This is a genomic window from Weeksella sp. HMSC059D05 (genome assembly GCF_001809725.1).
In the GTDB taxonomy this organism is placed as follows: domain Bacteria; phylum Bacteroidota; class Bacteroidia; order Flavobacteriales; family Weeksellaceae; genus Weeksella; species Weeksella virosa.
Window position 1 is genome coordinate 97,069 of record NZ_KV798521.1, and the last position, 115,343, is coordinate 212,411.

Below are 115,343 nucleotides of genomic sequence, written 5' to 3' on the forward strand. Positions count from 1 at the left end.
ATTCACCTTCGCAGGTTCGAATCCTGCTCTCCCCACAAATAATACAGTTACTTTTTATTTATGTAAGTGTGTTGAAAGTAGAAAATGGACTAAAATATACCTTAGTCCATTTTTTATTTTTAAAAAATTATTGAAGTGCCTGTTCTGTCTTAATAGAATTGAGGGATTTCTTTATTATTTTAATAAATTTTCAATAAACGAACGAGAATATACACGTCCTACATGTTTGATGAATCGAACAAAATCTATGCTCGATTCGTCATTTGCTTCATCAGAAATAACTCGCATTACACAAAACGGTATAGAGAATTCGTAGCAAATTTGTGCAATTGCTGCACCTTCCATTTCTACGCAAAGAATATTCTGAATTCGTTGATTTAATTTTTCTTTTTGTTTAGTGGTAGAAAAAAACAAGTCGCCTGAAGCAATCAAACCAAAATGAATTGTGGGATGATGCAAGTGGAATTCGTCTTTTTCTGCTTCTGTAAAAGAATTTGTTAGTAAGGTATTGTTTGCTGCCTTTCTGCTTCTTTCTAACAACTTAGTGTCTACCTCGAAATAAGTTTTTCCTAAAAGAGGTATTTCGTGGCGTGGCATCAACGGGGATGCGTTCATGTCATGTTGTATTAATTTCCTAGCCAAAACTATATCGCCAATTTTCACGTCAGGATGAATCGCACCTGCAACGCCTGTGAAAATTAATTGGGTAATATTGTAATGTAAAATCAAAGTACTTACCGTTGTTGCTGCGGCTACTTTTCCGATTCTAGAGTATGCTAAAACCACTTCGTGCTTACCAATCTTCCCGATATAGAAAGTTCTTTTGCCTATTTTTTCTTCTCGTTTATTTTCTATTAATGGGATTATATAGTTGATTTCTTCGGGTATTGCGCCTAAAATTCCGATTCGTTCATGCTTCATTATTTTTTATATTTATAAATGGTACAATAAATCTCGTACGCCAAAATCCAAGGCAAACAAATCAAAATCAAAAAATCATTGGCTATTTTTTTCATGTGGTAAACTTACAACGAAAGTCAGAATCTATAAAATACGGTATCTTTTTCTTGTGAAAATTGTTCAAAATATTTCTTTTCATAAACCCAAAACTTCTAAAGTTATTGCTAATCTTCGAATCGGAATGTTCCGAATCAATAAGATTACTTGTAACTTTGTAGTAATAAAAAACTAAAATTATCATGAAGCAATTTATTTCTGTAAACGATGTAGAGAATATTGATCAATTATTAGAAAAAGCTTTAGAAATAAAAGCAGATCCATTTGGGCAGCAAGCAGTTGGGAAAAATAAAACGATTGGTCTAATTTTTTTCAATCCCTCTTTACGTACTCGTTTAAGCTCTATCAAAGCAGCGTATAATTTGGGTGCAAATGCATGGGTTCTAAATGCTGGAGCAGACTCTTGGACGCTAGAGATGGGTGACGGAACAGTAATGAATGGTGATACACAAGAGCATATAAAAGAAGCAATTCAGGTGATGAGTGCGTATTGTGATGTGTTGGGAGTGAGAACTTTTCCGAAATTGGAGCAAAAAGAAGAAGATTATAGTGAGGCAATGTTTAATAAAGTAAAAGATCTTTCTTCGGTGCCGGTAGTTTCATTAGAGAGTGCAACGTTACACCCATTGCAATCATTTGCAGATCTTATTACAATTGCCGAAAAAATAAATTATAATCCAGCAAATCCGCCAAAAGAAAAGGTAAAGGTTGTCATGACTTGGGCGCCGCACCCTAGAAGGTTGCCGCAAGCTGTCCCAAATTCATTTGCCGAATGGTTTACGAAAGTAGATTGGGTAGATTTTACAATAGCTCAGCCAAAAGGGTATGAGTTGGATGCTAAATTTACTCATGGTGCAAATATTGTTTACGACCAAGAAGAAGCACTGAAAGGAGCAGACTTTGTTTATGCAAAAAATTGGTCTTCGTATGAGGATTATGGCGCAATAATACCTCAAGAAAAAGATTGGCAAGTGACCATCGATAAGATGAAACTTACCAACGACGGAAAGTTTATGCATTGTTTGCCGGTAAGAAGAAATGTTGTGGTAGCAGATGAGGTGCTCGATTCGTCGTATTCTATCGTGATAGAGGAAGCAACAAACAGAATATATTCAGCGCAAACTGTATTTCATGAGATATTAAAAGGCTTGAAGTAATTAATTTAGAATATTATTTCTGTATTATCTAATTACGTAAGATATTTTTCTAAAATATACTCTTTAAATGAAAATTAGTAGAAAAATATTTTATTTATGTAAAAAGTAAGCTTATCTTTGTCGGAGCAAAACTTATAGAAAGCGATGAGAATTTTTATTTGTCATTCAATGTACTCAACAAGATGCATGATTTCTAATTGGGATCATGGCGGGAGTTCTATGTGGAGTGACAAGAAAAAAGTCGAGTCGTAAAAACAAGTCCCGTTATTTAAAAAAAAATAACGGGACTTGTTTTATTAATAATAAAAATTAAACAAAATGAAGCCTAGTAAACAAGTATCTGTCAGAATTTGGCCGTTGCAAAACAACACTATCCTTAAAAATCAATTGTTAACCTATCGTATGTACGGGAAACAATTAGGTTCTGCACCTGTAATTGTAATAAATCATGCGATGCATAGCGATTCTGACTGTTTGTTGCATTGGGAGGGAATTTTGGGTGAGAAGAAAGCAATTGACCTTGATTTCTATACTGTTATCTGTTTTGATGTGCCAGGGAAAAGTACCAATGAAATAACATATTATAGGAAGAATAACGTGAAAGCTCGTGACATTGCTGTATTGTTTTGGCTAGCATTGTTCGAATTGGGTGTGGAAGATATTTTTGCTATTATTGGAGCCGATTTGGGAGGAGGGATTGCTTGGGAAATGGCAACTCTCTTTCCAAAAAGAATTCAGAATCTTTTGCCAATTGCCGCTTTGCCACTTGTGAAAGATTGGTTAAAAAATTATCCTGTCGTAAAAAATGAATGGTATAAAGAGATTTTTCTATCGGTAAATATTGCAGAAAATAGAAGAAAATGGAATGAGGTTATTCAGGCTGTACAAGCAAATTTACATATCTTATGCGTGCAAGATTTGAAGTTTTATAACCAGGAAAAAGAAAAGCAATTTTATCAACAACTGAAATTGATAAAGCCATCTACAGAATTTTATACGTTAGATACGTTGCATAATAATCAATTGATTTTAGAGAAAGAACAGGTAGATAAAGTTGTTGATAAAATCTTACAGAAAGCTTTGAGAAAAGTTGCTTAAACCAGATTTATATATTTTTGGTTTAGAAAATCACTTTAGAAATTTTTTTATCAGAGCAATTATCTTTTGTTCGAAAGGTAGTTGCTCTTTTCAGTTGCGGAAAGTAGAACGGATCAGTTGCGGAAAGTACAAGCCAAGGCTAATTCCTCTGGCAATAATATATAAGATAAAAGAGATCCATAAGCCAGAATTTCCCCATTTCTGTACCAATAACGTCCCAGAAGCTACTAAAATAATAAGTGAAATAATCGATGCGTTTCGCATTGCTTTGCTTTGTGTTGCACCAATAAAAATACCATCCAACTGGAATGCAGCAAAAGAAAACATAATGTAAATTCCGGCATAAATCACATGGTTTTTTGCAATGTTTAGCACATTAATATTATTGCTAAAAAATTGGATCGCAATTGGACCGAAGAGAATAATTCCCAAACCCAACATGAACGCCGTTATAGCTGCCAATTCGGTAGAGTTTTTCACTTGTAGAATGAACTCTTTTTGGTTTTTTGCACCTATAGATTTTCCGCTTAGCATTTCTACAACGTGTGCATAGCCGTCGAGAAAAAAGGCCGATAAAGAAATGAATTGTAATAGGATATGATTTGCAGCCAAAATAGAATCTCCAAATTTAGCACCCTGATTGGCAAACCAAGCAAAACCAGTGAGCAAAGCAAATGTACGCAACATAATGTCTAAATTAACCCTGAAAATCATCCAGATCTTTTGTTTGTTTATGATTTCGGTCCATTTTTTTCTTATAATAGAAAAAGAAAATGGTATTTGTGTGGTTTTATGAAGAAGATATATCGCATAGAATAGTGCAAACCATTCGGCAATCAAAGTTCCTAGAGCAATTCCTTTAACCCCTAATTTCAATCCCACTACAAATATAATATTGAGAAGAAGGTTGAGAAAGTTCAGTGATAATTGTATCCATAAGAGTTGTCTAGTATGTCCTAAGCCTATCAAGCTCCCGATAATTCCAAATGTAATTAAGGTTGCAGGAGCGCCCCAAATCCTGATGTAAAAATAGTTATCGACCTCGCTTTTTACTTGTGGGCTTGCACTCATCAATTTTCTTGAAACTTCGGCAATCGGGATTTGTAAAGCAATCAGTACACTACCAATCAGAATAGCTGTGAGGAAGGTTCTGTAATAGATAAGATTAACTTCTGTTTGGTTATTTGCTCCCCAAGCCTGTGAAATAAAGCCGGTTGTCCCCATTCGTAGAAAACCAAAACCCCAATAAATAAAACTAAAGATAAGTGACGCCAAACTAATGGCACCTAGCTCAGTTGCTGTACCAGTGCGTCCGATAACGGCAGTGTCAGATAGCCCTAAAAGTGGTGCAGATGCATTAGCCAGAATTATCGGAATCGCTAATCGAATGATATTTTTATGATTAGAAAACTTCGATCTTATGTCTTTTTGCTTCATAAACAAAAGGTTTACGTCAAACTAATATTAAGCAATAATATTTAAATTGCCTTTAGACGCCAAACGGGTTCAGTAGTTCTTGCTTTTTTAACTTAACTTCTAAAACCCGAAATTGAGGGGAGTAATGCAAGTATACCAAATGATCTACTATTGTATTTTTAAATAAAGTATCTTCTGTTTTTTTATAGGGTAAGTTTAATGAGTTTTGGGTGAATCGGTCGGTAGTACCAAAAGGATTTCGGTTGGGATATATTTTTCGTTACTTTCTAAAATGGGTCTAAGATTTTTATTCACGATAATCGAGATAACAGCAATTTTTAGTTTCGGATTTGCACGTTTCAAATAATAGTATATCCCACCGTAATTCTTCGAATGATAATCTCCATTAAAATGCAAAAAAAGTTCGTTTTTTTTATGATTTAGTAAAATACTTTCGGCCATCGTTGCATCTTTCAGTGCCTGAGCATAAACAAAATTTTTGGCATTGGTAGCAGAATGATCTTTCATCATCTCAATCATTTCCGGATATCCAGGTGTTTTTTCATCTACGAATAAGGGTAGTCTAACTATCCATTTTTTTTCGTTTTCGGGTAACGAATCTAGAGAAGCTAGACCGTTTTTTGCAACAATTGAAGCGTATTTTCTCGGGACATTGCTTGCGACAACCCCAAGGTTTTTTTCTTTTGCAAACAGAAGCAAGGGTTGATAATCTGTTTTGTAATTGGACCAAAATCGAACAGAATCTGCAAATACTTTCTCGTTGATCTTGTTCGTAAGAAACCAATCAATAGCATGTTGATTATCCCGCTCGAACATCTCAAAACCTAATTTAAGTTTTTTGTTTGAGGTTTTGTATAATTCTTCCGCGAGTTTTAATTGTAACCAATGTGTAACTGCATCGTTATGGTGTTCACCAAAAAGTATAATATCATATTTGGATAAGATCTTTGCAGTTTGATGAAAATCAATTGCTTTTTGGTTTTTGTTATAAAACTGATAGTTCTTTAGATCTTGAGCGGTTGAAAAATAACTTAATAAATACAAAGAAATAAAAAAAATAATCCGTATCATAGAATAAATTTGGTGATGAAAGTAACAAAATTTTCACAAAATAGACTAATGATTCATATATAATATTTATGCAAAAAGTACTAGAAATCAATCAGCTTTCTAAACGCTTTGGCTCTCTTTTGGCTGTTGATAATGTTTCATTTACGGTAGAAAAAGGAAATGTTTACGGTTTGCTCGGTCCAAACGGAAGCGGGAAATCGACTATCTTGGGCATGATCCTGAAGGTGATAAACCCTACAAGTGGAAGTTATCGTTGGTTCGAGTTGGCAGAACAACCTCAAACACTAAAGAAAGTTGGCGCAATAATAGAAAGTCCGAAATTTTATCCCTATCTCTCGGCCCAAAAAAATCTCGAAATTGTTGCAAATATCAAAGAAGTATCCTACCAAGAAATTGATAAAAAATTAGCATTGGTTGGCTTATTAGACAGAAAAAAAGATAAGTTTGAGCACTTTTCTTTAGGGATGAAACAGCGATTGGCAATTGCAGCCGCCTTGCTCGATGATCCACTAATGCTCATTTTAGATGAACCAACCAATGGTCTTGATCCCGAAGGAATAATCCAGATTAGAGAAATTATTCAGAAAATTGCAGCAACCGGAACCACAATTCTATTGGCAAGCCACTTGCTCGATGAGGTGGAGAAAGTTTGCTCGCATGTGGTGGTTCTCAACAAAGGAAAAGTGCTGTACGCTGGCTTGGTAGAAGAGATGAACCCAAACTTTGGTTATATAGAAATTTCATCTTCTGATTTAGACGTTTTAGAGAATTTCTTACATAAACTTCCGTATTTCTCGACCATAACCCGAAAAAAATCTATATTGGTTGCAGTGCTTAAAGAAGCAGTTCCGGTAGAAAAAATCAATAAAAAGGCATTCGAACAGGGAATTGTTTTAAGTCATCTCACGATGAATAAAGAACGACTAGAGGATCATTTTTTACAATTTATTCATAAAAATAAAGAATGAAAAGATTACTAAACATCGAGTGGAATAAAATATTCTACAACAAAGGAACACGAATTTTTGTGATTTTATATTTCGCAATGATAGTCGCAATGGGAGTTATCCTACCAGTCTTCAAAATAAATGTGAACGGAATCGATCTAAATCTAGTGAAAATGGGAGGATTGAAAATTCCTTATATCTGGCACAACTTGGTTTGGTTAATTGCTTTTGGGAAGTTTTTTTTGGCTGTAATTTTAATCAATAATATCAGTAACGAATATGCTTTCGGGACGATAAAACAAAACATGATAGATGGTTTGAGCAAGAAAGAGTTTTTTGCTTCGAAACTTCTAAGCACGCTTTTGTTGGCTTTAGGTTCAACGGTTTTTGTGTTTTTGGCTGGATTGGTTTTGGCCTTTTTCAAGAATGAAAATGTAAATATTCTGAGCGGTTCTTCTTTTGTTTTAGGGTATTTTGTAGAAATCACAAATTACTTATTGATTGCAGTATTTCTGTCTTTTTTACTCAAAAAAAGTGCTTTTGCAATTTTGGCTCTTTTTGTATTGAGTTTTGGGGAAACCATCATAAAGGGAATCGAATATTTGGTGAGAATGTATATAAAAACAGGAGAGAATCTAGACGAAAAGATGACTTTGTTGTCGTCCTACCTGCCTTTCAATAGCAATTCTTCTATCGTTGGATATCCTGCTGTAGACATTGGGAATTATCTTACAAAAGGAGAATTGTTTGTGGCTTCTTCTGTAAATTGGGCAAGTTTTAGTGTGAATATTTTGTATTGTTTTCTCTTTATTTATGGATCTCTAGCGTTGTTGAAGAAAAGAGATTTATAAAATTCTATAAAATATTTATCTTTGCCCAATGCAGATGACAAATTTCGAAGCCCTGAAAAATCTTTTGGCTTCCCCTAAAAACATTGTGCTTTTACCGCACAAAAATCCCGACGGTGACGCCATTGGCTCAACCTTGGCGATGAGTCAATTCCTTATAAAAATCGGTCATCAATGTCATGTGGTTGCCCCTAATGATTTTCCGAAATTTCTCAAATGGTTACCCCAAGCAAAAGAGGTAATTATTGGTGATTATAACCCCAAAAAGGCCGAAGCATTGATAGCGAATGCCGACCTTATTTTTGTTATGGATTTCAATACCCTAGAAAGAATCGACCAGTTAGGGCAATGGGTAAAACAATCGAATGCACCAAAAGTTTTGATTGATCATCATCAAGCTCCCGATATTTTCGATTTTATGTATTCGGATGTATCCATGCCTGCAACCTGTCAGATGGTATATAATTTTATAGAAACCATGGAGGGGGAATCGTTGATCGACAAAGATATTGCAACCTGTATCTATACCGGTATTATGACCGATACAGGAGGATTTCGTTTTCGTAATACTTCGTCTAGCACCCATAGGATTGTAGCGAACCTTATCGATAAAGGAGTAGAGGTAGACCGTGTAAATTCTTATGTAAACGATGCCAATTCGCCCGTAAGACTTCAATTGTTAGCCATAACGCTCAATCAACTAACATTGTTGCCCGAGTACAGAACGGCTTTCATGTATCTTACTAGAAAGCAAATGCTTGCCAATGGATTTCAGAAAGGAGATACAGAAGGCTTTGTAAATTTTGGTTTGTCGGTAGAGGATTACGTTTTTTCTGTATTCTTCATTGAGGATACTCATCATAATTTTATCAAAATATCTTTACGTTCAAAAAGCAATTTTGATGTGAATGCTTTCTCTAGAAAACACTTCAGTGGAGGTGGACATATGAATGCTGCGGGAGGACGATCGGATTTACCAATGGAAGAAACCTTAGAACGTTTTAAAGCTATTTTAGTTGAATATCAAGAAGAACTAAAAGCAGTCGAGTTATGAGGAAGATAGTGCTAGGGATTGGTTTGGTAGGATTATTTTTCGCTTGCGGAGATCAGGTTGTGCAACGGCCTGTAGTTTATCAGAACGACGACTTTATGAAGCGTTCACAAGAAAGAGGTAAACTTCTTTTGGCAGAAGAAAATGAATGGTTCGAGCAGTATCGAGAGAAATCTGCATTAACTTTCACACAAACATCAATGGGCTTTTGGATATCCAATTCGGCAATTGTGTCAGAAAATATGGCCAAACAAGGAGATTTTATATCCTACGATTATCAAGTGAAAAACTTAGACAATAGCCTTATATATTCCTATCAAGAAATTGGGCCGCAAAAAGCAGTCTTGGGGAAAATAGATCTGCCACGTGGTTTACATGCTGCGCTACAGTTAATTTCTGCTAACGATTCTGCGACGATTTTACTACCCTCTTTTTTGGCTTATGGAGGTTTTGGTGATCAGAAAAAAATCGATGCCGATACTCCTATAATAATAGAAATTAAAGTACATGAAATACGAAAAAAATAATAATGAAAAAAGTAATATTAATCCTTACATTATTACTTATCACGGTAAGTTGTAGTGTAAAAATTCCAAGTACGATGAGTAAAGAAGAATTTAAGAATTTAGAAGATGGTTTGTATGCCAACATGGTAACAAACAAAGGAACTATGTTGATAAAACTATACGAAGAGCAAGCACCTATGACGGTAGCTAACTTTACAGGTTTAGCAGAAGGTAAGATAAAAAATAGTGCAAAAGCAGAAGGAGTACCTTATTATGACGGGGTAATTTTTCATCGCGTTATTAAGGACTTCATGATCCAAGGTGGAGATCCAGACGGTCGTGGAACAGGAGGACCTGGATATAGTTTCGAAGATGAATTTGATGCGTCATTGAAACACGATAAAAAAGGAGTTTTGTCTATGGCAAATTCTGGGCCTGCAACCAATGGATCGCAATTCTTCATTACAGAAGTACCAACACCTTGGTTAGATGGTCGTCATGCAATTTTCGGGCAAGTTGTCGATGGTTTGGATGTTATAGATACTATTGCCAATGTAGAAAAAGATGGACAAGACAAACCGAAAGAAAATGTTGTGATAGAGAAAGTAGAAGTTATCCGTAAGGGGGTACATTACAAAGAATACGATCCAGCAGAATCATTCGAAACGGCTAGAGCAAATCATGCAAAAAAATTAGAAGAACAAAAAGCCAAAGAAGCTGCAGAAAAAGCCAAAGAAGTAGAAAGACTAAAAGAATTAGAAAGCAAAGCACAAGCAACCGATTCTGGATTGAAATATGTGATCGAAAAAGAAGGAGAAGGTGCAAAACCAGTGCACGGTGATGCAATCAACGTTCACTACACTTTGCGTTTAGCAGATGGCGAAAAAGTAGATTCATCTTACGATCGTCAAGACCCATTGAGAGTAACGGTGGGGGTTACAGGTTTGATCCAAGGCTGGATGGAAGCTTTAACAATGTTCAACCGAGGAAGTAAAGTAATGCTAATAATTCCTCCACATTTAGGATACGGAGATCGCGGAGCAGGCGGAGTAATCCCACCAAATGCAACATTGTATTTTGATATGGAAGTTTTAGAAGATTAATTACTCTTCGAGAAATGATAAAAAGCAAGCGAAAGCTTGCTTTTTTCTTGCGTGAATTTTTTCTCCGATCAAAAGACGCATCCTACCAAAATAATTGCCCGATGAATGAATAATCGTATCTTCGTTACGATAAAAAACAGAAGACAAACTGGTGATCTTGGTTTTTGAGATTAGAAAATTTATGCTAAAGAATAGAAACTAATAAAAATGACAATACAAGAAGTAATCCAATCCTTAGAAGAAATTGCCCCTTTGCAATATGCAGAAGATTTTGATAATGTAGGTCTACTAGTGGGTAACAGTCAATTTCAGGTAAGCAACGTGTTGGTAACGCTCGATACGACAGAAGAAGTTGTGCAAGAAGCCATCGAAAAAGAATGCAATCTGATTGTGAGTTTTCATCCGATTATTTTTTCGGGCCTAAAAAAACTAACCGGTAAAACATATGTAGAGCGAGCAGTGCTAAAGGCGATACAGAACGATATTGCTATTTATGCTATCCATACTGCTTTGGATAATTCTCAGGTAGGTGTAAACTATCAGATTTGTCAACAATTAGGATTGGTGAATCAACGAATCCTCTTACCAAAAAAAGAAATTCTGCATCAATTGTATGTATATGCGCCCGAAAAAAATGCAGAAGAATTACGAAAAAACCTCTTCCAAGCCGGAGCTGGCCATGTAGGTAAGTATGATTTATGTAGTTTCAATCTCGTAGGTGAGGGAACTTTTCGTCCGACAGAAGGCAGTAATCCTACCATCGGTACACATTACGTGGCGCATACAGAAAAAGAAGTGAAAATAGAAGTATTGGTGCCAGCTCATGTAACCGATAAGGTGATAGAGGCGATGAGAAAAAATCATCCTTATGAAGAAATTGCGTATGGATTGATTGCGTTGGAGAATGAGAATCAAACAGTTGGTATGGGAATGATTGCAGAATTGCCCGAAGAAATGAATGAGCATGATTTTATGGATCGTCTAAAGGATCTGATGAAAACACCGCTAATTCGACACTCGAAATTACTGAATAAAAAAATAAAGAAAGTTGCTGTTTTAGGAGGTTCAGGTGTTTTTGCTACCCGAAGTGCCATTTCCCAAAAAGCCGATGTATTCATCAGTGCAGATTTCAAATACCATGATTTTTTCGCTGCAGAAAATAAAATAGTTTTGATGGATATAGGACATTTCGAATCGGAACAATTTACAAAAAACTTATTAACTACTTTTATTAGTAAAAAATTTACTAATTTTGCAGTCTATAATTCCGAAATTAATACCAATCCTGTTAATTATTATTAACCATGGCCGAAACAAAAACAACCAAAGAAATGAGCGTTGAGGAAAAATTACGCGCATTATATGACTTACAACTGATCGATTCACGCTTAGATGAAATTCGTAATACCCGTGGTGAATTACCCTTAGAGGTAGAGGATTTAAGTGACGATGTTGCTCAAATGGAGAAAAAAATTTCTAAAGTAGAGGATGAGATCCAACAATTCGAAGCAATGATTAATCAACGCAAAGAATCGATTGTGAACGCCGAAGCTTTAATAAAAAAATATACCAAACAACAAGATAACGTACGCAATAACCGCGAGTATGACGCGTTGGCTAAAGAAATAGAATACCAAGAATTGGAAATAGAATTAGCAGAAAAACGTATTCGCGAGCACAATGCAAAAATCGAACATAAAAACCAAAATAAAGCTTCGTACGAAGAAAAACTTGTTGGTCTCAAAGAACATTTAGAAACCAAAAAAGGTGAGTTAGACGGAATTATTAAAGATACCGAAAAAGAAGAGGTTAAATTGCTAAAACTTTCAGAAGAGTATAGTAGTAAAATAGAAAGCCGTTTACTGAAAGCTTACCGACGAATCCGTGGAAATATGAAAAACGGTTTAGCTGTGGTGCCTGTAGAACGTGGTGCTTCGGCTGGTTCTTTCTTTACAATCCCACCACAACGCCAAATGGATATCGCTCAACGAAAAAAAATTATAGCAGATGAGCATTCGGGTAGAATTTTAGTTGACCCAGAGTTGGCAGAAGAAGAAAAAGTAAAAATGGAGGCTATCTTCAAGTAATTATTCCTCGAGATAAGTGATCACATTAAGATAAGAAAAAAAGGCACCAATTGGTGCCTTTTTTTCTATGGTATGAATTTTGTTAAAACCAAATGAAAAATAGTCTATAATGTATAAAAAAGTACTCTTTTATTTATTTGGAATATCACTTATCCTAAGTCTATCAGCATGTTCAAATAACGATGATGACTATGTCGGCTATGATTATTACGCTCAGAATAATGGAGCTGTAACCTATGACGGTATTACCAAGAAAATTCGGTATATGAATATTTTCGATACAGGTAAAATAACCTCTGATGGTAGAAAAATTTGGAGTATAGATTTATCTTCAGATTATATGAATGGTGGGCAAAATATTATACGAACAGATGTTCTTTTCCAGGCAGATATTTTAGTGCCAGGAAATATGAAATTAAGTGGTAATTATGATATGCTGGATCTAAATGGAAGAACATTTAATTTTGCGAGTTATTTCGAGGGGGTTCAAATTATGGGAAGCGAAATAACTTCGTATGAATTCAAAATTAAAGACGAAGACTTCATTTCTGGTAATTTATCCCTTACTGTCTATAACAACAATTATGCAGAAGTAACTGTTAACGCCATAGATGGTTATGAAGGAAAAAATCGCCCATTAAATCTTTGGTTTAAAGGAAATATTAATTAATTATAAAAGTTGATCGTTGATAATTTTTCATAAAAAACTCAGCCATAAAGCTGAGTTTTTTTATGAAAAATTAGGCTGTTCGACCTTAGAGATTACTCTTCGTTTTCTGTTTCTTCTTTCATTGTATGGAAAACATGATTCACATCTTCATCTTCATCAAACTTTTCTAATAGTTTCTCGATGTCTTCGCGTTGCTCTGCAGTCAATTCTTTGGTAACTTGCGGAATACGCTCGAATTCAGACGAAAGAATCTCGTATCCATTTTCTTCCAAGGCTTTGAAGATGGTTCCGTAATTTTCAAAAGGTGCGTACAAAACGATTCCATCCTCTTCCTCGAAAACTTCTTCTACACCATAGTCAATCATTTCGAACTCTAAACTCTCTAAATCTATATTTTCTGGTTTTTCTATTTTGAAGTGACATAAATGGTCAAACATAAATTCTACAGAACCTTGCGTACCAAGCGTTCCGTTGCATTTATTGAAGTAAGAACGAATATTGGCTACAGTACGATTGTTGTTGTTTGTCGACGTTTCTACCAAAATAGCAATACCGTGTGGCCCGTATCCCTCTAGAATTACCTCCTTATAGTTTTCGGTATCCTTATCCGTTGCTTTCTTTATGGCACGTTCGATATTATCTTTGGGCATATTTACCGCTTTTGCATTCTGAATAACGGCACGAAGTCGCGAGTTTGTCGCAGGATCAGGGCCGCCTTCTTTTACCGCCATAACAATATCTTTCCCTATTTTGGTAAATGCTTTGGACATTGCCGCCCAACGTTTTAGTTTACGTCCTTTTCTAAATTCAAATGCTCTTCCCATGGATATGCTACGTATTTTTAGACAAATTTAAGCTTTTTGACCTATTTTAGGAAATTATTTATTTACTAGAAATCTAAAGAATTTTTTGGAAAAATTATACGAGCAGAATTGATAAGTTTCGGTAGAAGTTATTATAGGTTATATCTTAATAGATCCGAGAGTTGTTAATTAGATATTATTGATTTTAAGCAAAACGGCTAAGTATGAAAAAACACTCCAAAGCTTATTAGGTGAGATAACGAACCTGAAATTATCCCTAGAAACCATTGCAAATTGGTGGAGAAGAATTGTATAAAATTCAATATATTGAGCCTAGCAAATCAATGCAGAATAGTCGTATAGAAGGTCTTGATCGATTTTTTTGTGGGTATATATTCAATAAACTTCATCATGCTACAGAACAAAGATAAATAGAAAATAGAATGACAAATCGTAGGAGCAAAGAATAGAAAAACACCAATTGAGAAAAATATTAGACATGATAAATGCACAAAACAATATTTGGTTTTAGATAAATAAAATCTAATTGATATTTTCTTGCTAAATTTGGCTAAAATTAGATTGTTTGAATATAGAAATATTAAAAGAATTAATTCTTCAGAATAACGATCCCTTGCCAGGATGGGATTATCAGAAAAAAGCATCACCCCCCTACCGAGGTAAATATGATATAGAAGCCATTAAAAGAACTAACCCCAAAGTGGCTTCTGTTATGATTATGTTGTACGAGAATGAAGAAAAAGAAGTGGAATTTCCGATTATTTTGCGTGTTATTTATAATGGCATACATTCTAATCAATTATCACTACCGGGAGGTCAGTTTGAGGAGTTCGATGTAACCATGGATCAGACTGCAGTACGTGAAACATCTGAAGAGGTAGGTGTAGATGAGATGCAAATAGAAGTTTTGAAGCAGTTGACAGAGCTTTATGTACCGCCAAGTAATTTTCTTATTTATCCATTCATAGGATACTATCCTCAGGTTCCCGAATTTGTGCCTTCAGAAGAAGAGGTACAGCATATTATACCAATAAATTTAGAAGCGTTTTTAGAAGCCGAAATCTCATCTTTTGAGTATGATTTTTCTGGCAATATAGTAGAAATGCCCGGATATGATATCGGAGAGAATGTTTATTTGTGGGGTGCAACTGCAATGATTCTCGAAGAGTTTAAAGAATTCATTAAAAAGAGTATAACTTTGTAAAAAAAATATCAAATCAAGTGGCACAAAAAGCAAAAAAGAAAACCGTATACCGAGATGTCTTTGGGCATCTTTTTTTTCTGAAAAGAATTTTGATATTCGTCTTAGGCAGTCTTACCTATAGTCGATACAATGGGTTCAATAAGCTGAAAGTTAGCGGCACTGCAAAACTAAAAGATTTACCCAAAACCAATGTTCTTTTTGTATCCAATCATCAAACTTATTTTGCAGACGTATTCGCCATGTATCACGTTTTTTGTAGTGTGCAAAATGGCTTTGTAGATACTATAAAAAATCCTGTTTATCTTCTCAATCCCAAAATAGATTTTTACTACGTAGCAGCAGAAGAAACAATGAAAGATTCTTTGCTCACAAAACTTTTTGCTTATACCGGAGCAGTAACCGTTAAAAGAACATGGCGAGCAAAAGGAGAAAATGTCAACAGAAAAGTTGATCTGAATGAAATATCTAATATCGACAAAGCTATCCAAAATGGTTGGGTAGTTACTTTCCCGCAAGGTACAACCAAGGCTTTTGCGCCTGGTCGTCGAGGAACAGCACATCTGATCAAGACGAATAAACCAATCGTTATTCCGGTAGTGATTGATGGTTTTCGACGCGCTTTTGATAAGAAAGGTTTGCTAATCAAGAAGAAAGGAATTCGTGCAACAATGACCTTTAAAGATCCATTGCATATCGATTATGAAAATGACTCATCAGATATGATCATGAGAAAGATTATGGATGCAATTGAACAATCTCCAGAATACAATAAAGTAAAAACAATAGATGAAATTTTAGAAGAATATCAATCTGTATCACTAGACGATTATCTGAGTGAAGATGAAGAAATGAATGAAGAAGAAATTCAAGAATTAGAAGAAAAACAAAATCAACCAATCACCACCAGAGAAAAAAACACAGAACAAAATCAATCATCTAACCAAACATCCAAAGAATAAATGAAAAAGGGAAAAATACATTTTATTGCTATCGGAGGCAGTGCAATGCACAATTTGGCAATCGCTTTACAAGAAAAAGGATATATCGTTACAGGTTCGGATGATGCTATTTATGAGCCATCTAAAACTCGTCTAGCCGAACGTGGACTTTTGCCTAATAAACTTGGTTGGTTTCCTGAAAAAATTACCGAAGATATAGAGGCTATCATTTTAGGAATGCATGCTCATGAAAACAATCCAGAAATGCTAAAAGCACAAGCATTAGGACTAAAAATTTATTCCTACCCAGAATATTTGTACGAGCAATCCAAAGATAAAACACGAATCGTTATCGGTGGCTCTCATGGTAAGACCACAATAACGTCCATGGTTTTGCATGTTTTGCACTATCACGGTATAGATGTCGATTATATGGTAGGTGCACAATTAGAAGGATTTGATGTAATGGTACATCTTACAGAAGAAAACGAATTCATGATAATGGAAGGTGACGAATATTTATCTTCTGCACTAGATCGCCGTTCGAAATTCTTATTGTATCAACCCAACATAGCTTTGATTAGTGGGATTTCTTGGGACCATATCAATGTATTCCCTACTTTCGAAAACTATAAAGAGCAATTCTTAAAGTTCGCAGAAAGTATCATCAACGGAGGAGCTTTGGTGTACAATTCGATGGATGAAAACGTTCTCGATATAGTAGAGAAAGTAGAAAAACCACTAAAAAAATTCCCATACCAATTACCAGAATATACAATAGAAGACGGAACAACGTATCTCTCTACCGAAGAAGGACCGATACCATTAGAAGTTTTTGGTGAACATAATTTGATGAATTTAGAAGGAGCCAAAGAAATCTGTAAACAAATAGGTCTGATGGAAGAAGACTTCTATGAAGCTATACAGTCTTTTACTGGAGCCTCGAAACGATTAGAATTAATCAGTCGCACAAAAGATTTCATTGCATACAAAGATTTTGCACATGCACCTAGCAAAGTAACTTCGGTAACAAAAGCCGTAAGAGAACAATTTCCGGCCAAAAAAATTGTAGCATGTTTAGAGATTCATACATATTCTTCGTTGAATGTAGAATTTCTTTCGCAATACAAAGACGCATTGGTTGCGGCCGATGAAAAAATAATCTTTTATGATCCAGAAGCCTTGAAAATTAAGAGAATGCAAATGATATCCGAAGATGACATCAGAAATGGGTTCAATGATCAAACGATTCGAGTGATGACCAACCCAGAAGAATTGAAAGCATTTTTACAAGAAGAGAAAAAGGAAAATAAAGTCTTCTTGATGATGAGTTCTGGAAGCTTCGGAGGTTTAGAACTGAAAGAAATATTTTCTTGATAACAAGATAGTTAAATCATCGAAAACTAATATTTTTTTTGCGTAATTTTTGCGTAATAGTAAAAGATTTATAAATTTGCAACCGAATCACTGTTAGTAAATAAGAGTAATTTTAGTTTTTAAAGTTTTTTTTCAATTAAAAACATTTGTATAAACTCATAATACGGTTGAGTGTTTCTACAGCAAACCATCGAAATTTGCTTCTACAAATTGTTTTTTTTACTTCTTATTGTAGAATTTCAACTGAATTTCAGTTCCTATTTCTTTCACGCTTTTTATCGTCCAATCTATTTCCGCTAAGTCAGCCAATTTTTTTGCGATATTCAGACCCAAACCAACTCCAGAAAAAGTTTCGTTTCTACGTCATCCGACCGAAAATGTCGATTTTCTATTCGCATAACATCTTCCGATTTCATGCCGATTCCGTTATCTTTTATCGACAAGATGTACGTGTTTTCTTCTTGCTTAGATGAGAGGGTAATCTGTCCTTTTGGTGAAGTATATTTTATAGCATTAGACAAAATATTATCCAAAATAATTTCGATAAATTCTCGATAATTTTCGGTAGTAAAGGAATGGAGTTGATTAATTTTTGTAGTGATTTGTTTTTCGTGTAGCAACAAATCGAAGCGTTCGAGCGTATGTAAAACTTCTGCTTTTAGATCGAAATTGGTTTTCTTTAGTTGCAAACTATTATTTTCTACGCGCGATAAAAGTAAAAATTGTTCGACCAAAGCATCTAAACGATCGATTTGTTTTAGGGTATAGTTTATTTTATCCTGATATTCTTCTTGTGTTCGTTTTCGTCGAATCAAAATTCCTAAAGTTCCTTTTATAATCGTTAACGGTGTTCGTAATTCATGAGAAGCATCGGCCGAAAATTGTTTGGCTTTGATGATCTGATATTCTAATCGATCCAATAAAGAATTGATTGTTTTTGCCAACTGATACAATTCATCTTTCCTTGTTGGAAGCGGAACTCGTTGGGATAAAGTACTTTCTGAAATCGATTGTGCAGTATCGATAATATCGAATACTGGTCGAATGGCTTTGGCTGCAATCCATCGTGCAGAAATTAAAATTACCAAAACCGAAACCGGAAATAAAATCAATAAAACCAAACGTAAATAATCCAACGCCAATTCGTGGTGTTTTGGCGAAAATCCTATCACCACATACCCTACAATTTCACCATGATGAATTAGTTTTGCTTGTGAAATAAGCAAATCAAAAGAATTGATTTTGGTAGAGTATGGAGTGTTTTCTTTTTTCTTTTTGTTTCATGGAATTTGATTCTGAACCAAGTTAGGCGATTTTTCTACCAAATGAAAATGAGTATCGTAGATCGCAATAAAAACCGGATTCAAAGCTAAATCTGTATGTTCGATTTCTTCCCATTCTCTTGGTTCTACAAATTCAAGAAACGTGTCTTGCTGAGCTACAAAGGCAACATGATGTTCGATTTCTTTGTTCAAAGTTTCTTTCATCGTTTGGTTGATTCCACGATAAACCGTAAAATAAATAGAGCCACAAATCAGCAATAGAATCACCGAAAAGGTAAAGCTGTAGTAAAGGGCAATTCTATTTTTTAGGGCAATTTTCTCAAATATCGCTACTCATAAATCCTACTCCACGAATGGTTCGCAGCCGAGGATCATCTTTTTTAGGTTCATTTTTTTTCGGATTGCATTCACAAAAACGTCGATTACACTGCTGTCGTAATCAAAATGAATATCCCAAACATTTTCTAGAATTTCTTTTCGGGTACAAGCACGATTTTTATGTATGAAAAGATATTGTAATGATTCGTATTCTTTGTGGGTAAGATCAATTAATTCTTGGTTAGAATAAACATGATGCGTTTGTTGATCAAGCGCTATCGAACCAAATTGCAAGCGGTTTTGGTAAGATGAAGCACGTAAATAAACCCGAATTCGTGCCACCAATTCATTAAAATCAAAAGGTTTTTTCAGGTAATCATTTGCGCCAGCATGTAAACCTTCAATCGTGTCTTGTACGGTATCTTTGGCTGTGATAAAAATTATCGGCGTATTTTGATTGATGTTTTCTGTATTTCTTATTGTTTTGCAAACTTCTAAACCCGAAATATCCAAAATCATCCAATCCAGTAAAATCACATCAAAAAGAGATTCTTGTGCTTTTTTATTGCCTCCAAACCACTGAAACAATGCGTCGTTTGCATACTTTCTTCTTGCAAACCTTGAATCATAAAATTGGCGATTCCAACCTCATCTTCTACCAATAATATTGTGGTGTTCTTCATGATAATTTTTTAGGTAAGATGACTTTTAATGCTTCTGGTGCTACGGAAATAGAAATTTTATTGGTCGGAAAAATTACTGCTTCACCATCGATTTGAGCCAATATTTCTGATTCGTCTGTGATAATTTCGAGTTGTTGAATCGTTTGTTGTGATACTTGTTTCATCTTATCTAAACGGCGCGTAAGTACATGCAAAGAAAAGAGAATTTGCTCGAAAAAGTTGAGTTTTTTCACTTCTAAAAAATTCAATTGATGATCGTTTATTTTGGCATCGGGTGTAAAAGAAATGCCATACCCTGCTTCATTAGAATTTGAACAAAACAGAAAAAAATAGTCTTGTTCTTTGTTTGTTTGCTGATCGATACAGATATGAAATTTTTTCGCACGATATTTCAGTAAAGCTTTACAACTTGCAAGAGTATATCCAAGAAAATTTCGGGTTGTTTTTTTACTGTATTGTTGAATTACAGCCGCATCGATACCGAATCCGATATTACTGAAAAAATAGTAATCGTTTACTTTTCCTACATCGATTGGCATGGTAAATTGTTGTAAAATTACCTCAAAAGCTTGAAGGTTATTTTTCGGAATATCTAAATGAGAAGCTAAACCATTTCCCGAACCGATCGGAATAATCCCTAACGGAATCCCAGTCCCAATCAAGGTTTGGGCAACTTCATTGATCGTTCCGTCGCCGCCACACGCAATAATTGTTTTCGGATTTTGATGAATGATTCGTTTGGCCAAATCAGTTGCATGTCCTTGATTTTGGGTGAAATGAATTTCAAAATCAATTGATTTTGTAGAAAAATAGCGATTAATTTTTCGAGCAAGTTGACGTCCTTTTCCTCTCCCTGAAATGGGGTTGACTAAAAAAACAAGACTATTTTTCATTCAATAAATGATTGCTAAATAAATAATCAGCAGTTTGATAATTTGATATTATCGATTTCTTAAAGTTCGGATTTATTTTCACTTCTTCCAAATCTTTATGATTCCAAATATATTGATTGCCTTTCTTTTGATCAGATAAAATAAAAACATCTTGTCCTTTTTTCATTCCGAGTTTTATGTAAGTGCCAACAAAAGAGCGAGGTTGATAAGTTTTGTCGAACACATCTTTTCCATAGAATTGGGAAACGTACGTCCAATTCAACATCGAAAATAATGTCGGGAAAATATCGATCTGAGAAACTTCTTGTGTAACATTTTGGTTGACATGTGAAGGTAAATTATAAATAAATGCCGCAATGTGATGGTTTTTCACATCAATCGCATCTTTAGCTGCGCTGCTTGCACAGTGGTCGGCAATAAAAATAAATACCGTATTGTGGAACCAAGGTTTTTGTTTGGCTTTTTGTAGAAAATCTCCTATCGCAAAATCGGCATATTTCACTGCGCCCTGTCTTCCGCTTCCTGAAGGAATGTCTATTTTTCCGGCTTCGTAAGTGTAGGGTTTATGATTGGAGGTCGTCATGACGGATGCAAAAAATGGTTGTTTTGTAGAATATTTTTCATCAGCAACTTTCAGTACTTTTCGATAAATATCGTCATCTGCAATTCCCCACGCATTCTCGAAGGTTACTTCGTCATCCTTAATTGTATAACGTTTGGTATTGATTTTATCACTCAAAATACTTCCTCGTCCACGATCATAAATATCAAAATTATTTACTCCAAAAAACGCATTCATATTATCAAAATAACCATCGTCACCATAAAAAAATAGATTCTGATAACCTTTATCTTTAAAAACAGAAGAAATCGTGTACAAGTTTTGGTTATCGACGCGTTTCACAATGCTGTTGCCCGGTGTCGGAGGAATCGAGAGTGTAACAGCTTCCATTCCCCGAACAGTTCTTGTTGTAGGAGAGTAGTAGAAAGTAAATGCTAAAAAACAAGGTGAAACAACTTGCTACAGCAACATCGTACAACAATCCAAAAAATAAAGTAGGAAGAACGGAAGTCAAATGCCAATCGAAATCTTGGTAAACCCAAATAGCAAAAATTATTCGGATTAGAAAAGATAAAGAAATAAGTAAAAGACTGAAGAACAGGACTATGCTGTATCGGTTATCGAAGCATTTTTTCATGAGTATTGAGGTTAAAATTCCTCTCAAAAGTAAGCAGGTAGGATGATTTAAGAAAGAGGAAAAGTTAGTCTTAAGCAAATCTTAAGTTTCGAGAAAACGAATGTTGAAAAGATTCATGATTAAAAATATTTAATGATTTGATAATTTTAATATTCTTTGTAATTTTGTACCACCTTAACGTAAAGGAAATAGTTACATTTAGTTTACAACATTTGTATAGCTCATAATATGGTTGAGTGTTTCTACGGCAGACCTTAATAAATTGCCACTACAAATGATTTTTTTAGAACAAAATCTAAAAACATTGTTTGTTTTATAAGCCATACAAGTTGTAGAAAAGTTTCACAAGAAGTGCCAACAGACAATGAATCAAAGACTCTTCATTCAGAAAAAATCAGAATTTGACGTTATCAGTCAAAAAACAACGATAGAACTACAGAACCTTGTCCCACATGCAGTGTGCAAGGTTTTTGTTATTTACGATTTATTCGGAATCGATGAAAATCAGTTAGCCAAAGTGCAAAATACAATTTTTGTAGATCCGGTTACCGATATTTTATATACGCATTATGAGGATGCGATTGTTGAAAATTTTCCGTACTCAAAAAATTTTTTTGCAACCGAATTTCTTCCAGGTCAATACAATCAAAGAGATGATTCGGCAGAACAATGTTTATTATTGATGAATGTAGAAGGAGTTACGGTAAAATCAGGAATGTTGTATGTGTTTAATGGAGAACTTACCAATGAAGAACTGCTGAAGTTAAAAGAGTATTTGATAAATCCGATTGAATCTCGAGAAAAAGATTTGTCTATAATGGAAATTCCGTCGTATCCTACTGCAACCGAAGTTCCTGTAATAGAAGGTTTTGTAGAGGCAGATGAATCAAAGCTGAAAAAAATCTATGCAGATTTCGGATTGTCCTTAGAAATGGATGACCTGAAATTCATCCAAGAGTATTTCCAGTCCATTAAGCGTAATCCTACCGAAACAGAACTAAAAGTTTTGGATACCTATTGGTCAGACCATTGTCGACACACCACTTTCGAAACCGAAATAACCGAGGTAGACTTTCAGTCGAAATTCAATACAACCCTTCAGAAAACATTCGAATATTATCAAAAAATTCGGCAAGAATTAGGAACCACAAAACCTATCCGTTTAATGGATTTGGCCACCGTTATGGGGAAATATTTATCGCGCACCGGTGTGGTGAAAAATATAGATGTTTCAGAAGAAATCAACGCTTGTTCGATTGTAGTGCCAATAGATATCGATGGTGAAGAAGAAGAATGGTTGCTACAATTCAAGAACGAAACCCATAACCATCCTACCGAAGTAGAACCCTATGGAGGGGCTTCTACCTGTGTTGGTGGCGCTATTCGCGACCCTTTAAGCGGTCGATCGTATGTGTTTCAGGCGATGAGAATATCAGGAGCAGCCAATCCGTTAGAAAAAATAGAAAATACATTACCCGGAAAATTGCCACAACGCAAAATTTCTAAAGAAGCCGCAAATGGATATAGTTCTTATGGAAATCAGATAGGATTAGCGACAACATTTGTGAAAGAAATATACGACGAAGGTTATAAAGCAAAACGTATGGAGGTCGGTTTTGTGGCAGGAGCTGTAAAAAAAGAGTATGTTCGGAGGGAAGAGCCAGTCGCTGGCGATAAAATTATTTTGTTAGGAGGCGCTACCGGACGCGATGGAGTAGGCGGTGCATCAGGCTCATCAAAAACGCATGACGGTCTCGATTTGGATGATCTTTCGGCAGAAGTGCAAAAAGGAAATGCAATAGTAGAGCGTAAAATTCAGCGTTTATTCCGTAATCCAGAAGTGTTAAAATTAATTAAGAAATGTAACGACTTTGGTGCAGGTGGGGTTTCGGTTGCAATTGGTGAAATCGCTCGCGGTATTTACATCGATTTAGATAAAGTTCCTTTGAAATATGCAGGACTTAACGGAACCGAATTAGCCATCTCAGAATCTCAAGAACGTATGGCCGTTGCCGTAGAAGCCAAAGATGTAGATACATTTATAGCTTTGGCAAAAGAAGAAAACTTAGATGCAACTTGCGTAGCCGATGTTACCGATGATGAGACGATGACTTTGGTTTGGAGAGGAAAGAAAATAGTAGAAATTGATCGAAAATTTCTCGATACCAACGGAGTTCGTAAGCAAGCAAAAGTCATAGTGACGGATGAAGAATATCCGAATCCGTTCGAACAAAAAGAATTTAATAAAGAACAATTTATACAAATGATGCAAGAGTTGAATCATGCATCACAGAAAGGAATGGTCGAGATGTTTGATAACAATGTCGGACGCTCAACAGTTCTCAATGCTTTTGGAGGAAAAACAATGGATACTCCCGAAGATGTTTCGGTGCAAAAGTTTCCTGCAAATGGCTTTACCACAAGTGTTTCTATGGCAGCTTTTGGTTACAATCCAAAACTTAGTCGTTGGTCGAATTATCACGGAGCCTATTTTGCAGTAATCGATTCGATAACAAAATTGGTTGCGGCAGGAGCAAATTATACCGATATTCGATTAACATTCCAAGAATATTTCGAGCGTTTACGAGAAGAAGCTACCCGCTGGGGGAAACCTTTTGCAGCTTTGCTAGGTACCATCGAAGCACAAAGACAATTTGGTACACCTGCCATCGGTGGTAAAGATTCGATGTCGGGGTCATATCAAGATATAGATGTTCCGCCAACCTTAATATCTTTTGCTGTTGCCCCCTCTAAAGTAGAAAAAGTTGTGCAAGGAACATTGGCAAAAACCGATTCTTTGCTATCGATTTTTATACCAAAACAAACAGAAGATTATTTGTTAGAGGAAGCAAATACAAAAGCAATTTTCAGTTTCATTCATCAATTAGATCGAGAGAATGTTCGCTCTATGATGACCGTAAAATTGGGTGGAATTGCCGAAACACTTGCCAATATGGCATTTGGTAATGAGATTGGAGTTCAACTGAATACTTCGCTCGAGCTTGCTCGTTATTATCCAGGTGCAATTATCATCGAACATGAAAATGAAATCGAGGTTCCATCAGAAATCAACGCTAATTATTTTACAATCGGAAAAACGCAAACTGAAACAGTTTTAGAATTTAATGATGATAAAATTGATCTTTTGGATCTGAAATCGAAATGGAAATCGACTTTCGAGCCATTGTTTCCTTCGACCATCGAACCAAAAAATAAAGTAGTTGACCAACCGCTTAAAGCAGAGCAAATTTGTTTCGCTTATCCGAGTCATAAAGTAGAAAAACCAAGAGTTTTTATACCTGTTTTTCCTGGAACCAATTCAGAGTACGATTCGGCCAAGGCATTCGAAAGAGAAGGTGCAAAGGTAGTTTCTGTTCCCTTCAGAAATCTTAGCAAAGAAGCTATTGCAGAGTCGGTGAAAGTCTATGTAGACGAAATAAACAAAGCAAATATTTTCTTCATTCCTGGTGGATTTTCAGCGGCAGATGAACCAGATGGTTCAGGGAAATTTATCGCAACGGTTCTCCGAAATGAAGAAATAAAAAAAGCAATTCACAACTTACTCGATCGTGATGGATTGATTTTGGGAATCTGTAACGGATTTCAGGCACTCATCAAATCTGGACTTTTACCTTTCGGGCGACTACAAAACTTAGAAGTAGATATGCCTACTTTAACGTTTAATGAAATCGGACGACATGTGTCGCAATTGGCAAAAGTACGTGTAAACAAATCACATTCTCCTTGGTTGAAAGGAATGGGCGGACAAGAATATTGGGTGCCAATTTCGCATGGCGAAGGTCGTTTTGTTGCCAATGAAAAAGCATTGAATTTACTGATAGAAAAAGGACAAATCGCTACACAATATGTAGATTTAGAAAGTAATTTAGCCAGTAAAATGCCATACAATCCTAATGGTTCTACCTTTGCTGTCGAAGGAATTGTATCTCCTTGTGGTAAGATTTATGGTAGAATGGGGCATCCGGAACGATATGAAGAAGGCTTGTTCAAAAACATACCCGACTCTTCTTATATGAATATATTCAAGAATGCAGTAGATTATTTTAAAGGATAAGAAAAGGTAGAAGGAAAATCCCTACAAAAATAATATCGTTTCTATCCTAAAACTAGTATATTAGAACAAACAACAAACAATAACAAACACCCGAAATGAACATTTTCATTTCAAACAAAACAAAAAAACAAGTTTTTTAATTACAAACAACACCCATGAGCTTAACAAAAAAAGACTTCATTTACGAAGGAAAAGCCAAACAAGTCTATGCAACAGAAGAAGCAGACAAAGTAATTGTTTATTACAAAGACGATGCAACTGCTTTTAATGCACAGAAAAGAGGAACGGTGAAAGATAAAGGCGAAATGAACAATAAAATTTCGACGCTTATTTTTCATTATTTAATGAATAAAGGAATTCCTACCCATTTTATCGAACAGTTGAATGATCGCGAACAATTGGTGAAAAAAGTATCAATCATTCCATTAGAAATGGTTGTGCGTAACTACGTAGCTGGTTCTATGGCGCAGCGACTTGGGTTAGAAGAAGGAGCGAAATCCCCGATAACCATTTTCGACTTATGTTATAAAAAAGATGAATTGGGAGATCCACTTATCAACGATCATCATGCAGTTTTATTAGGAGCTGCGACCTATGATGAATTAGAAGAGCTGTATAAATTAACCGATAAAATAAACGAAGCACTAAAAGAACTTTTCTTAGAAGCTGGTTTGATTTTGGCAGATTTCAAGATAGAATTCGGTAAAGATGCAGAAGGCAATATTATTTTAGCGGATGAAATATCTCCAGACACTTGTCGTTTATGGGATGTAGAAACAGGTAAGAAATTAGACAAAGATCGTTTTCGTAGAGATTTGGGCGATGTCTCAGAAGCTTATCATGAAGTGTATAACCGTTTATCGGCAATAGTAAAATAACCTTTCTGTCTCGAGAGAATGATCGATAAGAATTTTTACAAAAAACAGCTAAAAGATTTCTATACTTTTGATTTTTATCAACGTAACCTGCTAAAAAAATATGCATCGGATACAGTAGATAGTATGAATGAAGAGTGTGGAATTTTCGGAGTATACTCTCCAAATCCGATTAACACTTACTCAATCACACAATTTGGGTTGTTTGCTTTGCAACACCGAGGACAAGAAGCTTGTGGAGTGTCTTTTCTGAAAGATGGAAACATAAAAACCGTTAAGAAAACAGGTTTAGTTTTGGATGTTTTCAAAACCATGGAGGCTGAAATCGAAGAATATCAAGGTAATGCAGCAATTGGTCATACCCGCTATACTACAGCTGGTGGAGGAAGTAGACGTAACATACAACCTTTGTATACCTACAACATTTATGGGAAGCCACATTTCTCGATTGCACACAATGGAAATTTGATTGAAGTAGACAAGCTGAGAGCTGAACTCGAAGCCGAAGGTTTACCATTTCTAGCAACCTCAGACACCGAAGTACTCTTACGATCTATACAAAAATACTCTAATCTAAATTTAGTAGAAGCCATCCAAAAAGGAACCGAAAAAGTAAAAGGAGCTTACTCGGTTCTGTTATTGACCAACAACCAAATGGCTGCATTTCGTGATCCGAATGGTATTCGACCTTTATCGATGGGTAAACTGAATGATGCGTATATTTTCTGCTCAGAAACCTGTGCCTTGGATGCGGTAGGAGCCGAATTTATTCGTTCGGTAGAACCTGGCGAAATAGTTATCGTAAACGAAAAAGGCGTACATTCATATTGGCTAAAACAAAATAAAGAACAACGTGTTTGTGCGTTCGAATACATTTATTTTGCTCGTCCAGACTCTAATATACAAGGCAAAGAAATCTATGATCTGCGCGTAGACTCTGGTCGGAAACTATTCGAACAATCGCCTGTTGATGCAGATTTGGTGATTGGTGTTCCCGATTCAGGAATCCCATCAGCCATTGGCTACTCCGAAGCATCAGGAATCCCGTACGAACCAATTTTGGTGAAAAACAGATATATGTCGCGCTCGTTTATTGTTCCATCCCAAGAAATGCGCGAACGAATTGTAAACCTGAAACTGAATCCTATCAAGAATAAAATTAAAGGTAAACGTTTGGTGGTTCTAGATGATTCTATTGTTCGCGGAACAACATCCAAACTTTTGATAAAAATTCTTAAAGAAGCAGGAGCCAAAGAAATCCATTTCCGTTCAGCTTCACCACCAATTATTGCTCCTTGTTACCTAGGGATCGATATGCCTTCTAAGACCGATCTGATTTCTGGAAATAAGACTATAAAAGAAGTAGAAGAATATTTGCAAGTAGATTCACTAGATTTTCTTACGGTAAAAAATCTGATGGAATTGTTAGGAAGTGATGAACATTGCTTTGGATGTTTTACCGAAAAATATCCAGTCAACTATTCGATAGAAGAAGAAACTGAAAATAAAACTTTGCATATTGATTAATGTGCAGCATCCAATCAAAAAAAAATAGAAAAAATGAGTAATACCTATAAACAAGCAGGCGTTGATAAAGAAGAAGGTTACCAAACAGTCTCGAAAATAAAAGATGTCGTTGCAGCTACCCATAACGAAAATGTCTTGAATGGTTTGGGAAGCTTTGGTGCTTTTTATCAACTAAGCGGATATAAAAATCCTGTTTTGGTGTCAGGGACCGATGGAGTAGGAACCAAATTGCGCATCGCATTAGACTCGAAAATCTATAATACCGTCGGCATCGATTGCTTTGCTATGTGTGCAAACGATATTTTATGCCATGGAGCAAAACCTTTGTTCTTTTTGGATTATCTAGCATGCGGAAAATTAGATTCTGATATTGCTGCAGAAATTGTAGGAGGAATTGCTCGTGCTTGTAAAGAAACAGGAACTGCGCTTATCGGTGGCGAAACAGCAGAAATGCCCGGAATGTACCAAATAGGAGATTATGATGTGGCCGGTTTTTGTGTAGGAGTTGTCGAACGAGACGAAATTATAGACGGTACGAAAATACAAGTCGGCCAAAAAATAGTAGCCTTACCATCAAGTGGATTTCACTCGAATGGTTTTTCATTGATAAGAAAAATTTTTCGCGATTTCAATGAAGAATTTGAAGGTAAACCGTTGTATGAAACTTTGTTGGTACCAACAAAATTATACCAGAACGATATCTTCAAAATAAAAGATGCTGGAATCGAAATGACCGGAATTGCTCATATTACCGGAGGAGGATTGATAGAAAATGTACCTAGAATCCTGAGCCAAGGATTAACTGCTGTAATAGATAAATCGAGAATTAACGTACCAACCGTTATGCAAGAATTAGCAAAACGCGGTAATATTGCAGAAGATGAAATGTTCGGAACGTTTAATATGGGCGTTGGAATGGTGGTGATTGTTGAAGAAAAAGACGCAGAAAAAATAACAAGTTTAATCGATAATAGTTCAATTATCGGAGAGATTACCGAAGGAAACCAAGGAATTATTTTGAAATAAGAAATTCCTCAAAAAAAATATAAAAACCGTATAAGATTTAATCTTTTACGGTTTTTTTGTTTCAACAAACGTATAGTTACCACAATGAAACAAGGAAGAATTCGTATAGCTTTTTCATTATTTCAGATGGCTTTTACATCCTAGTTTTCTTCTTATCTTTGTTATTCATCCAAAAAAAACTAAACTTCTAAAAAGAAAATGAAGCAATCGAAGGCCTTGGCAATCCTAAAATCTGGTAGAAATGTTTTCTTAACAGGCTCTGCAGGTGCCGGGAAAACATACGTCCTTAATCAGTACATCGATTATCTAAAAAAACATGGAGTAGGAGTAGCAGTTACTGCTTCTACAGGGATTGCAGCCACTCACATGAACGGGCAAACGATTCATTCTTGGGCTGGAATTGGCATTCGAGATTATGTAAGTGATCGGTATTTGACATCGTTACGAGAAAAAAAATATTTCAGAGATAAAATGGAAAAAGTTAAAGTTCTTATTATCGATGAAATATCGATGTTGCACAGAAATCAGCTCGATGCTGTAGATTATGTGCTAAAGTTTTTCAAACAAAATGAAGAGCCCTTCGGAGGTATACAAGTTGTTTTTTCGGGTGATTTTTTTCAGTTACCGCCAATTGGTGAAGAATGGGAAGAATCTAGAGATAAATTCTGTTTCATGTCGGATGCATGGGTAAACTCTAATGTGCATGTATGCTATCTCACAGAACAATATCGACAGACGAATAACGAGTTGAATGATATTCTGAATGAAATCCGCTCTGGAATTATTACTCAAAATACATACGATTTATTGGAGTCTAGAATCCTTTATTTTGCCGATGAAATCGAATCTCAAACACGTTTGTTTACTCACAATATAGATGTAGATCGACTAAATAAAGGCTTGTTAATGAATATAGATTCATCTTCTAGAATTTTCGAAGCCAAAGTTTCTGGCAATCCAACATTAATAGAAGTACTAAAAAAATCGGTACTTGCAGATGAAATTCTCGAACTGAAAATTGGTGCAAAAGTAATGTTCGTGAGAAATAATTTCGATGTTGGTTTTGTAAATGGCACTTTAGGGTATGTAAGTGGCTATACCGAAAAAAACGATCCGATTGTCAAAACTTTAGACAACGAATTCTTGATCGCAAAACCCGAAACTTGGGCAATAGAAGACGAACACGGGAAAGCTTTGGCATCGTTTACACAAATACCTCTTCGCTTGGCATGGGCGATAACCATTCACAAATCACAAGGGATGACACTCGATTCTGCTTATATAGATCTTTCTAAGGCATTCGAAAAAGGACAAGGTTATGTGGCACTTTCTCGCTTACGAGATTTACAATCTTTGCATTTGCATGGTCTAAATGAAACAGCATTGCAAATAGACTCACTGGCAATGAAAGCCGACAAACGGTTTCAGGAACTTTCTGCACATATCAACCAACAATTAGACGAAGAATCTCTCAAAGAAACTTGGACTAGATGCATACGTCGTTTCGGAGGAACGTTTGATAAAAAACAAATAAATAAAAATTTAGAAAAACTGAACAAAGCCAAAAAAGAGCCTAAAAAATCAACAATTCTTATCACACTAGACTTAGTGAATGAAGGATTGAGTATTGATGAAATAGCCGATAAAAGAGGACTTACCAGTTCGTCGATTGTTGATCACCTTACCAAACTAAAAGAAGCAGGAGCCGAATTTGATTTGAAGCGTTTCCGACCCGAACAATCGATCATAGAAAAAGTGCGTTATGCGTACAGTGAAATTGAGTTTGAAGAAAATAAAATCCTCAAACCTATTTACGACTATTTGCAGGGTGAACTCACGTATGAAGACATAAAAAAAGCACTCTTATTTATAGAATAGTCAAAAATGAGAAAAGACTCCTCAGAAAGAATATTCTACCGAAAATTAATAAAAATAGAGGTGTAAAAGTACATTAGGCAAATGTTTAATTTTTTCCGAAGATTCTCATTATCTTTGTGTAAATCCTTTTACTATGGCTAAACTAATCCGAATACATCCAGACAATCCACAAGAAAAAGCAATCGATCAAGTGGTCGAAGTCCTAAAACAAGGAGGATTAATAATCTACCCTTCCGATACGGTTTATGGTTTAGGGTGTGATATTACGAATTACAAAGCCATGGAAAACTTGGCACGATTGAAAGGAGTGAAACTTGATAAATCCCAATTTTCTATAGTTTGTAATGATTTGAGTCATCTTTCAAACTTCACCCGACCAATATCCAACTCAACTTTCAAAGTCCTTAAAAGGGCATTGCCTGGCCCATTTACATTTGTTTTGCAAGCTTCGGGAAATTTACCTTTGGCTTATAAAGGGAAAAAAACCGTAGGAATTCGAGTGCCTGACCATTTGGTGCCTAGAAGAATTGTCGAAAAATTAGGGAATCCAATAGCCTCAACATCCATTTATGATGAAGATGAAATTCTAGAATATACAACCGACCCAGAGCTTATTGCAGAGAAATGGGACAAATTGGTCGATGTTGTAATCGATAGTGGTTATGGTGATAATGTAGCTTCAAGTATTATCGATGCAACAGAAAATGAAATGGTTATTTTGCGCGAAGGCAAAGGCGATATTAATGAATTTTTATAAGAAAACTTTAGCATGAAAATACTGATTTCACCTGCGAAATTGATGGATATTAATCCAAAATCGGTTTGGAAAAAATCTACACATCCTCAATTTTTAGAAACTTCTGAAAAAATTATGCAGGAGCTACGAAATAAAAATGTACAAGAACTACAAAACCTGATGAAAATCTCTACCAATTTAGCAGAGATCAACGTAGAACGTAATCTGGTATGGACAGCCCAACCCAATGATAAACAAACAACTCAAGCAATAACTGCCTTTGCAGGTGAAGTTTATAGAGGAATAAAACCAGAAGAACTATCTACAGAAGGACAGAAATATTTGGATAAAAATTTATTTATTTTATCGGGTTTGTATGGATTATTGCGCCCTTCGGATCAGATAATGTTGTATCGATTAGAAATGGGCACTAAACTTCCTGTAGAAAAATCTAAAGATTTGTACGAAATTTGGCGAGCACAATTAACAGAATACGTTAATAATCATACCCAAAAAGACGAAACCATAATCAATTTAGCAAGCAATGAATATGTGAAAGCATTGGACAAGAAAAAGCTAAACTCACCATTGATCGAAATAGATTTTATGGATTTCAAGGACGGAAAATTGAAAAAGATTATGATGTATTTCAAACATGCACGTGGTGAAATGGTGCGTTGGTGTGCAGAGCATCAATGCAAAGAAATAGAAGAACTGAAAAATTTTGATGGAATGGGGTATCAGTTCGATGCCAATCTTTCGACCGATAAACGATTGGTTTATACAAGATAACTAGAGAAATATACCCTCAAAAATAGATTAAATATCCATACTTTCCCATTATCTTTGTACAGAAATAGAGCAAAGGAATGGGAAAGAAAAACCGCTTTTTTAAGCAAGTTTCATATACAACTATGCTTGCGTTGCTTGCAACAGTTGTTTTCTTCTCTTGTGCAACGCATACTGCACAAAGAGGGAAAAATATAACTACCAATACAGTTAAGATAAACTCGGATGTTGTCCACTCTTTTTATTTGTTCGGAGACACCCATGGACTTGAAAAGAATTCTAATCAATATCAAGCAATTGAAAACGAACTAAAGAAAGCACCGAAAAACAGCAGTATTTTTTGGCTAGGAAACAATGCCAAGGCTGAAGTTTTAGGGAGTTTGAAAAAAGCAACAACTGCCAAAAACTATATTTTCAATGGTGAAAATGAATGGAAAGCAGGTTACGATTCGTTGATGATTAGAGAAACTTCTTATAGAAAAAAATCTATTCAGGTTCTTCCTTCTAAAATTTGCGCTATAGAAACGCTAGAAGTTAACGATTCGTTGGCTGTTTTGGCTATTGATAGTGAATGGTTCTTGGAAGATTGGAGCGATCATCCAAAAGCTACCGAAAATTGTCCTATTCAGACACGGGAATTGTTCTTTACCGAATTGCAAAATAAACTAAACGATTATCAAAATAGAATAACAATTATTGCGATGCATCATCCAGTGATATCTAATGGGAAACATGGCGGTAAGTTTTCGGTACAAGATCAATTATTTCCTATCGAAAATAGAATCCCGATGCCCGTTATTGGATCCTTTGTCAATTTGGTTCGAGCTACTACCGGGCTTACCAGTCAAGATTTACAAAGCCATCGATATCGAGATTTTACCCAACGTGTTTCTACCATAATCGGGAAACGAGAAAATGTTCTGATTTTTTCTGCTCACGATCGGAGTTTACAATACCTACAGGATGGGAATGTACGGCAAATAATTAGTGGAGCTTCGGTGAAGGCAACTGCTGCAAAAGTAGCCGGAGAAAATGACTATTCTAATGGGAAGAAAGGCTTTGCTAAAGTAAAAGTGTATGCGAATGGAGCTTCTGACGTGGAGTTTTTCAACTGGGAAAATGGACAAGCTGTATGGGTACACACTCAAGAAATGACTACACCGCGTAAAGAATATTTAGCAAAAGTGTATGATAAAAACATTCCGAAAGAAAAAGTCGTGAGTGTAGTCGATCAGAAAAATCTGAAGAAATCACAAACATATGAAACCTTTTTCGGAAAACATTATCGGTCGGTATTTGGTATAGAGTTCCCCGTAGAGACACTCGATTTGCAGAAAAGAAACATCAGACCTATCCGAGAAAATATCAATTTGCAAACCATAAATTTACGTTTACAAGATAATGAAAATGCATTTGTGATGATTCCTGTGCGTAAAAGTGCAACACAATTAATCCAATCCATTGCTTATAAAAATGAATATGTAGCAAATGATTTCGAGAATACATTTACCGAAAAATTCCTCAATGATTTCCAGACAACTCAACATCCTTTTTATCCTCTAATTGTACCCAATATTGCACAATTAGTCAAAGTAAATCAATTAAAATAGACATTGTATTATGTTCCAAAGCAAGAACTTCTCAAAGAATATAATGAGAATTTTGGTGATGAAATTTATTTTCTAGAGCAATATCCTGTAGTAAAAGACACACTGTCAGATTTTACAACAACCGAAGAAGTGTTGAGAAAAATCGTTGAAAATAAACATCAAAAAATTGATCGAGAACAATATATCCGAGCTCGTTTATTAGACATGCTTATTGGTGATTGGAATCGTAATGAAGCACAATGGACTTGGAGAAAATCTATCCAAGGCCAGGATACCATATATACACCCTATAGTAAAACGCGAGAATTTATTTTCCCGAAATACGATGGGCTGTTTTTTAATTTGCTGATGCGTTTGGCACCTTTCCGTCATATGGAAAATTATAAAAATCAGATAAGAAGTGTAAAGTGGTTCAATAAAATTGCTTATCCGATCGATATGGCTTTATTGCAAAATACAACCGAAGAGGAATGGCAAAAACAGGCAGACTATTTGCAAAATACAATTAATAAAGAAAACTTAGAGAAAGCGTTTGCTCAATTACCAAAAAAAGTTCAATCGAAGATAGATTATCAAATCATCGAAACCATTTTAGAACGCAAAGAAAAGTTACCTGAATATGCGTCCGAGTATCAAAAAGTACTCGATAAATTGGTCATCCTGAAAGGAACAAACAAAGATGAAAAGTTTTTGGTAGAACGACTTCCAAAAGGTGAAACAAAAGTTTTGATACTCGATAAAGAAAATAATGAAACACTTTTCGAGCGAGTTTTTGATAGAAAAAACACCAAAGAAATCCGCCTTTACGGAATGAATGGCAATGATGATTTTCTACAAAAAGGCAAAGGTAGTAATTTGATTAAAGTGAGAATGATCGGAGGTGTAGACGATGATACGTATCAAATAAATACTCGCCAAAAAACAAAAGTGTATGATGATAAGAGCAACAAAGACTTGTCTGGTTTGTATATGTATGATGATTATGAAATCAATACCTACGATTATAAAAAACCAAAATACAATACATTTTCTGTAGTACCGAATGCAGGCTATAACCCCGATGATGGCGTAAAATTAGGATTGATAGGAAATTACACCATTAACGGTTTCGACCGGAAACCGTACTCACAAAAACATCAACTACAATTCGACTATTTCTTTGCTACAGATGCCTTTGATGTCAAATATAAAGGGACTTTTATGAAGGCAATAGGTAAATGGAATTTCGATGTCAATGCATCGTATACATCACCAAGCTTTGTAAATAATTATTTTGGGATGGGAAATGAAACGATCAACTATCAAAAAGAGCACGATATGGATTATAATCGAGTTCGAATGCAAACTTACAAGCTAGGACCTTCATTTTTCAAGATTTTCAACAATACTGGACGACTAGATTTTTTTGCCAATTACCGATATGCAAAAGTTGAAAGAAACTTAGACCGCATCGTGAACGATGATCCTTCGGTTCATTACCGTGTATTCAATGGCCAAAACTTTGGCGAGATAGGAGCAAGTTATCTATTCAGAAACTACGACAATCTTTCTCTACCAACAATGGGATTCACGTTTTCTTTCTTGGCAAAATGGGTGAATAACCTAGATTATTTAGAGCGTAACTTTCAATACATAGAAGCCAATATTGGATTCACACATAAACTCATCAACAACGGACGGCTTACTCTTGCATCTATGGTAAAAGGGAAAGCACTTTTTGGTGATGGTTACGAGTTTTACCAAGCGACAAATATCGGTGGCGACCAAGATTTACGAGGATATCGAACAGGTCGTTTTACTGGTGAACAAGCCTTTGTACACTCAACAGACCTACGGTATAATCTTACAAAAGTAAAAACATTTATTCCTTTGCAAATAGGTGTTTTTACTGGTTTTGATTACGGAAGAATTTGGATGAAAGATGAAAAATCTACCAAATGGCACAATGCCCTAGGTGGAGGAATTTGGATAAACGGTGCACGAGCAATCACAGGGACTTTATCTTTTTTCAAAGGAGAAGATCCTGGGCGTGTAGTTTTCGGGCTCAATTTTGGTTTCTGATAATACTCTTGCTATCATACCCTAGTCAAAAGGAGCACAAATCTTTGGCTCCTTTTTTTCTTCCCGATAAGATGAAATACTTTCGGCAAAAATCAATCTATCAAAGAAAGCTGGAATTTCCTGTTTTCTAAATCTATGCTCACTACGGTAACAAGTAATTCTTGGTGCATATGAATTTTGCTATTCACATCAGCAATAAATTCTTTTGCAATTTTAGACACATGAAGCAAACCATTTTCTTTGATTCCGACATCTACAAAACAACCAAAATGCGTAATGTTTTGCACGATTCCAGGAAGCCTCAGACCTACTTTAAGATCTTCCAAGTTCTTAATTTTAGGGTTGAATGAAAAAACTTTTCCTTGTTTTCTAGGATCAAGACCAGGTTTCTCTAATTCTTTCAGTAAATCTTTTAGGTACAATTCACCCATTTCTTTTTGGGTATATTTTCCTATTTCGATGGTAGACAAAACTTCTTTATTTCCTATCAAATCTTCACTTTTCATACCCAAATCATTCGCCATTTTTTCTACTATAGAATAACTTTCAGGATGAACAGCCGAATTGTCGAGCTTGTTTTTTCCATTTGCAATGCGTAAAAAAGCCGAAGCTTGTAAAAATGCTTTTTCTCCAAAACTAGGAACTTTTAATAAATCTTTCCGACACTCAAAAGGACCATTTTTAGTGCGATATTGAACGATGTTTTCGGCAAGTTTTTTCCCAATCCCCGAAACATATTGCAACAAATGTGGACTTGCCGTATTGAGATTTACTCCAACTTGGTTTACACAAAACATCACCGTTTGGTCGAGCTCTTCTTTGAGCAAAGTTTGGTTAACATCGTGCTGATACTGCCCAATACCAATGGATTTAGGGTTTATTTTTACCAACTCGGCCAATGGATCAGATAAGCGTCGACCTATAGAAACTGCTCCCCGAACCGTAACATCTTTGTCTGGGAATTCTTCCCGAGCAATTGCAGAAGCAGAATAAATAGATGCACCAGCTTCGCTAACTACAAAAACATCGAGCGGTCTATCAAATGCAATTTTTTGGATAAAATGCTCTGTTTCTCTCGAAGCGGTTCCGTTACCAATGGCAATTGCCTGTATTTGGTAGGCATTGACCAATGAACGGATTTTCTTTTGTGCTGGAATCGATTCGTTTTTTGGGGCATGGGGATAAATATTCTCATTGTGCAATAATCCGCCATTTTCATCTAAGCATACAACTTTGCATCCCGATTTGAAACCTGGATCTATCGCTAAAATTCTTTTCTCACCGTAGGGCGGTGTAAGCAGTAATTGTTGCAAATTTTTAGAGAAGATTGAAATAGAAAGGACATCCGCATCTGTTTTGGCTTGTTGCATTAGTTCCGTTGTTAGCGAAGGTTCTAAGTATTTCGTGTAGGCTTCTTTACATGCTGTCTCTAGAAAGTTTTGTACTTCTTTTTGTTGTGTTTTGATGATTTTTTGTCTGATGATTTCTAGAGCCTGCTGTTGATCGAATGCTAATTTTACGCGCAACAAACCCTCGTTTTCACCTCTTAGAACAGCCAATAATCGGTGAGCCGGAATTCTTTTTATGGGTTCTTCAAAATCAAAATAATTAGAAAATTTACTAGCATTTTCTTCCGACTCTTTCCCTTTGATCAAAAGACTCTTTACTTTACCCTCATGGAACATGGCTTTGCGCAATTGTTTTCTCACGTTCTCATGCTCATTAATCCACTGTGTGATAATATGTTTGGCACCATCCAGCGCGTCTTTAGTTGTTGTAATCTCTCGACTAAGATATTTTTTTTGTAAATTCTCCCAATCCAATGCTGTGTTTTGCTTCATGATAATTTTAGCCAAAGGCATCAAGCCATTATCAATCGCAGTCATTGCCAATGTTTTTCTTTTCTTTTTATACGGTAAATACCAATCTTCTAGTTGGGTCGGATTATAACAATTCTCTATTTTGATACGTAATTCTTCTGAAAGTTTACCTTGTTCTTGTATAGTTTCTAGGATATTTTGTTTACGTTTTAGTAAAGTTTCAAAATTTTTTTTCTTTTTTAAAATTGTAGATAACATAACCTCATCTAAATTGCCTGTTTGGTCTTTTCTATATCTTGCAATAAAGGGAATGGAAGCATCTTGCTCAAAAAGCACGATGATGTTTCTTAGAGTTTTGGGTGGAATTTGTGTTTCTTTTTCTAAATATGTCTCTAGATTCATTGTATTGGTAATCGTTTAATGAAAATTACTAAAAGTTACGGATTATGCATTGTAATTAAAAAAACATGTATAATTATAATAATAAAAAGCATTATTTGATGAATAATCTTTAAAAATAAATTTGCTTAATTAAAAATCTTGTTCTATATTCGCGATAGAGAACTAAGATGAGTTTTTTTAGTGTTAATTGAACAAAAACAATCAGAAGGGGTTTTGGCATTTTGCCGAACCTCTTTTTTTTATGAACTTGTCTACAAAATTACAGTATTATGCCAAGAATAAAAGTAGAGGTCGCTGAAAACCCTATTTTCCAGACAATGATTCCGGTTCGTATCACCGACCTTAATTACGGAAACCATTTAGGTAATGACTCTTTGTTATCGATAATTCATGAGGCGCGTGTGCAGTTTCTTTATTCTCTAGGTTACTCTGAGCAAAATTTTGCAGGCGTTGGATTGATCATGGCCGACGTTGCCATAGAATATAAATCGCAAGGTTATTATGCTGACCAGTTGAAGGTTTCTATAGGAGTAAAAGATATAAGTCGTGTTGGTTTTGATATCACATATTCCATAACAAAATCAGAAAACGGTAGAGAAATCATCGTAGCAAAAGCCAAAACAGGAATGGTTACTTTTGATTATTCACTAAATAAGGTGATCGAACTTCCTGCTACATTTTTAGAAAAACTACCATAATAATCAACACTCAATGCTTACCTTTGTGCTCTTATGAAGATATTACCATTTAGAAACTTATTTGTAGGAATAATCGATACACTAGCTGAAGTTTTTTTTGAGGGCAAATATGCCGATAAAGAACTAGAACGAGTCCTAAAATCTAATCGATCTTGGGGTGCAAGAGATCGTGCATTCATTGCCGAAACGGTTTATGATTTGGTTCGTTGGAAGCGTTTGGTAGAAGGTTCTATGAGTAAACCTTTGAGTCGAGATACACTTTGGGAATTTGTAGGCACTTGGTTTATCATGAATATGGCAGAGGAACAACATCTGCCGAGTTGGGATGAATTTCGACATCTCAATCCAAAAGAAATAATAAAACGTCACCATCAATCAGCAAAAAATCCGGCGGTAGCACAATCTTTTCCAGATTGGTTGTACGCTTTGGGTGAAAAAGAATTGGGCGAACAATGGATAAAAGAGGTAGAAGCACTTAATCAACAAGCACCAACCGTTATACGAGTAAATACCTTGAAAATCGACCGAAAGTCTTTACATAAAGAATTAAAAGAAAATAAAATCAAAACGCATATCTTATCCAAGTTTCAAGATGCTTTAGAGTTGGATGAAAAGATGAATATCTTCAGAACAGATGCATTCCAGAATGGTTTTTTCGAAGTTCAGGATGCTGGATCACAGCTCATTGCTCCTTTTTTGCGTGTAGAGCCTGGCCAACGTGTAATTGATGCTTGTGCAGGAGCAGGAGGTAAAACTTTGCATTTGGCATCTTTGATGAAAAATAAAGGACAAATTATTGCGATGGATATCCATGAATGGAAGCTGAAAGAACTGAAAAAACGAGCTAAACGTAACAATGTACAGAATGTTCAAACCAGATTAATCGAATCTAAAACAATCAAAAGGATGGAAGAATCTTGCGATCGTTTACTTATCGATGCACCATGTAGTGGTTTGGGAGTTCTCAAAAGAAATCCAGATGCAAAATGGAAATTGCAGCCCGAGTTTATCGAAAACATCAAGAATGAACAAGCTAAAATATTGGATAGCTACTCGAAAATGGTAAAAAAAGGAGGGCTGATGGTTTATGCAACCTGTTCTATCTTACCATCCGAAAATCAAGAACAAGTAGAAAAGTTTTTGGCAAATCATCCAGAATATACACTGATTCTAGATAAACAATATTTACCATCCGAATACGGTTATGATGGTTTTTATATGGCTTTGATGGAAAGAAGATCATAATTTATTGCAGAACACACTATGCATTTATTGCAATAACGTATATTAATCAAGCTAATAGCAATCCAAAACAAAACATTAATAGGTGAAAAGTCTCCTATAATAAGTTAATATTTTTATTTAAAAGACTCAATAGTGGAAAGTTTTTGATTTCTTTTACACAATAAAAAAAGAATTTCACTCTACAGAAAACAAAAAGGCTGTTTCCTAAATTTTAGAAAACAGCCTTTTTTTTAATGTATAATTCTATATAATCAGAATTAATCCATATATGCTTCGATCGGAGCACACGTACAAACAAGGTTGCGGTCACCGTAAGCATCATCGATACGAGAAACCGAAGAGAAAAACTTACGCTCTCTTACCCATTCTAGAGGATAAGCAGCTTTCGCACGTGTGTATGGATAATCCCATTCATCTGCCGTTAGTAAATGTTGCGGATGAGGTGCATTGTGCAATACGTTGTTGTCGGCAGGATACTCGCCGTTTGCAATTTCGTCTATCTCTGCACGAATAGCAATCATAGCTTCGCAAAAACGATCTAGTTCTGCTTTGTTTTCTGATTCTGTCGGTTCTACCATCAAGGTTCCGGCAACTGGGAAAGAAACGGTTGGTGCATGGAAACCATAGTCAATTAATCGTTTCGCAATATCAGTTACTTCAATTCCTATTTTTTTAAATGGTCGACAATCTAAAATAAACTCGTGGGCTACAACTTTATTTGCATTGGTATAGAGAATATCATAATATTTCTCTAAGCGTGCTTTCATGTAATTGGCGTTGATAATCGCTCCTTGAGTAGCTTTGAGTAATCCTTCTGCACCGAGCATCAAAATATAGGTGTACGAAATAGGAAGAATAAATGCCGAACCATAAGGTGCTGCAGCAAAAGTATTGTTAGCCTCTTTACCTCCTGTTTCGATAAGCGGAGAAGAGCCTAAGAAAGGAGCTAAATGCGCCTTTACACAAATGGGTCCAACCCCTGGGCCACCACCTCCGTGTGGGATGGCGAAAGTTTTGTGTAGATTTAGGTGACAAACGTCTGCGCCGATATTTCCTGGAGAAGTAAGGCCAACTTGGGCATTCATATTAGCACCATCCATATATACTTGTCCGCCATAGGCATGAATCATTTCGGTTACTGCTTCGATATTACTATCAAATGCTCCGTACGTAGATGGATAAGTAATCATGAGTGCGGCTAGATTATCTTTATACTTTTCGCACTTTTCTTTCAGATCTTCTAAATCTGTTTCACCAGTTTCTAGGTTTTTTACAACGACAACTTGCATGCCAGCCATCGCAGCAGAAGCTGGGTTGGTACCGTGTGCAGATTGAGGAATAAGTGCAACATTACGGTGCCCTTCACCTTTCGACTCGAAATAAGATCGGATAACCATGAGCCCTGCATATTCACCTTGAGCACCAGAGTTGGGCTGAAGAGAAGTGGCATCGAAACCGGTAATTTCTGCTAGGTATTTTTCTAAGTTTTTTATTAATGTTTGATATCCTTGTACCTGATCTTTTGGAGCAAAAGGGTGAATATTTCCCATTCTTTCCCATGATAAATGAAGCAATTCTGTAGCAGCATTCAATTTCATTGTACAAGATCCTAGAGCAATCATCGATTGATTTAATGCTAAATCTTTGCGTTCTAATCGCTTGATATAACGCATCAATTCTGTCTCGGTATGATATAATTTGAAGTTATCGTGGGTAAGGAAATCAGAAGTTCTTAATAAATCTTCAGGTAAGTATGAATCTTCTACTTCGAATTCGAATCCATCTTCGGTATTTTTTAGTGAAGCAAAAATGCTGATGATTTCGAATACATCTTCCTCTGAAATCATTTCATCTATTGTGATAGAAACTTTTCCTTCCTCGAAACCATTGATATTGATATCGTTTTCTCTAAACTTCGCTACCAAATCTTGTGTGTTATCCGTTTTGATTTGTACTGTATCAAAGAAATGAGTATTGGTAGTTTCATATCCTAAATGTTGAAGAGCAGCTTGTAAAATTCCGGCCTTGGTATGGATTTGATTAGCGATAAAAGTTAAACCTTCTTTCCCGTGGTAAACGGCGTAGAAAGATGCCATTACAGCCAAAAGTACTTGTGCTGTACAAATGTTAGAAGTTGCTTTCTCGCGCTTGATATGTTGTTCGCGTGTTTGCAACGCCATGCGAAGGGCGTAATTACCTAAACGATCTTGTGATACACCAATGATTCTTCCAGGTATTACTCGTTTGTATTCTTCTGTACAAGCCAGAAAAGCAGCATGTGGACCGCCATATCCCATAGGGATACCAAAGCGTTGTGAGGTACCTACAGCGATTTCTGCTCCCCATTCACCTGGTGGTGTTAAGAGAGTTAGAGCTAATAAATCAGTCGCAACAGCAACTTTTACTGCTGTAGCTTTTGCTTTCTCTACAAATGTTTGGTATTGATTGATTTGTCCGCCTTTGCCAATGTATTGTACAATAGCTCCGAAGAAAGTATCGTCGAGTTCAATGGTTTCGTAATTACCAACAACCAGTTCTATTCCCAACCCGTGAGCTTTTGTTTGTAGTACAGCAATCGATTGTGGGAATAAGTTGTCTGCTACGAAAAATTTGAGAACATTGTTTTTTTTCTGTTCACGAGAACGAGATTCCAAAAGCATATGCATAGCTTCTCCACATGCAGTTCCTTCATCCAATAAAGAAGCGTTGGCAATTGGTAAACCTGTAAGGTCAGAAATTACTGTCTGAAAATTCAGTAATGCTTCTAATCTTCCTTGTGCTATTTCTGCTTGGTAGGGTGTGTATGCTGTATACCATCCTGGGTTTTCTAGTACGTTTCGTTGTATAGGGGCAGGTAAAATGGTCCCGTAATAACCGTAACCCAAATAGTTTTTTACTTTGGTGTTTTGAGCAGCTAATTCGGCTAAGTGATTAGTAGCTTCAAACTCAGAGAGAGCATCAGGTAAATCTAGTGTTTTACCAAGTCGAATTGTATTGGGTAAAGTTGCTTCGATTAGTTCTTCTATCGAATTTTTCCCGATAACCGATAGCATTTCGGTAATCGTTTCGTCATGATTTCCGATATGACGTAATGAGAAATTGTTTGTGTTCATTATTTTGTTTGCGTGAGTTTAATTTGTGCGTAAAAATACAAATTTTTATTTTGACTTTGGATATTGCTTTAATCAATGTGTAGAATAACAATAGCTTTTTTCTTCTAAAAAAGAATTAAAATTGTACTGCAAATTTTTTAGAAAAATGTAATTTTATCGTAAGTTTATTTTTTAATATGAAAATCGATAGCCTAAAAGAAGTGGAAAAAGAAAAAGACTATCCGTTTCTGAAAAAATTAGAAACAAAAATAGAAGCTGCAAAATTAGAAGACGCTAAGAAATCGAAAATGAAACGCGTTCATAAAAAAGGCTCTAATCAGATTGCTAAAAAAATGGGAGAAGAAGCAGTAGAGATGGTTATTGCCTCTGGCCAAGATAGCGATGATGACTTTCTAGAAGAATCAGCCGATGTGTTGTTCTATTATTTGATGGCATTGCACGATCGAGGTTTCCAATTAAAAGATGTCTTGCGAATCTTGAAAAATAGACACAGCAAGCAGAAAACGTAAAAAAAATATCTTAGTATGCAAAAAGGAGGTAGTGTAACACTAAAAATTTTAGTGGCATTGGCTATTGTTATTTTTTCTGTTATCAAGTATTTTGCCTCTTCGGATGTGAATGAAATAACCGGAGAGAAACAATATATCTCTCTCTCGAAGGAAGAAGAAATCGCATTGGGTATTAATTTTGCTCCACAAATGGCAAAAGAATTCGGTGGGCTTTCTACCAATAAAGAAATGCAAAATTTGGTTCAACAAGTGGGAAATCGATTGGTGAAAAATACCGATGCAGCAAGAACTTCCTACCCATTTCATTTTTATGTATTAGCCGATTCGCAAACAGTCAATGCCTTTGCTTTACCTGGAGGGCCGATTTTTATTACAGAAGGATTGTTCAGAAGATTGAAAAACGAAGATCAATTAGGTGGAGTTCTTGGGCACGAAATAGGGCACGTAATTGCGCGGCATAGTGCAGAACAAATATCCAAACAAGCACTTACGCAAGGATTAGTAGGTGCTGCTGGTGTGGCAAGCGGAGATGTTAATACGGCACAATATGCCCAGTTTATTGCCAACATGGTAAACCTGAAATATGGGAGAAGTGATGAATTAGAAGCCGATGATTTGGGTGTTCGGTTTATGATTCAGGCAGGATACAACCCCGAAGCGCTAATCGGTGTAATGGATATACTAGAAGACGCTTCTGGCAGAGTAGCCGTACCAGAATGGCAAAGTTCTCATCCATCGCCTAGTAATCGTCGGATCAAAATAAAAGAAGCTATCGAAAAATATCAACAACCATAAACCCCTGGATAGTAACTAAGCCTATTCCAAAACAAAAAGAAAGATATTCTTAGTCTAAAAATCTACTTTTCAGCTCGGGAGTCGGCAACCAACAACTTTCTTTTTTACCGAAAAGACGGTATCTATTTTTCGCAATAAAAGAATAGAAAAAATCTCGGGAATTTTTCGGTAAGATAGCACAATAACTTAATAGTCTAGCAGGATGATGTAGCTCTTTCGCAATTCGCAAAACTGCATCCGATTTAGTGAAAAAAGTGTCTCCATCGAGCAAGACAATCGAATCAAAGTTTTTTGTATCCAAACCATGTTTTCTTAGAAACATTTGTCCAAACTCCGATTGCAAAGAGGCAAAACGAAAATGTTTATTTTTGTCATGTTCGAGTACAAACTGAACAGATTGATTGCATAGATTGCAAATTCCATCGAACAAAATAATTTTCTCGCTTTTCATTTTTCAAATTTATACAAAAAATAAATAAGTCTTTTTACCTTAGCTTTTCTAAAACCGAAAAATGTATAATGATTTTCTGTATCGCAAAATCGATAACTCTGGCTTAGTTTTATTTAGAATTTTTTTTGGACTCTTTATCATGCTCGAATGCTGGGGAGCGATCTTTACAGGTTGGGTTGCTAGCAATTTCGTAGAACCAACGATAACTTTTAGCTTCATTGGCTTCGAATGGACAAGCATTTTTTTGGGGCAAAATATGCTATATCTATACGGTGGAATGGGCTTTTTGGGCTTGATGATTGCGTTAGGATTTATGTATAGAATCTCCACCCTCTTTTTTGCCTTATTGTGGACACTCACTTATCTTATGCAAAAAACCAGCTACAACAACCACTATTATTTGTTTATGTTGGTTTCATGGGTCATGGTCTTAGCTCCTGCACACCGATTTTTTTCGCTAGATAGTTTTTTGTTTTCTAAAATAAAAAGCAATCAATGCAGCATGTGGGTATATTATTTTTTTATGGGGCAAATGACAATTATGTACTTCTTTGCAGCTATCAACAAAATATATCCCGATTGGTTCAACGGTGTGTTTCTATTGCCAAGCTTCGAAAAAGTAGGAAATTATCTGAAATATGATTTGAGTTTTGATATTTTAGGTGATTTTGTAGGAAGTTTGCCTTTTGCAAAAGCTATAGCAATTGCCGGTTTTTTATTCGACTTGCTCATCGTACCGATTATGTTGATCCCAAAACTTAGACGTATAGGATTGGTGATGGCTCTTGTTTTTCATCTCTTTAATTCAGCCGTTTTTCAGATCGGAATATTCCCGTACTTTTCCTTAGCTATGATGATTTTCTTTTTTCCGGTCGAATGGTTTCAAGAACAATTTTTTCCTAAAAAATCGTATTTGCTAGATAGAATAGAAAATAAAGAAGCACAAGCCACACGTAAAATGATTTTTCGTTATGCATTTATTTTGTACTTTTTGTGGCAAATATATTTACCAATTCGTCACCACTTTATACCCGGAAATGTGTTCTGGACAGAAGAAGGTCATCGCATGGCATGGCGAATGATGCTGAGGTCGAAATCGGGCGATATTACTTTTTATACCGAAAATAAAAATGGTGAGCGAAAAATAATACCGATACAACATTATCTTACAGGAAAACAAATAGCTAAAATGGCAGTAAGCCCCGATATGATTTGGCAGTTTGCTCACATCCTGAAAGATAAACTAGACCCAGAAGGAAAAGAAAATGTAAAGATATTTGTACATTCCTATGTTTCTGTAAACCGAAGTGCTTATTACCCTTTTATTGATGATAATGTAGATTTAGCAAATGAAAAATGGAGCTATTTTGGGCATCAAACTTGGATACTTCCGCAACCAAAAGAATTACATTTATCTTACTTTGATTAAGAATTTTTTTCGTAATTTGGTTTTTAAATTTTAGTAAGACTATGAAAAAAACAATAATATTTGCTTTTCTAGGACTAATTATTTTAGGTTCGTGTAAAGACTCGCGTGAGAATGCGGTTGACGCTTACAAAGCCGTTGATAAGCAAAAGCAAGAAGAAATTATACTAGACTCGTTGGGGCAAGTTGCTAATTCGAGTTTTGCAGATTTTAGAAAAGCATTTGCCGAACAAAAAGAAGGAACAAGCAATTTCTTTGTGAAAGAAAAATATGTAAACGATGCAAATCGAGAAGAGCATTTATGGATCAGAGATATAACCGCAAAAGGCGATACTTTGTACGGAGTAGTAGACTCTAAACCGCGGGTGACAAATAAAGTAAAACATAATGACATGATCGTTATTGATCCTGCTCGTATCTCTGATTGGATGTATTACGATAATGGAAAATTGGTAGGAGGTTTTTCTTTGCGTTACGAGCGCTCTAAACTATCGGTAGAAGAGCAAAAAGAATTCGATGAAAAATACAATGTTTCTTTTGAGTAGTTTTATATAGAATTTATAATAAAAACTCAATGAAAAGTCCATAAAAAAGTCTTTCGATTATCGAAAGACTTTTTTATGGACTGAAATAAACTTATCAGCTTCTCATCAGTTTTTATCCTTTACTTCTAGCTTTTATACTCCAAGTAAAAAGAAACTTCGCTACCACATCTCCTTCTTCATCAGTACCGACAGAGGAAACTTGGAATGTTACACCTTCTTGGGTTTCGATAGCTTCTTTTATTTTCTCATCCATCAATTCACCATCAGAACACGTGAAAACTATTTTACCTACCGCTTTCTTAGTGAAAGTTGATTCTTGGTGCACTACCAACGTAGAAATATTTGCACCACTTTCTTGTACTTTATTCAGCAACATCATTCCACCAGAAAACTCTGCAGCCATACCTTGAACGGCCCAAAACATGCTCTGAAAAGGATTTTGATTCAGAAAGTCGAATTCTACGTAAGTTTGAACTTGATTTTTATCAAAACTCTCTAAACGTACTCCTGCAATCCAAGCGATCGGAATTTGCGAAGTAAGTATTTGTTTGAAAAGTGCTTGTGTCATTTTAATTCATTTTTTTTTGAAGAATAGTAGCTCAAGATAGGGAATATAGAATAAATAACTATTATTTTTGTGTGTAATTATCGAAAATTTAATTGTAAAGGATATGATTTGGGTTCTTGTTTTGTTTATCTTTCATTGGTATGCATCCTTGTTTTTTCAGACTTTTTTTCATCATCGTTATGCTGCACATGCTATGTTTCAGATGAGTCCTTTTATGGAGAAAGTTTTTCATGTGTTGTCTTTTATCTTTCAGGGTTCATCTTATCTTAGTCCCTATGCGTATGGTGTAATGCATCGCATGCATCATGCCTATGCAGATACTGAAAAAGATCCACATTCGCCCCTTTTCGATAAAGATATTTTTAATATGATGTGGAGAACACGATTGGTGTACAATGAAATCGATCGCAACGAAGTAGAGGTACAACAAAAATTTAAGAAAGGTGTTCCCGCATGGCGTTCGTTCGACAAGATAGCTGAGAATAATTGGGTAAGGGCATCTTGGGCGATTATTTATATTTTGATTTACCTGGCAATAGATGCTCCTTTGTGGACATTTTTCGTGTTCATTCCTTTGCATATTTTGATGAGTCCAGTGCATGGAGTAGTGGTGAATTGGTTTTCTCATAAATACGGTTATCGAAATTTCGAGGTAAATGATACGTCGACCAATTTCTTGGCGAAAGATTTTCTTATGTGGGGTGAATGTTTACATAATAATCACCATAAATTTGGCGGAAGACCAAACTTTGCTGTGAAAAAAGGAGAGATCGACCCGATGTTTCCGATTATAAAACTAATGGCAAAAGCCAATATCATACAATTCAAACCAGGTCGTTTAGATACGGAATATATGTAAGATATCGAAAGAATTTTTGACGATAATTTAATATTGACTAGACTATTTTGTAATTTAGCGCAAATTAATATTAAATTCTCATGAAAAAATTTACTACTTTAGTGAGTATGTTTTTTTTGGTAGGGACTTTTGCAACGGCACAAACGCGTGCAGTGGCTAAAGAAATTGCCTCAATTACTGCTCAGAAAAAGACATTTCAGTCGTATTCACTTTTTACTAAATCCACTTCAGCGCTAAAAAATGTAGAAGTTGAAAAGGCAGAATATTTTACTTTGGATATTGCTTCGCTAAAAGGATTAGTACAAAAATCTCCTAGCAATATTTCGATCAGTTTACCATACGATGGGAAAGAAATTACATTAGAATTAACCAAAAACACTACGCTTTTTGATGATTCTTTTTATGTAACAGATGAGAAAAATAATCTTATAAAATATAACCCAGGAGTTTATTATCGTGGTATAATCAAAGGAGATAGCAATTCTCTTGTTGCGTTCAGCGTTTTTGATGAGGAAGTAATCGCTGTGATTAGTTCTGATGATTATGGGAACCTAAACCTTGGAGCACTAAACGACGACCAAGGTAAGATGATCAAAGGGAACAAAAATTATGTTTTGTATTCTGATAAATATCTTAAACCAGAATACGATGGAAGTTTTTGCTCTGCAGACCAAATTCCACATGAAGGAAGTAAATTCGATTACCAAAAATTCTCTGGTGAAAACCAAGGCAAATATGCAACCACGAAAATTCCTACAATTTATTACGAAGTAGATTACGATATCTATGTAGCTAAAGGGAGAGATACCACATCGGTGATGAACTGGTTAACTGCTTTGGTAAACAATATGCATACCATTTACAATAATGATGATATCGATTTGGCTATGCGAAGTACTATGATCTGGACGGTGAAAGATCCATACCAAGGAATAGGAAGTACATCTGTAAAATATTTAGAGAAATTTAGAAAAAATCGTCCAACATTCGATGCACATTTAGCACAACTAGTTGGTATTGATCCAGGCGCTTTAGGAGGTGTGGCTTATCTTAATGGATTGTGTTCTCAGGCAAATTATTCGTATTGCGATATGGATAATACGCCGGTAGTAAATTTCCCAAGCTACTCTTGGAATGTAATGGTTATGACACACGAATTAGGACACAATTTAGGTTCACAACACACACATGCTTGTGCTTGGAATGGTGATAATACTGCAATAGATGGTTGCTATACACTAGAAGGAAGCTGTGCAAACCCTGGTATACCATCAAGCGGAGGAACAATTATGAGTTATTGTCACTTACGATCTGTCGGGATAAACTTCAACAACGGATTCGGCCCTCAACCAAAACAAAGAATCATCGATTTTATCAATTCTAGAACTTGTATTACCGAATCACTAGATGATGTATGTATAACCTACCACCCAGAATATCAAGCGGTAAATGTCACGCCAACTTCTGCACAAATAAATGTGGTATTGAACAATAACGAAGTTACAAATTGGGAGTATAAATTATCGAAATTCAGTAGAGCAGTTCCTTCTACCTGGTCGACTAACGAAAACAACACGTTCAATTTTTCTGGTTTAGAAGCCAATACATATTATCGTTTACGCATTCGCAAAGCATGCGATGAAAATAACATCAATGGTGTTGACTTGGTTTTTGCAACAAGTGCAGAAGACTTCTGTTCTGGTAATGAGAAATTTGTAGATTTCGGAGGAGTTAACACTCGCTATATTCCAAGTGAAAATTGGACTCGTACTTTAATGCCATCAAAAGAAGGGGCTAAAATCAAAGTTGATTTCGTAGCCTTCAATACCGAAGCAAAATCAGATTATTTATATGTATTTGATGGAGTAAATGAAGAAGCACCTTCGCTAACACCAAACGGTTTAACGGGAGACCTCTCGAACAACTTGCCAAATTTCGAGGCAAGCAATGAAGCAGGTGCATTAACATTCAAGTTCACCTCAGATGGATCTATAGAAAATGCAGGTTGGGAAGCCAATGTTAGCTGTGCAGTTTTAGGTACAGATGATCAAAATGCGTTGGTAGACTATTCATATTATCCTAATCCAGTTACCCACGAAATGAATTTTGTGGCTAAAAATCCATTCCAAAAAATAGAAATTTATTCAATGGATGGAAGAAAAGTTTATAGTAAGAACTACAAAAATGTATTTGCCACCCAGGTAGATATGAAATCATTAGCCAAAGGAACTTATCTAGTTCAGGTAGATTTCAATGGGAAAACAACAACATTCAAAATCGTTAAAAAATAAATAACAGTACATAAGTAGTTTGATATAAACAAAAAGGGTTTCAAAAAAAAATAGAATTTGAAGCCCTTTTTTGTTTACCATTTTCTGAGTTCTAAATTCGGCAGCGCATAAGGATCAAACCCTTCGAACAAATCCTTAATTAATTGAAAAACCTGCTGATAATGCATTAAAGTTTCGTGTGACTGATGATTTTCAAAATCCATAATATCAATCAAAAAAAGAAATCGATCATATTTTGTCACCTGCAGATAGGTTCCTTTATCTGTTAAAAAACCGATGTGGCTTCCGTCGTAATCGGGCATAGAATGAAAAATATCTATAGCCTGGCCAAAACTACAAGGCAAGGGCGATTCTAACGGAATTTCTAGTTCGTCTGCTATGTTCTGGAAAAACACTTTCATCGGACAAAGATACTCAAACTCTTGTTCAACTTTCTATCAACAATTTTCATATTAATAGATATATTTATAAATTAGCACAAATTTCGAGCATGAACTACGATATTATTATTATAGGTAGCGGACCTGGCGGGTATGTAGCTGCCATTAGAGGGTCTCAATTAGGGAAAAAAGTGGCTATAGTAGAAAAAGCTGAATTGGGTGGAATATGCCTTAATTGGGGATGTATTCCGACCAAAGCATTACTAAAAAGTGCACAAGTATATAAGTATTTAAATAACGCCCAAGACTTTGGTATCAATGTACCAGAAAATATCGGATTCGAGTTTCCGAACGTGGTACAAAGAAGTAGAGGAGTTGCCGACCGCATGAGTAAAGGAGTGCAATTCTTGATGAAAAAGAATAAAATTGATATAATAAAAGGGGAAGCGAAAGTCCTACCCGGTAAAAAAGTATTGGTTACCAATGAAAACGAAGCCAAAGAATATCAAGCAGACAATATTATTATTGCTACAGGAGCACGTTCTCGCGAGTTACCTGCGTTACCACAAGATGGCAAAAAGGTAATCGGATATCGTGGCGCATTGGCATTAGAAAAACTTCCGAAGTCGATGATTGTTGTAGGATCAGGAGCTATCGGTGTTGAGTTTGCACATTTTTACCACTCTCTTGGTACGGAAGTAACCATCGTAGAGTTTTTACCAAGAATAGTTCCGGTAGAAGATGAAGACGTATCAAAACAATTACAATTATCTTTCAAAAAATCGGGCATAAAAATTCTTACCAATGCAGAAGTTACTCAGGTAGATACATCGGGTGATTTGGTGAAAGCAACTGTAAAAACAGCTAAAGGAGAAGAAGTTCTTGAGGCAGAAGTCGTACTTTCTGCTGTGGGTGTAGTACCAAACACAGAAAACATTGGATTAGAAGAAGTTGGTATAGCAACCGAACGTGGAAAAATCGTTATCAATGATTATTGCCAAACCTCTGTTCCCGGATATTATGCAATTGGAGATGTTGTAAAAGGAGCTGATTTAGCACACTTGGCATCTGCACAAGGAATTCTAGCCGCAGAAAAAATAGCTGGATTAGAAGTAGAGCCTATCGATTACGGTAATATTCCGGGTTGTACATATTGCTCTCCAGAGATTGCATCAGTTGGGCTTACCGAAACAAAAGCGAAAGAAGCTGGCTATGAAGTGAAAGTAGGAAAATTCCCATTCTCTGCCAATGGTAAGGCTGTAGCCAATGGTGCAACAGATGGTTTTGTGAAAGTTGTATTCGATGCTAAATATGGTGAATGGTTGGGTTGTCATATGATTGGGGATGGAGTTACCGAAATGATTGCCGAAGCTGTTGTGGCTCGTAAACTAGAAACTACAGGGCATGAAATAATGAAGTCTGTTCATGCACACCCTACTATGGCAGAAGCAATTATGGAAGCTGTAGAGGATGCATACGGACATGCAATCCATATCTAATCTAAATTGATATTAGAAATTATAATAGTATGTAAAAGGGCAAGAATTTTCTTGCCCTTTTCTGTGTTAAATTATTGTAATCAATTTTTACATTAACAAATCGTTTGCCGAATAGTTGTACATTTGTATCTCAAAAGAAAAGGGTTAATATTAATTAAAAAAAATAAAAAATCATGAAAAAAATCTATTCTTTAATAGCAGTTGCTGCTCTTTCTACATTCTCTTTTGCACAAGTAAACGCAATACCTGGGAGTGATTTTGAAAATTGGGAAGAGTTTACAAGTGGAGTAAATTCATACGGGATAAAAGCTTATGCAGTACAGGGTGTTGGTAAAGGAGTTGATGGGTCAAATTCATTAAACATTACAACTAATACACAAAAAAATGACTATGTTTTTACCTCAAGATTAGGTAGCAAACTTACTTCACAACCAAAACAAATTACTTTTTGGGTAAAAGGAACAGCAGGAAAAACTTTATCACTAAATATTTATAAAGTAGATGGTACATATTATCCATACAACGTAGGAGATTTGTCTGCGGATACCACCGTTGTTTCTTCAGCAAATAACCAATATGCAGGTGTTATCAATACAAATGGTAATTGGGTAAAAGTAACATTAGACTTATCAGACAAAACAGATTTGAATGTTACAGACTTAGACAAAGACTTTTTTGCTTTAAAAATTGGTAAAGACGTAGATTATGCGCTAGACATAGACAATATCCAATTATGGGATATGAACATGAATGTTTACACGCTTACACCAGAAAAAACTGTATTGAACACTTTGTGGACAAATACAGCTTCATTTGATGTAAAAGGAAAAGCAACAGTAGAAGTGTATAACACAAACGGACAAATTGTGAAAACTTTCGAAGTTAATGGAAAACAAACAGTTAATGTATCTTCATTAGCAAAAGGAATTTACTTCGTGAAAACAACAACCAATGGTACTTCTTCAACTACAAAGGTTGTGAAAAAATAAGCATAAATATTTAAGAATCTATAAAGCCTCATTTTTATGAGGCTTTTTTTGTGGTTTAGAAGTATGTTAATTATATTCATACACAAACCACAAAAAAATGATAAGAGAAATTTCATACGCAAGCGGACCATCGAACGTGCCGCTTTTAGGAGAAACTATTGGCGATAACCAAAACGAATCGTAGCCAAATATCCTACCAAAGATGCATTGGTTAGTGTTGATCAAGATATTCGATACACCTATTCGCAATTTTATCATCAAACCGAAATTATAGCCAAAGCTCTTTTGGCTCAAGGAATACAAACAGGAGATCGAGTTGGGATTTGGTCGGCCAACCGAGCAGAATGGGTATTACTACAATTCGCCACAGCAAGAATAGGGGTGATTCTTGTTACCATATACCCCGCTTATCGAATTAATGAGCTAGCTTATGTTGTGAATCAATCCGAAATCAAAGCACTTTTTGCATCTAAACAATACAAGTCTAGTCAATACCAAGATATGATCGAAAAAGTAAGACCCGAATGTCCTACTTTGGAGCAAGTTTATATTTTCGAGAATGATTGGAAAGATTTTTTAGCATATTCGGATAATATCAATACCTCAAAACTCAATTTTATCGAACAAAGTGTTCAGTTCGATGATCCGGTGAACATCCAATATACTTCGGGTACAACCGGTTTCCCAAAAGGCGTAACACTCACACACCACAATATCTTGAATAATGGTTATTTTATAGGCATTCGACTAAATTACACTTTTAGAGATCGCGTTTGTATTCCTGTTCCATTTTATCATTGCTTCGGGATGGTTATAGGAAATTTAGCTTGCGTATCACATGGTGCATGCATGGTTCTACCATCGGATAATTTTGATGCAGCCAAAACGCTCAAAGCTGTTCAAGAAGAAAAATGTACTTCACTCTATGGTGTGCCGACGATGTTTATTGCCGAATTAGATTTGCCGAATTTCGAGGATTATGATTTGTCAACTTTGCGTACTGGTGTGATGGCAGGTTCTCCTTGTCCGATCGAAATCATGAAAAAAGTACAATCCTTGATGAATATGAGAGAAGTATCTATTTGTTATGGAATGACAGAAACTTCTCCAGTATCAATTCAGACCAAAATAGGAACACCACTAGAAAAACAAGTAAGTACCGTTGGGACAGTGATGGATCATTTAGAAATAAAGATAATCGATCCCGAAACTGGTGAAATACTACCACGGGGAGTACAAGGAGAGTTGTGCACTAGAGGATATTCGGTGATGTTGAAATATTGGAATATGCCCGAAGCAACTGCACAAGTAAAAGATAATAATAATTGGTTACATTCGGGTGATTTAGCTACAATGGATGATGAAGGCTATGTGAATATTACCGGTAGAATAAAAGATTTGATAATACGAGGAGGAGAAAATATCTCACCAAAAGAAATCGAAGATTACCTCTATCCGCACCCAAAAATATCAGATGTACAAATCATCGGTGTCCCAAGCGAAAAGTATGGAGAGGAAGTGATGGCTTGGGTAAAAATAAAAGAAAATGAACTCTGTTCGGAAGATGAATTACAAGAATTTTGTATGTCCATTGCACACTATAAACGCCCGAAGTACTGGAAGTTTGTTACCGAATTTCCAATGACAGTCTCAGGAAAAATAAGAAAGGTAGAAATGAGAGAGATTGCTGTTGAAGAATTGGGATTGCAAAACGTAGAACGCATTAAAACTTCTTAAGCTCGCAGAAAATTACGTATATTTGGAAGGCAAAATTAAAAATACAACATGCCAAAAATATTAATCATCGAAGACGAAAAAGCCATCCGCAACGTACTGAAAAATATTTTACTCGATGAGGACTCTTCTTTCGAAGTAGATGAAGCAGAGAACGGTGAGATTGCCCTTGAGAAAATTAATGAAGTAGAATATGATTTAATCATTTCCGATATCAAAATGCCAAAAAAAGATGGAGTAGAAGTACTAACAGAAGCACTAGAACAACATCCCGATCTTACTTTTGTAATGATTTCTGGTCATGGTGATATCGAAACCGCCGTAGATTGTATCAAGAAAGGTGCATACGATTATATCTCAAAACCACCAGATCTCAATCGACTACTCAATACGGTACGTAATGCGTTAAACCACAAATCATTGGTAAAAACCAATACGGCACTCAAATCAGAAAACAAAGCACTCAAACGCAAAGTAAGCAAACAGTATACGATGATAGGGAGTTCGGAAAGATTAAATGAAATCCGAGAGATCATCGATAAAGTAGCGTCTACCGAAGCACGCGTTTTGATCACAGGACCAAACGGGACCGGAAAGGAGTTGGTTGCACATCAATTGCACGAGAAAAGTGATCGAAATAAAAAAACACTTATCGAAGTTAATTGTGCAGCAATACCTGCAGAGCTCATTGAGAGTGAATTGTTTGGCCATGTGAAAGGTTCTTTCACAGGAGCAGTAAAAGATAAACAAGGTAAATTCGAGTTGGCCAACCAAGGAACAATTTTCTTAGATGAAATTGGAGATATGAGTCTATCTGCACAAGCAAAAGTTTTGAGAGCACTACAAGAAGGAAAAATTTCTCCTGTAGGAAGCGAGAAAGAAATCGACGTGAATGTTCGTGTAATTGCTGCAACCAATAAAGACCTGCGAAAAGAGATTGAGGAAGGGCGTTTCCGAGAAGATTTATACCATCGATTGGCAGTCATCATTATAGAAGTGCCAGCCCTCAACGACCGAAAAGATGATATTCCAGAACTAGTAGAACATTTTGTAGTTCTGCTAAGTGAAAACCAAGGTTTACCGTATAAAAAGTTCGATGCCTCGGCTTACGAAGCGCTGAAAGAAATCGATTGGACAGGGAATATTCGCGAATTAAGAAATGTGGTAGAACGTTTGTTAATCTTATCGAACGATCCAGTGAAAAGAGAAGATGTAGAAGCTTTTGTACGCAAATAAATGAAAAATACAGCACCAATATTTCTTCTTTCTGTAGGGTTGTTTTTCTCATGCGAAACCTCTAATCAATCTCAGATAGGAAAAGATTTTTTTGAGACATACGCACTCCGAAAAGATGAAAAAATATTGCAATCATTTTATAACGACACTATAGAATATGAAAATGTAGTTTTACAAAGTGGTTTGCATCCTATATCGAGTGTAGAATTGATTCGAACAAACTTCAACTTCCATGACGCACAAATGGTGTATCCGAACGATACAATCTTGCGGGTAGAACAGTTAATGAGCAACGACACTATGATTGTTGCACAAGGCTATTTTTTACCCTACCAGTATCAAGGACTAACAATCCCCGAAATGAAGTTTACGACATGGTTATTTCTCGACAAAAACAAGAAAATAAAAAAACAAATAGACTGGTTTAATTATCCGATAGAAGACATTATACAGGCTTATCAGATGAAACAATCTATGAATTTTTCTACAGCGCCTCAAATACAAGAATAATAAAAAAAGAGTGGTTACATAGCCACTCTTTTATTATTGCTCTGTATTGAAAAACACTTTGTAGTAAAACATTTTTTTGTTCTCATCATATCCCTTTTCTAGGTAATCTTCTGCAGCATCCGCCGCCATCAAATCTATTTTTAGAATGATGTTGGTATCGAGTTTTATTTCACTTTTTATTTTTTTAGATTCTTTGACGAGCGAAGGTTTATTCACTTCAAAAGCCGTGTCGAATTCTATTTTGAAATCTTCTGCATATTGAGTTTTGAATTTTTTATAGTCATCCACCAACTCAAACTGTTCAACTACTTGACTCTGAATCATTTCGTCGGTAACCATTTCATTCATCGTTAATAAATGCAACGTTTGAGACAGAAAATTGGCTTGTGTTTGCTTGTCATTTCGTTCTAAAACAACCTCTTCGGCAAACTGATTCATCAAGTGTAAATATTGTTTGGTTTGATAGCGATTATCATTAACAGCCGTAATTTCTAAGAAACTTTTTTTCCAATATTCGGATTCGTTTTGCAAATCATCAACCGAAAAAACAATATATCCGTCATCTTTTTGTGTATTGACAACAAAAGCCGCTTTGTCTATTTTCTCTAATTTATATCCTTTTTGAATAAAATAATCGATGTTTTTGGATTCATCGAAACGGATGTATTTCTTTTTATTTTCTAGCTTGAAAATGCCAATACCTTGCGTGGTAATGTCTCCATACCTGATATTATCAAAAAAAGCAATGAAAACTTCACCCGACTTTATTTGCGGATGCAAAGATTTCTCGAATAAATGGGCCAAAATCTCATGCGAAAAATCTAGAAAATCGATCTTCTCCTCGAACATTTCTTGCATCAAACTATACACCACATTAAACTCCAGCTTTTCAGTATAGTGAGAAAAATGATAAGCATCCATGTTGCGTCTGAAAGCTTGTGTAAGAAACGGAAATAAATCTTCTTCTTTTTTTTCGTCCATTTTCAAAGCTGCTTCCGCAAAAATATTGCGTTCTTCGCGCACTTTGTGGCCAACTTTCTGTAGGGATAAATAAGAAATATAAGCACTCTTGAAATCGATCATCGTACATAAAATATCCCACAAAGATACATTAACTGGCTTGCTGTGCAAATAGATTTCGGTAGGATTTGGGACAGAAAATAAGGTTGATGCTTCGGATTATCTTTTATGAATTGGTTTTTTTTTGATTCGAATATTTTTTGGCACACTTATGGAATTTAACAAAATTGTAAAATCCTGAAAATTTATAGAAAATGAAAAATATACGTGTACTTTTAGTAGGGTTAGCTATGGTTTCTGGTACCTTGATTTTTGCACAATCGGCTAGAAATGGTGATCGATCATCGAATGGTAGAGGAAATTCTACAGTGACCAATCGGGCGAGCAATAACAGCAATCCAAGAGCGAATATAAATGCTTCTTTTGGATCGAGTAAACAAGAAAGTATGAGCGACCCGCGCAGAAGTAATCCAAGAACAAATCAAGGAAATACGCCTAATCATGTGAGAACAGGCTCTTCGATAACGGTAAGGACTCCTACTAGTGCGAATTCTCGTTCGGGTTTTCGTGCAACAAATTCTGCCGAAACTATAAGAAATAGTTCGTTATCTGCAAGAACGGTCGAGAGAGGGAATACGCGAAGAAATAACGTTGAGGTAAATTATAGAAACAACCAACGCGAGATTAGATCCCAAGACAATGGGAGAGATGTAATTCGTTTTCAGAATGATAAACGTTATGAAGATCGTCGATACAATTCGTATGTATACAATGTGAACAATTATCATCATTACACGTATAACAATTATCAATTCTATGGAAATAATGGAGTGTATTACCGTCCGTACAATAAGGGATATATCCGTTTTATGCCACCGGTTGGTTTTCGGGTAGATTATTTACCCATAGGCTATTCGAGTTTCTATTACAACCGTAGACCTTATTATTTCTATGAAGGAATTTATTATATCAAAAAAAGAAACAGATTTTATGTCGTAGAGCCTCCTTATGGAGCAATTATCGAAGCTTTGCCCGCTGGTTATGAAACGGTAAATTATAATGGCGATATTCTATATGAATTCGGAGGTGTTTTGTACCAAAAATATTATGACCAATACGGTTTTGCCTACCAAGTTGTCGGCTTCCTCGATTAAGGTAAAGAACAGAAAGAGAGTATCCAGCGATGCTCTCTTTTTTTATTAAGTACAATTTAGGTGAGAAGCAATAAAACATAGTTATTTTTTTTGGTTAATTAGATTCATTTAATATCTTGCGGACACAAAAAAATAAAGTATGCCTAAAAAGAAATATACGATAGAATTTCCGATAAAATCATCACCTTCGTTGCTTTACAATTATTTATCGAATCCTTCGGGCTTATCAGAGTGGTTTGCAGATAATGTAAATTCTCGTGGAGAGAAATATACTTTTATATGGGATGAACACGAAGAAAGTGCTTTTTTAATGAAATCTAAAGTAGATTCTTATGTTCGTTTCCAGTGGGAAGAAGATGAAGATACCAAATATTTTTTCGAGTTGACCATTGTGGTAGATGAACTAACAAACGATGTTTCGGTTGTGATTACGGACTTTGCAGAAGAAGATGAAATCGAGCAATCGAAACAACTTTGGGAGAGTCAAATAGAAGATTTAAAGAAAATTTTAGGTTCATTATAATAAAAAAAGAAGTTCAAGTTTTGATGATAAATTTCAATGGAAGCTTAGTTCCGCAAGAACAATTAGTATTTTCTACGAACGAACGCATCATATCGTATGCCGATTCTATAAAAGAGTTGATCCGAATTGTTGATGGTGAAATATTTTTGTGGGAGGACCATTATTTTAGTTTAATGGCTTCTATGCGGATAATGCGCATGCAAATTCCGTTGAATTTTACTCCAGAATTTTTTCAGAATCAAATCAAGACTTTGCTTCAGCACAACCAAAACGGGTGCATCACTATCACCTGTTATCGTACCACTTCTAGCGATATTCTAGACAGTAGTATTGGCTATTTTATAGTATTCGATCAGCAACAAGAGGCTTGGAATCATGAGATAGAAGAGGCAGAAATTGATGTCTACAAGGATTTTGTTATCAATGATTCTTTTTTCTCCCAAAATAATATTGTACATCCCGAAGAAAATATTGCAAGAGTATATGCACATGAAAACGATATGCGCGATTTAGTTTTGCTCAATGCCAATAAACGAATAGCAAAGAGTTTGAATGGGTCTATTTTTCTTGTCAATGATTATAAAATAAGAACACCAAAGCAGTCAGAAGGTGTACAGAAAAGTGTACTTAGAAATCATTTTATCTCGACTCTTAACAAAGGAAAAGTTTTCGAAGTAGAAGAAACAGAAATTTTTCCGTTTGAGATGCAACGTGCCGAAGAGATTTTTGTATTAATAGACGGTTATGGTATGGTATCGTATACGAAGAATCGTAAAAAAACATACAGAACCGACAAAGCTCAAGAGATATTTTCGCTTTTCGTCTAAAAATAGAATAAGGTTTTTTCTACAAAGTTTAATTCATAGAAGGGTCGGCGGGTGTATTTACCCATATAAGGTTTTCTCCACCTAGTTTGGTCAGTTGTTTTTTCCAAAGGTCAACTTCCCAATCTCGAAAAATATCAATGCGTTCGCGTACCAAAATCCATGCATTCATTTCGAGTTCAATTTCTAACTGTCTACTCGACCAGCCAGAATATCCTAAATAAAATCGGATTTCATCATCCCCTATTTTTCCCATATTAATCGCCTCTCGGACATCTTCGTAATTTCCGGACCAATAAATATTTTCGGCAATTTTTTCACTCTCGCGAATAAGATCTGGACGAGAATGCAGATAATATATGTTTTCTTTGTCTACTGGCCCCCCTTCGTAGACAATAGAATCAGAATTCATTTGAGATACAAAAATATGTAGCGGGATATTTGATGATTTATTTAAGATAAACCCTACAGAACCTTTTTCGCTGTGTTCGGTGATGATGACTACGCTTCGGTTGAAGATGTCGTTATTCAAGGTTGGTTTTGCTATGAGAATATCACCTTTATTTATACGTTTATTTTCCACAACTTTTATTTTATTTATTAATAACTTCGTGTGTTAAAATGTACCTATAAGTTAGTTCGTATTTTACTAATTTAAAAAAAATAATTCATGAAACAAGATTTATCTGATAAAAGAAAAAATTATTCTAAAAATTTTATAGATTTTGATCATTTGGCAGAAGATGCTATAGAGCAATTCAAAAGCTGGTTCGATGTTGCAGAAAAAAACCCTTTGATAGAAGAGGCTAATGCGATGACAGTTACCACAGTAGAGAATAGCGATAAGCCAAGAAATCGAGTGGTTTTACTAAAAGAGTATAACCAAGATGGTTTTGTTTTTTACACTAATTATCAGAGCCAAAAAGGCAAAGCAATAGAGAATAATCCACAAGTATGTTTAAGTTTTTTTTGGCCTGCTTTGCAACAACAAATAATTATTACTGGGAAGGCAGAAAAAGTAAGCGAAGAGATGTCTGATGCATATTTTGCTAAACGTCCTAGAGAAAGCCAAGTCGGTGCATGGGTATCGCCACAGAGTTCGGTTATAGACGAATTTCATGATTTTGTTGACGATGAAGATTCAATAATCAAAAAGTACAAAAACCAAGAAATACCAAGACCACCTCATTGGGGAGGTTATTTGGTGAAACCAGAAGAAATTGAGTTTTGGCAAGGTAGACCTAGTCGATTGCATGATCGTGTGTTGTACAAAAAGAAAGATAATGGTTGGAAGAAATATCGTTTAGCTCCATAAATTTGCTATACGCATCTAAAAATTATATTTAGTGGGAGGTACCCCTTGTACAGATTATGAGATACAAAAAAAACTCCTAACAATTAGGAGTTTTATGCTTTCTTAAGAATAAGGTAACTTCTTATTTTTTGTCTACTGCAGCAGATAATTCTGATCCAGCTTTAAACTTAGCTACAGTTTTAGCAGCGATTTGAATTTCTTTTTTAGTCTGTGGATTAATTCCCGTTCTTGCAGCTCTCTCAGATGTTGAGAAAGTTCCGAATCCTACTAAAGCAACTTTTTCTCCTTTTGCTAAAGCATTCGTTACATTAGTTGTGAATGAGTTCAAAGCTTTTTTTGCAGCTTCTTTTGAAATTCCTGCATCAGCAGCAATTGCGTCGATTAATTCAGATTTGTTCATAGCTTAATAAATTAAATTTAAATGATACACAAATATAATCTTTCCCTTTGTTTATGCAAGTTTTAGATGAAAAAAAATACTTTTTTTCATCAAATATTAATGTTTAATTCTTTTTTTTAACGTTTTGTAACTAATTTACAATAAATCATTAATCATCTAAGGCTAACCAACTTACATTTTGATTGCCGTTGATAAAGTCTTTTGCACTCATTTTGCGTTTTCCTTGTGGTTGGATTTCTAGAATTTCATAAACACCATTTTCTACCCGGACAAATAAATTGTTTTTGGTAAGATGAAGAACATTTTTACTTAAATCTTCAGGAAAGTCCTGAGCAATTTTACCGGCTAAAATTTTGGCCGATTTACCGTTAATCATTGTCCATGCCGCTGGGTAAGGGCTTAGACCTCTTACATGATTATGTATCTTTTCTAACTTCCAACTCCAATCGATTCTGCAATCATCCTTGTAAAGTTTTGGTGCATGATGCAACTCTTTCTCCAACGGTTGTGGATAAGAAGTTATAGAGTCTTTTTCTAAAGCATCGAGTGTTTCAACAACTAGTTTTTTGCCAAGATTCATCAGCTCATCATGTATTTTCCCGACATTATCATCTACACCGATGGCAACTTTGTCTGTTAGAAGAATTTTACCAGTATCTATTTTTTCATCAATTAAAAATGTAGTTACTCCTGTTTCCTTTTCTCCATTTATGATTGCCCAGTTTATGGGTGCAGCTCCACGATATTGCGGGAGCAGAGAACCGTGTAAGTTAAATGTTCCTTTTGGTGGAATCGACCATACTACTTGGGGCAACATACGAAAAGCTACTACTACAAAAACGTCGGCGTCTAGCTTTTTAAGTGCCTCTATAAAGTTTTTATCGCGTAGTTTTTCTGGTTGTAAAAGGGGTAGTTTTTTTTCTTCTGCATATTGTTTTACTGCCGATTGCTGTATTTTTTGCCCTCTTCCTGCTGGTTTGTCAGGAACTGTTACAACCCCAACAATTTCGTGCAGACTGTTTTCGTGGATTTCCTGGAGAGACGCTTTTGCAAATTCTGGCGTCCCCATAAAGACAACTCGCATATTTTTATTTTTTTTATAGTTTCTTGAAGGTGTCCAAACCTTCTATTTTCAATTTCATTTCATCAACCAAATATTGTAGTTCGGCAATAATGTTTTCTTTTGGCGAATGTATAAAATGCATTACAATTTCATTTAATGTTTTTCCTTCTTCGCCAATAAAATCAAGTAACTTTAGAGAATCTATTTTGTCTGATTTTTTTTCGCTTAAACAAACATCACATCTACCACAATTTTCTTTGGATTTTTCTCCAAAATAAGAAAGCAACATACGTTCTCTGCAATATTCATGTTGGGCAGCGTAAAAGGCCATTGCTTGCAGTTTTTTCCAATGATTAACTTGGATTTCTTCATACATTTTCCACCACTTTCCTTTCAACAAATTCGAGTTACGTGGCTCAAGAAATTGAATACGCGTAAGGAAGCGATCAGAGTAATCTATTATATCTTGTTTATGCATTTGATGCAATTGTGTACGCACGTCTCCTAGACTACGATGCGTATCAAAAGCTATTTTCAGCTCATAAACATTTTTGGGTAAAGTATAAATCCCAGGATAATTCCTCTCTAAATATTCTAACAACTCTCTATGCTCGTAATGTTGTACTACGGTATTGGGTAGAGTATTAATATAAACGGTACTGTTCTGAGAATAGTCTTTGAGATAAATGATTGCTTTGTTTTGTAGGAATTGAATGAAATTGAAAACCTTACGAACATCCAAATTAAACTTTTCAGAGAATAGAGGTACGTCGAGCGATTGGATTTTCTCTGGTTTTTCACCCTCGGCAATTTGTAAATAACTGAACAAGAGATTGCCAATCTCTATGAACTCCTTTTTGGTAGGAAGTTTTGATTTGAAGGTGTTTTCAGCAATCAAAATATCCTCAGAATTCGATAAATAAATTCCTATAGAGGGCAAGCCGTCTCTTCCTGCGCGTCCTACTTCTTGGTAGTAAGCTTCGATAGAAGGAGGTAAATCTAGATGAAAGACCGTTCGTACATTTGGTTTATCAATACCCATCCCAAAAGCATTTGTCGCTACCATTATTTGGTTAGGATGTGACGTCCAAAAAGTTTGCTTTTCTTTTTTTTGTTGTGCGTCTAATTTAGCATGATAAAAATCAGCATTAAAGCCATTTTCTTGTAAAAGAGATGCGATTTCGTAGGTTTGTTTTCTTGTTTTTACAAAAACTATACTGCTACCTGGATATTTTTTTAGATAATAAATTAAATCTTGCTTTCTGTTCTCAGAATATCGGACTTGATAGGTGAGGTTTTCTCTACGAAGCGAAGTTTTGAATATTTTAGGTTTCTTTAGTTCTAGAAAATTAATTATGTCCTCTTGTATTTTCTCTGTCGCAGTTGCTGTAAGAGCCAATACTGGTGTGTTAGGAAAATGAGCTCTGATACTAGCTATATTCAGAAAGGAAGGTCGAAAATCATGTCCCCATTGAGAGATACAATGTGCCTCATCGACGGCAATAAGTTTTACTTGGAAGGTGCTTAGTCGCTCTATAAAAATTTTACTTTGCAAACGCTCGGGTGAAACAAAAAGTAATTTTACTTTTCCGCTTTGGCACTGATCCAAAATCAATGTAATCTGTGTGAAATCGAGTTGACTGTTAATATACTCTGCCGGAATATTTTTATCTTTCAGGTTTTGGACCTGATCTTCCATCAAAGCAATTAACGGGGTGATAACCAACGTAAGTCCGTCTAAGAGCAATGATGGTAGTTGATAGCAAATCGATTTACCAGCACTGGTGGGCAAAATTGCTAGAACATCTTGTTGTGCTAATAGCTGTTGAATGATTTCTTCTTGTGGATAACGAAACTTTTCGAATCCCCAGTATTGTTGTAAAATTTCTTTTATTTCCAAACAGAATACGACTTTGGTTGATTAAATATACCGTTTTTTTTCGTGTTGTACAATCGAATGTAGTGCAATGTGAGAAATTTTGTCTTATCGAAATAACAAACCCCAAATGAACTTTGGGGTTTGTTGAATTATTTTAGTTTGTTTTCTAGCATTAGTAAAAAAGCATACTCGAAAGCAACTTCTTTTAGACTTTCAAATCGGCCAGAAGCGCCTCCATGTCCCGTATCCATATTGGTATCTAGTAATAGTAGATTGTTGTCTGTTTTGTATTCTCGTAATTTGGCAACCCATTTTGCTGGTTCCCAATATTGTACTTGAGAATCATGCAAACCTGTTGTCACCAAAAGATGGGGATAGCTTTTCTTTTCTATATTGTCGTAAGGTGAGTAACTTTTGATGTATTGATAATAGATTTCATCGTTCGGATTTCCCCATTCGTCATATTCTCCTGTAGTTAGAGGAATGGTATCGTCTAGCATGGTGGTTACCACATCTACAAAAGGAACTTGAGCAATTACACCATGAAAAAGATTGGGCTCTAAATTAATCACTGCACCCATGAGTAAGCCGCCTGCCGAACCTCCCATTGCGTATAGGTGTTGAGTAGAAGTATAGTTTTTGGCCACTAAATCTTTGGCCACATCGATAAAGTCATAAAAGGTGTTTTTTTTGTTGAGAAGTTTTCCGTCTTCATACCAAGAGCGTCCCATTTCTTCTCCACCACGAATGTGTGCAATCGCAAAAATGAAGCCTCTGTCGAGTAAGCTTAATCGCGTGGTGCTGAAGTAAGGCTCCATCGAATAACCGTACGAACCATATGCATAGAGCAACAATGGCGTTTGTGCAGAAAGTGGAGTGTCTTTTCGTCGAACGATAGAAACAGGCACCATTTTTCCATCACGTGCTTTGGTCCATATTCTTTCGGATACATAATTAGATTTATCAAAATTTCCGAGTACTTTTTGCTCTTTTTTTACCTCGAACGTTTTGTTTTTCATATCATAATCGATAACCGAACTAGGGGTTGTTAGTGAGGTGTAATTGTACCGAAGAATATTGGTGTCAAAATCTGGGTTGACCGATGTGCTTGCGGTGTAGGTAGTTTCATCAAAGGGTAAATAGTAGTTGTTTGCTCCGTCCCACGAACGAATATTAAGGTTGAGCAATCCATTTTTACGTTCTTGAATAACTAAATAATCACGGAAAATTTCGAAACCTTCTACCAAAATGTCTTCGCGATGAGGAATAAACTCTACCCAATTATCTTGCGTTGTAGATTGAGTAGGTGTTTTCATTATTTTGAAATTTTGGGCTCCATCTTTATTGGTTTGTACGTAGAAATTATTCCTGAAATGTTCGATAGAATATTCTAAACCTCTTTCTCTTGGTTGGAAAACTCTAAACTCAGCATTTGGTTCATCGGCTTTTATGTAACGATACTCGTCTGTCATAGTACTCGATGACCCAATGATGATATATTCTCTCGATTTCGATTTGTAAACATAGGTGCTAAAAGTGTCATCTTTTTCTTCATACACCAAAATGTCTTCTTTGCTAGAAGTTCCCAAAACGTGTTTCCAGATCTGATATGCACGTAGTGATTTGTCTTTTCTCGTATAGAAAAGGGTTTTGTTATCTGCTGCCCATACCGAAGAACCAGTAGTGTTTTCTATTTTGTCACTTAGGATTTTACCGGTCGATAGATCTTTTATTTGGATTGTATAAATCCTTCTACTTACCTGATCAACCCCAAAGGCAACAAGCTTGTTGTTGGGAGAAACATTCAATCCGCCTAATTGGTAATAGGCATGGTTTTTCGCCATTTCATTCACATCGAATAATAGTTCGGGTTGTGTTTTTAGACTTTCTTTGTATCGGTAGAATAAAGGGTATTCTTTGTTTTTTTCGAACTTGGTTTCGTACCAATAGCCGTTCAACTTATACGGAACCGAACTGTCGTCTTCTTTTATACGTGCTCGCATTTCTGTAAAAAGTTGCTTTTGCAAAGCTTCAGTTGGTTGCATGATTGCCTTGGTATATTTATTTTCTTCTTCGAGATAAGCAATTACCTCTTTGTTTTCACGATCATTTAACCAGAAATACGAATCGATTCGTGTGTCATTATGGATAGTTAATTTCTTGTCTATTTTCTTAGCTCTGGGTACTTGCATAGTTGTTTGTGCATTTAAGGTTGCATAGGTAAAGCCAATTGTAGTGGCAAGTAAAAGTTTTTTTCTCATTTCTGTTTAGGGGTTATGGTTGAACGAATTTTATAAGTTTTGTTTGGTTGTCGATAAGATATTCTATGCTCAACTCATTTTCATTCATATAACCAATGGTTTGGTATTCTTCTTTGCCGTTTATAACCGTAACTTTATATATACCATCTTTTGTAGACGGAGAAAAGCGCGCAACGATATTCGATGTAGTTTCTTCTATCAACAAATAATTATTCGTGGCGATGGTTTCTAAATAATATTTTTTCCCATCCGAATAATAAAGCTGGTGATACTTTTTAGGTGTTTCTTTTGTCGTTTTTTGTTTTTGGGGTTGATTTTGCTTTTCTACCTTTTTGTTTTTTTCTAAAATAGGCATAGGTTTGTTTTTCGTTACTACCACGTTTTTGGCCGAAGCAGTTTTTCCGTTTTGTGGAGGCATTTTATTGATTGCACTTTTCAGTGCATCTCGATAACCTTTTTCATAATCTTTTATTCTCGATTTACCATCAAATTTTGCCAATTCATTTTCGGTACAGTTGTAAAAATATACCTCTAATTCATTCGATAAAAAATTGCGTACTTTTTTCACGTTTGCAGTCGCAGCCAAACAAGGATCTGCTTTTAGCTCTGCGTTCCAAGATTCTACAACATCTGATACCAATGTATATGATTTGTTTCGTAACAATATTTTTAGGTATTGGTTGAGTTTGTATTGGTTTTCTTTGAAATCAGTAAACTTTTCAGGTACGATGACATATTTGTAGTCGGAAACATTATGTTGTGCTTGCACTTTCAATCCTGCAAAGAACAATGCGAGAAGGATATTTTTTTTCATTTTATCAGATCTATATTTCAATCAAAAATACAAAAAATATACGGATGCATTCGAAAAAAATACTCTCTTCCTTGGCTCTTTATACCATGACGGTAGGATGAGTGACTTGCGTTTATTCTTCAAAAGAATCGATAAAATATTATTATAATCCAATCAATAATAGAGATGTTTCCGATCAAAGGACGTATTTTTGCATAACAATTCAACAAACAAGAACATGAAATTTTTTATCGACACAGCAAATTTAGCAGAAATCAAAGAAGCACAAGATCTTGGTGTTTTGGATGGCGTAACCACGAATCCTTCTTTAATGGCAAAGGAAGGAATTGCAGGAGAAGAAAATATTCTCAACCATTACAAAGCAATCTGTGACTTGGTGACCGGAGATGTTTCGGCAGAAGTTATTGCAACCGATTTCGAAGGTATGGTGAAAGAAGGAGAAGCATTGGCAGCTCTTAATCCACAAATCGTAGTGAAAATCCCGATGACCAAAGATGGGGTGAAAGCATGTAAATATTTCTCACAAAAAGGAATCAAAACCAATGTTACTTTGGTCTTTTCGGTTGGGCAAGCTCTTTTGGCTGCAAAAGCTGGTGCAACGTATGTTTCGCCATTTATCGGGCGTTTAGACGATATCTCTACCGATGGACTTAATCTGATCGAAGATATTCGTTTGGTCTATGATAATTATCTTTTTGAAACGCAAATTTTGGCCGCTTCTGTTCGTAATACAATGCATATAGTGAATTGTGCAAAAATCGGAGCAGATGTTATGACTGGGCCATTGTCGTCTATCTTAGGTTTACTAAAGCATCCTTTGACGGATTCTGGTTTAGCTCAGTTTTTAGCAGATTACGCGAAAGGTAATAAATAAGAAAAATTTGTATCATTTAATCATGAAATAGAAGTCAGGCTTCCTCTGTATGAGAAGGTCTGACTTTTTTCGTAATTCATTCTCATAAACGAGTAACTTCTCGACCAAAAATTAAAAATATAGATAGACAGTTTTCTCTTTTAGTCTAATAAAGATTTTAAAACCTCTACAACAGCAAATTCATTGTTGTTTCCTGTCTGCAAACGAGCAATTTCTTTAACAAGCGGATGCGCATTTTCCATCGCAAAACTATAATAAGCCTCTTGCAACATTTCTATATCATTAAGATAGTCACCGAAAACAATGGTTTCTTCAGGAGAAATGCCTAATGCTTGTTGCAACTTTCTCAAAGCTTTTCCTTTATTGGTGTGCTCATTCATTATATCTATCCAATTTTTTCCTGAAACTACAACCTTTAAACCTTTTTGGTCTAGGTGTTGAAGTGCAGGATACAAATACTTTTCTGCATTTTTCGGATGATGAACTGCTACCTTTATAATTTGATCTTCGGATAGATAATCCAAAACATTGTCTACCAGAAGGTTTTGGTAGTAAAAGTTTTGGAATAATTCTATGAAATCACTATCCTTACTTTCTACATAGGCATGTTGAGTACCACAGACTACAGAATTTGCTAGCGGAATTTGTCGGGTGAGTAGTACAATTTCTGTCACTTTTTCTATAGGCAATGTATCTGTAAAAAGAACTTTATTCTGGAAAGTTACATAGCTTCCGTTTTCGGCAATAAAACCTATCTCTTCTTGTATCGGATGAAAATAATGCAACAAACTATAGTATTGACGTCCACTTGCAGGAACGAACAAAATCCCTTGATTTCGCAACTTCCGATAAACCTCGAAAAACTCTGGATGTAGCTGATGTTGATCATTTAGTAAAGTGCCATCCATGTCGTTAACAACTAATTTTACTTTTCCTTTCATGATTTTTTTAGTAAGAAAAAAGACCTCGTTTCAGAGGTCTGTCGCTTATGATTTTGTTGTGTTTTCTGTTGTGTTTTCTGTTGTGTTTATATTGCGTAATTCGACCGGGTTTCGGTTGTTTTTTTTCATGCGCAAATTCAAAAATTCTACTAACATAGAAAAGCCCATCGCAAAATATATATATCCTTTCGAGATATGTTGGTCAAAGCCTTCTGCAAGCAAAGATACACCAATGAGTAATAAGAAAGATAAGGCGAGCATTTTTACAGTAGGATGATTATTTACAAAGTTACTGATTTTAGTTGCGGAAATCATCATAACCAAAACGGCAATAATTACGGCTGCAATCATGACCTCGATATGTTTGGCCATACCGACCGCTGTGATTACTGAGTCGAGAGAAAAAACAAGGTCGAGAATAAGGATTTGTACAATTGTACCGGCAAAAGAGTGTACTTTTATATTGGTTGACTCTTCGACATCGCCTTCTAGTTTGTGATGGATTTCTACGGTCGATTTATAAATCAGAAATAATCCTCCAATCAATAAAATTAGATCACGCCCTGAAATTGCTAAATTATCTAAAATATCGGGGTTGTCGATTCCAATCAATATGCCTAAATTAAATAAGGGTGTTGTAAGCGTCATGACCCAGGTAAGAGAGAATAAGAGTAAAACTCTCGTTATCATGGCAAGGGCAAGCCCTAATTGTTGCGCCTTTTTCTGTTGATGTTTGGGTAATTTACCCGATAGAATAGAAATAAAAACAATATTATCTATTCCCAAGACAATCTCTAAAAGTGTTAAGGTTCCGAGGGCAATCAATCCATCGGCGGTTAAGAAAACTGTATAATCCATGTGTGTATGTCTATTGAGCGAAAATATTAAAAATTTCAATCCGAATATTTCTTTAGGATTATTTTTTTTAAAATTTTTAATAGAATCCAAACCTCAGAAAAACCACTTACTTTTGCATAAAAATATAGCATGTTTTCTAATGTACAATTACGATTGCAATTCTTGATTTTGTTGTGGGGATTTACTGGGGTTTTCGGTAAACTTATTACTCTATCTGCATTGCCAATTGTATGGTATAGAACGGGAGTGGCCGCTTTGGCAATTTTTTTGTATCTACATCTGAAAGGGGTGAAAATAAATATCTCCCAATCTCAATTGTTGCAGTTTTTGGGTATAGGTTTCATTATTGCCTTGCATTGGTTTACATTCTACTGGTCGATAAAGGTTTCCAATGTTTCGGTTGCACTCAGCACATTGTCTATGGGTGCTTTGTTTACATCATTTCTAGAACCTCTTTTTTTTAGACGGAAAATAGATTTCCAAGAAGTGATTATCGCTATTGTCGTAAGCGCCTGTGTAATGATAATTTTTCGGGCAAGTCCACAATATGCTTTAGGGATTGGCCTTGGTATTCTTTGTAGTTTTTTGTCGGCACTCTTTTCGGTACTCAATGCAAAAGCGCAGAAGGGTAGTAATCCAATTAATATTACGTTGATCGAAATGTTAGGTGGCTTTATCTGTATTAACTTATTGATGATATTCGTCCAGCCCAAAAGTTTTGTAGAAGTCTTTTCGGTCGATTGGATAAATTTCGGGTGGTTGATATTATTAGGAGTAGTTTTTACGGCATTTGCACAAATAGAAATGGTTGCATTACTAAAACATGTAAGCCCATATACATTGCTGTTGAATGTTAATCTAGAACCAGTTTACGGTATAATTTTAGCCTATTTGATTTTTGGACAATCAGAACAAATGTCGAGTATATTTTACGTTGCTACAGGGGTGATGATTTTCGCAATAGTTATAAATAGTTTGATAAAAAGAAAAAGAAATTCGAAAAAAGGACATTCTGTACTTGATAATAAATTAAAATAATAAATGTTAAGTTTTTATTCTTTAAGCTTCATTGTTTAATAAATTTTAAAAATCGAGCGGTTTTTCAAGATAGTAACGCTAAATTTGAGTTGAATTTAAATAGTATATTTTGAAAAAGATTTACACATTGTTGTTATGCAGTTTTTTTGGGTTTTCATTAGCCCAAAATGCAATTAGATTAAAAAAAGATTATCCCGATTTCACTATCAATCAATCATTACTATCAATAGAAAATAAGGAAAGTTGTGGTTTCGAAATTCCTAGCAATAATTTTCAAGACGCTTTTGGATCAGTGAGTTCAACGATGATTTTTGCTGATGATTTCGTGGTACAATCACACTCGAAATTAACAGTAAAAAATGTTAGTTTTAATTTGATTCTTAAACAAGAAAATACAATCCATAGCATTGATCTTTATTTCTATACAAACAATGATGGCCAACCAGGAGAATTAATCAAAAAGTTTGCAGAAGTTCCTGTTTTTTCATCAGAAATTGTAGGTCAATATGAAAATAATGAAGTTAGAAAAGTGTCACTGGAAATACCAGAAGATTTCGTTTTAGAAGGTAAGGATAAAGATGAAGTTTATTGGTTTGGTATTTTTGCAAATGCAGATACAGATGTAATTTATTGGGAAAGTAGCTACGTATCCAACTCACAATATTCAGCTGGTATGTTGATGGACGATGTTTTTTGGATATCGCAAGCAGAGTTGTGGGGATTAGATTATGTAGAATATGTTTTTAGTATAACGGGTGACTGTGAGTTTTTATCAACTACAGATTTAGAAAAAGTTGATTTAGCAATTTCGCCTAATCCAACCAGTGATTTTCTTACAATTCAATCAAAAAATATTATAGATCGTATAGAAATTTATAATAATTTAGGACAAAAAGTTTTATCGAGAGAGTTAAAAAATAGTTCAAAAAAAATAGATGTAAATTCATTATCAAAAGGAAATTATATCATTCAGATTACTAATGAAGGTGAAAGTTTATTTAGGAGATTCATCAAGAACTAAACGATTAAATATTTATTTTAAAAAAATATAATTTAAAAAAGAAGTAATTATTTCGCTTCTTGTTTATTAATACTATAAATTTTTAGTCTTTGTATTGATTATATATTATTTTAAAAATCAATTTTTATAAAAATTATATTTTCGGTTCGCTTAAAATAACATTTATAAAGAATTGTTTAGTAATAAAATATCATAAATTTGCGGAATTGTAACGTATTAAGAAATGATCAAATCAAGAATAACAGGCATTGGCCATTACGTACCAGAGAGAGTCGTAACCAACGATGATTTAGCTCAACTTATGACTACCAATGACGAGTGGATTACCGAACGAACCGGTATAAAAGAACGACGTCATGTAGAACCAAACAAAGGAATTACTTCGACAGATCTAGGGGTTGTCGCAGCTAAAAATGCTTTGGCCGATGCAGATCTCACACCGAAAGATATCGATTTTATTATTTTTGCCACCCTTTCGCCCGATTATTATTTCCCAGGAAATGGAGTTTTGCTACAGCGCGAGCTAGGTTGCGATACTATAGGTGCCATGGATATTCGAAACCAATGTTCGGGCTTCGTTTATGCACTTGCAACAGCCAACGCTTTTATACAAGCAGGGCAATACAAAAACATTTTGGTAGTCGGAGCCGAAGTTCATTCGTTTGGTTTAGATTATTCTGATGACGGAAGAAATGTTTCGGTAATTTTTGGTGATGGAGCAGGTGCTGTTATTTTATCAGCAAGTGACGATCCAAACCGTGGAATTCTCAATACCAATTTGCATTCTGAAGGAGAGTTTGCAGAGGAATTAGCTGTTCTTTTTCCAGGGACCAAATTTGGTTGGAGTGATGTTTTATTAGAGAAAGACCATTTTTTGACCAAAAAAGAAATTTATCCGTACATGAACGGTAATTATGTTTTCAAGCATGCAGTTACTCGTTTTCCCGAATCAATAGAAGAAGCACTAAAAGCGGCTGATAAAACACCAGAAGATTTGGATCTTTTTATTCCGCATCAAGCCAATTTAAGAATTGCACAGTTTATACAAAAACAATTGAATCTCCCAGACGAGAAGATATTCAATAATATCCAAAAATACGGTAATACCACTGCAGCATCAATTCCGATTGCACTTAGTGAAGCCAAACAAGCTGGGAAAATAAAAGAAGGGGATCTGGTTTTGTTAACCGCTTTTGGGAGTGGATTCACCTGGGGATCTGTATTAATGAATTGGTAAAACTTTATTGGTGCGATTAATTAATTTTAGATAGGATAGGATAAAATTCTAGCCAAAAAACGATATATTTGTTTGATAAACATTAAAAAGAAAAAGTAATTAGATATGAGTTCGTATGATATTGCCGTTATCGGTGCTGGTCCTGGAGGATATGTTGCAGCGATTCGTGCTGCACAATTGGGTTTTAGAACTGCAATTATAGAAAAAGAAAGTTTAGGTGGTACATGTCTCAATGTTGGTTGTATTCCATCAAAAGCATTATTAGATTCGTCGCATCATTTTTACGATGCGAAAACCCATTTCAAAGAGCATGGAATCGATATCAATGCACCCAAAATAAACATGAAACAAATGATTGCTCGTAAAGCAGACGTTGTAAAGGTGAATGTTTCAGGGATTAAGTACCTTATGGATAAAAATAAAATCGATGTTTATTATGGTACAGGTACATTTAAAGATGCTACTCATATAACCGTAACCGACGCAGAAGGTAAGACACAAGAAATAGAAGCAAAAAACACCATCATTGCAACCGGATCTGTTCCCTCAGAATTACCATTTGCTAAAACAGATGGTAAAAGAATCATTACCTCTACCGAAGCTTTAGAATTAACCACAGTGCCAAAACACTTGATTGTTATTGGAGGTGGAGTCATTGGTCTAGAATTGGGTTCTGTTTACTTGCGTTTGGGAGCTGAGGTTTCTGTGGTAGAATATGCAGACCGCATTATCCCAGGAATGGATAGCGCTTTATCGAAAGAGTTGACCAAAGTTCTCAAAAAACAAGGAATGAAGTTTTATACCTCAACCAAAGTAACTTCTGTCGAAGCACAAGGAACAAAAGTTACTTTAAAAGCAGAAGATAAAAAAGAACAAGAAGTGGTTCTAGAAGGAGACTTTGCACTAGTTGCTGTAGGCCGAAGAGCTTATACAGGTTCACTAGGATTAGAAAATGTTGGGGTAGAAGTAGATGAAAGAGGACGTGTAAAAACTAATCAACATTTACAAACCAATATTCCTAATATTTATGCAATAGGAGATGTAGTTGCTGGAGCGATGTTGGCACACAAAGCAGAAGAAGAGGGTGTTTTGGTTGTTGAACAATTAGCTGGTCAGAAACCACATATCAATTATAACCTGATTCCTGGTGTAGTTTACACCTGGCCTGAGGTAGCAGGAGTTGGTAAAACAGAGGAACAATTAAAAGAAGAAGGAGTAGAATACAAAGTTGGTTCTTTCCCATTCAAAGCATTAGGACGTGCTCGTGCCTCAATGGATACCGACGGTTTTGCGAAAATTTTGGCCGATAAAAACACAGACGAAATCTTAGGAATGCATATCATTGGTGCCCGTGCGGCTGACCTTATTGCAGAAGCCGTTGTTGCAATGGAGTACCGCGCATCGGCAGAAGATATCGCTCGTATGTCACATGCTCACCCGACTTTTGCAGAAGCAATTAAAGAAGCCGCATTAGCCGCAACCGATAACCGAGCAATCCATTCATAACAAAAAATCAGAAAAGAATATTTTTTCTATTAATAAAAAAAAGACCGTTCTACTTTGTATAGGACGGTTTTTTTGTTCATATGACTTTGAAAGAATAAACAGGTGAAAATAAAAATCATTGCCATTGGCTTTGTATAGCTAAATGACAGTATGAGCATTTTATGCACAAATGATGAGGCTGGAAAATCTAAAAGAAAAAAGAAACGATAAACTTTGCAAGACAATAATTAGAGAAACTTGTTCTACAACAGACCAATGAAACAACCTATCTGATATAAAGGAAAAGTAACCGACATCTACTGCCAATAAAAGTCATTCTATTATAAATCTAAAATCGACTGTACATAAGGAAATTAAAAATTGATAATCTATTTCTCTATTTTTGCAGCATGATAGAGATTTTATACCAAGACTCACGCTTAGTAGCCATTCACAAACCTCCAGGATTATTAGTGCATAGGTCCTACTATGCACGGGATGTAAAACAATTTGCCGTCCAAGAATTGAGAAATTTTTTGGGCGGACAGCACGTTTATCCTATCCATCGATTAGATAGAAAAACCGCTGGAGTACTTTTGTTCGCCTTAGACAAAGAAATGCTAAGTCTGATGAATGAAATTTTCAACTCGCGTGCTGTAACTAAAGAATATTGGGCAATTGTAAGAGGATATACAGAGCAAGAAGGAGTGATCGATTATCCATTGACCAATGACGATGGCCAGAGACAAGATGCCAAAACATATTACCAAACACTACAACATGCAGAGATAAACTTGCCTTTTGGCAAACACGCTACCTCACGTTATTCTTTGGTGAAAGCATTGCCAGAAACCGGTAGAATGCATCAGTTACGGAAACATCTACGCCATATTGCTCATCCAATTCTAGGTAGTCGTCCGCACGGATGCAACAAACAAAACAAATTATGGTTAGAGAATTTCCAACTAGAGCAGATGATGCTTTTGGCAAGAAGCTTAAGGTTTACACATCCCGAATCACAGGAGGAAGTTTGTATCAAAGCTAATCCAACAGCAGAGTTTTTACGTGTATGTGAAATCTTGAAAATAAACATGACCAATTTTTTATAACTTTGGTGGGATGAACCTGAAAACGGAAATCCAAAATCGAATAGAAAACAATCAACTCGGCAAAGCTAAATTTCTCCTTACTATTAGCGGCGGAGTAGACAGTATGGTTTTATTCCATATTTTCCGTCAATTATCTTATACTTTTTCGGTAGCACATTGCAATTTTCAGTTAAGAGGAAACGACTCTGATTTAGATGAAAAGTTGGTAGTTGACACTTGCACAAAAAATAAAATCCCTTTTTTTGTCGAAAAATTCGATGTAAAAGAATACCAATCGACAGGGAATTATTCTATAGAAATGGCATGTCGAAATCTTCGATACGAATGGTTTAATAAACTTCTAATCACTCATAAATTTGATTATTTAGTGATGGCACATCATCTCAATGATCAATTAGAAACTTTGTTGATAAACTTATCTCGAGGATCGGGTAGCAAAGGTTTGATGGCGATGGAGGAAATCTCTAATAAAATTTTTCGGCCTTTGCTTACTTTTTCTAAAAAAGAAATCGTTGATTACGCAATGCAAGAAAAAATTATTTGGCGAGAAGATCTAACTAACCAAGAAAATGATTTTATTCGGAACCAAATTCGTAATCAAATCACACCATTGTTGGAGGAAATTCACCCTCAATTCTTGAAAAATGTCAATAAATCATTAGCGATACTGGCCGAAGAAAACCAACTAATAGAAAATTATCTTCAAACCAAAAAAAAAGAACTCTTCAGGCAAGAGAAGGAATATGAGGTAGTGAAAATTAATTCGTTAGAAAAATTGAGTCCTATAAATACTCATCTTCATTATTTTTTTTCACCTTTTGGTTTTTCTGTAAATGAAATTCGTAAGTTGTTGATTGCTAGTACAGGAGCCGAAATGCAGTCTGAAACACATCGAATACTAAAAAATCGTAATTTTTTGCTAATCAAAAAGAAAGAAAATAAAAAAAATGATTTATATGTAATCCATTCGATAGAAAATTCCTATTATTGTCCAAATTTATTTTTTCAGAAAACCAAACGTCATCCAACACATGCCGATGAAACCTTGGATTATGATAAGATCAAATTCCCTTTAGTTTTTCGGCCAATAGAAGAAGGAGATGTTTTTTTTCCGCTCGGAATGAAGGGAAAAAAAAAGGTGAGTAAATTTCTGAAAGATGAGAAACTTTCTAAGTTCGATAAAGAAAAGGTTCGAGTTTTAGTTGATAATCAGCAACAAATTCTCTGGGTTTATCCTTTACGAATTGATGAGCGATACAAAATAACACAGGAAACTATTAATTTCTTAAATATCAAAATATGTTGAAATATTTTTGGCTTTTCTTCTTGATGCCACTAAGTTTATTCGCGCAGTTTGAAACGCCTGCAAGATGGTCTACATCGGTAAAAGAACTACCAAATAATGAGTTTGAAATTATTGTCTCTGGAAAAATTGATGATGGATGGCATATTTATTCTATCAAACATCCAGATGGAGGAATCGGAATTCCGGCTACATTTACGGTAACACCTTCTACGAATGTAAAATTAGTAGGAAAATCGAAAGAAGTAGGAAAACTAATCGAGAAATATAGTCAAATATTTGAGCAGGATGAAAAGTATTATGAGAAAAACGTAAGGTTCATTCAGAAAGTAAAAGTCACTGATGAAAAACCAGTTGACGTTGCGTACATGCTAGAATTTCAGATGTGTGACGCCGAGAAATGTTTGCCTCCAGATGAATATACAGGCAAGGTAAAATTAAGTCCAAAAGCAGTGGTGGCTGACACGGCAGTTGAAGAACAAGCGACAACTGCAGAATCTTCGGCGATTTTGGCTTCGTCTACAGATTCAATTGTTTCAACCTCACAAGAGGCTGATCAAGCACTTGTAGATACTACAGAAGTAACAACAAAAACCTTGTTGAAAGAAGATATTGACGAATCTTTGTTGGCAGAAAACGAAAAGAAAAATAACGGCTTATTACGCATATTTGTATTAGGCTTCTTGGGAGGATTGGCGGCTTTTTTCATGCCTTGTATTTTCCCTATGATACCGTTAACGGTAAGTTTGTTTACTAAGCAAAGCAAGACCAGAGGAGAAGGAATACGTAAAGCGATGGTGTACGGTTTATCCATTATCGCCATTTATGTTTTACTAGGATTGGTGGTAACTTGGTTACTTGGGCCATCTGCGCTTAATGAAATGTCAACCAATCCTTGGGTGAACTTAGCTTTCTTTGTTGTGTTCTTGATTTTTGCTTTATCCTTTTTCGGTGCATTCGAAATTACTCTTCCATCAAAATGGGTAAATTTTGCCGATAAAGGAGCAGACAAAGGAGGGATGATCGGAATCTTTTTTATGGCTTTCACATTAGCCTTGGTTTCATTTTCGTGTACAGGACCCATCATCGGATCGTTACTCGTGCAAGCAACCCAAGAATCAAATTATTTCGCTTTGATAGTCGGAATGCTCGGATTCTCATTAGCCTTGGCAATCCCGTTTACCCTTTTTGCAATGTTCCCGGGTTGGCTAAACTCTATGCCAAAATCTGGAGGTTGGTTAAATACAATCAAAGTTTCTCTAGGATTTCTAGAATTAGCATTGGCCCTAAAATTCTTATCAAATGCAGATTTGGTTTGGCAATTACATTGGTTAGAACGCGAAGTGTTTATTGCAGCTTGGTTAGGGATTTTTATATTGCTCGGAGCTTATTTATTAGGTATGTTCAAGTTAGAGTTGGATGGACCTGACCAGAAAATTGGGGTAACACGATTGATGTTTGCAACTCTCACTTTCTCTTTCGTGTTCTATATCTTACCAGGAATGTGGGGTGCACCACTAAAGATTCTTAGTGGATTGTTGCCTCCGATGCACTATGCCGAGTCGCCCAACGGATTAGCAGGTGAGACAACTGTGAGTTCTGAAACTGTTGCCAAATACGAAAACCCTAAAATGGTCGCAGGACCACACGGGATTCCGTTATTCAAAGACTTTGAAGATGCAAAAGCTTATAGTCTGAAAGTAAAAAAACCAATCTTCATAGATTTTACAGGACATGCATGTGCCAACTGTAGAAAAGTGGAAGATCGAGTATGGATAGATCCTCGTGTAAAGAAAATTCTGACAGAAGATGTTGTTGTAGCATCACTTTACGTAGATGAAAGACAAGAATTACCAGAAGAAGAAAAAGTATATTCCGAAGCCCTAAAGCGAAATCTACGAACAATCGGAAATAAATGGACAGCATTCGAAATGGAACATTTCAATGCCAATGCACAGCCTTATTATATCATTGTCGATGAAAATCTGAAACGTTATTCAAAACCAATGCAGGCAGAATATGATATTGATGTTTACTTAAAATGGTTACAAGGTGGTATCGATAAATACAACGAAAGTCATCCATAAATTTTAAAAAGCATACAATAAAAGAACTCTCATATCTTATGAGAGTTCTTTTTATCTGAAGAAGAAGCATATAAGTAGAAGAAAAAACTATTTATATTGTTATTATATTTGATGATGTAAATCGTATATTGTAGGTTGCTTATTGAAATACTACAATATTTTTTATGTTTATAAAAAAACACTTATTCAATAAGCCAATATATACAAAGAAAATTATCTAATAATTAGTTTTATTTTTTGATGTTGACTAATTTTGCTCAAACAAACAAATCATGACACACGGTATTATTATCCTCGATTTCGGCTCGCAATATAATCAATTGATTGCCAGACGAATCCGAGAATTTGGTGTTTATGCAGAAATCGTTCCCTACACAACACCTATCGAAGAAATAAAAAAACTTCAACCCAAAGGAATTATTCTATCAGGCGGACCTTCTTCCGTTTCTGGGGAAGATGCAATACTAATCGATTCCGAAATATTCCAAATCGATGTGCCTATATTGGGTATATGCTATGGCATGCAACTCATTGCGCACCTTTTGGGTGGTGAAGTAAAAAAAGGAGTAAAAGGAGAGTATGGCAAAGCAACTTTTCAGCTGTTAAATCCAAATCGACTTTTCGATAATGTCCCAAGAGAATCAACCATCTGGATGAGCCATTTCGATGAAGTTATTCAAGCACCAAAAGGCTTTCAGATTACTGGTAAATCAAGTGTAGAGATTGCATCTTTGGCCAATGAAGATCAAAAAATCTATGCCGTGCAATTTCATCCAGAAGTTACCCATACAGAATTTGGTACAACCATTTTATCGAATTTTGTATTCACTATTTGTCAAGCAGAAAAAAACTGGCATTTAGAAGATTTCATCGAAACCGAAATCAAAAGAATAAAAGAAGTTGTAGGCGATAAAAAAGTTATCTTAGGATTGTCGGGCGGAGTAGACTCTTCGGTTGCAGCAGTTCTTATACATCGAGCTATTGGCGATCAGCTGACCTGTATTTTTGTCGATACTGGACTTTTGAGAAAAGATGAAGGAAAAAAAGTGATGGAAAATTATGGGAAACATTTCCAAATGAATATAAAAATGGTGGATGCTTCCGAACGTTTTCTATCCAACCTAAAAGGAATAGATGATCCCGAAGCTAAAAGAAAATCCATCGGACATGATTTTGTTGCTGTTTTCGACGAAGAATCTAAAAAATTCGGTGACGCATCTTTTCTAGCTCAAGGAACAATTTATCCAGACGTTATCGAGTCGCAATCAGTAAAAGGACCGTCAGCAACCATTAAATCTCACCATAATGTAGGAGGTTTACCAGATGAAATGAAACTCACATTGCTCGAACCATTGCGCGAGCTTTTCAAAGATGAAGTACGCCAAGTAGGGGTTGCTTTGGGTATCCCACGAGAATTAGTTTACCGCCACCCATTTCCGGGGCCTGGTTTAGGTATCCGAATTTTGGGCGAAGTAGATGCCGAAAAAGTAAGAATTTTGCAAGAGGCAGACGATATCTTTATTCAAGAGCTATATAAAAATAATTTGTACGATGAAGTTTCGCAGGCCTTTGTGGTTCTATTGCCGGTGAAATCTGTCGGGGTTATGGGGGATGAGCGTACCTACGAGTATACCGCTGTTGTTCGTTCGGCCAATACTATCGATTTTATGACCGCCACTTGGTCGAAACTACCTTATGAATTCCTAGAAACAGTTTCCAATCGTATCATCAATGAAGTACGTGGAATTAATCGTGTGGCTTATGATATCAGTTCCAAACCACCTGCAACAATAGAGTGGGAGTAATAAAGATATTAAGTAGAATAAGATCGAGATAATCATACAAATTCTCAAAGTACGGATATTATTCGACGCTGAAGGCTTTGATGGAGGAATCCTCAAGGTAGATAGTTTTATCAATCATCAAATCGATCAATTGCTTATGCAGTCGATCGGCAAGAGTTTTCTAAACGCTTTTCCTGTCTTACTATTAATAAAATTCTCACGATTGAGGCAAGCGGAATTGCACCAGCAATAATGTTGGGAGCATTACTAAGCGTGCCAGTAGTATTTGAAAAAAAAAGTGCAACCAAAAACGATGAATACTTTTTATTCTACTCAAGTTTATTCTTCTACAAAAGATAGAACCTATGCTGTTTGTGTTAGTAAACCTTTTCTTACAAAAAAAAAGACAAAGTGGTGTTTATTGACGATTTTTTGGCCAACGGGCATCCCGCTTTTGGGGTGAAAAATCTTATCGAACAGGCTGGTGCAGAATTGTTAGGAATGGGTTTTGTGATCGAAAAATCTTTCCAAAAAGGAAGAGCATGCTTGCTAGAAGAAGATTCATTGGTAGAATCTTTGGTTAGAATACAATAACTCTCTGCCAATGAAATTCTCTTCGAGGAGGAATAAACCAATATAAAAAGGAGAAAAGTTATCTTTGGATGAAGAAGAAAAATGTTAAAGTATTCTTAAAGTATAAAATAATAATTTTTTTTTAAAATTCATTATCAGTTGTTTAAAGAAGATTGATTAACTAAAACCAAAAATGTTTTCATTTTAGTTTTGGTGAATAAAAAAACCTTCCTATATTTGCACTGCAAAAAGACAAAGACCCATGGTGTAACGGTAGCACACCGGTTTTTGGTGCCGTTTGTCGGGGTTCGAATCCCTGTGGGTCTACAAATTGTCTTTTTTGCACTACTAACTTGCAGACCCATGGTGTAACGGTAGCACACCGGTTTTTGGTGCCGTTTGTCGGGGTTCGAATCCCTGTGGGTCTACAAAAATCCTTTCCAAAAAGAGATGGAAAGGATTTTTTGTTTTTAAAACTCTTTCATATATTTAGATTATGAATTTGGTAGAGGTAATCGCTGAGGCGAAGAAAGGCAAAAATGTTGCTCAAAATACCCTAATGGATACTTTTTGGCTTCCTGTATATCGTTATGTGGAAGGAAAAATAAGAAATGGTGAAGAGGCAGAAGACATCACAATCGAGACATTTACCAAGGCTTTTAATAAATTAAAACTCTATAATCCGGATTTTGATTTTTTGACTTGGTTGATTTCTATCGCACACAATACGATGATTGATTATATTCGTCGCTCTCCAAAATTGAATATTTCACTCGATGATGAAGCCTTTTCGCAGCATCAATACATTGTAGAAGAAAACCCAACACCAGAAGAATATCTAATTCTTCAGCAGAAAAATGATGAATTGTTGGCAGAAATAGAAAAATTACCAATTCATTATCAGAAAGTTATTCAGCTAAGGTATTTAGAAGATAAAACTTATAAAGAAATTGCAGAAGAATTGCAGCTGACCTTAGCCAATGTAAAAGTTAGAATTTTACGAGCAAGACAATTGTTGTGGGAGCAATTGCGATAACATGCAGTGTGATTTGAATACGAAAACAAGTGAGCAGTCGTTTATAAAAAAAGATCATAGATATGAAGTTGTATTTATTGCGTTTTTTTTGGTTAAGTTTATTCAGTAGCATTTTGTTTTCGTGTAGTACAAATCGAATAGCCAATGTACGAAAGTCTCCCACTAAAATAAGAACGGTCTATGATTCTAAAAAAGCAAACGATCAGTATAGAACAGAGACGCTGATTAATGCCGAATCAATTGTTTTGTACGAAGTTCCGGACCAGGATCTCGATCGTTCAACTGTAGAAATACAATCGTTGGTAATCGCAGCAAGCCAATATCTTGGTACGCCTTATAAATATGGAGGTTTAGACATAACGGGTATGGATTGTTCGGGCTTGGTATTGCGATCCTTCGAAGCGATTGAACAGAAAATGCCTCGTATTTCTCGGGAACAAGCTAATAAAGGAAAAGAAATAAAGTTAACCGAAATCAAGATTGGCGATTTATTATTTTTCAATACATCGGGCAATTCTATTACCCATGTTGGGATAGTAGAAAGTGTAAAAGATGGAATAGTATATTTTATTCATGCCTCTACAACCAGAGGGGTAATGGTGTCTTCTTTAGCCGAAAATTATTGGAGTCGTAGATTTGTAAAAGCAACACGTATGTTGTAACTTCATCGAATGGTATATTTTCGGATATTTTTATTGATTATTTTTTTGTTTTTCGGTAATTTTCTTATCGCGCAAGATAATCTTCTTATCCAGAAAGATACTATGGTTCAACCTTTGAAACCAAAAAAATGGAAAGATAAAAAAGCGATAAAAACTCTTCGGAAATGGTTAATAAAAAAAGATACTGATACTCGTGCTAGAACAGACTCACTGGCTTTGTTCTCAGAGTATAGAGAATATCAGAACATTCCCATACGCAACATTTATATTCAATCGAACGACCCTTTTGGGTATGATGTGAATGATTCTCTTACAAAACCTCAGAAAAAAATAGAACGGATAGGCAATACTTTGCATGGCAAGACTAAAGAGTCCATTATTAATGATTATCTTTTATTTAAAGAAGGAGATAAGTTTGATTCTCTAAAAGTTAGAGAGTCCGAACGTCTTTTACGTAAAACTTATGTAATTCGTCGTATAAAAATCACAGCAAAACATGTCAATGATGGTGAGGCAGTAGATGTATATGTACGTACAGTAGATTCTTGGAGTATGATTGTGAGTGGCTCAGTCTCTACATCGAAGATTGGTTTACGTTTGCGAGAAAGAAATTTTTTGGGTGTAGGACATTATTTCGATAATCGTATAAAATATGACTTCGAAGACAAAAAATACCGTTATACAGGTCGATATCACATCCCGAATATCTATAAAACTTACATAAGTTTTGATGGAGTTTATCATAAAGATTATGAAAAATATTTTACTAAAGGAATATCATTTCAACGCAAGTTTTTCTCACCTCTCACTCGCTGGGCTGGAGGAATAACATTGAGTACACAATATTTTAGAGAAAACTTAGACTTTTCGGAAGTTCTCGACGATAAAAAACATTCTTTTGATTTCACCAATCAAGATTATTGGGGAGGGTATGCTTTTCGTATTGCTTCTGAACATGGTGCTTATGGTAAAATAACAAATCTAATTTTGTCTGCACGATACAATATCCGCACCTACGAAGATTCACCCGATGGTAATTACGATCCTGATGATTTTTTTGCAAGCCACAAACTCCTGATCGCAGGTGTAGGTATTACCTCTAGAGGTTATTATAAAGATCAGTTTATTTTTAAAGTTGCCCAGGATGAAGATATTCCAATAGGACGATCTTTGATGATAAATGTGGGCAATGAACATAAAAATGACCGGAATAGACTTTATTTAGGTGCAAAATATACCTCGGGTAATAAATATTCATTTGGCTATCTAGGCGCAACAGTCGAATACGGGACCTATCTTGGTAACGGTAATCTAGAACAGTCTGTATTGTCTATGCAATCACTCTTTTATACCAACTTGTATCATGCTGGTAGTTGGCATTTTCGCCATTTTTTGCGAAGTGTTTTCATGTACGGATACAATCGTTTCGACACTCAGGGTGATTTACTTTCTTTGCACAATGATGATTATTTAGGGATGGTCGGCTTCAATTCTGAAAATTTATTTGGTACACAAAAACTTATTTTCTCTATTCAATCGCAGGCTTATTCTCCATGGAGTGTTTTAGGATTTAGAATGTCGCCTTTTTCCAATATTACTCTAGGAATGTTGAATGATAATAAAAAATTCGTTCTTCAAAATAAACTTTACCCTAGCTTTAGTTTAGGAGTCTTGCTTACCAATGATTTTTTGGTTTTTGGGAACATACAATTATCGATCACCTATTTTCCTAGGACGCCTGGCAAAGAAAATAATAGAATCCTATTCAATACATTGCAAAATTATGATTTAGGTCAATTAAATTATGAAATTGGTCGTCCAGAAACAGTGAAGTGGAATAAATGGTACTGAATTTGTTAGGAGTTTTATCAAACCTCCAACAATCTTAAAATGAAACTACTATTTGTAAATTTTATGTTCCTTGCAACACTCGTTGTATATGCCCAAAAGAAACCTCAAAATCTAGAAAATAAACAAACAGTAATTCCGACGAAGGAGCAAAGACTTACTAATAATCAGCCAACCTTATCTTATCATTGGCAAAATTTAGTTGGCAAAAAACTATCATTTGCCATCCATACACTACCAGACAATTTCCCAGGTTTTGATTATTTATATGTTCGTAAAGATCAAAAAAATATTTATGCACCAAATCAGTTAAATAAAACTTCACCAAATGAATTGATGAATAAAACCTTTAAAGTACTGAGAGTAGAAGAAAACTTTCGTAATAAGCAAAGTGAAATTTGTATACTACTATTTATAGAGAATTTGTCGCCTTCTAATTATCTAGGTAAACAATTTTATTATATCTATAATCCGAACGACAAGCAACCATTTTTGTTTACAATCATTCAATAGTTATTTATATCAGATATAAATAAAAAGCATGCTATCGGGCGAAAAGAATTTTATTGTAAATTCATAATGAAAAAAACGCAAATCTCATGAAAAAAACACAAATCAAAACGCTATTTGGTTTGCTATTCGCTCTGATTCTTGTTGTATCGTGTAGCTCGAATGCCTTAGGCAAGGTAGACAAAGGGAGGGAATTAGCAAGTAATAATCCAGGCTGGAAAAACCTAAAAGTTTTACCCAAAACAATCTCAGAAGAAGAGTTGAAAGGCATGATGAAAAATTTCAATACATCTTTAGGAGTTAAATGTAATTTTTGTCATGCATCTAATGCAGAGGGAGAATTAGATTTTGCATCAGACGCAGTGAAAAATAAAGAAATTGCCAGAGGAATGTTAAATATGACTTTCGAATTGAATAAAAAATACTTTGGAGTTTCTTTAGACAAAGATGCGCCAAAAGTTACTTGTTTTACTTGTCATCAAGGAAAAAAACATCCATAATCGCGACGAGCGTCTCAATCATATTTCTATTTATGGTATGAATAATCTATAAATTATAAAAAAATCCTGCTCAGAGAACAGGATTTTTTATGTTTTTTTATTTTTCAACTACTTTGGCTCATCTGTAGAAGGCAAATCAATTTTTATGGACAATTCCTCTAATTGTGCTTCATCTATTTTTGCAGGCGCATCGATCATCACATCTCGACCCGAATTGTTTTTGGGGAATGCAATATAATCGCGTATTGTTTCCGAGCCATCTAAAATAGATACCAAACGATCAAAACCAAAAGCCAAACCTCCATGCGGTGGCGCACCATATTTGAAGGCATTCATCAAAAATCCGAATTGTGCTTCGGCTTGTTCTGGTGAGAATCCGAGAAGTTCGAACATTTCGGCCTGTAACTTGCGATCGAAAATACGGATAGATCCTCCGCCAATTTCATTGCCATTCAATACCAAGTCATAAGCATTTGCTCGTACTTCGCCCGGATTTGTTTTGATCAAATCATAATCTTCTACTTTTGGTGAAGTGAATGGATGATGCATCGCATAATAGCGTTGAGTTTCATCGTCCCATTCTAATAGCGGGAAATCTACTACCCAAAGAGGTGCAAATTCATCTGGCTTACGAAGACCTAAGCGTTCACCAATCTCCATTCGTAGAGCCGAAAGCTGTCCACGTACTTTGTCGCCTTTGCCAGACATAATAAGCAAAAGATCGCCAGGTTTGGCATTCATGCGTTTTGCCCAAGCGGCTAAATCGTCTTCGGTGAAGAATTTATCAACCGATGATTTATACGTTCCGTCTTCGTTGCATCGAACCCAAATAAGACCAGAAGCACCTATTTGTGGTCGTTTTACCCAATCGATAAGTTTATCTATATCTTTGCGGGTATAGGAATTGCATTGTTCTGCCGCAATCCCAACCACCAATTCTTGATCGTCGAACACAGAAAAACCTTTGCCTTGAGCCAGGTCTGTAATCTCGGCAAACTCCATCCCAAAACGAATATCAGGCTTGTCGTTTCCGTAACGTTTCATGGCTTCGGCATAGGTCATTCTAGGGAACTGTTCGAAGTCTAAATTTTTGAAGGTCTTAAGCAGGTGTTTGGTCAAGCCTTCGAATACTTCTATTATATCTTCTTGTTCTACAAACGACATTTCGCAGTCGATCTGAGTGAATTCTGGCTGTCTATCGGCGCGTAAATCTTCGTCGCGGAAACATTTTACGATTTGGAAATATTTGTCCAGTCCTCCTACCATTAACAATTGTTTGAAGGTTTGCGGAGATTGAGGTAAAGCATAAAATTGACCAGGGTTCATACGAGATGGAACCACGAAATCGCGTGCTCCTTCTGGGGTAGATTTAATCAGGACAGGAGTTTCTACTTCTACAAAATCTTGTGCATCAAGATATTTTCTTACTTCTTGTGCGACCTTCGAACGGAAGATTAATTTATCTTTTACAGGATTTCTACGAATATCCAAATAGCGATATTTCATGCGTAAATCTTCACCACCATCAGTTTGGTCTTCTATCGTAAAAGGAGGAAGTGCAGATTCATTAAGAATCTTTATCTCTTCTGCCAGGATTTCTATTTCACCGGTTGCAAGTTGTGGATTCTTCGCTGTACGTTCGATAACTGTTCCCGTTACCTGAATAACATATTCACGACCCAAAAGACGAGCGGTCTCAAAAAGTTCTGTTGACGAACGATCTTCATCCAAAATTATTTGGGTAATTCCGTAACGATCGCGCAAATCGATCCATAACATAAAACCTTTATCGCGTAGGGTCGCTACCCAGCCACTTAGCGTAACTTTTTCGTTGATATTGGCTTGTGTCAGTTGTCCACAAGTATGCGTTCTAAACATGTGTCTTTCTATTTATGGTGCAAAGGTAAAGTATAGATTGAAAATAAAGAAGCAAATAATCTGCTTTTCGATAGGATTTATTATTGAATTAGATTCTTTTCTTTTTTTAATTTGCTATGTCGGTAACCATATCCAAAATAAATCGCCAATCCTATAAAGAGCCAACATAAGAAAATAAGCCAATTTTTGATGCCTAATTGTGCCATCATATAAAAACAACAAAGCATTCCCGCTAGTGGAATCATAGAAGTCTTATAAAAGTATGAGCGTATAAACATCCCAAAGAAAATTAATATAAAAAGATACATAGGGATTTTGTGTTTGAAAACATCCCAGCCAACTTCTAATTTTTTTTGTTCATCGATCGGTAACTTATCGAGAAGGTCTGCATATTGTGTAGGTGTAAGATTTTTGAGGTAATGATCGAGATGTGCAACAGCTTGTCCATGGTTTTGATCTTCGATAAATCTTTGGGTGTCTTGCAACTCTTTTGGGTTAAGGGATTGAATGAGTGATTCTATAGGCATCGGTTCTGGTTGTAAAGTAAAAAAAGCTTTGGTTTCTTTTTCGAAGGTTGTCAAACATAACACAACGATAAGAAGCGTGAGAATAGGCATTACCCAACGCGCATCGATAAACGGTGTACGGAAACTTCCTCTTTTCATTTGTGGATTGGTATCTAGACGGATTACGGCAGCACAAACCAAAACAAAAGCAAAAAGTGTCCCGATGGAACAAGCATCCACTACAAACTCTAGATCGGTAAACAAAATGGGTATCCCAACCACAAAACCTGTAAAAATAGTTGCGTAGGAAGGTGTTTTGTATTTCGGGTGAATATTCGAAAATCGTTTCGGAAGTAAGCCATCTCTAGACATGGTCATCCAAATTCTTGGTTGCCCAATTTGGAACACGATAAAAACACTTGCCATTGCAATAACAGCCGAAATAGAAATTATCCCTGCCAACCATTGCAAATCTTCTATCTGCTCGAAAACATACGCCAAAGGATCGCCAACATTTAGTTCAGAATAATGAACCAACCCTGTTATTACCAATGCAATCAAAATGTATAAAATAGTACAGATTATGATGGATAAGAAGATACCACGTGGTAAATCTTTTTTCGGATTTACACATTCTTCTGCTGTTGTACTGATGGCATCAAAACCTATATAAGCGAAGAAAACCGAACTGACACCGGCCAAAACTCCGCTAATTCCGTTGGGTGCAAAAGGACTCCAATTCTCGGGCGAGACATAGAAAAATCCTACCAATATGACCAATAAAACTACAGCTATTTTCAGGAATACCATGGCATTGCTCATTTTTCGTGTCTCGTTTATCCCTCTAAATACCAAAGCTGTAATTAGAAAAGTAATGACCAAAGCTGGAATATCAAGAACTAAATTAAATCCGATTTTAGGAGCGTTTTCGAAGGCTAAATACTTGGCTATATCTTGTGCGTATGGGGTGCTTTTCAATCCTTCTAAAGTAAAACCTTTTGCCAATTCGTTACTGATGAGTGCATGTCCGTCGCGAGCTGTAAAGTAATCCATCGTCATCCATTCTGGTAAATGAATTCCCATGCCAGAGAGAAATGTAGTAAAGTAATCACTCCAAGAAATTGCTAAAACAATATTTCCAATGGCATATTCCATAATCAAAGCCCAACCAATCACCCAGGCGAATAATTCACCAAAAGCTACATAACTATACGTGTAGGCACTCCCAGAAACAGGAACCAACGAGGCAAATTCTGCATAGGCAAATGCAGTAAACCCACAAGCTAAAGCAGTAAATAGAAAAAGAAAAACAACTGCTGGACCACCTTCATAGCTCGCTCGTCCGATGGTGCTGAAAATTCCGGCACCGATAATTGCAGCGATTCCGAAACCAACCAAATCTTTGGTTCGTAGGGTTCTTTTTAGATGATGATTGCTGTCTTGCGATTCGGCTAGTATTTTTTCTACAGATTTTTTTCTGAATAACTGTGATCCCATATGTATAGATTATTTACATTTATCAGGATTTATCAACCGATGGTTATCAAATCCCAAAAAACAATTACTTTTACATTTCTTATTTAGTTATGAATAAATTTAATCAAAAATTAGAATAATGAAACATTTCATGCTATCAATTGTGGTGTCGATAAGTTTTTTATCGTGTAATCCTATCCAAAAGCTGAATAATCCGAACACGATAGAAAAATTCACTCAACAAGTAAGCGAAACCGAACTGAAGAAACAATTATTTATTTTGGCAGGAGACCAAATGCAAGGGCGCAATGCAGGCACAGAAGGCGAGCGATTGGCCGCCGATCATATAGTTTCGTATTACAAAAATTTAGGGATTTCTTCGGTAAAAGGAACTGATAAACCTTATTTTCAGACTATTCCAGCCAAAACCTTTAATCGTGTAGAAGGTGAAATGCGTAATATTTTAGCTTTTATTCCTGGAACCGAAAAAGCGGACGAAGTTTTGGTTTTATCGGCTCATTACGATCATGAAGGGGTGAAAAATGGGCTAATATACAACGGTGCAGATGATAACGGCTCTGGAACGGTTGCGGTGATGGAAATTGCGCGCGTCATGAAAATGGCTTATGATAAAGGAGTAGGACCTAAAAGGTCGATCCTTTTTTTACATGTTTCTGGAGAAGAAAAAGGTTTATTAGGATCGAAATATTATACCGATCATCCCATTTTCCCGTTGGATAAGACCATTGCTAACATTAATATTGATATGATTGGTCGTGTAGACAACGAGCATTTGCAACAAGAGAATTTTGTCTATGTAATTGGATCTAATATGTTGAGTTCTGATTTGGATAAAAAAGTACGAGAAGCCACACAATACAGTTCTATTGTTTTGGATGAAAAATACAATACCAAAGACGATCCAAATAGATTCTATTACCGATCTGATCACTACAATTTTGCAAAGTATCAGATTCCGTCGGTTTTTTATTTTAATGGTGTCCATGAAGATTATCACCAACCTAGCGATACTCCCGATAAGATAAATTACCCAATTCTTACACAGCGTACGAAACTAATTTTTGCTACAGTTTGGTTATTGGCTAATGCAGACAATAGACCAGTTGTAGATATAATATCCGACTAAACAATTAAACATCAATAGTAAATAAATCCCTTTCATGAGAAAATGAAAGGGATTTATTGTTTCAATTATCTTTACATTTTAGAAGGAATTATTTTCATTGCATGCAACCCTAATTGATATTTATTTTATATAATTAGTATATACTTTATCAACTTTTTATTAGGAGAGTAAGAATGAATTTTAGAGATTAAAAAATATTTATTGCAATAAACTACTCATTCTCATTCCGCTTTCGATGATTCTTTCCTTGTTTTTTCTGCTAAACCAAACTGCGTTTTCTGATCCTTTTAGCGTGATTTCTCCCTCCAAAATCTCCAACCAAGAACCTTCTTTTAGACCAAGAACAGCTATGTCATTCTGTATCAAAAATTCGGCAATTCGCTGCTCTCTCGTTTCTCCTTTGTGTGTAGAATTTGGGTCGGCTTCTAGGTAATGCGGATTTAGGTTGAAAGGTAATATTTTCAGCGCCTCGAAACTTGGTGGATAAACGATTGGCATATCGTTCGTTGTCCCGATTGTTTGTCCGGTCAAATTACTGCCTGCACTTGTCCCGATATAAGGTGTTCCCGATAGAATGGCTTCTCGTAAAGTTGTCATCAGGTCCAACTCGTATAAGGTTTTCAGGAGTAAGAATGTGTTTCCTCCACCCACAAAAATAGTTTTGGCATCTCGGATTGCTTCTTTCTTATTTTCAAATTCGTGTATGCCTCGAACTTTAATTTCATGTGCTTGCAAGGCATTTTTCACTTTTTCGGTATAATCGTCATAATTAATGCCAGAAGGTTGTGCGAAAGGGATGAAAATTAACTCATCGGTTTGGGTAAAATCTTTTATTTCTTCTCGGATATACTCTAAAAAATCACTTCCATAAATTGTACTTGTGCTTATAATAAGCGCTTTGACTTCTTTATTGATCATCGTTTTTTTATTTGTAGGATAATATAAACACAAAAATACACACCTTCAAGCTTTCGACCTTATCTCTTTGTTATTTCTTTTACGGTTGGGTAATATCTGGTAGGATGATATACAATACATTCACAAAGTATGATTTTATCCTACCAATCGAAAACAAAAAATCCTACTCGACAAATAGGTAGGATTTTATAAGGTTTCGCGTGTTATTATGTTTATTGTTTTTTTACAAATTTGGTCAGAATTACTATTGTTTGTCCATCAACTTTCCCCTCAATTTGTTCGTGGTTATCGTGCACCAAACGAATATTGCGCACTGCTGTTCCTATTTTAGCATTGAGAGAAGAGCCTTTCACATCCAAATCTTTGATTAGGGTTACAGTATCGCCAGCAACCAAAATATTTCCATTGACATCTTTGTGCAATTCGGCTGCATCATCTTTTACGGCTTTTGCCCATTCGAGTGTATCCTCGTCTAAGTACAACATGTCCAATGCATCGGCAGCCCACGCTTCGTTGTTCATGCGTTGCAGCAGTCGGTAAGCAACAACTTGTACGGCAGGAACTTCGCTCCACATACTGGTAGGTAAATACTTTTCCCAAAATTGTGGATCCAAATCGGCTCGTTTTTCTAATTGCGCTTTGCATACTTCTGCAATGTAAATGCAACGATTAGGATCGTTTGTCGCATTTGGTTGAACTTCGAATACGCTAAGTTCCTCGGTAAGGCCCGTAAGTTCGCAGCTGTTATTGCTACGTTGTTTCAATTGTTCTTCAAGCTTCATAGAGACATTTTTTGCAAATATACTGAATTCTTTTTAGGCTTCTATTTCCTTGGGTGAACGTTCCTTGTACATCCAATAATAAGCAATTGGTAGGATGGTAAAGGATAGGAATAAACAACAAATCAATCCGCCGACAATCATGATGGCTAAAGGTTTCTGAATCTCAGATCCCATACCGGTCGAAAGTGCTGCTGGTAAAAGGCCCATTGATCCCATAAGAGCAATCATCACAACCAGACGAATTCTACTTTTTACTCCTTCTTCTATGGCTTGTTTTAGTGGAATTTTATGTCTTCGGTTTTCACTAATCATACCAATAAGAACAATCCCGTCAATAGTTGCAACTCCGAACAAGATAATGAATCCGATTCCAGCTGAGATTCCGAAAATTGTACCGGTTATCCAAAGCGATAAAAATCCACCGATAAACGCAAACGGAAGAGTAAGCGCCGCAACGGCTGTATCTTTTACATTTCCGAAATTAGAGTACAACAAAAGCATAATCAAAACCAACGAAACCGGAATGACCAATGCGAGTTGTTTGGCGGCACGTTCTTTACATTCGAATTCCCCAGCCCATTCCATATGGTTTTCTTTAGGTAGATGAACTTCCTTGGCAACAACTTGTTTGGCTTCGTCTATGGTGCTTCTGCTTCCTAAATCGCGTCCTTCGATACTAAAACCTACGCCGATATAGCGACTGTTGCCTTCTCGGTAAATAAACGCAGGCCCTGTTTGGTAACCAATACTGCCAATCTCTTGCAAAGGAATATTTTGCCCATTACTGGTTGGGATAAGAATATTTCCTATTTTTTCGGGAGTATCTCGGTATTCTTTGTTGAAGCGAAGAACGACATCAAATTGGCGATCGCCTTCGTAGAACATAGTAGCGGATTGGCCACCGATTGTCATTTCTATCACTGCTTGTACATCGGCAGTTTGAATGCCATATTTGCCCATTTTCGAGTCGTGAAGTTGAATTTTGAGTTCAGGTAAACCGATATTTTTATAAACATTGATATCGGTAATTCCGTCAACTTTTTCGATGGCTGCTGCAACTTGATTGGCATATTTTTCTAAGTCGTATAAATCATCTCCAAAAATTTTGATAACCAAAGCACTTTTCACGCCAGCAACATATTCTTCTACGTTATCTTGAATCGGTTGACTAAAACCAAAATTGATTCCAGGATAATGATCGAGTTGCGTACGCATTTCTTGGATTATGGTTTCTTTAGGAACTTTTCTTTCCCAATCTTTTTCGTCTTTTAGTTGGACATTGAATTCAATATTGAAAAAACCTGTAGGGTCGGTTCCGTCATTTGGTCGTCCGGTTTGCGTCAGAACAAAATCTATTTCGGGAATGGTTTTCATCAACTTTTCTTTCATTTCTTTGGTCAATCTTATCGATTCATCCAAACTAATACTATTCGGTAAAGTTGCCCGAACGTAAATTGCTCCTTCGTTGAGTTTTGGTAGGAATTCTGATCCGTAATGAGAGAATTTTACAAAACAAATTGTGAGGATTCCTAAAAATATTGCAATTGTCGTTTTTTTGTATTTGAAGGTAACTTGAAACAAATTATAAATATTTCTCTGAAAAAATCGGGTAATAAAGTTTTCTTTTTCTTCGATGTTTTTCGTGAAAAGAAGTTTACACATTGCCGGAACATACGTTAAACTCAAAATCAATGAACCTAAAAGGGCATAACTTAACGTAAAGGCTAACGGACTAAACATTTTTCCTTCTACTTTCTGAAAAGAGAAAATAGGTAATAAGGCTACGATGAGGATGATGAGGACAAAAAAGATGTACGAAGCAACACTACCAGCACTTTTTTTGATGAGTCCGTGTTTATTCATTCGGGCAAATCTTTCGGGTCCTATTTTGTGAGATTGTGCGGCTAAGGCAACAAAAACAGTTTCTACAATTACCAAAGTTCCTTCGAGTAATAGTCCGAAATCGAGTGATCCCATCGAAATTAAATTCGCTGGTAATCCTTGAATTTTCAGCATGATAATAGCGAATAAAAACGATAATGGAATTACAGATGCAACAATGAAGGTTGATTTCCAATTATACAAGAAAATAAAGACGATGAGCGAAACCAAAAGAATTCCTTCGATCAAGTTTTTAGAAACAGTCCTTACCGTATTATCGACCAAGGTTGTACGGTCTACAACGGTTTCTATGGTTGTATTTTCGGGTAAATGACGTTCGTTTAGGATGTTGATTTTTTCTTCACTACCAAAACTTACGACATCAGCAACGCCCGGAACCGAAAGTAATTCGCGTTCGATTACCCAATCTTGCAAAGCTGTAACTTCTTTTAGTGGGAGGTCACTTTTGATAATGTATCGAAAAATTTCACCGGTTGCACCCGAAGGTGGCTCAATTTCGCTGTTTACACCTTCAGGCAAATCAACGTCGTTTAATTTATTCGACACATATTGTTGCGCATAGAAATCATCTACATTATCTTCGAACTGAACCGTCACCACTGAAAGTCCGAAAAGAGAAATCGAACGAATATTCGATTTGTGTGGGATGCTGTTCATTTCTTTAGAAATCGGTAGAGTAACCAATTTTTCCATTTCTTCTGCACTTCGACCAGGCCATTGTATAATGATTCTTGCTCGCGTATTGGTTACATCTGGGAAAGCTTCTATTGGCGTGTGTTTAAGCGCATAAATACCTCCGAACAATAACACAAAAACCCCAAACATCACCAAGGTTGTGTGTCGTAGCGAGAAAGTAACGATGTTTTGAACAAACTTTTGCATGAAATATTGGTTTATTTGTTCGAAAATGAGCAAAGCATTCGACCCGATAACTTTTTCATCCGAAGCCAAATCTTCTTCTATATACGTCCACTCTTCGTTATTGCTAATTGGCGTCACTTTTTTCGCCTCAAGAGTACAGTCGTTTTTGTAGGTAACGAGATAGTTTTTGTTGTTGAAAAAATCAAAGCGTCATTAGGAATCGCATATGCGTTTCGGTCTGAAGTGTTTTTATTGATGATAATATCAACCCTTAGGCCTGGCATAAGATTCAAATTTTGATTTTCTAAGACAACGCGCGCTTTCAGAACGTGTTCATTGTCATCAAAAACATTATAAATTTTATCGATTTTTCCGGTGTAAATTTGGTCTGGATAAGCAATGGTTTTTACTTTCACTAGATCGCCAGTTTTTACATATTTTAGATTGCTTACATAAATATTCACCATTACCCAAACTTTTTTAAGGTTCGAAATAGAAAACAAAGCATCGCTATCCGACGTGATACTTTGTCCAGAACTGATCGATTTCTGAATGATATATCCTTTTTCGGCGCCAAAATCTGAAAAGCATCCTGCCCAACAGCTCTGTACAATTGCAAAGTTTGCTTGATTCTTTCTAACTCGATTTTGGCACTTGCCAATTCATGCTCCGACTCTAAAACTTCGGGAGCAGAAATCATCCCATCATTCAACAATTCTTTTTTGGTAGAAATTTGTTTGTTAAGTAAAGTAATCTGATTCTGAAAGAAACGTTGTTGTTGATACAATTCCTGAATTTGAGACGATTTTATCGTCGTCAAAACTTGTCCTTTCTTCACATAATCGCCCAACTCGAAATTGACATTATCTACCACACCATCGAGCAAACTCCGAAAGCTTACCAAATCGTTTTCATCATATTCTATTTTTCCCGGCATTAGCAGTTGCTCGGTAATCGGACTTTTATGAACCGCAAGAATATCCGTTGGATATGATGAATCTTGAAAATAATATTGGCAAGAGAAAGTCCGATTCCTTTTCCGTTAAATTCTGAGGTGTTGCTGCCACGATAAAAGTTCGACGTAATTCTGTGTAAATCCTCTTTTTCTATACCAATTCCTTGATCTTTAATTTGTAGTTGTAAATGATTTTCTTCTTCGGATATACTAATTTTAACTAATTGATTATGAGAGTATTTTATGGCGTTTTCTAAAATGTTGAGAATTGCCAAACGCAACATTTTTTCGTTACCTTGTTGAATGAGTAATTGTTGATTTTTCAACTCAAAATCCAATTGAAATTTGGCTTCTTTTAATGCAGCTTCTTGTTCGATCATCTGAAAAATAATTTCATCTATCCGAATTGGGGACAGTTCTAAATTGGTTTTCACACCAGAAAGAATCATCATTTGATCGAGTGTATCGCGCAAATCTTCGACATAATTTGCATACTGTAGATTCACTTTTTTATATTCTTCTACACTTCTTTCTTTTTGTTTGGTAACTTCTATAGTGTCTAAAATTGCGGTCATCGGCGTTCTAAATTCGTGCGAAACATAATCGATAAAGTTTTTTTGTACCAAAAATGTTTCCCCTAAACGTTCCACAAAATGATTGTACGTTTTTACCAAATCTTCAACTTCTTTATACGTTTTTTCGAGTTGGATAGGATGTTGAAAATTTTCGGAGTTTCTTGATTTTATCTGTTTCATCATCAAGGAAATAGGTTGATAAGCAATATGGCCGATTAGCTGTCCGAAAAGAAAAACAACCAACAAACCAATTACTGAAACTAGGACAAGAATTTGTAAAAGTGAATTCATTAAACCATAAAATTCATCGGTTGATTCTCTAGTGATAATAACAAAATCGCCTTGATTGTCATGATAAAATAAGCCGCTATAAAAAAAGTTATCGGTCCGAAAATTAGCTTCTTTATTTTTTCGAATTGTTTCTACAAAGTTTTCGGTAATTTCGACATCATCGACCATATTTCCACCAAACTTTTTATTCTTTTCATTGAACACTAAAATATTCTTTTTCGAGATCGATTTCGAAAGTCTATTTTGTATGCTTTGATGTTCCGAATGCGAAACTTCATCTTCTTCTAAATAATAAAAAGCGGCGAGTAAGGTTTTGCTTTCGAGATTTTTATATTCGCGCTGAATCATTTTTGTCGAAAAGAAAAAATAAATTAAAACCGATGCTACCAAAATGGCTACTCCAAAAAGTAAACTCGTATAAAAGGCTAAGCGATTTTTTAAACTCATGCGTCGTGTTTGAATAAATAACCAAATCCTTTTACCGTGAAAATAAATTTATCTTCGGTTTCTATTTTGTTGCGCAAATAAGAAATATACACATCTACAATATTGGTCTGATTATCGAATTGTATTCCCCAAACGGCATTCAGAATTTGCATTCGTGTGACGGTTTTATCTTTATTTTCAATGAGATAGAGAAGGAGTTTCATTTCGGTTGGAGAAAGATCAACTTCTTTTTGATTCACCGAAACTTTGTATTGATCATAATCGATGCTCAAACTCCCAAATTGTTGTAGGTTGGTAGTGGTTTCTATGAGGCGATTTGCTCTTCTTGTTAGCGCTTTGATACGAGAAAAAAGCTCATCAAAATGAAATGGTTTCGTGAGATAATCATCAGCACCATCATCCAAAGCATTCACTTTATCTTACACCGTATTCAGTGCAGAAAGCATGAGAATCGGTGCCGTAATTTTTTTATAGCGTAGAGTTTGTACCGATTGTCGACCATCGATTCCGGGCAACATAACATCGACAATAAATAAATCCCACTGCAAATCGAGGTAATTTTCTATAACTTCCTCGGCCGTTTTACACAAGGTCACCAAATAGCCATTTTCTTCTAATCCTTTCGTCAGAAAATCACTAATTCGTTTATCGTCTTCTACAACAAGAATTTGCATTGTTAATAGGTTTTATACAAAATTATCGAAAATGTCTTGACTTTTAAGATAGGAAAGAACTTTCTAATTTAATTTTAATTATCCTCAAGTTTTTATACTTTTAATCCTAAATCTAAATAATAATTAGGTGAAAGTAAAAAAACAATCTGGCGAATTAGTCGATTTTGACCCAAAGAGTTTGCGCCGTTCTCTTTCTCGTTCTGGCGCTACGAAATCCGAAATAGAAGAAGTTTTTTCGACTGTTAATAATTTTTTGTATTCGGGTATCAGCACACGAGAATTGTATCAGAAAGCTTTTGATGAACTCAAAAAGTTTCGTTCTTCATATGCTGCACGCTATAGCCTGAAAAGAGCCTTGCAAGAACTCGGGCCAGAAGGGCATCTTTTCGAGGAATGGATTGCAAAAATCTTTATCGAGCAAGGTTATCAAGCACTTACCGGAATCACAGTTCAGGGCGCAGCTGTAACACACGAAATAGATGTTGTTGCCCTAAAAGGGGAGGAACTTATTTTTTGCGAGTGTAAATTCAGAAATGACTTAGATGCCAAAATTAGCGTTACAACGCCGATGTATATACTGTCGAGAATAAAAGATGTGATGAATAATGAGTACGAGTTTTTCGGTAAGAAAATGAAACCAACCAAAGGCTTTTTGGTAACCAATGCTTATCTTACTACTGATTCGATAGATTTCGCAAATTATTATGGGATTGGATTGATTTCTTGGAACTATCCCGAAGGAAAAAACATCAAAGAAATAGTTGATTATAGTGCCTTGTATCCGTTGACTTGTCTAACGAATCTTACCAAAGAACAAGAGAAACAACTCATGGAAAAAGGAACAATATTGGTGAAAGAGTTGGTCGAAAATCCTACAGTATTAGATGAACTGAGTCTAGACGAAAACACCAAAAATAATGTGTTAGAAGAAGCTAGAGAATTGATTGATGTAGAATGTTTTCGTTGTGAAAATCCTACTTAAACAAGTCGAATGAAGCCTTGTGGTCTACCCAAAAAACATCCAAAGCAATTGAATTATCTTTCAGAAAGCGAATAATTTCTGCCCAATCACTTTCGCGATAAATACTTACTTGATCTAGTTTCAAGCGGATACTCGAAATGGGTTTCCCTTCGTCAGAAAAATCATTTTTTTCCCAGACCCAATCATCTCCGCAATACGAAGCAAAAACAAGATCGAACTCTTCGAGTTGTTCCCAAATCATTTGTTGGTATGACGGATCTGGATGCGCCACTTGCACGCTGATTTCTGCATGTCGATTGAACACATCGGTCTTGAAAAACAATCCTTTTATACCGGTTTTGTAATTAATCCAATTGATACGTCTGCCTTCTGCATTGGGTTGCAACTTCATGTACGAACCAAAAGCTGTCCAGAATTCGTGCTTTATGCGTTTCGCTTCTTCTTTTGAAAACAATGTTATTAGTATTTGATACAAATTTAGGGTTATTTTAAGATATTTATGATGAGAAGCTAAAGAGAATTTGGTATTTTTAGTATATAAATAGAAAGAATGATAAAACAAATCCTACTCATATTCGTCCGTGTAAGCTTTCTGATGACAACTCCTCTTTTTTCTCAAGAAATAAAAGTTGTTAACCATGAAGAATTACAAAAAGCAATCCTGCGTTCGGATAAACAATTAACGGTAGTAAATTATTGGGCAACATGGTGTATGCCATGCTTGGCAGAGTTACCTTATTTTTCTGTTGTAGAAAAACAAAATAAAGACGACGTTCGTTGGGTTTTTGTATCGTTTGATCGTCCAAAGCAAATTGAGCGAATGAAGGAGATTATCCGAAAAGAAAATCTAAATGGTGAGTTTTTTTTGTTGGATGACCTGAAAAATCAAAAAGTTTGGCGATCATCGATCGATGAAAATTGGTTTGGAGCTATTCCCGTTACCAACTTTTATAAAAATCGTGTTAAAATACTGCATCATCCAAGTGCATTTACTCTAGAAGAATTAACCGAAGTAGTGCAGCAATTGAAATAAGATACCTAGAAAAAATTTAAAAAAAATAAAAATAAATATTATGAAAAAAACACATATCCGAAAAGAAATTATCGATCATTTAATCGAATTGAAAAGAAATGAAATAAAAAAACTAGAAGAATCTCATAAAATCTATGCCGAGAGTGCCGACTTAGATGAAGAATCAAGCCTAGAGTTGGATGATTTTTCACAACAAAATCAGTCAACCGATGCTGCTAGAAACCTACAATTGAGAATCGATCGAGAGAAAGATTTATTGAATCAATTTATAAACTTAAAACCAGAATTAGTACCGGAAATTACCGAAGGTAACGTAGTGTTTACAGATAAAGTAAACATGGTAATAGGATTAGCATTCAAAGATTTTGAGTGGAACGGAAAACGATTTGTCGGCATTAGTACAAGTGCACCAATCTTCGAGGCATTGGTCGGAAAAAGAGAAAATGATACATTAAATTTTAACGGAATCGATTATACCATAGAAGAAATATTATAGTCATGGTAACTATACATACAATCGATCTCAATTTTCAGAACAATAAAAAAGTTATTGCAGCTTATCTTATTGAGACCGAACAAGGGCCTGTTTTGCTCGATCCAGGACCTTATTCTACTTTCGAGACGCTAGCTGCTGGTATCGAGAGATTAGGTTGGCGAGTAGTCGATGTAGAAAATGTTTTGTTAACGCATATCCATTTTGATCATGCAGGTGCTGCTTGGAAATTTGCAGAACATGGAGCGACAATTTTTCTCAATCCGATCGGAATTCCTCATCTCAAAAATCCAGAAAAACTCTGGAACTCTGCTAAGCAAATCTATCAAGATAAGATGGATTCTCTCTGGGGTGAAATGAAACCTATTAAAGAAGAGTCTTTGGTAGGATTAGCTGATGGACAAAGTGTAGAGTTCGGGAATGCAATCTTCGAAACGTTTTATACTCCAGGACATGCAGTGCATCATAATGTATACAAGTTAGAGGAGGTGTTTTTTACAGGAGATGTAGCAGGTGTGAAGATAGAGAATGGGCCTGTTGTTCCACCGTGTCCACCTCCAGATATCAATATAGAATTATGGAAGAAGACAATAGAAAGATTGAGAGAAATAAAAGCAAAAGGAATCTATCAAACGCATTACGGCTATCACGATGATGTCGAAAACTTGTTTAGACAACTTGAAGTTGAACTGGATAAATGGGCCAATTATATCCAGCCAATGTATGAAGATCAGAAACCTACAGAAGATATTACCCCAGTTTTTGTAGATACTATTCAATCTTTTTATCGGAGCAAAGGCTTAGATGAAGAACAGATTCAGGCATACGAATTGGCCAATCCTTCTTGGATGTCGGTCGGTGGTCTTCTACGTTATTGGAGATTAAAGGAACAAGGTAGGCTGTAGGTTATTATATTTTTTTGTAGGGAAAAATAGAAAACCTCCCTTCTAAAATAAAGCTGACCTTCATAGAGGTCAGCTTTTTCAATAGAATAAACCAATCAGAAAATAATAATATTATTATAAAAATTTCATTTTTTCGATAGTAGCTGTATACTCTGAAAGTAATTCATTAAATACTTCTTCTACACTTAATATTTCATTTATCAAGGCACTTACTTGTCCGATTTCTAATTCTCCCTCGTGTAAATCACCTTCGAACATTCCTTTTTTTGCACGTCTTTTACCTAAAAGTTCAGCCAAATCTTCTTTCTTTGCACCATTTGCATACGCATCTTGTACTTTTTGATAAAATTTATTTTTGAGTAATCTTACCGGGGCCAACTCTTTAAGAGTTAATTGAGTATCTCCTTCTTGAGCTTTCAGAATTTCATTCTTAAAATTTTCGTGCGATGAAGATTCGTGCGTTGCTGCAAAACGAGAACCAATCTGAACGCCTTGTGCACCTAGCGCTAAAACAGCTGCAATCTGTGAACCTTTGCCTATTCCTCCTGCTGCAATAACAGGTATGTCGACCATTTCTACAACATGTGGAATGAGACAAAGTGTAGTGGTTTCTTCTCTGCCATTATGTCCGCCGGCTTCAAAACCTTCTGCCACGACAGCGTCTACCCCAGCTTCTTGTGCTTTTATTGCAAATTTACTGCTACTTACTACATGTGCCACGGTTACTCCATTTTCTTTGAGGTATTGAGTCCACGTTTTGGGATTACCAGCAGAAGTAAAAACTATTTTCACTTTTTCTTGTAAAATAATTTCCATAACCTCTTCGATATCTGGGTAGAGCATCGGGACGTTTACACCAAAGGGTGAGTTTGTTGCGAGCCTGCATTTTTGTATATTTTCGCGTAAAATATCCGGGTACATACTGCCAGCCCCGATTAAACCCAAACCACCTTGATTAGAGACAGCAGAAGCTAATTTCCAGCCAGAATTCCAAATCATTCCACCTTGTATGATAGGATATTTTATACCAAATAATTGATTGATTTTTGTGTTCATTTTCCTTTTTTACTTGGTTAAAAATAAGTATTTTTATTCAAACATAAAATTAAGAAACTGACGCAGAAACTGACAAGTTGACTTTGGCAAATTTTTTGATAACTGACTGCCAAGAGATATCTTAAGATAAAGTATAGGACATTTATAAACGATAAAATAAACAAACAATATGTATTGGACGTTAGAATTAGCATCTTATTTAAGTGATGCGCCATGGCCAGCAACCAAAGACGAGTTAATTGATTATGCTATTCGTACTGGTGCGCCATTAGAGGTTGTGGAAAACTTACAGTCGATAGAAGATGAAGGAGATTCGTATGAAAGTATCGAGGAAATCTGGCCAGACTATCCTACCGAGGAGGATTTCCTTTGGAACGAAGACGAATATTAAAAAAAACTGTAAAAAAGCCCGTAGAGGGCTTTTTTATATCTACCCAATTACTTTATGAATTAAATCACGAAACTTTCGTGGTTTAGTGTATATTTGTCACACAATACAAACCCTAAAAAGACTAAGATACAGTCGAAAAGAATTATACAATATGAGTATTATCGATAAAATATTAGAAGTATTTCTTGGCGATAAAAATGCCAAAGACGTAAAAGAACTGCAGAAATATGTAAAAGAAGCTAACGAAGTTCTTGAGTCGATGAAATCCTTATCAAATGATGAACTACGCAATAAAACGGTCGAATTTAAGGCTAAATTAAAAGAAGCTACAGCCCAATACAACGCCCAAATCGATGAGTTGAAAAAAGAAATCGAATCGATAGAAGACTACGATGAAAAAGAAGTTCTCTACAATAAAATCGATGACATCAATAAGCAAGCATATAAAGTAGAGGAGAAGATTCTTACCGATATTTTGCCAGAAGCTTTTGCTGTAATGCGTGAAACTGGAAGAAGATTTGCAGAAAATAATGAAGTTGTTGTTGCTGTAACAGAGTTCGATAGGCAAGTAGCTCAGCGAAAAGTAAATGTAGTCATTGACGAGGAAAAAGGTCAATCGATTTGGAGTAATAAGTGGGATGCTGCCGGTAGAGAAGTCACATGGGACATGATACACTATGATGTGCAATTTATCGGAGGTGCAGCTTTGCATCTTGGGCGAATTGCAGAAATGCAAACCGGTGAAGGTAAAACATTGGTAGCAACTTTACCGATTTATCTAAATGCCCTTACCGGAAGAGGAGTACATTTGGTGACCGTGAATGAGTACTTAGCAAAACGTGACTCGGCTTGGATGGCTCCAATTTTCGAGTTTCATGGGCTGAGTGTTGACTGTATCGATAACCATCAACCAAACTCTGCTGGTAGGAGAGAAGCCTACCGATGCGATATTGTGTATGGAACCAACAATGAATTTGGATTCGACTATTTACGTGACAACATGGCAGCAACGCCAGATGCTTTGGTACAACGAGAACTGAACTTTGCGATCGTCGATGAGGTGGATTCTGTGTTGATTGATGACGCTCGTACGCCGCTCATTATTTCTGGGCCAGTTCCTCAAGGAGATCGTCATGAGTTCGATATGCTTAAACCAAAAATTGAACGAATCTATTCGATTCAAAGAGAACAACTCAATAAAACTCTGAACGAGGCCAAAGCTCTTTTCAAAGAAGGTAATTTAAAAGATGGAGGATTCAAACTTTATCAAGTATACCGTGGATTACCAAAGTATAAACCACTCATAAAATTCTTGTCTCAAGATGGAGTTCGAGCACAATTACAAAAAACCGAAGCACATTTCATTGCAGATAATAACCGAGAAATGCACAAAGTAGATAAACACTTGTACTTTGTCATTGATGAAAAAAATAATCAATCTGATTTAACAGATAAAGGAATCGAACTTTTATCAAAAGGTATGGAAGACGACCAGTTTTTCATCCTACCAGACGTATCGACTGAGTTAGCTAAAATAGAAAACTCGAATGGTACAAAAGAAGAAATTCTTCATCAAAAAGAAGAATTCTTTCGTAATTTTTCGATCAAATCAGAACGTATTCACTCGTTGAGTCAGTTGCTTAAAGCTTACACGCTTTTCGAGAAAGATGTAGAATATGTAGTGATGGACGGCCAGGTGAAAATTGTAGACGAACAAACGGGGCGTATCATGGATGGTCGTCGATATTCAGATGGCTTGCACCAAGCACTTGAGGCAAAAGAAAACGTGAAGATAGAGGCTGCAACCCAAACTTTTGCAACGATAACCTTGCAGAACTATTTCCGTATGTATAATAAATTAGGCGGAATGACCGGTACTGCAGAAACAGAAGCAGGAGAATTTTGGGAAATATACAAATTAGATGTAGTTTCTATACCAACCAATCGTCCAATTGCAAGACAGGATAAAAACGATTTAGTATTCAAGACAAATCGAGAAAAATACAAAGCAGTCATTGCTGAAGTAGAAAAATTGGCCCGTGAAGAAAAACGTCCTGTATTAGTAGGGACAACCAATGTCGAGGTATCAGAGTTATTATCGAAAGCTCTCAAGCTAAGAGGAATTCCACACAACGTTCTCAATGCAAAATTACATAAAAAAGAAGCAGATATTGTTTCGGAAGCTGGTCGCCCAGGAGCAGTAACTATTGCAACCAATATGGCCGGACGTGGTACCGATATTAAACTTACAGAAGAAGTTAAAAATTCGGGAGGCTTAGCAATCATCGGTACAGAACGTCATGATTCTCGCCGTGTCGATCGTCAGTTGCGTGGTCGTGCAGGCCGTCAGGGAGATCCAGGATCATCACAGTTTTTTGTTTCATTAGAAGATAGTCTGATGCGTCTTTTTGGTTCAGAAAGAATTGCCAAACTAATGGATAGAATGGGGCATACAGAGGGAGATGTAATCGAACATTCGGTTATTACCAAGTCTATAGAACGAGCGCAGAAAAAAGTAGAAGAAAATAACTTTGGTATTCGTAAACGATTATTAGAGTATGATGATGTGATGAATAAACAACGCGAAGTCATCTACAAACGTAGAAGAAATGCATTGTTTGGTGAGCGCTTGGGAGTAGATATTGCCAACATGATCTACGATGTATCGGCTGCGATTGTTAGAGAAAATAAAGAAGTAGAAAATTTCAAAGATTTTGAGTTGGATCTGATTAAATACTTCACTATGGAATCTCCTGTAGACGAAGCTGGATTCAAAAATACTTCAATCAAAGCTCTGACGGATATTGTTTACGAGGCTGCATTAGAAGACTATAAAAACAGGAAAGAATATTTGATGAATGCTGCCTATCCAGTGATTGCAAATGTATACGAGAATCAAGGAAATATTTTCTCGCGCATTCAGGTTCCGTTTACCGACGGAATCCGTACGCTAACTATAGTTGCAGACCTCAAAGAATCGTATGAAACTCATTGTAAGTCATTGATTCGTGACTTCGAAAAAAATATTGTTCTAAGTATCATTGATGATAATTGGAAAGAACATTTGCGTGATGTAGATGACTTGAGAAGAACTTCACAGAATGCCGCTTATGAACAAAAAGATCCTTTGGTAGTTTATAAACAAGAATCATTCAATATCTTTCAAAGAATGTTGAATAACCTCAATAAAGAAATTGTTGCATTCTTATTCAAAGGTGAATTACCTCAATCACAAAATAACAACGAAGAAGATATAAAGCAGGCTAAAGAGCAAGCACCAGAACAGGTGCAAACTTCTCGAGGAGATGAGCAAGGAAAAGAAACTAAAACAGACGCGAAAACTTCTCCAGAACAAGTTGATAAAGTAGGACGTAATGAACGAGTGAATATTAGAAACCGTTCGACCGGCGAAATCAAAGAAGTAAAATACAAACAAGCCGATGCTTATATACAAACAGGCGAATGGGAAATGACAGAAAAATAGTCTCCTAAAAAAACACATTCGAATGTAAGTTTAATAAAAGAAATAACCATTATAGTTATCATGATGGTTATTTTTTTATATTAAATAAAAAAAGAACTATGAGAAAAAAGAAATTACTATACTTGCATGGTTATCAAGGATTTACAACTAAGGAAAAAAAAGATTTCCTAGACACTATTGCCCATGCACAATATCCGTTGATTGACTATGATGCAGAGGCAAAGACTGTTATAAAGGATTTGTTGAATCTGATCGAAAAAGAAAAAATAGAAATACTAAGTGGTACAAGTTTAGGAGCAATACTAGCGTATTTATTAAGTAGAATTAAACAATTACCATGTTTGTTGTTGAATCCTGGTGTAACACGCTATGAAGAAGTGAAAAGTTTTGTACCAAAAGAGTTCGAACTGAAAGAAAGTTTAGCACCCACATATATAGTTGCTGGTAAACTAGACACAGTCATATCTTATGATGAACAGTTGAAATTTTATGAGCAACTAAGCGGAAATAATGTGTATGAAAAATATTTACTAACCGATGAAAACTTAGAACATCGCGTTTCGCTTGAAGAATTCCAGCGTTACTTCACGCTCTTTTTTCAATGGCTGAATGAAATTGAGCAATAAAAAGTTAAGAGAGTTTTTTCTGAATAAATTTTTGGAGTTTTGATGTAATAATCGGAACTGTAATTACAACCAAACCCGATAAAATATACTTCGAAACACCACCCATCGGGTATCGTGTAGAAATTTTTTCAGCAACAAGATTTAGTGAGCGTTGTATCCTATTCGAAACAATACTATCGGCAGAATTCATATTTCCTATAAACCCCACAGCTTTTCCCAAAATAGAATTGTCCTGAGCATGTTCGCTTTCGTTGATTTGTCTTTTTAAATAACGCTTTGCAGCACGTAACTCATCAATATTTGTAATTGCTTGTCCAGGAGTGTATTTATTAGTCTTCTTCTTCATCCTTATTTTGGTTTGTAAGTGCATTCATAGAATTAAAAACTGCAGTATTCGTTATGGAAAGTTTAATTTTTTTGCGAAATAAAATTCCAATGAGCAAAAATAAACAGTAAAGTCCCGTAATTGCCAAGAAACCTAATCCATTGTCATCAAAAACTTTACCCAATAAAAAGCCTGCTGCAATACTACCAATTAATAGTAAAAAAAAACCAAGTACCGCCATAATAAGAATATATACTGCAGAAGAAATCATGTGACTAGTAGAGTCAACTATTTCATATTTTACTAGGGTAATACGATTATTGATATGGTTTTTTAGATCTTTAAACATACAATAAAATTAAGGGACTGAACAATAATAAAGAAACTAAAAAGATAGAAAAAATGTAGGATTAAACTCCTACATTTTTTTGAAACTCGTCCTGAGCTTCTTCTAATTTATCTTTAGCCTCGTTCTTGGCGTTTTTTGCTTTTGCAATTAACTCGTCTTTTTGTTCTGCTAATTTATTTTTTACTTCTTCTAATTTAGCTTCTAATTCTTTTTTACTTTTCTTAGCTTTATCAGAAAAGTCATTAGCGTATTTGTCCAATTCTTTTTTGATTTTGTCAGCCTCTTTTTTTAGTTTTTTGCGTGAATCTTCACCCGATTCAGGAGCGTATAATAAGCCTACAACTGCTCCGATTGCTGTACCGATTGCTAAACCTGCTAATAATTTAGTAGCATTATTTAATTTACTCATAATAAAGTTTTTTTTGAGATTAAACGTTTGTAATTTTACATCATCATATGGTTCAAAAACGGTGCCATACCAGTAAAGAGATATTAAAAAAATATTAAAATGAGAATTATTTCAGAAAAAGCATTGCAAATGCCTGCTTCACCTATCAGAAAGCTTGTCCCTTACGCAGATAAAGCTAAAAGTAATGGGAAAAAAGTGTTTCACCTAAACATTGGACAACCTGATATAGATTCGCCAAAAGCCGCTTTAGAGGGTTTGAAAAACTTCGATGAAACGATTATTTCTTACACCCATTCCGAAGGTACATTGGCCTATAGAGAAGCATTGGCAAACTATTTTACGAATAGAAATATTCATTTACAACCTGAGAATTTTATCGCAACCTTAGGCGGTTCAGAAGCTTTATTGATGCTCTTTTCGATAATTTGTAATCCAAATGATGAAATCATCATACCAGAACCTTTTTATGCTAACTATAACGGTTTTACATGCAACAATGAAGTGAAGATTGTACCCGTAGTTTCTACCATAGAAAATGGTTTTGCGTTACCATCAATCGAGGAGTTTGCAAATAAGATTACCGATAAAACACGAGCAATCCTAATTTGTAATCCAGGTAATCCTACCGGTTATGTGTACAGCAAAGAAGAATTGACTCAATTAAAAGACTTGGTGCTGAAACACGATTTATATTTGATTGCAGATGAGGTTTATGCCGAATATTTATACACAGATAAAGAATTTACTTCGATTTTATCTTTTGATGATTTAAAAGAAAATGCAATTGTCATCGATTCAGAATCAAAACGATTTAGTTTGTGTGGTGCAAGGAGCGGTGCTTTGATTTCTAGAAATGAAACTTTTCTTAAGGCAGCCATGAAGTTTGCCCAAGCCCGATTAAGCCCATGCGAAATTTCACAATATATTGCTACACAAGCTCATAATAATCCTGGAACCTATTTCGAAGATTGCCGCGAAGAATATCTAAAACGTCGAGATATTTTGGTAAACGGGCTCAATGAAATCCCAGGTGTATTTTGTCCAACTCCCAAAGGAGCTTTCTACTGCGTGGCTCAACTGCCAGTAGATAATGCCGAAAAATTTGCCATTTGGTTGTTAGAAGAATTTCAAGATAATCAAGAAACGGTTATGGTTGCGCCAGCAGCAGGGTTCTATAGCACTCCAAACTCGGGCTTGCAAGAAGTTCGTTTGGCTTATGTATTAAATGAAAATGATCTGAGACGTTCGGTAGAATTAATAAAGTTAGCCCTCGAAAGTTATCCAGGAACCAAAAGATAAAACATGGAAATCAGAGAAAATTATTCCCTAAAATATTACAATACTTTCCGCTTATCAGTTGTTGCACGTTATTTTATCGAGGCGAAATCCCTAGAAGATTTACAATTTGCTTTGGACTTTGCCAAAGAAAAATCGTTACAGTTATTGTTCTTGGGCGGAGGAAGTAATGTTCTTTTTTTGGATAATTTCGATGGATTGGTAATAAAACTAAGTCTGAAAGGTATTTCTATAGTCAAAGAAACCGAAGATATTGTTTGGATAAAAGCAATGGCTGGTGAAAATTGGCACCAATTCGTTCTATCAACCCTAGATAAAGGATTTGGTGGTTTAGAAAATTTATCCTTGATCCCAGGAAATGTCGGCACTGCACCTATGCAAAATATAGGTGCATACGGAGTAGAAATTAAAGATACTTTGATCGAAGTAGAAGCACTGAAAATTCTCGATAATACAATCCATATCTTTAGCAAAGAAGCCTGTCGGTTCGGGTATCGCGAATCGATATTCAAGAACGAAGAAAAAGGAAATTTTGTATTAGTAAGTGCAACTTTTGAACTAACCAAAAGGAGTCACCAATTGAAAACTTCGTACGGAGCTATTCAACAAGAATTAACATTAGAAGGTATTTCTACTCCAACGATAAAAGATATCAGTTCGGCAGTGATCAAAATTAGACAAAGCAAATTACCCGATCCTGATGTGATTCCGAATTCTGGAAGTTTCTTTAAAAACCCGTCTGTTTCTGTCGAAAAGTATAGGGAGTTACAAACCTCTTATCCAGAAATTGTTGCTTATCCCAATGCCGATGGAAGTATGAAAATAGCCGCAGGTTGGTTGATTGAAAATGCAGGCTGGAAAGGCAAACGATTTGGTGATGCAGGTGTGCATGCTAAGCAAGCATTGGTTTTGGTGAATTACGGTAACGCAACAGGAGAAGAGATCTATAAACTTTCAGAAAAAATAGTGACCGATATCTATGCCAAATATGGCATTTACATGGAGCGAGAAGTCAATGTTATTGGCTGCGATGAAAATGCTCGATGATACGAAAAATTTCTTTAGCACCATCAGTAAGAGCAGCAGGTCCGGGCTGTAAAATCAGCTCGGATTTTATTTCGTATAAATGGTCGTTTTTCACTGCATTTACCCTATCAAACTCTTCTCTTTTCTTTACCTCCTCTGGTTTGAACATTTTTCCGCACCAAGACCCAATAAGAATATCAGGATTTTTTTGCACAACTTCTTCGTGAAGTAAAATTCTATTTTTTGCTAACTTTTCCATTTTTTTATCCGGAAAAGAAATTTCACCACCCAAAAGTTCAATCAGTTCTTGTACCCAAGTGCTAGCAGCAATAATAGGATCATACCACTCTTCGAAAAATACGTTTGGTTTTTTATGGTATTGATTGGTTCGATTGTGCAAGTCTTCTAATTGTCTATGATACGCATCTATAAGCTTTTGCCCGATTGACTGCTCGCCAATCAAGCCAAAAAATTGTAGAATGTATCCAAAAATTCCTTCCAAAGTATGATGATTGAAAATATGAACTGGATAGCCTCTTTTGATTAACTCTTTGGCAATGGGTGCTTGCAAATCAGAATAACCAACAATCAAGTCTGGTTGCAATTGGTCAATTTCATCAAATTTTGCATCAAGAAATGTACAAATTTTGGGTTTCTCTTTTCTTGCTTGTGGTGGTCTATATGTAAAACCACTAATCCCAACCAAACGGTCTTGTAGGCCAGCCGCATACAAAAGTTCTGTTCCTTCTTCTGTAAGACAAATAATCCTTTGTGGTTTTTGGATAAAAAGCATCTTGTTTTTTGGGTTGTTTCCTACGAAGATAAACAAAACATCAAACTTTATGACTCTTTGTTAGTAAGAAAGCAAATAGAATTTGGTATTTTCGCAACGATAATACGTAAAAAAGTATGAATTGGCGTAAACTTTTATTCCCTTTCTCGGGTTTATATTGGTTAGGAAGCAGTCTTCGGAATGTTTTTTACAATATAGGATTTCTGAAACAAACACAGTTCGATTTACCTATTATCAATGTAGGAAATCTTAGCGTTGGAGGTACAGGAAAATCTCCACATGTACTATATCTAATAGAACTACTAAAAAACAATTACAAAGTTTGTACCCTTAGTAGAGGGTATGGACGAAAATCTAGAGGATTCAAGTTTGCAAATTACGAGTCGAAAGTGTACGATATTGGTGATGAGCCGATGCAGTTTTTTCGTCGTTTCAAAAATAAAATTATAGTTACAGTTTGTGAAAATCGTGTAACAGGAACACAAAAAATAATCCGCGATTTTTATCCTGATTTAATTATTCTAGATGATGCATATCAACATAGAAGTATCAAAGCAGGATTCAATATTCTATTGACAGATTATCAATTTCCATACAGTAAAGATTATTTATTGCCGGCCGGGAATCTGCGAGAAAGTAGGGCGGGAGCTAAGCGTGCAGATGTAATTATTGTGACCAAATGTCCAGAAAATCTTACCGAAAAAAACGTTCAACAATTACGCGAAAGTTTGAGAGTGAAGCCAAAACAAGAGTTGTTTTTTTCTAAGATAGAATATGCAACAAAACTTATTGGTTTGCATGATGAAATTCCGATGAGTAACTGGTTAAATTACAATGCGGTTGTTGTGACAGGAATAGCAAATGCACAAAATTTTGTTGCTTTTTGTGAAGAAAAATTTAGAGCAGTTTTGCATTTAGAATTCCCAGATCATCATAACTTTAGTAATACTGAAATAGAGTATATCCGAAAAAGATATCAAAATACAGAAGGTGAAAGGATTTTGCTTACCACCGAAAAAGATTACATGCGCCTGATGGAGGAAGAGTCGTTGAAGAACGATATGTATTATCTGCCAATAAGCGTAACTTTAAACGATGAAAAAAAATTTAACGAATTAATTATAGACTATGTTAGAGAGAATCAAAAACGCAGTTGAGTATATAAAAAAGCGACTACCAGAACAGCCCGAATTTGTGGTGGTTTTGGGTTCGGGTTTAGGAAAACTAGAGAATGAAATTCTAGATCCTATAGTAATTCCTTATCAAGAAATCCCTAATTTCCCGCAAGTAACCGTAGAGGGGCATAAAGGACACTTAGTGTACGGGAAGATAGAAGGTAAAAAGGTATTGATGATGGCCGGTCGTTTTCATTACTATGAAGGATACTCGATGGAGGAAGTTACTTTCCCGATGAGAGTTTTCAAAGGATTGGGGATAGAAAAAGTGATTTTATCGAATGCTTCGGGAGGTGTGAATCCTAGTTTCCAGGTAGGAGATGTAATGATTCTGAAAGATCACATCAATATGATGCCGGAACATCCTTTGCGAGGTAAAAATATTGATGAATTGGGACCTCGTTTTGTAGATATGTCAAAACCATACGATTTAGATTTTATTTCGATTGCCGAAGAAGTGGCAAAAGAGAAAAACTTGACCATACAGAAAGGAGTTTATGTAGGACTGCAAGGGCCAACATTCGAAACGCCAGCAGAATATGGAATGGTGCGTTATATTGGTGGTGATGCGGTAGGGATGAGTACTGTACCAGAAGTAATTGTAGCTAAGCACATGAATATGCGTGTGTTTTGTGTTTCGGTAATTACAGACTTAGGTGGTCCAGAAATTGCATTTCCTGTTTCGCATGAAGAGGTCTTGAATGCCGCCAATACCGCTATGCCAAGTGTGATAAAATTAGTGAAGGGTGTATTGGAAAAAGGCTAATTTTTATAAAAACAAAAAACTATTAGCATATTGTTATAAATAAAAAGCAATCCAGACTGGATTGCTTTTTTGTATTTGTTATTAAAAGGGATGAAAAACATTGTACCGAAAGTACATTATCCTCCAATATTCGACTCTTGAACCATTCTCATGATTTCTTCTCTAGTTTTTCCTAAATAAGAACCTTCTTCTACTATCGGATACAATTGATCATATGTTCTTACTTTGGTTTTATCTATTCGTAAGTTAACAAAGGTTCTATCAAAATCGCGATGAGATTTTACACCCGTGGCAGAAATTAGTTCAGACAAATTATGCATAGTTTTCTTGTGAAAATTGTACATA

General features: G+C 35.7%; 106 protein-coding genes, 2 tRNA genes, 1 pseudogene and 2 riboswitches (1 of these 111 running past the window's edge). Of the genes and pseudogenes, 68 read left to right on the forward strand and 41 right to left on the reverse strand.

Translation table 11 applies throughout. The annotated features are described in order from the left end of the window. Nucleotides 1–174: 174 nt before the first annotated feature. Nucleotides 175–921 (reverse strand): 5'-methylthioadenosine/adenosylhomocysteine nucleosidase, encoded by a 747-nt coding sequence (locus tag HMPREF2660_RS01980; RefSeq protein ID WP_013598684.1) that lies wholly within the window; start codon nucleotides 919–921, stop codon nucleotides 175–177. A 278-nt stretch (nucleotides 922–1,199) separates the two neighbouring features. On the opposite strand from HMPREF2660_RS01980, the gene HMPREF2660_RS01985 reads away from it, so the two are divergent. Next, a complete protein-coding gene (locus HMPREF2660_RS01985) occupies nucleotides 1,200–2,174 on the forward strand; it encodes an N-acetylornithine carbamoyltransferase (RefSeq protein ID WP_013598685.1) in 975 nt (324 codons plus the stop codon). Between the two features lie 318 nt (nucleotides 2,175–2,492). After that, nucleotides 2,493–3,272 (forward strand): alpha/beta fold hydrolase, encoded by a 780-nt coding sequence (locus HMPREF2660_RS01990; RefSeq protein WP_070485468.1) that lies wholly within the window; start codon nucleotides 2,493–2,495, stop codon nucleotides 3,270–3,272. Between the two features lie 90 nt (nucleotides 3,273–3,362). Here HMPREF2660_RS01990 and HMPREF2660_RS01995 read toward each other — a convergent pair whose 3' ends face one another. Together HMPREF2660_RS01995 and HMPREF2660_RS02000 are read right to left on the reverse strand one after the other, a co-directional pair. After that, the gene (locus HMPREF2660_RS01995) at nucleotides 3,363–4,709 is read right to left on the reverse strand and encodes an MATE family efflux transporter (protein WP_070485470.1); all 1,347 of its coding nucleotides are present in this window, start codon (nucleotides 4,707–4,709) and stop codon (nucleotides 3,363–3,365) included. Between the two features lie 195 nt (nucleotides 4,710–4,904). Then, the gene (locus HMPREF2660_RS02000; RefSeq protein ID WP_013598688.1) at nucleotides 4,905–5,780 is read right to left on the reverse strand and encodes a ChaN family lipoprotein; all 876 of its coding nucleotides are present in this window, start codon (nucleotides 5,778–5,780) and stop codon (nucleotides 4,905–4,907) included. A 68-nt stretch (nucleotides 5,781–5,848) separates the two neighbouring features. On the opposite strand from HMPREF2660_RS02000, the gene HMPREF2660_RS02005 reads away from it, so the two are divergent. From HMPREF2660_RS02005 to HMPREF2660_RS02040, 8 genes are all read left to right on the forward strand, one after another. Further along, nucleotides 5,849–6,748, forward strand: a complete 900-nt coding sequence (locus HMPREF2660_RS02005; protein ID WP_070485472.1) for an ABC transporter ATP-binding protein — start codon at nucleotides 5,849–5,851, stop codon at nucleotides 6,746–6,748. Further along, entirely contained in the window at nucleotides 6,745–7,578 is an 834-nt protein-coding gene (locus HMPREF2660_RS02010; protein ID WP_013598690.1) for a hypothetical protein, read from the forward strand. The genes HMPREF2660_RS02005 and HMPREF2660_RS02010 overlap by 4 nt, the downstream gene beginning before the upstream one ends. Nucleotides 7,579–7,606: 28 nt before the next feature. After that, entirely contained in the window at nucleotides 7,607–8,629 is a 1,023-nt protein-coding gene (locus tag HMPREF2660_RS02015; protein WP_070485474.1) for a DHH family phosphoesterase, read from the forward strand. Next, on the forward strand, nucleotides 8,626–9,153 hold the full coding sequence (locus HMPREF2660_RS02020) for an FKBP-type peptidyl-prolyl cis-trans isomerase (protein ID WP_013598692.1): 528 nt from the start codon (nucleotides 8,626–8,628) through the stop codon (nucleotides 9,151–9,153). Before HMPREF2660_RS02015 ends, HMPREF2660_RS02020 begins: the two co-directional genes overlap by 4 nt. A gap of 2 nt (nucleotides 9,154–9,155) precedes the next feature. Further along, a complete protein-coding gene (locus HMPREF2660_RS02025; RefSeq protein WP_070485476.1) occupies nucleotides 9,156–10,235 on the forward strand; it encodes a peptidylprolyl isomerase in 1,080 nt (359 codons plus the stop codon). Between the two features lie 207 nt (nucleotides 10,236–10,442). Beyond that, the gene (locus tag HMPREF2660_RS02030; RefSeq protein ID WP_070485477.1) at nucleotides 10,443–11,537 is read left to right on the forward strand and encodes a Nif3-like dinuclear metal center hexameric protein; all 1,095 of its coding nucleotides are present in this window, start codon (nucleotides 10,443–10,445) and stop codon (nucleotides 11,535–11,537) included. A gap of 2 nt (nucleotides 11,538–11,539) precedes the next feature. Then, nucleotides 11,540–12,322, forward strand: a complete 783-nt coding sequence (locus HMPREF2660_RS02035) for a zinc ribbon domain-containing protein (RefSeq protein WP_070485479.1) — start codon at nucleotides 11,540–11,542, stop codon at nucleotides 12,320–12,322. Nucleotides 12,323–12,431: 109 nt separating this feature from the next. After that, a complete protein-coding gene (locus tag HMPREF2660_RS02040; RefSeq protein ID WP_070485480.1) occupies nucleotides 12,432–12,992 on the forward strand; it encodes a hypothetical protein in 561 nt (186 codons plus the stop codon). 92 nt (nucleotides 12,993–13,084) lie between these two features. Here the strand turns inward: HMPREF2660_RS02040 and HMPREF2660_RS02045 are convergent, their stop codons facing one another. Continuing rightward, a complete protein-coding gene (locus HMPREF2660_RS02045) occupies nucleotides 13,085–13,816 on the reverse strand; it encodes a YebC/PmpR family DNA-binding transcriptional regulator (protein WP_070485482.1) in 732 nt (243 codons plus the stop codon). Between the two features lie 565 nt (nucleotides 13,817–14,381). Here HMPREF2660_RS02045 and HMPREF2660_RS02050 point away from each other — a divergent pair. The 3 genes from HMPREF2660_RS02050 to murC are packed head-to-tail and all read left to right on the forward strand — an operon-like array spanning nucleotide 14,382 to nucleotide 17,335. Next, nucleotides 14,382–15,020, forward strand: a complete 639-nt coding sequence (locus HMPREF2660_RS02050) for an NUDIX hydrolase (protein WP_013598698.1) — start codon at nucleotides 14,382–14,384, stop codon at nucleotides 15,018–15,020. 17 nt (nucleotides 15,021–15,037) lie between these two features. Next, nucleotides 15,038–15,979 (forward strand): lysophospholipid acyltransferase family protein, encoded by a 942-nt coding sequence (locus HMPREF2660_RS02055; RefSeq protein ID WP_013598699.1) that lies wholly within the window; start codon nucleotides 15,038–15,040, stop codon nucleotides 15,977–15,979. Continuing rightward, the gene (gene murC, locus HMPREF2660_RS02060; protein ID WP_013598700.1) at nucleotides 15,980–17,335 is read left to right on the forward strand and encodes a UDP-N-acetylmuramate--L-alanine ligase; all 1,356 of its coding nucleotides are present in this window, start codon (nucleotides 15,980–15,982) and stop codon (nucleotides 17,333–17,335) included. It abuts the gene before it with no gap. 126 nt (nucleotides 17,336–17,461) lie between these two features. Next, a riboswitch (purine riboswitch) is annotated at nucleotides 17,462–17,561 on the forward strand. Nucleotides 17,562–17,658: 97 nt separating this feature from the next. Here the strand turns inward: murC and HMPREF2660_RS02065 are convergent. From HMPREF2660_RS02065 to HMPREF2660_RS02085, 6 genes are all read right to left on the reverse strand, one after another. After that, nucleotides 17,659–18,561 carry a histidine kinase dimerization/phospho-acceptor domain-containing protein gene (locus tag HMPREF2660_RS02065; protein ID WP_070485484.1) on the reverse strand — a complete coding sequence of 301 codons (903 nt, stop codon included), beginning with the start codon at nucleotides 18,559–18,561 and terminating at the stop codon, nucleotides 17,659–17,661. Between the two features lie 54 nt (nucleotides 18,562–18,615). Beyond that, nucleotides 18,616–18,822, reverse strand: coding sequence for a hypothetical protein (locus tag HMPREF2660_RS02070; RefSeq protein ID WP_126414839.1), 207 nt, complete (start codon nucleotides 18,820–18,822; stop codon nucleotides 18,616–18,618). A 138-nt stretch (nucleotides 18,823–18,960) separates the two neighbouring features. Continuing rightward, the gene (locus HMPREF2660_RS02075; RefSeq protein ID WP_255356395.1) at nucleotides 18,961–19,473 is read right to left on the reverse strand and encodes a response regulator transcription factor; all 513 of its coding nucleotides are present in this window, start codon (nucleotides 19,471–19,473) and stop codon (nucleotides 18,961–18,963) included. Further along, complete coding sequence (locus HMPREF2660_RS11090) at nucleotides 19,470–19,619, reverse strand: hypothetical protein (protein ID WP_255356396.1); 150 nt, start codon at nucleotides 19,617–19,619, stop codon at nucleotides 19,470–19,472. Before HMPREF2660_RS11090 ends, HMPREF2660_RS02075 begins: the two co-directional genes overlap by 4 nt. After that, a complete protein-coding gene (locus tag HMPREF2660_RS02080; RefSeq protein ID WP_070485486.1) occupies nucleotides 19,616–20,512 on the reverse strand; it encodes a diacylglycerol/lipid kinase family protein in 897 nt (298 codons plus the stop codon). The genes HMPREF2660_RS11090 and HMPREF2660_RS02080 overlap by 4 nt, the downstream gene beginning before the upstream one ends. Beyond that, entirely contained in the window at nucleotides 20,502–21,464 is a 963-nt protein-coding gene (locus HMPREF2660_RS02085) for an LTA synthase family protein (RefSeq protein ID WP_083299040.1), read from the reverse strand. The genes HMPREF2660_RS02080 and HMPREF2660_RS02085 overlap by 11 nt, the downstream gene beginning before the upstream one ends. Nucleotides 21,465–21,903: 439 nt before the next feature. Next, a riboswitch (purine riboswitch) is annotated at nucleotides 21,904–22,002 on the forward strand. Nucleotides 22,003–22,075: 73 nt separating this feature from the next. Between HMPREF2660_RS02085 and HMPREF2660_RS02090 the strand changes: the two genes are divergently transcribed. The 9 genes from HMPREF2660_RS02090 to HMPREF2660_RS10730 all read left to right on the forward strand — a co-directional run bounded on the left by HMPREF2660_RS02090 (nucleotide 22,076) and on the right by HMPREF2660_RS10730 (nucleotide 36,288). Beyond that, entirely contained in the window at nucleotides 22,076–25,786 is a 3,711-nt protein-coding gene (locus HMPREF2660_RS02090) for a phosphoribosylformylglycinamidine synthase (RefSeq protein WP_070485487.1), read from the forward strand. A gap of 155 nt (nucleotides 25,787–25,941) precedes the next feature. Then, nucleotides 25,942–26,664, forward strand: a complete 723-nt coding sequence (gene purC, locus HMPREF2660_RS02095; RefSeq protein WP_070485488.1) for a phosphoribosylaminoimidazolesuccinocarboxamide synthase — start codon at nucleotides 25,942–25,944, stop codon at nucleotides 26,662–26,664. Nucleotides 26,665–26,682: 18 nt separating this feature from the next. Next, entirely contained in the window at nucleotides 26,683–28,188 is a 1,506-nt protein-coding gene (gene purF / locus HMPREF2660_RS02100) for an amidophosphoribosyltransferase (RefSeq protein ID WP_013598705.1), read from the forward strand. Between the two features lie 33 nt (nucleotides 28,189–28,221). Then, entirely contained in the window at nucleotides 28,222–29,214 is a 993-nt protein-coding gene (gene purM, locus HMPREF2660_RS02105) for a phosphoribosylformylglycinamidine cyclo-ligase (protein WP_013598706.1), read from the forward strand. Nucleotides 29,215–29,412: 198 nt separating this feature from the next. Further along, nucleotides 29,413–31,092 carry a helix-turn-helix domain-containing protein gene (locus HMPREF2660_RS02110; protein ID WP_070485489.1) on the forward strand — a complete coding sequence of 560 codons (1,680 nt, stop codon included), beginning with the start codon at nucleotides 29,413–29,415 and terminating at the stop codon, nucleotides 31,090–31,092. Between the two features lie 133 nt (nucleotides 31,093–31,225). Then, nucleotides 31,226–31,849 carry an L-threonylcarbamoyladenylate synthase gene (locus HMPREF2660_RS02115; RefSeq protein ID WP_013598708.1) on the forward strand — a complete coding sequence of 208 codons (624 nt, stop codon included), beginning with the start codon at nucleotides 31,226–31,228 and terminating at the stop codon, nucleotides 31,847–31,849. A gap of 12 nt (nucleotides 31,850–31,861) precedes the next feature. Continuing rightward, nucleotides 31,862–32,620, forward strand: a complete 759-nt coding sequence (gene yaaA / locus HMPREF2660_RS02120) for a peroxide stress protein YaaA (RefSeq protein WP_070485490.1) — start codon at nucleotides 31,862–31,864, stop codon at nucleotides 32,618–32,620. A 77-nt stretch (nucleotides 32,621–32,697) separates the two neighbouring features. Beyond that, nucleotides 32,698–34,227, forward strand: coding sequence for a hypothetical protein (locus HMPREF2660_RS10725; RefSeq protein ID WP_083299041.1), 1,530 nt, complete (start codon nucleotides 32,698–32,700; stop codon nucleotides 34,225–34,227). Between the two features lie 3 nt (nucleotides 34,228–34,230). Then, the gene (locus HMPREF2660_RS10730) at nucleotides 34,231–36,288 is read left to right on the forward strand and encodes a ShlB/FhaC/HecB family hemolysin secretion/activation protein (RefSeq protein WP_083299042.1); all 2,058 of its coding nucleotides are present in this window, start codon (nucleotides 34,231–34,233) and stop codon (nucleotides 36,286–36,288) included. A gap of 92 nt (nucleotides 36,289–36,380) precedes the next feature. On the opposite strand, the gene HMPREF2660_RS02130 is transcribed toward HMPREF2660_RS10730, so the two are convergent. Continuing rightward, on the reverse strand, nucleotides 36,381–38,510 hold the full coding sequence (locus HMPREF2660_RS02130; RefSeq protein WP_070485491.1) for a Tex family protein: 2,130 nt from the start codon (nucleotides 38,508–38,510) through the stop codon (nucleotides 36,381–36,383). A 269-nt stretch (nucleotides 38,511–38,779) separates the two neighbouring features. On the opposite strand from HMPREF2660_RS02130, the gene HMPREF2660_RS02135 reads away from it, so the two are divergent. Next, entirely contained in the window at nucleotides 38,780–39,208 is a 429-nt protein-coding gene (locus HMPREF2660_RS02135) for an acyl-CoA thioesterase (RefSeq protein ID WP_070485492.1), read from the forward strand. A gap of 33 nt (nucleotides 39,209–39,241) precedes the next feature. After that, nucleotides 39,242–40,453: an RsmB/NOP family class I SAM-dependent RNA methyltransferase gene (locus HMPREF2660_RS02140; RefSeq protein ID WP_013598713.1), complete on the forward strand. Its 1,212-nt coding sequence runs from the start codon at nucleotides 39,242–39,244 to the stop codon at nucleotides 40,451–40,453. Nucleotides 40,454–40,710: 257 nt separating this feature from the next. On the opposite strand, the gene gcvP is transcribed toward HMPREF2660_RS02140, so the two are convergent. After that, nucleotides 40,711–43,566, reverse strand: coding sequence for an aminomethyl-transferring glycine dehydrogenase (gcvP, locus tag HMPREF2660_RS02145; RefSeq protein WP_070485493.1), 2,856 nt, complete (start codon nucleotides 43,564–43,566; stop codon nucleotides 40,711–40,713). 176 nt (nucleotides 43,567–43,742) lie between these two features. Here gcvP and hisE point away from each other — a divergent pair, with 176 nt between their 5' ends. Then, nucleotides 43,743–44,075 carry a phosphoribosyl-ATP diphosphatase gene (gene hisE / locus HMPREF2660_RS02150; RefSeq protein WP_013598715.1) on the forward strand — a complete coding sequence of 111 codons (333 nt, stop codon included), beginning with the start codon at nucleotides 43,743–43,745 and terminating at the stop codon, nucleotides 44,073–44,075. A gap of 15 nt (nucleotides 44,076–44,090) precedes the next feature. Then, nucleotides 44,091–44,870: a M48 family metalloprotease gene (locus HMPREF2660_RS02155; RefSeq protein WP_070485494.1), complete on the forward strand. Its 780-nt coding sequence runs from the start codon at nucleotides 44,091–44,093 to the stop codon at nucleotides 44,868–44,870. Nucleotides 44,871–44,919: 49 nt separating this feature from the next. On the opposite strand, the gene HMPREF2660_RS02160 is transcribed toward HMPREF2660_RS02155, so the two are convergent. After that, the gene (locus HMPREF2660_RS02160; RefSeq protein WP_013598717.1) at nucleotides 44,920–45,321 is read right to left on the reverse strand and encodes a thiol-disulfide oxidoreductase DCC family protein; all 402 of its coding nucleotides are present in this window, start codon (nucleotides 45,319–45,321) and stop codon (nucleotides 44,920–44,922) included. 61 nt (nucleotides 45,322–45,382) lie between these two features. Between HMPREF2660_RS02160 and HMPREF2660_RS02165 the strand changes: the two genes are divergently transcribed. Continuing rightward, complete coding sequence (locus HMPREF2660_RS02165; protein WP_013598718.1) at nucleotides 45,383–46,750, forward strand: HTTM domain-containing protein; 1,368 nt, start codon at nucleotides 45,383–45,385, stop codon at nucleotides 46,748–46,750. A 41-nt stretch (nucleotides 46,751–46,791) separates the two neighbouring features. Next, nucleotides 46,792–47,292, forward strand: a complete 501-nt coding sequence (locus HMPREF2660_RS02170) for a DUF2314 domain-containing protein (RefSeq protein WP_070485495.1) — start codon at nucleotides 46,792–46,794, stop codon at nucleotides 47,290–47,292. 112 nt (nucleotides 47,293–47,404) lie between these two features. Here the strand turns inward: HMPREF2660_RS02170 and HMPREF2660_RS02175 are convergent, their stop codons facing one another. Then, complete coding sequence (locus HMPREF2660_RS02175; protein ID WP_013598720.1) at nucleotides 47,405–47,860, reverse strand: YiiD C-terminal domain-containing protein; 456 nt, start codon at nucleotides 47,858–47,860, stop codon at nucleotides 47,405–47,407. Between the two features lie 103 nt (nucleotides 47,861–47,963). On the opposite strand from HMPREF2660_RS02175, the gene HMPREF2660_RS02180 reads away from it, so the two are divergent. Both HMPREF2660_RS02180 and HMPREF2660_RS02185 read left to right on the forward strand, forming a co-directional pair. Continuing rightward, nucleotides 47,964–48,719, forward strand: a complete 756-nt coding sequence (locus tag HMPREF2660_RS02180) for an acyl-CoA desaturase (RefSeq protein WP_013598721.1) — start codon at nucleotides 47,964–47,966, stop codon at nucleotides 48,717–48,719. An 80-nt stretch (nucleotides 48,720–48,799) separates the two neighbouring features. Next, on the forward strand, nucleotides 48,800–51,010 hold the full coding sequence (locus tag HMPREF2660_RS02185; protein ID WP_013598722.1) for a M12 family metallo-peptidase: 2,211 nt from the start codon (nucleotides 48,800–48,802) through the stop codon (nucleotides 51,008–51,010). Nucleotides 51,011–51,084: 74 nt separating this feature from the next. On the opposite strand, the gene HMPREF2660_RS02190 is transcribed toward HMPREF2660_RS02185, so the two are convergent. After that, nucleotides 51,085–51,411, reverse strand: a complete 327-nt coding sequence (locus HMPREF2660_RS02190; protein WP_013598723.1) for a hypothetical protein — start codon at nucleotides 51,409–51,411, stop codon at nucleotides 51,085–51,087. 89 nt (nucleotides 51,412–51,500) lie between these two features. Here HMPREF2660_RS02190 and lpdA (HMPREF2660_RS02195) point away from each other — a divergent pair, with 89 nt between their 5' ends. The 5 genes and pseudogenes from lpdA (HMPREF2660_RS02195) to HMPREF2660_RS02215 all read left to right on the forward strand — a co-directional run bounded on the left by lpdA (HMPREF2660_RS02195) (nucleotide 51,501) and on the right by HMPREF2660_RS02215 (nucleotide 57,358). Further along, nucleotides 51,501–52,889, forward strand: coding sequence for a dihydrolipoyl dehydrogenase (gene lpdA, locus HMPREF2660_RS02195; RefSeq protein WP_083299043.1), 1,389 nt, complete (start codon nucleotides 51,501–51,503; stop codon nucleotides 52,887–52,889). Between the two features lie 173 nt (nucleotides 52,890–53,062). Next, complete coding sequence (locus HMPREF2660_RS02200; RefSeq protein ID WP_013598725.1) at nucleotides 53,063–53,878, forward strand: T9SS type A sorting domain-containing protein; 816 nt, start codon at nucleotides 53,063–53,065, stop codon at nucleotides 53,876–53,878. 97 nt (nucleotides 53,879–53,975) lie between these two features. Further along, nucleotides 53,976–55,615 (forward strand): annotated as a pseudogene (locus tag HMPREF2660_RS02205) (AMP-binding protein). Nucleotides 55,616–55,663: 48 nt separating this feature from the next. Beyond that, nucleotides 55,664–56,848, forward strand: coding sequence for a sigma-54-dependent transcriptional regulator (locus HMPREF2660_RS02210; protein WP_013598726.1), 1,185 nt, complete (start codon nucleotides 55,664–55,666; stop codon nucleotides 56,846–56,848). Then, nucleotides 56,849–57,358 carry a hypothetical protein gene (locus tag HMPREF2660_RS02215; protein ID WP_013598727.1) on the forward strand — a complete coding sequence of 170 codons (510 nt, stop codon included), beginning with the start codon at nucleotides 56,849–56,851 and terminating at the stop codon, nucleotides 57,356–57,358. Between the two features lie 33 nt (nucleotides 57,359–57,391). Here the strand turns inward: HMPREF2660_RS02215 and HMPREF2660_RS02220 are convergent, their stop codons facing one another. Continuing rightward, a complete protein-coding gene (locus HMPREF2660_RS02220; protein ID WP_070485497.1) occupies nucleotides 57,392–58,441 on the reverse strand; it encodes a nucleoid-associated protein in 1,050 nt (349 codons plus the stop codon). 191 nt (nucleotides 58,442–58,632) lie between these two features. On the opposite strand from HMPREF2660_RS02220, the gene HMPREF2660_RS02225 reads away from it, so the two are divergent. The 3 genes from HMPREF2660_RS02225 (at nucleotide 58,633) to HMPREF2660_RS02235 (ending at nucleotide 60,882) form a co-directional block, all read left to right on the forward strand. Beyond that, nucleotides 58,633–59,532 (forward strand): DUF6515 family protein, encoded by a 900-nt coding sequence (locus HMPREF2660_RS02225; RefSeq protein WP_013598729.1) that lies wholly within the window; start codon nucleotides 58,633–58,635, stop codon nucleotides 59,530–59,532. 139 nt (nucleotides 59,533–59,671) lie between these two features. Beyond that, the gene (locus HMPREF2660_RS02230; RefSeq protein ID WP_013598730.1) at nucleotides 59,672–60,055 is read left to right on the forward strand and encodes an START-like domain-containing protein; all 384 of its coding nucleotides are present in this window, start codon (nucleotides 59,672–59,674) and stop codon (nucleotides 60,053–60,055) included. 23 nt (nucleotides 60,056–60,078) lie between these two features. Beyond that, a complete protein-coding gene (locus HMPREF2660_RS02235) occupies nucleotides 60,079–60,882 on the forward strand; it encodes an aminotransferase class IV (RefSeq protein WP_070485528.1) in 804 nt (267 codons plus the stop codon). Nucleotides 60,883–60,910: 28 nt separating this feature from the next. Here the strand turns inward: HMPREF2660_RS02235 and HMPREF2660_RS02240 are convergent, their stop codons facing one another. Then, nucleotides 60,911–61,462, reverse strand: coding sequence for a YqgE/AlgH family protein (locus HMPREF2660_RS02240; protein WP_013598732.1), 552 nt, complete (start codon nucleotides 61,460–61,462; stop codon nucleotides 60,911–60,913). Between the two features lie 87 nt (nucleotides 61,463–61,549). Here HMPREF2660_RS02240 and pdxH point away from each other — a divergent pair, with 87 nt between their 5' ends. Further along, entirely contained in the window at nucleotides 61,550–62,194 is a 645-nt protein-coding gene (pdxH, locus tag HMPREF2660_RS02245) for a pyridoxamine 5'-phosphate oxidase (protein WP_070485498.1), read from the forward strand. 121 nt (nucleotides 62,195–62,315) lie between these two features. Here the strand turns inward: pdxH and HMPREF2660_RS02250 are convergent, their stop codons facing one another. The 5 genes from HMPREF2660_RS02250 to HMPREF2660_RS02270 all read right to left on the reverse strand — a co-directional run bounded on the left by HMPREF2660_RS02250 (nucleotide 62,316) and on the right by HMPREF2660_RS02270 (nucleotide 68,611). Beyond that, nucleotides 62,316–62,594 (reverse strand): HU family DNA-binding protein, encoded by a 279-nt coding sequence (locus tag HMPREF2660_RS02250; RefSeq protein WP_013598734.1) that lies wholly within the window; start codon nucleotides 62,592–62,594, stop codon nucleotides 62,316–62,318. Nucleotides 62,595–62,742: 148 nt separating this feature from the next. Beyond that, nucleotides 62,743–63,678 carry a methionyl-tRNA formyltransferase gene (fmt, locus tag HMPREF2660_RS02255; protein ID WP_070485499.1) on the reverse strand — a complete coding sequence of 312 codons (936 nt, stop codon included), beginning with the start codon at nucleotides 63,676–63,678 and terminating at the stop codon, nucleotides 62,743–62,745. Between the two features lie 13 nt (nucleotides 63,679–63,691). Then, on the reverse strand, nucleotides 63,692–65,557 hold the full coding sequence (locus HMPREF2660_RS02260; RefSeq protein WP_070485500.1) for a RecQ family ATP-dependent DNA helicase: 1,866 nt from the start codon (nucleotides 65,555–65,557) through the stop codon (nucleotides 63,692–63,694). A gap of 128 nt (nucleotides 65,558–65,685) precedes the next feature. Then, nucleotides 65,686–67,797 carry a S9 family peptidase gene (locus tag HMPREF2660_RS02265; RefSeq protein WP_070485501.1) on the reverse strand — a complete coding sequence of 704 codons (2,112 nt, stop codon included), beginning with the start codon at nucleotides 67,795–67,797 and terminating at the stop codon, nucleotides 65,686–65,688. Between the two features lie 13 nt (nucleotides 67,798–67,810). Further along, complete coding sequence (locus HMPREF2660_RS02270; RefSeq protein ID WP_070485502.1) at nucleotides 67,811–68,611, reverse strand: hypothetical protein; 801 nt, start codon at nucleotides 68,609–68,611, stop codon at nucleotides 67,811–67,813. A gap of 217 nt (nucleotides 68,612–68,828) precedes the next feature. Here HMPREF2660_RS02270 and fsa point away from each other — a divergent pair, with 217 nt between their 5' ends. Next, on the forward strand, nucleotides 68,829–69,485 hold the full coding sequence (gene fsa, locus HMPREF2660_RS02275) for a fructose-6-phosphate aldolase (RefSeq protein ID WP_013598739.1): 657 nt from the start codon (nucleotides 68,829–68,831) through the stop codon (nucleotides 69,483–69,485). A 140-nt stretch (nucleotides 69,486–69,625) separates the two neighbouring features. Here the strand turns inward: fsa and HMPREF2660_RS02280 are convergent, their stop codons facing one another. Together HMPREF2660_RS02280 and HMPREF2660_RS02285 are read right to left on the reverse strand one after the other, a co-directional pair. Then, nucleotides 69,626–70,426 (reverse strand): Cof-type HAD-IIB family hydrolase, encoded by an 801-nt coding sequence (locus tag HMPREF2660_RS02280; protein WP_070485503.1) that lies wholly within the window; start codon nucleotides 70,424–70,426, stop codon nucleotides 69,626–69,628. Nucleotides 70,427–70,471: 45 nt separating this feature from the next. Then, nucleotides 70,472–71,284: a TerC family protein gene (locus HMPREF2660_RS02285; RefSeq protein WP_052295793.1), complete on the reverse strand. Its 813-nt coding sequence runs from the start codon at nucleotides 71,282–71,284 to the stop codon at nucleotides 70,472–70,474. A 129-nt stretch (nucleotides 71,285–71,413) separates the two neighbouring features. Between HMPREF2660_RS02285 and HMPREF2660_RS02290 the strand changes: the two genes are divergently transcribed. The 16 genes from HMPREF2660_RS02290 (at nucleotide 71,414) to HMPREF2660_RS02365 (ending at nucleotide 87,477) form a co-directional block, all read left to right on the forward strand. Continuing rightward, complete coding sequence (locus tag HMPREF2660_RS02290; protein ID WP_013598742.1) at nucleotides 71,414–72,322, forward strand: DMT family transporter; 909 nt, start codon at nucleotides 71,414–71,416, stop codon at nucleotides 72,320–72,322. Between the two features lie 109 nt (nucleotides 72,323–72,431). Beyond that, complete coding sequence (locus HMPREF2660_RS02295; protein WP_141743533.1) at nucleotides 72,432–73,343, forward strand: T9SS type A sorting domain-containing protein; 912 nt, start codon at nucleotides 72,432–72,434, stop codon at nucleotides 73,341–73,343. Nucleotides 73,344–73,566: 223 nt separating this feature from the next. Continuing rightward, nucleotides 73,567–74,580: a 3-oxoacyl-ACP synthase III family protein gene (locus HMPREF2660_RS02300; protein ID WP_013598744.1), complete on the forward strand. Its 1,014-nt coding sequence runs from the start codon at nucleotides 73,567–73,569 to the stop codon at nucleotides 74,578–74,580. A gap of 105 nt (nucleotides 74,581–74,685) precedes the next feature. Further along, a complete protein-coding gene (gene lpdA, locus HMPREF2660_RS02305) occupies nucleotides 74,686–76,086 on the forward strand; it encodes a dihydrolipoyl dehydrogenase (protein WP_070485505.1) in 1,401 nt (466 codons plus the stop codon). Between the two features lie 389 nt (nucleotides 76,087–76,475). Continuing rightward, nucleotides 76,476–77,174, forward strand: a complete 699-nt coding sequence (locus tag HMPREF2660_RS02310; protein ID WP_070485506.1) for a pseudouridine synthase — start codon at nucleotides 76,476–76,478, stop codon at nucleotides 77,172–77,174. Nucleotides 77,175–77,184: 10 nt separating this feature from the next. Then, nucleotides 77,185–78,480 (forward strand): tRNA lysidine(34) synthetase TilS, encoded by a 1,296-nt coding sequence (gene tilS, locus HMPREF2660_RS02315; RefSeq protein ID WP_013598747.1) that lies wholly within the window; start codon nucleotides 77,185–77,187, stop codon nucleotides 78,478–78,480. Beyond that, nucleotides 78,474–80,564 carry a protein-disulfide reductase DsbD family protein gene (locus HMPREF2660_RS02320; protein ID WP_070485507.1) on the forward strand — a complete coding sequence of 697 codons (2,091 nt, stop codon included), beginning with the start codon at nucleotides 78,474–78,476 and terminating at the stop codon, nucleotides 80,562–80,564. Before tilS ends, HMPREF2660_RS02320 begins: the two co-directional genes overlap by 7 nt. 272 nt (nucleotides 80,565–80,836) lie before the next feature. Next, nucleotides 80,837–82,369: a glutamine-hydrolyzing GMP synthase gene (guaA, locus tag HMPREF2660_RS02325; RefSeq protein WP_070485508.1), complete on the forward strand. Its 1,533-nt coding sequence runs from the start codon at nucleotides 80,837–80,839 to the stop codon at nucleotides 82,367–82,369. A gap of 390 nt (nucleotides 82,370–82,759) precedes the next feature. Next, nucleotides 82,760–82,942, forward strand: coding sequence for a type I phosphoribosyltransferase (locus HMPREF2660_RS11095; RefSeq protein ID WP_255356398.1), 183 nt, complete (start codon nucleotides 82,760–82,762; stop codon nucleotides 82,940–82,942). A gap of 235 nt (nucleotides 82,943–83,177) precedes the next feature. Further along, nucleotides 83,178–83,248 (forward strand) — tRNA-Gln (locus tag HMPREF2660_RS02335). Nucleotides 83,249–83,278: 30 nt separating this feature from the next. Next, nucleotides 83,279–83,349, forward strand: a tRNA-Gln gene (locus tag HMPREF2660_RS02340). Nucleotides 83,350–83,417: 68 nt separating this feature from the next. After that, nucleotides 83,418–83,957: an RNA polymerase sigma factor gene (locus tag HMPREF2660_RS02345; RefSeq protein WP_070485509.1), complete on the forward strand. Its 540-nt coding sequence runs from the start codon at nucleotides 83,418–83,420 to the stop codon at nucleotides 83,955–83,957. 62 nt (nucleotides 83,958–84,019) lie between these two features. Beyond that, nucleotides 84,020–84,619, forward strand: a complete 600-nt coding sequence (locus HMPREF2660_RS02350; RefSeq protein ID WP_083299044.1) for a C40 family peptidase — start codon at nucleotides 84,020–84,022, stop codon at nucleotides 84,617–84,619. Between the two features lie 102 nt (nucleotides 84,620–84,721). Then, nucleotides 84,722–86,470, forward strand: a complete 1,749-nt coding sequence (locus HMPREF2660_RS02355) for a BamA/TamA family outer membrane protein (RefSeq protein WP_141743534.1) — start codon at nucleotides 84,722–84,724, stop codon at nucleotides 86,468–86,470. Between the two features lie 39 nt (nucleotides 86,471–86,509). Further along, nucleotides 86,510–86,980, forward strand: a complete 471-nt coding sequence (locus HMPREF2660_RS10945) for a hypothetical protein (RefSeq protein ID WP_070485511.1) — start codon at nucleotides 86,510–86,512, stop codon at nucleotides 86,978–86,980. Between the two features lie 86 nt (nucleotides 86,981–87,066). After that, the gene (locus tag HMPREF2660_RS02365) at nucleotides 87,067–87,477 is read left to right on the forward strand and encodes a c-type cytochrome (RefSeq protein ID WP_070485512.1); all 411 of its coding nucleotides are present in this window, start codon (nucleotides 87,067–87,069) and stop codon (nucleotides 87,475–87,477) included. Nucleotides 87,478–87,585: 108 nt separating this feature from the next. On the opposite strand, the gene aspS is transcribed toward HMPREF2660_RS02365, so the two are convergent. Both aspS and HMPREF2660_RS02375 read right to left on the reverse strand, forming a co-directional pair. After that, a complete protein-coding gene (gene aspS, locus HMPREF2660_RS02370) occupies nucleotides 87,586–89,355 on the reverse strand; it encodes an aspartate--tRNA ligase (RefSeq protein ID WP_070485513.1) in 1,770 nt (589 codons plus the stop codon). A gap of 80 nt (nucleotides 89,356–89,435) precedes the next feature. Further along, on the reverse strand, nucleotides 89,436–91,358 hold the full coding sequence (locus tag HMPREF2660_RS02375) for an amino acid permease (protein WP_070485514.1): 1,923 nt from the start codon (nucleotides 91,356–91,358) through the stop codon (nucleotides 89,436–89,438). Between the two features lie 118 nt (nucleotides 91,359–91,476). On the opposite strand from HMPREF2660_RS02375, the gene HMPREF2660_RS02380 reads away from it, so the two are divergent. Further along, nucleotides 91,477–92,484, forward strand: a complete 1,008-nt coding sequence (locus HMPREF2660_RS02380; protein ID WP_013598758.1) for a M28 family peptidase — start codon at nucleotides 91,477–91,479, stop codon at nucleotides 92,482–92,484. A gap of 198 nt (nucleotides 92,485–92,682) precedes the next feature. Here the strand turns inward: HMPREF2660_RS02380 and pepE are convergent, their stop codons facing one another. The 8 genes from pepE to HMPREF2660_RS11105 all read right to left on the reverse strand — a co-directional run bounded on the left by pepE (nucleotide 92,683) and on the right by HMPREF2660_RS11105 (nucleotide 99,889). Beyond that, nucleotides 92,683–93,402 carry a dipeptidase PepE gene (pepE, locus tag HMPREF2660_RS02385; RefSeq protein ID WP_013598759.1) on the reverse strand — a complete coding sequence of 240 codons (720 nt, stop codon included), beginning with the start codon at nucleotides 93,400–93,402 and terminating at the stop codon, nucleotides 92,683–92,685. 212 nt (nucleotides 93,403–93,614) lie between these two features. Further along, complete coding sequence (locus HMPREF2660_RS02390; RefSeq protein WP_013598760.1) at nucleotides 93,615–94,184, reverse strand: PhnA domain-containing protein; 570 nt, start codon at nucleotides 94,182–94,184, stop codon at nucleotides 93,615–93,617. Between the two features lie 33 nt (nucleotides 94,185–94,217). Then, entirely contained in the window at nucleotides 94,218–96,968 is a 2,751-nt protein-coding gene (locus HMPREF2660_RS02395) for an efflux RND transporter permease subunit (RefSeq protein WP_070485530.1), read from the reverse strand. 113 nt (nucleotides 96,969–97,081) lie between these two features. Then, the gene (locus HMPREF2660_RS10950) at nucleotides 97,082–97,504 is read right to left on the reverse strand and encodes an efflux RND transporter periplasmic adaptor subunit (protein WP_311316201.1); all 423 of its coding nucleotides are present in this window, start codon (nucleotides 97,502–97,504) and stop codon (nucleotides 97,082–97,084) included. Further along, complete coding sequence (locus tag HMPREF2660_RS02405; RefSeq protein ID WP_070485515.1) at nucleotides 97,414–97,884, reverse strand: efflux RND transporter periplasmic adaptor subunit; 471 nt, start codon at nucleotides 97,882–97,884, stop codon at nucleotides 97,414–97,416. Before HMPREF2660_RS02405 ends, HMPREF2660_RS10950 begins: the two co-directional genes overlap by 91 nt. Then, nucleotides 97,884–99,215 carry a HAMP domain-containing sensor histidine kinase gene (locus HMPREF2660_RS02410; RefSeq protein WP_013598761.1) on the reverse strand — a complete coding sequence of 444 codons (1,332 nt, stop codon included), beginning with the start codon at nucleotides 99,213–99,215 and terminating at the stop codon, nucleotides 97,884–97,886. Before HMPREF2660_RS02410 ends, HMPREF2660_RS02405 begins: the two co-directional genes overlap by 1 nt. Continuing rightward, entirely contained in the window at nucleotides 99,212–99,628 is a 417-nt protein-coding gene (locus HMPREF2660_RS11100) for a response regulator transcription factor (protein ID WP_232013407.1), read from the reverse strand. Before HMPREF2660_RS11100 ends, HMPREF2660_RS02410 begins: the two co-directional genes overlap by 4 nt. Before the next feature lie 6 nt (nucleotides 99,629–99,634). Beyond that, nucleotides 99,635–99,889, reverse strand: coding sequence for a response regulator (locus HMPREF2660_RS11105; RefSeq protein ID WP_255356399.1), 255 nt, complete (start codon nucleotides 99,887–99,889; stop codon nucleotides 99,635–99,637). Between the two features lie 127 nt (nucleotides 99,890–100,016). Between HMPREF2660_RS11105 and HMPREF2660_RS02420 the strand changes: the two genes are divergently transcribed. Further along, complete coding sequence (locus HMPREF2660_RS02420; RefSeq protein ID WP_070485516.1) at nucleotides 100,017–100,871, forward strand: ATP cone domain-containing protein; 855 nt, start codon at nucleotides 100,017–100,019, stop codon at nucleotides 100,869–100,871. Here HMPREF2660_RS02420 and HMPREF2660_RS02425 read toward each other — a convergent pair. Then, entirely contained in the window at nucleotides 100,864–101,325 is a 462-nt protein-coding gene (locus HMPREF2660_RS02425) for a DUF4268 domain-containing protein (RefSeq protein WP_255356400.1), read from the reverse strand. The two genes, HMPREF2660_RS02420 and HMPREF2660_RS02425, sit on opposite strands and share 8 nt — an antisense overlap. Nucleotides 101,326–101,421: 96 nt before the next feature. Here HMPREF2660_RS02425 and HMPREF2660_RS02430 point away from each other — a divergent pair, with 96 nt between their 5' ends. The 3 genes from HMPREF2660_RS02430 to HMPREF2660_RS02440 are packed head-to-tail and all read left to right on the forward strand — an operon-like array spanning nucleotide 101,422 to nucleotide 103,302. Next, the gene (locus HMPREF2660_RS02430) at nucleotides 101,422–101,904 is read left to right on the forward strand and encodes a TlpA family protein disulfide reductase (RefSeq protein ID WP_013598764.1); all 483 of its coding nucleotides are present in this window, start codon (nucleotides 101,422–101,424) and stop codon (nucleotides 101,902–101,904) included. A gap of 40 nt (nucleotides 101,905–101,944) precedes the next feature. After that, nucleotides 101,945–102,400, forward strand: coding sequence for a hypothetical protein (locus tag HMPREF2660_RS02435; RefSeq protein ID WP_013598765.1), 456 nt, complete (start codon nucleotides 101,945–101,947; stop codon nucleotides 102,398–102,400). 2 nt (nucleotides 102,401–102,402) lie between these two features. Beyond that, nucleotides 102,403–103,302 (forward strand): MBL fold metallo-hydrolase, encoded by a 900-nt coding sequence (locus HMPREF2660_RS02440; RefSeq protein ID WP_070485517.1) that lies wholly within the window; start codon nucleotides 102,403–102,405, stop codon nucleotides 103,300–103,302. A gap of 114 nt (nucleotides 103,303–103,416) precedes the next feature. On the opposite strand, the gene HMPREF2660_RS02445 is transcribed toward HMPREF2660_RS02440, so the two are convergent. After that, complete coding sequence (locus HMPREF2660_RS02445) at nucleotides 103,417–104,358, reverse strand: NAD(P)H-dependent flavin oxidoreductase (RefSeq protein ID WP_070485518.1); 942 nt, start codon at nucleotides 104,356–104,358, stop codon at nucleotides 103,417–103,419. 169 nt (nucleotides 104,359–104,527) lie between these two features. Between HMPREF2660_RS02445 and HMPREF2660_RS02450 the strand changes: the two genes are divergently transcribed. The 3 genes from HMPREF2660_RS02450 (at nucleotide 104,528) to HMPREF2660_RS02460 (ending at nucleotide 108,859) form a co-directional block, all read left to right on the forward strand. Continuing rightward, entirely contained in the window at nucleotides 104,528–104,749 is a 222-nt protein-coding gene (locus tag HMPREF2660_RS02450) for a DUF2795 domain-containing protein (RefSeq protein ID WP_013598768.1), read from the forward strand. A gap of 151 nt (nucleotides 104,750–104,900) precedes the next feature. Continuing rightward, entirely contained in the window at nucleotides 104,901–108,233 is a 3,333-nt protein-coding gene (secA, locus tag HMPREF2660_RS02455) for a preprotein translocase subunit SecA (protein WP_070485519.1), read from the forward strand. A gap of 98 nt (nucleotides 108,234–108,331) precedes the next feature. Further along, complete coding sequence (locus HMPREF2660_RS02460; protein ID WP_013598770.1) at nucleotides 108,332–108,859, forward strand: YqiA/YcfP family alpha/beta fold hydrolase; 528 nt, start codon at nucleotides 108,332–108,334, stop codon at nucleotides 108,857–108,859. Nucleotides 108,860–108,863: 4 nt separating this feature from the next. Here HMPREF2660_RS02460 and HMPREF2660_RS02465 read toward each other — a convergent pair whose 3' ends face one another. The 3 genes from HMPREF2660_RS02465 to HMPREF2660_RS02475 form a co-directional block, all read right to left on the reverse strand. Next, entirely contained in the window at nucleotides 108,864–109,205 is a 342-nt protein-coding gene (locus HMPREF2660_RS02465) for a hypothetical protein (protein WP_013598771.1), read from the reverse strand. Next, nucleotides 109,189–109,533, reverse strand: a complete 345-nt coding sequence (locus tag HMPREF2660_RS02470) for a phage holin family protein (RefSeq protein WP_013598772.1) — start codon at nucleotides 109,531–109,533, stop codon at nucleotides 109,189–109,191. The genes HMPREF2660_RS02465 and HMPREF2660_RS02470 overlap by 17 nt, the downstream gene beginning before the upstream one ends. A gap of 61 nt (nucleotides 109,534–109,594) precedes the next feature. Further along, nucleotides 109,595–109,942 carry a YtxH domain-containing protein gene (locus HMPREF2660_RS02475; protein WP_013598773.1) on the reverse strand — a complete coding sequence of 116 codons (348 nt, stop codon included), beginning with the start codon at nucleotides 109,940–109,942 and terminating at the stop codon, nucleotides 109,595–109,597. A gap of 99 nt (nucleotides 109,943–110,041) precedes the next feature. Here HMPREF2660_RS02475 and HMPREF2660_RS02480 point away from each other — a divergent pair, with 99 nt between their 5' ends. Together HMPREF2660_RS02480 and murB are read left to right on the forward strand one after the other, a co-directional pair. Continuing rightward, the gene (locus HMPREF2660_RS02480) at nucleotides 110,042–111,241 is read left to right on the forward strand and encodes a pyridoxal phosphate-dependent aminotransferase (protein WP_070485520.1); all 1,200 of its coding nucleotides are present in this window, start codon (nucleotides 110,042–110,044) and stop codon (nucleotides 111,239–111,241) included. Nucleotides 111,242–111,244: 3 nt separating this feature from the next. Beyond that, entirely contained in the window at nucleotides 111,245–112,285 is a 1,041-nt protein-coding gene (gene murB, locus HMPREF2660_RS02485; RefSeq protein WP_013598775.1) for a UDP-N-acetylmuramate dehydrogenase, read from the forward strand. On the opposite strand, the gene HMPREF2660_RS02490 is transcribed toward murB, so the two are convergent. Further along, on the reverse strand, nucleotides 112,257–113,057 hold the full coding sequence (locus HMPREF2660_RS02490) for a cobalamin-binding protein (protein WP_070485521.1): 801 nt from the start codon (nucleotides 113,055–113,057) through the stop codon (nucleotides 112,257–112,259). The genes murB and HMPREF2660_RS02490 overlap by 29 nt on opposite strands. Before the next feature lie 116 nt (nucleotides 113,058–113,173). Here HMPREF2660_RS02490 and lpxK point away from each other — a divergent pair, with 116 nt between their 5' ends. Beyond that, entirely contained in the window at nucleotides 113,174–114,214 is a 1,041-nt protein-coding gene (gene lpxK / locus HMPREF2660_RS02495; protein WP_013598777.1) for a tetraacyldisaccharide 4'-kinase, read from the forward strand. Further along, on the forward strand, nucleotides 114,186–114,998 hold the full coding sequence (locus HMPREF2660_RS02500) for a purine-nucleoside phosphorylase (protein ID WP_070485522.1): 813 nt from the start codon (nucleotides 114,186–114,188) through the stop codon (nucleotides 114,996–114,998). Before lpxK ends, HMPREF2660_RS02500 begins: the two co-directional genes overlap by 29 nt. A 116-nt stretch (nucleotides 114,999–115,114) precedes the next feature. On the opposite strand, the gene HMPREF2660_RS02505 is transcribed toward HMPREF2660_RS02500, so the two are convergent. Next, on the reverse strand, nucleotides 115,115–115,343 hold the 3' portion of the coding sequence (locus HMPREF2660_RS02505) for an FMN-binding glutamate synthase family protein (protein ID WP_013598779.1). The gene runs 1,349 nt beyond the window's last position; 229 of the gene's 1,578 nt are visible here — the last part of the coding sequence; its start codon lies off the right edge, out of view; the stop codon is at nucleotides 115,115–115,117.

Coding starts and splice junctions, on each gene's coding strand:
- HMPREF2660_RS01980 (WP_013598684.1), bottom strand. CDS start 921: ATGAAGCATGAACGAATCGGAATTTTAGGCGCAATACCCGAAGAAATC.
- HMPREF2660_RS01985 (WP_013598685.1), top strand. CDS start 1,200: ATGAAGCAATTTATTTCTGTAAACGATGTAGAGAATATTGATCAATTA.
- HMPREF2660_RS01990 (WP_070485468.1), top strand. CDS start 2,493: ATGAAGCCTAGTAAACAAGTATCTGTCAGAATTTGGCCGTTGCAAAAC.
- HMPREF2660_RS01995 (WP_070485470.1), bottom strand. CDS start 4,709: ATGAAGCAAAAAGACATAAGATCGAAGTTTTCTAATCATAAAAATATC.
- HMPREF2660_RS02000 (WP_013598688.1), bottom strand. CDS start 5,780: ATGATACGGATTATTTTTTTTATTTCTTTGTATTTATTAAGTTATTTT.
- HMPREF2660_RS02005 (WP_070485472.1), top strand. CDS start 5,849: ATGCAAAAAGTACTAGAAATCAATCAGCTTTCTAAACGCTTTGGCTCT.
- HMPREF2660_RS02010 (WP_013598690.1), top strand. CDS start 6,745: ATGAAAAGATTACTAAACATCGAGTGGAATAAAATATTCTACAACAAA.
- HMPREF2660_RS02015 (WP_070485474.1), top strand. CDS start 7,607: ATGCAGATGACAAATTTCGAAGCCCTGAAAAATCTTTTGGCTTCCCCT.
- HMPREF2660_RS02020 (WP_013598692.1), top strand. CDS start 8,626: ATGAGGAAGATAGTGCTAGGGATTGGTTTGGTAGGATTATTTTTCGCT.
- HMPREF2660_RS02025 (WP_070485476.1), top strand. CDS start 9,156: ATGAAAAAAGTAATATTAATCCTTACATTATTACTTATCACGGTAAGT.
- HMPREF2660_RS02030 (WP_070485477.1), top strand. CDS start 10,443: ATGACAATACAAGAAGTAATCCAATCCTTAGAAGAAATTGCCCCTTTG.
- HMPREF2660_RS02035 (WP_070485479.1), top strand. CDS start 11,540: ATGGCCGAAACAAAAACAACCAAAGAAATGAGCGTTGAGGAAAAATTA.
- HMPREF2660_RS02040 (WP_070485480.1), top strand. CDS start 12,432: ATGTATAAAAAAGTACTCTTTTATTTATTTGGAATATCACTTATCCTA.
- HMPREF2660_RS02045 (WP_070485482.1), bottom strand. CDS start 13,816: ATGGGAAGAGCATTTGAATTTAGAAAAGGACGTAAACTAAAACGTTGG.
- murC (WP_013598700.1), top strand. CDS start 15,980: ATGAAAAAGGGAAAAATACATTTTATTGCTATCGGAGGCAGTGCAATG.
- HMPREF2660_RS02070 (WP_126414839.1), bottom strand. CDS start 18,822: ATGAAAGAAACTTTGAACAAAGAAATCGAACATCATGTTGCCTTTGTA.
- HMPREF2660_RS11090 (WP_255356396.1), bottom strand. CDS start 19,619: ATGAAGAACACCACAATATTATTGGTAGAAGATGAGGTTGGAATCGCC.
- HMPREF2660_RS02080 (WP_070485486.1), bottom strand. CDS start 20,512: ATGAAAAATAGTCTTGTTTTTTTAGTCAACCCCATTTCAGGGAGAGGA.
- HMPREF2660_RS02085 (WP_083299040.1), bottom strand. CDS start 21,464: ATGGAAGCTGTTACACTCTCGATTCCTCCGACACCGGGCAACAGCATT.
- HMPREF2660_RS02090 (WP_070485487.1), top strand. CDS start 22,076: ATGAATCAAAGACTCTTCATTCAGAAAAAATCAGAATTTGACGTTATC.
- purC (WP_070485488.1), top strand. CDS start 25,942: ATGAGCTTAACAAAAAAAGACTTCATTTACGAAGGAAAAGCCAAACAA.
- purF (WP_013598705.1), top strand. CDS start 26,683: ATGATCGATAAGAATTTTTACAAAAAACAGCTAAAAGATTTCTATACT.
- purM (WP_013598706.1), top strand. CDS start 28,222: ATGAGTAATACCTATAAACAAGCAGGCGTTGATAAAGAAGAAGGTTAC.
- HMPREF2660_RS02110 (WP_070485489.1), top strand. CDS start 29,413: ATGAAGCAATCGAAGGCCTTGGCAATCCTAAAATCTGGTAGAAATGTT.
- HMPREF2660_RS02115 (WP_013598708.1), top strand. CDS start 31,226: ATGGCTAAACTAATCCGAATACATCCAGACAATCCACAAGAAAAAGCA.
- yaaA (WP_070485490.1), top strand. CDS start 31,862: ATGAAAATACTGATTTCACCTGCGAAATTGATGGATATTAATCCAAAA.
- HMPREF2660_RS10725 (WP_083299041.1), top strand. CDS start 32,698: ATGGGAAAGAAAAACCGCTTTTTTAAGCAAGTTTCATATACAACTATG.
- HMPREF2660_RS02130 (WP_070485491.1), bottom strand. CDS start 38,510: ATGAATCTAGAGACATATTTAGAAAAAGAAACACAAATTCCACCCAAA.
- HMPREF2660_RS02135 (WP_070485492.1), top strand. CDS start 38,780: ATGCCAAGAATAAAAGTAGAGGTCGCTGAAAACCCTATTTTCCAGACA.
- HMPREF2660_RS02140 (WP_013598713.1), top strand. CDS start 39,242: ATGAAGATATTACCATTTAGAAACTTATTTGTAGGAATAATCGATACA.
- gcvP (WP_070485493.1), bottom strand. CDS start 43,566: ATGAACACAAACAATTTCTCATTACGTCATATCGGAAATCATGACGAA.
- hisE (WP_013598715.1), top strand. CDS start 43,743: ATGAAAATCGATAGCCTAAAAGAAGTGGAAAAAGAAAAAGACTATCCG.
- HMPREF2660_RS02155 (WP_070485494.1), top strand. CDS start 44,091: ATGCAAAAAGGAGGTAGTGTAACACTAAAAATTTTAGTGGCATTGGCT.
- HMPREF2660_RS02160 (WP_013598717.1), bottom strand. CDS start 45,321: ATGAAAAGCGAGAAAATTATTTTGTTCGATGGAATTTGCAATCTATGC.
- HMPREF2660_RS02165 (WP_013598718.1), top strand. CDS start 45,383: ATGTATAATGATTTTCTGTATCGCAAAATCGATAACTCTGGCTTAGTT.
- HMPREF2660_RS02170 (WP_070485495.1), top strand. CDS start 46,792: ATGAAAAAAACAATAATATTTGCTTTTCTAGGACTAATTATTTTAGGT.
- HMPREF2660_RS02175 (WP_013598720.1), bottom strand. CDS start 47,860: ATGACACAAGCACTTTTCAAACAAATACTTACTTCGCAAATTCCGATC.
- HMPREF2660_RS02180 (WP_013598721.1), top strand. CDS start 47,964: ATGATTTGGGTTCTTGTTTTGTTTATCTTTCATTGGTATGCATCCTTG.
- HMPREF2660_RS02185 (WP_013598722.1), top strand. CDS start 48,800: ATGAAAAAATTTACTACTTTAGTGAGTATGTTTTTTTTGGTAGGGACT.
- HMPREF2660_RS02190 (WP_013598723.1), bottom strand. CDS start 51,411: ATGAAAGTGTTTTTCCAGAACATAGCAGACGAACTAGAAATTCCGTTA.
- lpdA (WP_083299043.1), top strand. CDS start 51,501: ATGAACTACGATATTATTATTATAGGTAGCGGACCTGGCGGGTATGTA.
- HMPREF2660_RS02200 (WP_013598725.1), top strand. CDS start 53,063: ATGAAAAAAATCTATTCTTTAATAGCAGTTGCTGCTCTTTCTACATTC.
- HMPREF2660_RS02210 (WP_013598726.1), top strand. CDS start 55,664: ATGCCAAAAATATTAATCATCGAAGACGAAAAAGCCATCCGCAACGTA.
- HMPREF2660_RS02215 (WP_013598727.1), top strand. CDS start 56,849: ATGAAAAATACAGCACCAATATTTCTTCTTTCTGTAGGGTTGTTTTTC.
- HMPREF2660_RS02220 (WP_070485497.1), bottom strand. CDS start 58,441: ATGATCGATTTCAAGAGTGCTTATATTTCTTATTTATCCCTACAGAAA.
- HMPREF2660_RS02225 (WP_013598729.1), top strand. CDS start 58,633: ATGAAAAATATACGTGTACTTTTAGTAGGGTTAGCTATGGTTTCTGGT.
- HMPREF2660_RS02230 (WP_013598730.1), top strand. CDS start 59,672: ATGCCTAAAAAGAAATATACGATAGAATTTCCGATAAAATCATCACCT.
- HMPREF2660_RS02235 (WP_070485528.1), top strand. CDS start 60,079: ATGATAAATTTCAATGGAAGCTTAGTTCCGCAAGAACAATTAGTATTT.
- pdxH (WP_070485498.1), top strand. CDS start 61,550: ATGAAACAAGATTTATCTGATAAAAGAAAAAATTATTCTAAAAATTTT.
- HMPREF2660_RS02250 (WP_013598734.1), bottom strand. CDS start 62,594: ATGAACAAATCTGAATTAATCGACGCAATTGCTGCTGATGCAGGAATT.
- fmt (WP_070485499.1), bottom strand. CDS start 63,678: ATGCGAGTTGTCTTTATGGGGACGCCAGAATTTGCAAAAGCGTCTCTC.
- HMPREF2660_RS02265 (WP_070485501.1), bottom strand. CDS start 67,797: ATGAGAAAAAAACTTTTACTTGCCACTACAATTGGCTTTACCTATGCA.
- HMPREF2660_RS02270 (WP_070485502.1), bottom strand. CDS start 68,611: ATGAAAAAAAATATCCTTCTCGCATTGTTCTTTGCAGGATTGAAAGTG.
- fsa (WP_013598739.1), top strand. CDS start 68,829: ATGAAATTTTTTATCGACACAGCAAATTTAGCAGAAATCAAAGAAGCA.
- HMPREF2660_RS02280 (WP_070485503.1), bottom strand. CDS start 70,426: ATGAAAGGAAAAGTAAAATTAGTTGTTAACGACATGGATGGCACTTTA.
- HMPREF2660_RS02285 (WP_052295793.1), bottom strand. CDS start 71,284: ATGGATTATACAGTTTTCTTAACCGCCGATGGATTGATTGCCCTCGGA.
- HMPREF2660_RS02290 (WP_013598742.1), top strand. CDS start 71,414: ATGTTTTCTAATGTACAATTACGATTGCAATTCTTGATTTTGTTGTGG.
- HMPREF2660_RS02300 (WP_013598744.1), top strand. CDS start 73,567: ATGATCAAATCAAGAATAACAGGCATTGGCCATTACGTACCAGAGAGA.
- lpdA (WP_070485505.1), top strand. CDS start 74,686: ATGAGTTCGTATGATATTGCCGTTATCGGTGCTGGTCCTGGAGGATAT.
- HMPREF2660_RS02310 (WP_070485506.1), top strand. CDS start 76,476: ATGATAGAGATTTTATACCAAGACTCACGCTTAGTAGCCATTCACAAA.
- tilS (WP_013598747.1), top strand. CDS start 77,185: ATGAACCTGAAAACGGAAATCCAAAATCGAATAGAAAACAATCAACTC.
- HMPREF2660_RS02320 (WP_070485507.1), top strand. CDS start 78,474: ATGTTGAAATATTTTTGGCTTTTCTTCTTGATGCCACTAAGTTTATTC.
- guaA (WP_070485508.1), top strand. CDS start 80,837: ATGACACACGGTATTATTATCCTCGATTTCGGCTCGCAATATAATCAA.
- HMPREF2660_RS02345 (WP_070485509.1), top strand. CDS start 83,418: ATGAATTTGGTAGAGGTAATCGCTGAGGCGAAGAAAGGCAAAAATGTT.
- HMPREF2660_RS02350 (WP_083299044.1), top strand. CDS start 84,020: ATGAAGTTGTATTTATTGCGTTTTTTTTGGTTAAGTTTATTCAGTAGC.
- HMPREF2660_RS02355 (WP_141743534.1), top strand. CDS start 84,722: ATGGTTCAACCTTTGAAACCAAAAAAATGGAAAGATAAAAAAGCGATA.
- HMPREF2660_RS10945 (WP_070485511.1), top strand. CDS start 86,510: ATGAAACTACTATTTGTAAATTTTATGTTCCTTGCAACACTCGTTGTA.
- HMPREF2660_RS02365 (WP_070485512.1), top strand. CDS start 87,067: ATGAAAAAAACACAAATCAAAACGCTATTTGGTTTGCTATTCGCTCTG.
- aspS (WP_070485513.1), bottom strand. CDS start 89,355: ATGTTTAGAACGCATACTTGTGGACAACTGACACAAGCCAATATCAAC.
- HMPREF2660_RS02375 (WP_070485514.1), bottom strand. CDS start 91,358: ATGGGATCACAGTTATTCAGAAAAAAATCTGTAGAAAAAATACTAGCC.
- HMPREF2660_RS02380 (WP_013598758.1), top strand. CDS start 91,477: ATGAAACATTTCATGCTATCAATTGTGGTGTCGATAAGTTTTTTATCG.
- pepE (WP_013598759.1), bottom strand. CDS start 93,402: ATGATCAATAAAGAAGTCAAAGCGCTTATTATAAGCACAAGTACAATT.
- HMPREF2660_RS02390 (WP_013598760.1), bottom strand. CDS start 94,184: ATGAAGCTTGAAGAACAATTGAAACAACGTAGCAATAACAGCTGCGAA.
- HMPREF2660_RS02395 (WP_070485530.1), bottom strand. CDS start 96,968: ATGCAAAAGTTTGTTCAAAACATCGTTACTTTCTCGCTACGACACACA.
- HMPREF2660_RS02405 (WP_070485515.1), bottom strand. CDS start 97,884: ATGCCGGGAAAAATAGAATATGATGAAAACGATTTGGTAAGCTTTCGG.
- HMPREF2660_RS02410 (WP_013598761.1), bottom strand. CDS start 99,215: ATGAGTTTAAAAAATCGCTTAGCCTTTTATACGAGTTTACTTTTTGGA.
- HMPREF2660_RS11105 (WP_255356399.1), bottom strand. CDS start 99,889: ATGCAAATTCTTGTTGTAGAAGACGATAAACGAATTAGTGATTTTCTG.
- HMPREF2660_RS02430 (WP_013598764.1), top strand. CDS start 101,422: ATGATAAAACAAATCCTACTCATATTCGTCCGTGTAAGCTTTCTGATG.
- HMPREF2660_RS02435 (WP_013598765.1), top strand. CDS start 101,945: ATGAAAAAAACACATATCCGAAAAGAAATTATCGATCATTTAATCGAA.
- HMPREF2660_RS02440 (WP_070485517.1), top strand. CDS start 102,403: ATGGTAACTATACATACAATCGATCTCAATTTTCAGAACAATAAAAAA.
- HMPREF2660_RS02445 (WP_070485518.1), bottom strand. CDS start 104,358: ATGAACACAAAAATCAATCAATTATTTGGTATAAAATATCCTATCATA.
- HMPREF2660_RS02450 (WP_013598768.1), top strand. CDS start 104,528: ATGTATTGGACGTTAGAATTAGCATCTTATTTAAGTGATGCGCCATGG.
- secA (WP_070485519.1), top strand. CDS start 104,901: ATGAGTATTATCGATAAAATATTAGAAGTATTTCTTGGCGATAAAAAT.
- HMPREF2660_RS02460 (WP_013598770.1), top strand. CDS start 108,332: ATGAGAAAAAAGAAATTACTATACTTGCATGGTTATCAAGGATTTACA.
- HMPREF2660_RS02465 (WP_013598771.1), bottom strand. CDS start 109,205: ATGAAGAAGAAGACTAATAAATACACTCCTGGACAAGCAATTACAAAT.
- HMPREF2660_RS02470 (WP_013598772.1), bottom strand. CDS start 109,533: ATGTTTAAAGATCTAAAAAACCATATCAATAATCGTATTACCCTAGTA.
- HMPREF2660_RS02475 (WP_013598773.1), bottom strand. CDS start 109,942: ATGAGTAAATTAAATAATGCTACTAAATTATTAGCAGGTTTAGCAATC.
- HMPREF2660_RS02480 (WP_070485520.1), top strand. CDS start 110,042: ATGAGAATTATTTCAGAAAAAGCATTGCAAATGCCTGCTTCACCTATC.
- murB (WP_013598775.1), top strand. CDS start 111,245: ATGGAAATCAGAGAAAATTATTCCCTAAAATATTACAATACTTTCCGC.
- HMPREF2660_RS02490 (WP_070485521.1), bottom strand. CDS start 113,057: ATGCTTTTTATCCAAAAACCACAAAGGATTATTTGTCTTACAGAAGAA.
- lpxK (WP_013598777.1), top strand. CDS start 113,174: ATGAATTGGCGTAAACTTTTATTCCCTTTCTCGGGTTTATATTGGTTA.
- HMPREF2660_RS02500 (WP_070485522.1), top strand. CDS start 114,186: ATGTTAGAGAGAATCAAAAACGCAGTTGAGTATATAAAAAAGCGACTA.